The sequence below is a fragment of the Erwinia sp. MYb375 genome, assembly GCF_037479175.1.
Taxonomy (GTDB): domain Bacteria; phylum Pseudomonadota; class Gammaproteobacteria; order Enterobacterales; family Enterobacteriaceae; genus Erwinia; species Erwinia rhapontici.
In genome coordinates this window covers 520,471-635,813 of the sequence record NZ_JBBGZS010000023.1, presented here as the reverse complement: position 1 = coordinate 635,813, position 115,343 = coordinate 520,471, and the positions used below count along the sequence as shown (strand labels likewise).

The following is a 115,343-nucleotide window of genomic DNA, read 5'->3' as shown; positions in this document are numbered from 1 at the left end:
CTGATGCGCGATATAAACAACGCGGCGTTTGCACCGATGATTGATGCTGGTCTGCTGACCTCCCCGGAGGCGCGCACCATGCCCTATAACTGGTCACCGATGCCCGACGGAACAGCGCGCCTGATCCCACAGCAGTATGTGCCTGATGCCGATTATGAAGCCCAGGGGCGCAGGCTGATGCACGTCTATCCGGCAACGCACGGGCCGCATAACCCGAACCTGGGTCATTCGGTCGGCATGGCGGGCGGTCAGAACAGTTTCAACATCTCCTCTCATAACTACGATCGTCTGGAAGAAGGCATGATTTTTGTGATGCACACACAGTGGCTGGAGCCGCTGTCAGCGGGCTGCAACATCGGGGATTGTTACGTTGTCACGAAAGAGGGGTTTGAAAATCTCAGCCGCCATACCCCGCTGGACACTCACCGCATAACTGCCGGAGTCTGAAATGAAAAATATGCCGGGACATACCTGGTTTGACTTTGCCCAGTTGGGCGAACGCGATCGCTATAAGCTGCTCATCGGGACGGTCATCCCGCGCCCTATCGCGCTGGTCACCACCCTGAGCAAGGACGGTATGCCCAATGCCGGGCCGTTCAGCTTCTTTAACGTACTGACGCATGACCCGGCGATTGTCGCCATCGGCGTGGAAAACTATGCGGATATGCGTTTTAAAGATACGGCGCGTAATATCCGTGAAACCGGAGAGTTTACAGTGCATATCGTGGATGATGCACTGGTTGAACAGATGGAGATCTGCGCCATCAAGTTTGGCCCGGAGGTGGACGAACTTGAGTTAGCCGGGCTGGAAACCACACCCGGTGAAATGGTACGCAGTCCGCGGATTCTGGCCGCCCCGGCCGCGCTGGAGTGCCGCCGCCATACCACTTTACAAGTGGGCCCGGCACGCGAGATTATTCTCGGCGAAGTGCTGGGCGTTTATGTCCGCAGCGATGCGGTTAACCTGGAAAACCTGCATATCGATCAGCAGTTGATGGATGCCGTTGGCCGTATGGGCGGGCACACCTATACCCGCACGCGCGACCAGTTCGATATTAGAACCCTGAGCAGCGAGGAGTGGGAACAGCGGAATGTCGCGGCGAAACCTGCCGTGGAATAAGCTCAGGGATTCTGGCGGCCGGGCCACCGTCCGGTCAGCCTTATTGCCGTGATGGCATCATCCTGATCAGGGTGTTATCACGAAAAATATAGTGATGCACCAGCGCCGCCAGCGCGTGTAAACCAATCAGCCAGTAGCCGAGGGGCGCCAGTACGGTGTGCCAGTGGATCAGCGTTTCCGACAGTTCAGTATCGGGTACGGCGGCCACGGGCATCGGCAGTCCGTACAGGCTCCACTCCCCGCCCCAGAAGTAATGGGAGGTCAGTGCCAGCGCGGGCAGGGAAATGAACAGGGCGTAAATGCAGGTATGGGTTAAATGGCTCAGCGCGGTATGCCAGCGTTTCGGCGCGGGAATAATCGCGGGCGATCGTTTGCGCAGACGGATCATCAAGCGCATGATCATGGTAATCAGCACTGTTGCCCCGGCGGTCACGTGGGTCACTGCAATAGCATAACCGTGCCAGGTGCCCGGCTGTGCATAGTCGCTGATCAAAATGGAACCATAAGCCAGCAGCAGCAGAAACACCGTCAGCCAGTGCAGTGCAATCAAAGGGGATGAGTATTTTTTTTGCATTACCCGCAGAGTCATTGAATAAGTTTGCGCGCAGTATATCCGGCTAACACGTTTTAACCCCAGGCAAAATTTACCGATGTTAGCAGGATGGGGGTATCACCCCCCCTATTTCACCGCGCCCTCGGTCACGCCGCTGATAAACTTGCGCTGGAAGATTAAAAACACCGCCATTAACGGCAGGATAACGATCATCGCGCCGGCCATCAGCACCGGAATATCAATGGTGTTGCGGTTCTGGAAGAGCATCATGCCGATGGGTAGCGTGCGCAGCTCATCTTTGTTCACCAGAATCAGCGGCATCAAAAACTCATTCCACGTCCAGATAAACAGCAGCAGCGCCAGCGTTGATAGCGTCTGCCCGATGGCGGGCACCAGCAAGCCCCAGAGAATTTTTACCCGTGATGCGCCGTCCATCACCGCCGCTTCCACCAGCTCTTTCGGCACCTGCTGAAACGCACTGGCAATCATCAGCGTGGTAAACGGCAGCGACAGCGCGATCTGCGGAATGATCAGCGCCAGATAGGTATTGGTCAGCCCCATCCAGCGCAACTCATGGTAAAGCGGAATGATAAACGCCTCGCTCGGTAGCACCATACCGAGGGCAAACATCGCGGCAATCACTTTCTTACCGGGGATCTTCAACCAGGCGAACCCAAACCCCGCCAGAATGCCGAGAAAAATACTGCACACCACCACGGGGATGACCACCAGCACAGAATTCAGGAAATAGACATTAAAATGCCCCTGCTGCCAGGCCGTGATGTAATTTTTCACATTGAAAGAGCCGGGCAGCGTAAACACGCCCTGAAACAGCTCCATCTGTGTTTTAAATGAGGTCAGCAGCGCCAGCATAAACGGCAGCACGGTGAGCAACGCCACTACCCAGATCAGCGCACGGGAACTTACCGGCGTTTTGTGCATGATTAACGCTCCTTTAACGCCAGATGAATCAGCCAGTTAATCAGTAAGACGATCACCATACTGAAGACCGCCACCGAAGAGGCATAGCCGAAATAGTGCAGGTCAAAGCCCTGCTTATACATAAAGATATTGGTGACCATGGTCGAGGTGCCGGGGCCGCCCTGCGTCATCACATACACCAGGTCGAAGGTTTTCAGGCTGGCGATCACCGTCAGCAGCAGTGCGATACGCACCTCAGGTCTTAACCCCGGCAGCGTGATGCGCATAAACTTCTGTCGTCTTGACGAGCCATCAAGATCGGCCGCTTCCAACAGTGACGGATCCATACGTTGCAGGCCCGCCATAAACAGCACCAGACAAAAACCGAAGAAATACCAGGTCGCGACCATGCCAACGGCGGGCAGCGCCCAGGTAAAATCGCCCAGCCAGGAGAGCGCCAGGTGAGGCAGGCCGATAGCGCGCAACAGCTGATCGATGGGGCCAAAGGCCGGGTTATACAGCCAGCGCCATACAACGCCCAGCACCGCCATCGGCATGATGTACGGCAGGAAAAACAGGATGCGCAGCAGACTGCGTTCCGTATTGCTGCGCATATCATTCAGGAAACTGCATAGCAGCAGCCCGATGCCAATAGGTAGCAGAGTATAAAACAGCATCAGCAGGGCGTTGTTCCCCAGCGCAATCCAGAACACCGGATCGCTGAACATCCGCATATAGTTGCTGATACCGGCAAATACCGGGGACGAGGTACCGTCCCATTCGGTAAAGCTGATACCCAGCGAGGCCAGCAATGGCAGCAGTAAAAAGACGCCATACACCAGCACCGCAGGAAGAAGATAAAGAAAATTACGCCAGGGGCTTAGATTCAACATAAACGGACTCACAGGCCAGAACGTCTGACTGCCCGGCAGGATTGCCGGGCAATGCGGCTTAATGTTTCATGCTTTTGAGGTAGCGTTGATAGTTATTATCGAAATTGGTCACCATCTTATCGACCGTCTGACGCCCTCCCAGCAGCAGCTGAACATTCTGATTCAGCTCCGCGTTCATGGTCGGCGTCGCCCAGTCAACATAGTGGCCCAGTCCGTCATTCTCATTCAGGGTTAACCACACCTGCCAGGCTTCTTTCAGCAGCACGTTATCCGCAGGAACCTGGGCATTCTTACTGGAGCTGGCCGGCAGGAAACCGGCTTTTAACCAGCGGTCGGCCATGGCATCTGACACCATATAGTCGATAAACTTCGCCGAGGCATCCTGCTGCGCTTTATCCTTCGCCGTGCTGGTCACGGAGAACGCTAAATCGGTACCCCCGACCATAAGCGCATGCTGCACCCCCTCACCTGCAGGCATCGCAGCAAAGTGGAGATCTTTATTATCTTTAAACTGGCCGAGATACCAGGTCCCGCTGATCAGGAAGGCTGACTGCCCGTTCTGGAACAGTGTTGCTGCATCATCGTTACCAATGCCCTGGAAGCCCGGGAAGAAGTACCCTTTTTCATTCCAGTCCTTCATCATCGTTGCCGCACGGCTCAGCTTGTCATCTTTAAAGGTGCCACCAACATCATAGATAAGGTCATCCAGCTTTTTACGATCCTTACTGTCGATCTGTGCCTGCCAGAGTGTACTCAGCATCTGCTGGCCCATATTGCCATCGAGCAGACCCAGCATCATCGGGGCCACGCCCTGCTCTTTCAGTTTGGCCATTGCGCTTTCCAGTTCAGGAAGCGTTTTCGGCACGGCAATGCCGGCTTTATCCAGCAGCGCTTTGTTGTAATACAGCCCGACCATCTCCCCCAGGCTTGCCACGCCATACAGCTTACCGCTGCCGAAGTCCTGCGTGTTGGACCAGCGGTTACGTTTCAGGATGGAATCCGGGAAGCGTTTGGTCCAGCCATAGGTGCTGGCATAATCGTCCAGCGGCACCAGCAGCTTGTCTTTCACCAATGACCCCATATCGCCGCCGCCCTGATTCACCTGGGCAATCTGCGGGCCATCGCCAGCGGTAAGCGCCAGCTTGAGCGGGATGCGGGTATCTTCAAACGAGTGAACGGATCGGTTGATCACAATTGACGGGTTTTTCTGTGAGAACTCTTTTATCCCTTCATCAACTGCGGCGGTCTGCTGAGGATAGTTATAGATATCCCATTCATTAAGCGTGACGGCATGGGCGCTTTGCGCCATACACCCGACCAGCGCGCCGGCCGCGATCAAACGTGAGAGCAGGCGCACTGAAGTACGAAACTGGGACGAACGAACGGATGAACTAGACATAGTGCTCGGTTTCTCCATCACTGAATGGGCATCCTTTCATGTCGACATCTGCCAATCCCGCAGATTGAATCTACGATTATTAATGCACCCCTTCATACTTACTTTAATAGGAAAATAAAGTCAAACACCACCTGTAGCGATTTACAGCGCTGTGAGCGCGTGCATAAAAGCAACATATTGTGCACCTATTCAGCATGCCATCGCGCAGGCGCGGTCGATAGCCTGTGATTCACCCCGCTTATCTCCCTGTTGCCAGCATCTTAAGCTGATAAAAACTGGGGAAAACTAACCCCCTGTTTTACCATACGAAAATCATATATTTTCCGGTCGCGTTGCGGGTGCCACTACACCAGAAAAGACGCAGGCCGCAGTGCTAAAGGCGTATCAGCGGATGACGGTGGTTATCGGTGAGCAGAATGATGCACTATTACGTCCGCTTTGTGATGTCACGCAATTATTTCATCTTGAAAACTAAGTCGGCATTCATTAACGTTGAAATTGCTCATCTGCTGACCAACGAGAATTGATGATGAATAATGACCCTGTGATCCGTGCAGCCACCCCGGACGACTACCCGGCGCTCTACCAAATTTGCCTGCAAACGGCGAATGCGGGGGTTGATGCCAGTGCGCTCTATTCCGACCCGGAGTATCCCGGGCAACGTTTTGCTGTTCCCTATGCGCGCTTTGCGCCCGACTTCGCGTTCGTGCTGGATGTGGACGGTGAGGTGATGGGCTATGTGGTTGCCGCCCCTGATACGCGCGCCTTTGAAGCCACGCTGAACAACGTATGGTGGCCTGAATTACAGGAAAAATATCGCCAGCGTCAGCCTGAGGCTGCGCTGGATGCCAACGTGCTCAACAGTATTCGCCATCCTGATGCTGCCGCCGAGGCGCTGGTCACGCTCTATCCTGCCCATCTCCATATCAATCTGTTACCTGCACAACAAAAGGGGGGCTGGGGACGCAAACTGATTGAACATCAGCTGAATGCCCTGCGTGCAGCGGGTGTCGGTGGTGTGCATCTCGGCGTCAGCCTGCAAAATGAACAGGTGTGCGCGTTCTATCAGCGCCTGGGCTTCCAGCCTCTGCTGCGCAGCAATGCCATTTATATGGGCCAGTTACTTTGAGTGAGGCAGTTCATGACCAGTTTGCGATTGCAGAACGTTCAAAAGTCTTACGATCACATCAGTGTCATCAAAGGCATCGACCTGACGATTAACAGCGGTGAGTTTGTGGTGTTTGTCGGCCCCTCTGGCTGCGGTAAGTCCACGTTGCTGAGAATGATTGCCGGGCTGGAGGAGATCAGCGGTGGTCAGTTGCTGATTGATGAAGAGGATATGACCCAGCGTCACGCGACCGAACGTGGTGTGGCGATGGTCTTTCAGTCCTATGCGCTGTACCCGAATATGACAGTGCGCGGCAATCTGGCCTATCCGCTTGAGGTGGCCAAACGGCCTAAAGCCGAGATCGCCAGCGCCATTGCCGAAACCGCGGCAAAACTGCATCTGACCGAACTGCTGGATCGGCATCCACGTGCCCTTTCAGGCGGCCAGCGTCAGCGTGTGGCCATCGGGCGTGCCATTATTCGCCAACCGCGTATTTTCCTGTTCGATGAACCTCTGTCGAATCTGGATGCGGAACTGCGCCTTCAAATGCGTATTGAGATTGCCCGCCTGCATGCCTCCCTGGGGAATACGATGATTTACGTGACCCACGATCAGCTGGAAGCGATGACACTGGCAGATCGCATTGTGGTGCTGCGTCAGGGGCGCATTGAACAGGTGGGTACACCGTTGGATCTTTATCACAACCCGGACAATCTGTTCGTCGCCGGGTTTATTGGTTCGCCAAAGATGAACTTTATTGATGCCCAGGTGGTTGCGACCCGTGAAGGCCAGGTGCAACTGCGTCTGCCGTCGCTGGGCATTGATAATCTGACGCTGGCGCTGAATACCCCCTGCCACGAAGGGCAGAAAATGCGCCTGGGTATTCGCCCTGAGCACTTCCAGCCGGTGAAAGACAGCGCCAGCCCCTCGCAGTTCAGTGCGGAACTGACTTACTGTGAGCTGCTGGGGCACACTAACTATCTCTATCTGAATACCGGTGATGAGCAGATGCTGGTGGTGGAGGAACGCGAAGTGCATCAGCGGGAGATCGGTACACGGGTGGAATGGGTGATCCCGCCGACGCATTGTCTGGTGTTCGATGAGCAGGGACAGCGAGTGCGCTGACGGGGCCTGACGGCCGGGTCAACGTCTACGGCCAGGTCAAGTGCCAGGTCAAGGGCGTTTCGCTTTCCCGCTGCGCGGGCTGAGCGACCCAGGGTGACCAATCGCCACCACCCTGGGGACCCGGGCTTGCGGCAGGCGCATCGTCCACTTCGTGGATTCCCTCAGTCGACTGGCTTTCCGCACGGACTGGTTGTGACGGGACATCCCTGTCCCGACACGCCCTCTCGCCAACGTCCTGTTGGCTTGTCCTGGAAATCCACTCTCCTTCGGCGAGGCTTAATTGCCGCTCAAAGGTCAAAATCTACTTCAAAAGAACAATCAAAGACAGACTAAAAATAAACCAAACACAAAAGAACCATTTTGGGTTTTTGTTGGTGTTTTAATTTCTTAGATTTTGACCTGGGTTTTGATGTTGAGGCGGCAATTAAGCTGCGCTGAGGAAGCGATGTGAACCAGGATGAACCGCCAGGAGGGCGGTGAAAGGGCGTGTCGGCACAGGGATGTGACGTCACGAACGGTCCGTCGGTGAGCAACGCTTGCGAAGGCACCCGCTGCAAGCGGGCGCAGTGCCTGCCGCAAGCCCGGATTCCTAAGGGCGGGGCGACTGCCGCCCTTAGGTCGCTTCGCCCACGAAGTGGGAAAGCGAAACGCCCTTGACCTTAAGACCTTGACCTGGCCTTTCGGGTCGACCGAAATCAGACGCGGAGAGAAAAATCCCCCTGTCCTGACAACGTCAGCACTAACTAACGGGATTCTCTGCCTCGTCATTCGCCTGCGCCGCCAGCAAATCCAACAGCTTATTGATCGCAAAACCGGCCGCCCCCAGCGCCCACATACGGCTGGATTCAGTCAAAAATTGCAGGGGGGTGGTTTGCGGCGTCAGCTTCAGGCGGTAAGCCTGGAAGTTGAGGGTAATATGGTCGAGCAGGATGCGCGAGGCCATCTGCGGCTCCATCGCCAGATACACCACGTCAGGATCATAAGCAATCGACAGGTTGGCCAGCGAAATGCCTAAATGGCGCCCCGCTTCCTCCAGTGCCGCCAGCGCGTCCGGCGTGGGTGCCGCGTCCAGCGACTTCAGCGTCACTGATTTGCTTGCCTGACCTGAAGCCAGACGCTGAAGAATAGCGCGGGAAGAAGCGACATCCTCCAACAGACGCATCGAGCCATCACCCAGCAGTGCATGACCAATCTCCCCCGCTTTACCATGTCGGCCACGATAAAGCTGGCGATCCAGCAAAATGCCGGCACCAATCCCTTTCCCGTAGGTGGCAATCACTGCAGACTGCACATTGCCCAGTTGACCAAACACCATGGCAGCCATCGCCATCGCATTCGCATCATTCTCGATAAACACCGGCAACGAGAAACGCTCGGACAGCAGTTGCGCAATCGGCACGTTATCCCAGTCCAGCACGTTAGAGCGGATACAGATACCCTGCTCAGCGTCGACCAGCCCGGACAGCGCCAGCCCGATGGCACTGACGCGCTTTCCCTCCACGCCACGTAAAAATTTCGCCAGCGCATCACTGAGCTGGCGTGGCGTCATGGCGCCCGACGGGATCTGCTGTTCACCGAGTAAGTTCCCGTTGAGATCCGTCATCACGATCAGATTGCGTTCAGCATTGAGCTGAATACCGACCACGCTGGCGCGTTCAGGATTCAGTCCCAGCAGCGTTTTAGGCCGTCCCATCGACACCCGCCGCAGCCCCAACTCCTGAATAATTTCCTGAGCCAGTAGCCGGTTAGTGGCCTGTGAGACCGTCGACATGCTCAGCCCGGTGCGTACTTTCAGGTCGGACTGGCTGATCGGGGCGTTTTCAACAATCAGGCGCAGAATGCGCGCGGTTACATTTGGCGCTGTCATCGTTCCCTTATTCAGCAAATGAGGCGTGATAGTGGGCCAGCAGCAATGCGCCTGCCAGTGCATCCTGTTGCGGCGGCACCAGCAGCGCCCGGATATCATCATCCAGCCAGCGTTCGATCGGCGCAGCCAGCCCGCCCATCAGTGCAATATGACCGCTGCTCAGCAGGCGCAGGCGGCGGACTATCATCGCAATATCATCGGCAGTCTGCCGGATTAATTTTACCGCATGAGGATCTTGCGCGGCGGCAGCGCTAAACACCTCAGGCACCACACGTGCCCAGTCGCCCGGCGTTGCCGTACGCGTCCACAACAGCATGGTTTCCGCACTGTGCTGAAAACGCGCCATCACGGTCTGGGTAAAGTCGGTTTTGACAATGAGATCTTCATGCGCCAGCAGCGCCTGCCGCAACGCCCGACGGCCCAGTTCGGCCCCCGAACCCTGATCGGAAAGCGCAAATCCCCAGCCGCCCAGCAGCGTAAAGCGTTTACCATCCCAGGCGGCACCCTGACTGCCGGTGCCGACAATCAGCACCGCACCCGCGCTGCCTGCGTGAGCGCCTGCACAGGCGATCTCAACATCACTCAGCACCTGCAAAGAGGCACAGGCGGGCTGCCAGTCTGCCAGCTGCGCCGCAACGGAGGCGACATTAGCCCCTGCCAGACCCGCCACCAGCGCGGTTTTTTTCAGTGCATCAGGCGGAAGGCCCGCCGTGGCCATCACCCGGGCGATCAACTGTTCAACGCTGTCGATAGCCTGTGCGTAGTCTGACCAGACATTGGCCGCGCCCCCCGTCACTTCGGCCAGTAGAATGCCCTGTTTATCGGTCAGCCTTGCACGGCAATGTGTGCCACCGCCGTCAATACCAAGGAGATAGTCAGAATGCACGGGCTGCTCCCACGTTAATCGCTGTGAATCGTTGTTTCATTATTGACCGAACGATAGGTGAAAAAAACTTAAATCGCAATAACAAATAAATATGACGAAAATCACCTTGATTAAAAATGTTTTATAACAATGCATTAACTACTAACCTGGTGAAATGTCTCAGTGCGCGTGTTGACATTAGTTTTCTTGCCGTAATAAGTTGGTGGTCAGATAATCTCCAGCGAACCTGTCTGCATACGGTTAACTGGCCTTCACCTCACGCTCATGCATTTCCGTCAGGGGTTTTAACATGAAAGTAGGCATTATCGGTCTGGGTTTTCGCCTGTCCCATGTGGTTCACGAGTTCAGCAAAGCCGACCCATCGTTTGAAATCGCCGGCTATTTTGATCCCGCCCCGGCGGGTCTGCCTAATCTGGCCAGCTTCGGTATTGCACCCGGTACGGCCTTTGATTCCATCGAGGCATTATTGCAAGCGGGTGAACTCGATCTGATTCTGGTGGGTTCCCCTAACTTTATGCATCTGGAACATATTCGCCAGGCGCTGGCCGCGGGTTACCGCGTGTTCACTGAAAAGCCGGTGGTGATTAACGAAGAACAGACGATGGAGATGGCGAAGCTGGTGCGCCAGTACGGCAAGGACCGTATTCTGGTCGGTCTGGTACTGCGTTACTCCCCGCTCTACCACGATCTGCTGGCCGCCCGCGATCAAGGCCGTTTGGGCGAAATCACCTCGATGGAAGCCACCGAGCACATCAAGCCTTACCACGGTGCCTTCTTCCAGCGTGACTGGCGCCGTCTCGAGAAGTATGCCGGTCCCTACATTCTGGAAAAATGCTGCCATGATATCGACCTCTATCAGGGTTTGATGGCTGAACGCCCGGTGCGGGTGGCCAGCTTTGGCGGCCGTAAGTCGTTCACTCCCCAACATGCCCCGCAGGGTGCGATCACCGCAGCATCCGAGATTTATCACGAGAAACCGAGCGGCTGGTCCAGCACGGATGCCGTCTTTGACAGCGACGCTGATATTGTTGACTACCAGACAGCGATTATTGAATACGCCAACGGTGCCACCCTGTCCTTCCATGCCAATCTGAATGTGCCTGACGAGTTCCGCCGTTTTTGCGTGATGGGCACCGATGGAATGGCCGAAGGGGACTTTGTGCGTAACTACTTCCGCGTTCACAACGCGCGTACGGGCGAAAAAGAAGTGGATACCTCTTACGGTGGCAATGCGTACGACGGTCATTACGGTGCCGATGCACTGATGGCGGAAGAGATCGTCAAACACATCACTCAGGGAACGCCGCTGAAAGTCTCCGTGGTAGATGCACTGGAAGCCGGTTTGACCGCCATTAAGATTGATGAAGCAAGAAAAACACGTCAGGTCATTGATTTAACGGAAACCTGGAAAAAATTCGATGCCCACCAGGGGTAATCTGGAGGTGAGTTTGCACCTCTCCTGATCCGGTGTGTTTCCCCCCTTGCCGGACAGGCTGTTATCACTTGATAGACTGGCACGCTCCCTCAACCGGCTTTCGGGCCGGTTTTTTTACGTCCATCCGCATCAACGCTTGCTTGCGGCAAAGGAGGAGTCTGCGATAGATTCATTCTCTAAGACAAAATAGCTCACCTCTCTATCAGGTCCGGAACGTATGTTAACGACGCTTATTTATCGTAGTCGCGTGTGCAAAAGCGTCAGCCCGCAATTTCTGGAACGGCTTGCGGCGAAAGCGCAACGTTTTAATGAAAAGGTCAATATCACCGGGATTTTGCTTTTCGACGGGGACTATTTCTTTCAGATACTGGAAGGCCCTTCCGAGTCGATTGACCAGGTGTTCCACCGCGTCTGTGCTGACTCCCGGCACACCCAGATTGTGCAGCTGATGCGTGATTATGCGCCGGATCGTCGATTCGGCAAGCTGGGCATGGCGGTGATTGATATGCGCAATGCCAGCGCTGAGGCAATCATTGAGCAGGTCCTGAGCCAGGGCACCGCCAGATACCTGCTGACTTACGGTGATCGGGTGTTTAAATTCATCCAGACGTTTGTCAAAGGCCCGCGTAAAAATAATCTGGCCCTGCCTGATGACAGCGCCCAGTGGGATTTTCAGTGCCGGGCACCATCAGTCCAGGTCGCGCCGGTGGCATCTGAACGGGTGGCCTGCCAGTTTGCATTACAGCCGGTCGTGGAACCGGGGACAGGGAAAATAAGCTATCTGGAAGCCCTGATCCGCAGTGCTTCCGGCGGGTCCCCCGCGGATTATTTCGCCACCATTCCGGCCGATAAACTCTACGAAGCCGATCTCCATGCCAAAGATGTCGCTTTTGCGCTGGCCAGGCAGATGGATATTGGCAGCGCGCAAATCGCGGTGAATCTGCGGCCGATGTCGCTGGTGATGGTGCCTGGTGCGGTGGATATATTGCTGGAACAAATCGCCCGTAATGGCCTGGTACCGGAACAGGTGGTGGTTGAGGTGACAGAAGATGAGTTTATTTCCCGCTTTGATGAGTTTGAAAAAGCCATCCACCAGCTGCGTTATGCCGGGATCAGCCTGGCGATTGATGATTTTGGGGCGGGATTTGCCGGGTTATCACTGCTGGCCCGCCTACAGCCGGAAAAGCTGAAGATAGACCGCTGTCTGATAGAAGCCATTCATACCAATGGTCCCAAGCAGGCGATTGTTCAGGCTATCATAAACTGCTGCGCCTCGATGGAGATCACCGTGGTGGCCGAAGGCGTGGAAACCGCTGCCGAGTGGCGCTGGCTGGAAGCCGCAGGCATCCGCCATTTCCAGGGGTATCTGTTTGCCCGGCCGCTACTTAATGGGACCCCCGCCGGGGCCTGGCCGCACAAACCCTGATGCGGCCAGCCCCCCGGCAGCGCTCTCTGCCGGAGTTCGGTTCAGAGCATTACCGTCTTATGCTGTGGTGGTAAAGCGCGAAACGGAATGCAGCAGACCTTCCGCCTGATCGCGCAGGGAATTTGCCGCTGATGACGACTGCTCTACCAGCGCCGCATTCTGTTGCGTCACATTATCCATCTCGTTAATCGCTACGCCTACCTGCGAAATGCCCCGGTTCTGTTCATCTGATGCCTGAGCAATCTCCTGTAGAATGCCGGTCACGCTCTCCGCAGAGGTGACAATGTCACGCATGGTGCCCCCTGCCTGCTCCACCAGCCCGGCCCCCAGATCGATCTGCCTGACCGATGCCTCAATCAGCCCGCCAATTTCTTTCGCTGCCTCGGCGCTCCGCTGCGCCAGATTTCTGACTTCACTGGCCACCACAGCAAAACCGCGCCCCTGCTCCCCGGCACGCGCAGCTTCAACAGCGGCATTCAGCGCCAGAATGTTGGTCTGGAACGCAATACTGTTAATGACTGAGGTGATATCACTGATTTTTGTCGAACTGGCCGTAATTGCCCGCATGGTTTCGGTCACCTGGGTAACAATTTTCCCGCCTTTATTGGCCATTTCCGCCGTGGTCTGGGCAAGGCTGGTGGAGTGGTGGATATTATCAACGTTGTGCTTCACCGTAGCGGTTAACTGCTCCATGCTGGCAGCGGTCTGCTCCAGTGCGGCAGCCTGCTCTTCTGTCCTTGAAGACAAATCATTATTGCCGTCGGCAATCTCGGCAGAAGCCATGTTCACCTGTGAAACGCCGTTGCGAATATCACCAATGATGCGGCGCAGATCTTCATTCATACCGCCGATGGCATTAGTGAGTGTCCCCATCTCGTCACGGCGTGAGGTGGTCAGGCTGGTGCTGAGGTCCCCACCAGAAATACGCTGGGTAAAGGCCAGAATGGCGGATAACGGCGTGGTGATTTGACGCGTGATAACCAGTGTGGTGGCTACGCCCATGATCACCGCCGTCAGCAGAATGATCGTCATCCAGAAGATGGCGTCGTCGATATCGGTTTGTGTGGCACCGATCTCGTCTTCAAACAGTTGACCGCCGATGGTCGTGAGGGTTGATCCTGCCTTCGCCAGCGCGCTTGTCGCCTCCTGCTCTGTCAGGAACGAGCTGCGATAGCCCGCCACGCTCTCTTTTTTCTGATTCAGTAAACTGGCGATGTGCTGTAAACGTTCGCTGTTGTCTGGCGTCATTTGCGGCACCAGATTTTGTATTAACTGCACGGACTCTGCGAGGAAGCCGGTTAATGCATTCTGCGCGGCTTCCGTATTTTGTAATTCCAGCAGCGTTAAGCGGGTTGAGACACCATCAAGATGCTTGTTCACTTCAGACAGTGCCGCTTCCAGCGCTGCCGCATCAGCCCGGCCTGCAAAGCCTGAGGATATCTGTGAGATTGCATTTTTCTCGTCACTGATCGAAAGCTCTGTCGCTATCTGACGGCGTTTTTGGGTTTCAAGCACCGTTTGTGTTCGTTTATCACGATACTCCGCGATCAGTCCAGTCAGGCTGTTGAGCAACGTCAGTTGCTCAGGGTGCCAGGGCAGCTTTTTCAGCAGGCCAATCTGGGTTTCGATTTGCTGCAAGTGCTTATCGTTAGCGATGATAAACTGCTCATCATGGGTTTTAATAAACTGCATACGTGTATCCTTCGCCAGCGCAAACTGATCGGTGACGAGTTTCAGCATACGAACTTTCTCTGCCCGGCCAGCGATATCATTAAGATTCTTAATGCCGCAGAGAGCAACAGCGATGCTGAGGATCAACACAATGCCGAAACCGGACATCAATTTTTTCCCAACGCGCATATTTTCAAAGTAAACAAACAACTTTTTCATTGGATAACCTTCCGTTGTTGAACAACAATTGTTTAAGAAAATCGCTTAGTTATCGGCAGGGTTTGTTAAACAAAACAGTTTATTTAGTTACTTAATCATCACGTAATGGTCACAATATCAGAGGAAGTGATGTATGGAATTTACCCGGGTGGACGATATCCCTGAGGCAGACAGAGAAGCGCTGCTGGAGGGACTAAGAGGATATAACCGCCAGTTTATTGATAAAAGCGGCTGGGGACCCGTCGGCGTTTTTTGCCGCGACCAACAGGGCATTATTGTCGGGGGAGTGATGGCGTCTCTGGTGGGGATCTGGTTGTCGCTTGACTATTTATGGGTCAGCGAAAATATCAGAGGCGCGGGCGTTGGCGCTCAACTGATTCAGATAGCGGAAGAAGAAGCGAAATCAAAAGGTGCACAGCATGTTCTCGTTGATACCTTCAGCTTTCAGGCACTGCCCTTTTATGAAAAGCAGGGATTTGTACTACAACTGACATTGCCCGATTTTCCCGACCCAGGAAAGCAGCGTCATTATCTGACTAAACGCCTTACATAGCGGGAACGCGTCGAGGGTTGGTGCGCCCGGATGGCTATATCGGCGCGATTATCGCCACGGAGCAGATTTCCGCGCTGGAAGAATACCTCACCCGCGTAGGATTATCGGCTTCACTCGGGTTACAACGGAACACAGCGCGCTAGCCAAACGCCTGCTGATGTTTTTTCTTACGCGCCAGATAATCTTTATCGGCGCGGATCTTATCCCAGCAGGTTTTAAATACAGCGGCGGCAGCCGCTTTCTCCTCATTCACTTCATAAGGCAGCAGCTTGCCATCGGCATCGTATTTCTTCCCGCCTTTATGATTGGCATAACGCCGGGCACGCGTGTAGCCCATCTGTATAAACTTCCGGGCCATGTCCATACCGACAAAATCATCGTGAGTGCGGTAGTCTTCAAACAATGACAGGATCTTTTCGGACGATGTTTCAGCCAGAGCTACGGTTCTGAACCGCCAGTGCGGCAGAATCTCACTTTTGTAAGGTTCAACCATCAATACCCCTTGCTCACCGCGTCCGACCTGGTATTGCTCAGGATGCTGGCGAAAGTCGATCCGTTTAAAATCCTGCTGGTAGTCAAATGCCTTCATGCACGCACGTCCTTTCATTTCATGTTGATGCTATCTGGCCATCAGGCCACTCTTTAAGCCTGGCATACTGAACGGTGACGGGATCGTTGAATGGCAAAAAGGCCCCCGAAGGAGCCCGCGCGCTTTACTATCCTGCAGTCATCGTGTGTTGTCGTTCTGCCCCTGTCTGAACATAACTCACTCCGATTGCTGTTGTGCAATGGCTGTCAGCTTATCGTCCGTGTCTTTTTCTTCCTGCAAGGTTTCATTCAGCAGTTGAGCCGCCTCTTTATAGCCGAGTTTGGTGGCCAGCGCCGAGAGCGTGCCGTAAGTCGCTATCTCGTAATGCTCCACTTTCTGCGCGGCCCCGATTAAGCCCGCATCGCGTACCGGGCCTGCCTCAACGGAGTCGATAATCTCCTGCGCCTCTTCCACCAGACCTTCCAGAGCGTGGCACTTCATGCGCTTGATTTTTACGCCATCCGTTATCTCCACCAGCTGATCGATACGCTCAATTTGTCCGCGCGTTTCCTCCAGGTGCAGCTTAAAAGCAGCGACCAATTGCTCGTCTGTCGCTGCCCGTGCCATTTTTGGCAATGCACGGGATATCTGTTTTTCTGCACTATAAACATCAGATAATTCATGAATAAAAAGATCTTCAAGCGTTTTAATTGTCATAATATGTCTCTTCCAATAAATGACAGAAATAATGAGGTTGCTGACCTAACAAGCCTGGCGTACTTCACAATAAAAGAACGATAAAAAAGAGGGGCGGTAAATAAATGACGTTATTATTGCATTCAGGCGAAGCGCGGGGTTTTAGCAACTGGCTGTTTTTAAGAACATTGCGACAGATGCATTTAAATTAAAAATTGATAAAAAAGATTAAAAATACATTCATTCTGAGAAAATTCTTATGAGAATTGGGATAAAACTTCATTTCCCAGGGTTTTTTATGGTTTTTAGATTGTTAAAATTAATAAAAAACCAAAATGGCAGTGATATGTTCTGATTAGCTCAGCAGAAATACGCTCAACAGCCGCAATATGCCGTTAAAACAGAGATTGAGGTGTAATTCGATATTTTAAGGATTTAACACGACATTGTCAGGAGCTGGGTATAGAGTGATATAAGAAGGCTGATTTATAAATACCCTTCAAAGATTAAACTTAGCCCTTGAGCATCATCAAGCCGGGTAACGATATGGTTATTTATTTTTAGTGCCATTTTCTTTGTGATGGGTTTATTTCTCTTTTAATTCGGAGAGTTATGGATAAAAAACATCTCTTCTCTCGTCTGGAAAAATGGCCGTTGATCAAATTTGATCATGCCAGTATTGTCCAGGATGGAGATCATGGAACATTTAATGCAAAAATATCACTGTATGCCTTTGATGTTAATGAAAATAAAGCAAAATTATTTATCCGTGACGTTTCGCCGGGAACAGATCTTGTAGCAATGGTCGATCTGTACAATAACTGGATAAAAGAATTTACAAAAACAACCAAGCCGAAATAAAAAATTATTTTCTCATTCTGTGAGGCCTGTACCATGTCATTTCTTAGTGATGTTATGAAGCGTATTAACACGGCAACGACATCGACGGTAACGTGCCCGTTGTGTGGACACCGTTCATCTCATGCAGCCAGCAAAATTCGTCAAAACCAGACATTACTTTGCCCTGCCTGTAAATCACTGTTTATTGTTAATCATCAGTAAACGCGGCTTCACCTATTTCATCAACCACCCTTCTTGCAGCTGCTGAACGTTGATTGTTTACACCATTCAGAGAGATCGTTTCTGAAATGATTTCACAACTGCTCCTGTGCGTTTCCCCGCCTGACGAGCAACAATATGAAATTAAGCATTAAATCTCCATTTATGACGATGTTACGTGCAAAAATCGCCACAATAAAAACAGCCTGGACGGGGGCACCTGCCCGGGCGATGGATAGTGTGATTAAAGCAGAATTATTTTCAGCCGCTCAGATGGCGCATTTCGGTCAGAAACTGGCGCGTTCGCATCGATTATCACCTGATAAAATCCCCTGGTATCTGCTGAAACGCCTGGACGACAATGAATCAGTCATTGCCCAAAACTGCTACCTGCTCAATAAAGTCGATAAAATCAGTATTGCCCCAGCGGGCGAATGGTTGCTGGACAACTATTATCTGATTGAAGAACAGATCCGCATGGTGCGTCATCATTTGCCAAAAAACTTTGGTAAAGGTCTTCCGGTACTGGCTTCCCCTCATGCCTGCCCGCGTATTTATGATATTGCTTCCGAAGCTATTGCTCACGGTGACGGGCGCTGGGATGTCAGCAGTCTTTCGGGCTATATCAGCGCCTACCAACAGGAGACGCCACTGACGCTGGGCGAACTCTGGGCATTACCGGGCATGTTACGCCTTGCGCTTATCGAAAATCTGCGCCGCGTGAGCAGCGAAGTCGCTCAGGCGCAAAAGGAGCGTAACCTCGCCGATGAGTGGGTCAGCCAGATGATCACCTGTGCTGAAACGGCCCCGGCCGACCTGGTAATGGTGATTGCCGATATGGCGCGCTCCCGCCCGCCACTCAGCAGCGCGTTTGTCGCGGAACTGGTCCGCAGATTACAGGGGCGTGGCAACCTGCTGGCCCTGCCCCTGACCTGGATGGAACAGAGACTGGTGGAAACAGGCATCACCACCGACCTGTTGATCCACCGCTTTAATCAGCAACTCGCGGCCAGTCAGCTCTCTGTGAGTAACAGTATTGCCGGATTGCGGCTGTTAAGTGAAACCAACTGGGCCGATTTTTGTGAAGATCAAAGTCTGGTCGAGCAGATGCTGCGTCAGGATCCTGCCGGGATATACCCGCTAATGCATTTTGATACCCGCGACCATTACCGGCACGTGATTGAGAAACTGGCCCGCACCAGCCGCTTTAGTGAACTGGATGTGACCCGCCACGTGCTGGCATTGTCACAGGCGGCCAGTGCCATCCTGCCGCAGCATCATATCGGCCAGTATCTGATCGGCGAAGACCGCCATGTACTGGAAAAACGCCTGGCCGCCAACACCAACTGGCTAACGCATCTGCGTCATCGATTCAATCAGGAACCCCTGCTCGCCTGGCTCGGCAGCCTGAGTCTGTTGACCGTTGCCTGTACGGCAGAGGTGTTGCATGCAACTGCGGAACAGGGGCTGCGCTGGCCGCTGTTGCTGCTGGCGGTCCCACTGTCGATGGCGATCAGTCAGGTGGTTCTGCATCTGCTCAGTGAGGCGACAACACGGTTTCGCACACCGGAGCCATTGCCACGGATGGATTTTTCCAGCGGCGTACCGGCAGAATTCAGTACACTGATTGCCATTCCCTGCCTGCTGACCAGCCGTCAGGCAACCGATGCGTTGCTGAATAGCCTGGAGGTGTGTTATCTGGGGAATCACAGTGCCCATCTCTATTTTGCACTGCTGACCGATTTCAGTGACGCGGAGACAGAACAGTCTCCTGAAAATGATGCCCTGCTGGCATGGGCGCTTTCACAGGTCGAAGCGCTGAACCGTCGCTATGCGGCGGATCGCCCGCTGTTCCTTTTGCTGCACCGCTCACCTGAATGGAACCCGCAGCAAGGTGTGTGGATGGGCTATGAACGCAAACGGGGAAAACTGGCGGCGCTGAACAGCTGGTTGCGCCAGCCCGGCTCGCAATTTTCCCAGCGCGTCGGGGATGAGAAACCGTTCCCTGCCCCCGTCAGGTACGTGATCACGCTGGACAGCGACACGGTATTGCCCCGTGACACGGCGCACAAACTGGTGGCCACCATGGCGCACCCGCTGAATCATCCGGTTTATGATGCCGCGACAGGCAGAGTGATTAAAGGTTACGGGATTTTGCAGCCGGGTCTGGCCGAAGAAATCCCCCTGTCAGGACAGGGGTGCTATGCCGCTATCTGTAGCAGCGTACCGGGTAACAATCCTTACTCGATGATGTCGTCTGATATTTATCAGGATCTGTTTGGCGAAGGCGCCTTCGTTGGCAAAGGCATCTATGATGTCGATATCTTTACGCAGTCCATGCAGAACACCTGTCCCGACAATCTGGTACTGAGCCACGATCTGCTGGAAGGCTGTTATGCCCGCTCCGGGTTGCTGAGCGAAGTGCTGCTTTATGAAAAGTATCCGGCCAATTATCTCTCTGATGTTGCACGCCGCACTCGCTGGATTCGTGGCGACTGGCAGTTGCTCAACTGGCTGACGTTCCGCGTGAAAAAAGCGGATGGTTCACGTGAGAAAAACCCGTTAAGTACCTTATCACGCTGGAAATTATTCGATAATCTTCGCCGTAGCCTGGTTGCGCCATCGCTGCTGCTGCTGATATTTTCCGCCTTGCTGCTGGTCCCCAACCCACACTACTGGCTCGTCATGCTGGCCCTGGTCCTGCTGTTGCCTGTTGCTCTGGCCATCGTTCAGGATCTGTTGTTCAGCAACCGGCCTCTGTGGCAGCGCCTGACGGCGGTCGCGTCAGGCACGCTGCGCCGCCTGACACACCTTATTCTCAACTTTGCCACCCTGCCGCATGAGGCCGCCTTCTCATTGCTGGCGATAGTGAAAACGCTATGGCGTTTAGGTATTTCTCACCGTCACCTCAATCAGTGGGCCAGTGTGGACCCCTGTCACGAGGGAAATAAAACCTCCCCGCTGCGGTTTTACCGTGCCATGGCAATCAACGTGGTTTGCGGGGTGTTGCTGCCAGGCCTGACCGCCTGCTATGCGCCGCTTTTGCTTGTTTTTGCCCTCCCCATCGGCGTGCTGTGGTGCCTGACCCCCTTGATCCTGAGCTGGCTCAGTCGTTCCCCTGCGCCTGTCGCGGCGGCGCTGAATGCCGGACAGAAACGTTTTTTACGCCACAACAGTCGTGAAATCTGGGCATTCTTCGACCACTTCACCCAGGCCGAAGAAAACTGGCTACCACCGGATAATTATCAGGAGTTTCCGCAGCCCACCGTTGCCCATCGGACGTCACCCACGAATATTGGTTTATCGCTGATGGCAAACCTCACGGCCTGTGACTTCGGCTATATCCCCGCCGGTGAAGTGCTGAGGCGTGTATCGCTCACCCTGGACACGCTGGATAAAATGGAGCATTACCGTGGGCACCTCTACAACTGGTACGACACCCGTACGCTGCAGCCCCTCAACCCACGCTATGTCTCCAGCGTGGACAGTGGAAATATGGCCGGGCATCTGCTGACGCTGAGTGCCGGTTTATCGCAGTTACGTACCCAGCCCGTTATCGATATTGATCAGATGCTGGCAGGCCTGGATGACACCATCACGCTGCTGGAAAACCGCTGGGGACAACATGCGCCGACCACACTGCGCCAGCTGCATAAGCACTGTCGCAATGCGCATGAACTGCCTCCGGCACAGTTACTCGGCGAGCTCAGAAAAATGCAGGCACTGAGCCTGCGCCTGCATCCCACCCTCTCCGAAGACAACGGTCCCATCAGTCACTGGATTGGTCATCTTCAGCGCCAGCTGACATTATTCTGCCATGCCTGGTCCTCACTGCTGGGTTGGATCACTGCAGGCTGGCAGGAGGCCACGCTGCCTTCGCTGGCGTGGCTGTCTACCGCAACGCCAGCAGGAGCAGGTACACCCACAGTAGAAACGCTGGCAGCGGCACGCATGCAGATCGACATTATTGCCGAACTGGAACAGCGGCTGGCGGCACATGCCCGCATGGATTTCACCTTCCTCTACAATGAGGTGACCAGTCAGCTCAGCGTCGGCTATGACTGTGATAATAACAGGCTGGATACCAGTCATTACGATCTCTTCCCCTCCGAGATCCGTCTGACCACCTACCTGACTATTGCCACCAATCAGCTACCGCTCAAGAGCTGGTTTGCCCTGGGACGCCTGTTCACCCGCATCGATCGCGATACGGCGCTGATGTCCTGGAGTGGCTCGATGTTCGAGTACTTAATGCCCAATCTGGTGATGCCCACCTATCCGGGCAGCCTGCTGAAACAGATGAGCCTTTCAGCGGTGCATCGGCAGATTGAGTGGGGAAAACAGCGTGGCGTGCCCTGGGGCATTTCAGAGTCAGGGTATTACGCGTTTGACCCCTTACAAAATTATCAGTACCACGCCTTTGGTGTCCCCGGTCTTGGACTAAAACGCGGCCTGGCGGGCGATATGGTGGTGGCCCCTTATGCCACTTTCCTGGCACTGCTGGTTGCGCCACACAAAGCCTGTGACAATCTTGCCGTACTGGAAAAAAACGGTGCGCGTGGCGAATATGGCTTCTATGAAGCGCTGGATTACACCCCTTCCCGTCAGGCCAGCGGCCAGCGGTTTGCCGTTGTTCGCTCCTGGATGGCCCATCATCAGGGCATGTCGTTTCAGGCATTATCTCACCTGTTACACAATGCCCCAATGACAGACCGGTTTATGGCTGTCCCGGCATTTCAGTCAGCACGTCTGCTGTTGCAAGAGCGGGTGCCGAATAACATCGAACTCTATAGCCCGCGCAGGCACTTCGATGCGCCGGAAGGAACGCTGTTACCGGTTCACTATGATCCGCGGGAATTCACGGATGTGGACAGCGCCGCCCCTGAAGTCCAGCTGTTGTCCAACGCGCGTTATCATCTGATGGTGACACAGGCAGGTGGCGGCTACAGCCGCTGGAACGATCTGGCCCTCACCCGCTGGCGCAGCGATACCACCTGTGATAACTGGGGTGCCTGCTGCTACATCAGCGATGTGAAAAGCGGAGAAGTGTGGAGCAACACCTGGCAGCCTGCCGGCTCAACGCCCGATGATTACAAAGCCTCCTTCACCGATGCCGGCGCCGAGTTCACGCGCAGGCAGGGAACGCTGCATATTAAAACGCAGATTGTCGTTTCCCCCGAAGATGACATCGAGCTGCGTCGTATCACGCTGGTCAACAGGGGACGTCAGCCACGGACGGTGGAACTCACCAGCTACGCCGAAGTGGTGCTGGCTTCCGCCGACAGCGATCTGTCCCACCCCGCCTTCAGCAACCTGTTTGTTCAGACCGAGTGGGTCTCTGCCCAGGAAGCGATTCTCTGTCACCGCCGGGCACGCACGCCGGAGGAACAGAGCCCGTGGCTGTTCCATATGATGGTGGTGCATGGTCGAACGGAGAAAACGGCCTCATTTGAAACCGATCGTGCCGCTTTTCTTGGGCGCGGGAATGACACCGCTAACGCCCTGGCTCCCACCCGGAGCGGGCCACTGAGCAATAACGTCGGTGCGGTACTCGACCCGATAATCGCCCTGCGCCAGCCGCTGGTGTTACTCCCCGGCGTACCGGTCACCCTCGATATCGTTTACGGGGTGACGGGCAGCCGAGAGCAGAGCCAGGCATTGCTGTAAAAATACCGCGACTCCCCGATTGCCGATCGCGTCTTTGAACTGGCATGGTCACACAGCCAGATTGTGCTGCGACAGATTAATGCTAATGAAGACGATGCCTCATTGTTCAATCGCCTTGCCAGCGCCGTGCTGTTCCCTGGCCCTGAACTCCGTGCAGAGGCGCAGATTATTGCCCGTAATCGTCGCGGACAGAGCGGTCTGTGGGGCTGGACTATCTCCGGCGATCTGCCGATTGTGATCCTGAATATTACTCATTCGGACAGTATCCCGCTGATCAATACCCTGATGCAGGCCCATCATTACTGGCGTCTGAAAGGTCTGGCGGTCGATCTGGTGATCCTCAATGATGGGCCGGGTGGCTATCAGCAGACGCTGCACAACCAGATTATGGACCTGATCGCCGCCAAGTCTGAGCCAGGCATGACGGATAAGTCGGGGGGGATTTTCTTACGGAATGGCCAGCATCTTTCCGCAGAGGATCGTACGCTGCTGCTGAGTGTGGCACGGGTTGTGATTGACGATCGCGCGGGTGGGCTGGAAGAACAACTCAATTTGCGTGTTCAGGGGGCCGTCTCTTCGTCGCTTGCCCTCGTCACGCCCCCCGTGCTTCCGGTCAAACACCACCTCGACTGGCAGCCGGATACCGCTGCGCTGCTCTGTTTCAATGGCCGGGGGGGCTTTTCTCCCGACGGTCGCGAATATCAAATCCTGCTGGATGAACGTGGCACCACGCCTGCACCCTGGTCGAACGTGATGGCGAATGCCCAGTTCGGCACCGTGATTTCGGAAGCCGGACAAGCCTATACCTGGTATGAAAATGCGCACGAATACCGTCTCACCCCCTGGGAGAACGATCCTGTCAGCGACCGCTCAGGGGAAGCCTTCTATCTGCGTGATGAAGAAACTGGTGCCGTCTGGTCACCCACCACTCTGCCCGTACAGGGGCGTGGCCCCTATCTGAGTCGACACGGATTTGGCTACAGCGTCTTCAGCCACCGGGAAACCGGGCTGGATAGCGAACTGACCGTGCTGGTCGCCGAGCATGCGCCGGTGAAGCTGGCCATTTTAACCCTCACCAACAACTCAGGCCGCATTCGGAAAATCTCTGTTACAGGTTATGTTGAATGGACGCTGGGCGAATCGCGCAGCAAGTCAGCCATGCATATCATCACGCACCCTTCCACTGTTCGCACCGGCTGCGGTGTGCTGGCCAGTAACTACTACAACAGCAACGGTTCTGAAAGAACGGCATTCTTCGCGGTGACCGGGGCACACTGTTCACTGACAGGTGACAGGCGGGCCTTCCTCGGCCGCCACGGTTCACGCCGCTCCCCTGCGGCGATGCAACAGCAGCGGCTGCCGGATACCACGGGCGCAGGGCTTGATCCCTGTGCGGCGGTACAGTCAGCCACCACGCTTATTGATGGCGACCAGCGTACGTTTATTTTTGTGCTGGGGGTCGGACAAAATCAGGCGGAAGCGGAAGCGCTTATCGCCCAATATCTGGATGAGGATGCTGCCCGCCATGAGCTGGCGCAGGTTCATCAGTACTGGCACCGGATTCTGGATAAAGTGGTGATCACCACGCCCGATCCGTCGGTCAACCTGCTGGTGAACGGCTGGTTGCTGTACCAGACGCTGGCCTGTCGCATTATGGCGCGCAGCGGTTACTACCAGTCGGGCGGCGCATTCGGTTTCCGTGACCAGTTGCAGGATACTCTGGCCCTGAGTCACACCGCACCTGAACGCCTGCGTGAACAGATTGTTCTATGTGCCCCCCGGCAGTTTATTGAGGGCGATGTCCAGCACTGGTGGCATCCTCCTCTCGGGAATGGCGTGCGCACTCACTGTTCGGATGATTACCTCTGGTTGCCGCTGGCGATTTGTCATTACATCACTACCACCGGCGATATGACGCTGCTGGAGGAGTCAGTCCCCTGGCTGGAAGGCAAACATCCGCAGCCCGGTGAAGAGTCCGTTTACGAGCAGCCCACCATCAGTGCTCACGAAGATACCGTCTGGCTGCATGGTCTGAAAGCCCTGCTCCACGGCCTGCGTTTCGGGCAACACGGCCTGCCGCTGATGGGGACGGGTGACTGGAATGACGGGATGAATCGGGTGGGGAGTGAAGGGAAAGGGGAAAGCGTCTGGCTTGGCTTCTTCCTCTACGATATTTTACGGCGTTTTGGCGCGCTGGCAGAACAACGGCAGCATACGGATATTGCCCTGCGATGCCGCAAAGAGGCAGACCAGCTTCGCGATAACCTTAACAGCGCCGGCTGGGATGGTGAATGGTATCGACGTGGCTATTTTGATAACGGCGAACCGCTGGGATCCCATCTGTCGCAGGCCTGCCAGATTGATGCTATCGCGCAGAGCTGGGCTGTCCTCTCCGGTGCCGGAACGCCCGAACAGTGCGCAAAAGCCATGCAGTCACTGGGTGCACGGTTGGTTGATGACAACGCAGGGATGATCAAACTGTTAACGCCGCCGTTTAATGGCGATGGACCGAATCCCGGCTATATTCAGGGCTACGTCCCGGGCGTACGTGAAAACGGCGGGCAGTATACGCATGGTGCTATCTGGGCGGTGATGGCCTTTGCCCAAATGGGTAACAGTGAAAGAGCCTGGCAATTGTGGTCGTTAATCAATCCGGTCAATCACAGCCTGGATGCCGATGCGGTGGCACGCTATAAAGTTGAACCCTACGTGATGACGGCGGATGTCTACAGTGTGGCTCCGCACACCGGACGCGGGGGATGGAGCTGGTACACCGGATCGGCGGGCTGGGCTTACCGCCTGCTGGTGGAATCTTTGCTGGGGATTACCCGCCATGCGGATGCGCTGGCCGTCAGGCCATTACTGCCTGCACACTGGCCTTCCGTCAGCCTGACGTATCAGCATGGCAGCAGCGAATATCATATTCAGGTGGTGCGCAGTGAGGGGGATTATCACATCACGCTGGATGGCGTTGACCTGACGGAGGATCGCATTCCGTTGCAGGATGAGGGTCAGCATCATCATGTGACGATCCACCTGGGAGGAGAAGATCAGTCCGGCACCCGCTGACGGCATACTGTCAGCAGGAGTTGCCGCAGCCAGCGTTGCGCCGGGTCCACTTCCGAGCGCGGGTGCCACATCTGTGACACGGTGATGGCAGCGGTTTTGACCGGCAGTTCAAAACGGTGCAACAGCCCGGCTGGCTGATTAAGCAGGAAGGATGCCGGCACCAGCGCCACCAGATCGGAGGCGCGCGCCACGGCCAGCGCCGCCGGAAAAGCAGGCACCACGGCGCTGACCCGGCGTTGCACGCCCTGCTCTGCCAGCGCCTGGTCAACCGGGCCTTCCGCCCGTCCGCTGCGTGAGGCCACCACATGTCCCCAGGCAACATAGTCGCTGATGCTGACATCAGGTAACTGCGACAGCGGATGCCCCTGACGCACCACACCGACGAAACGATCGCGGAACAGCGCCTGCACACGAATTTCCGGGCCCATCTCGCCCAGCACACCAATCTCCAGATCCACGCGTCCTTCGCGCAGCGGCTTGACGCTTTTCTCCGGTTTGGGGGCAAAAACCAGACGGACCAACGGCGCGGATAGCGCTGCTGTCGCAATCAATGCCGGGCCAAAGGCTTCAACAAATCCGTCATTGGCGCGTAGCGTAAACGTACAGTCCAGACTGGCGGGATGCTGTTCGGCCACCGCAGGACGCAGCACCGCACGGGCTTCTAAGACCACGTTCTGACTGCGTTCGCGGATCGCTTCGGCCCAGGGCGTCAGCACCATGTTGCGCCCGGCACGCACCAGCAACGGATCGCCCGTAACGCTGCGCAGGCGGCTGAGCGTGCGGCTCATGGCCGAGGCGCTTAAGCCCAGACGGCGTGCCGCTGCCGCCACGCTGGCCTCATTCAGAAGCACATCCAGAGCAATCAGTAAGTTGAGATCGGGTTCCGTCGTCATTTCAGCGCACCAGCGCCGCCAGTTCAGGTTCGGCCATCAGCCGCTGCCAGGCATGTTCCACTGCGTGAGGCACATCCACATGGCCGATAAACCCGAGGCCCAGGGGACCATAGCCCTCTTTGTCATCACGCAGCCGCCGCACTTCTCCCAGCACCATCGAAACATAGCGGTCCAGTGCCCACAATCCCTGTGGCGATGCCGCCCCGGTGATCACCGGCTGGCCGTCCTGTAACACCAGCTGCGGCACGAACACCGGCCAGCTGATGAAATCGACCTGTTGCCCCTGGCGCTGCCACTCATGATGGAAGGTTTCGGTGGTTCTGCGCTGCATCAGCGGGTCCTGAATCAGAATGATACGCTGTGCCGGCATATCCCGCGCCAGCAGATTTCGACGGCTGAAGGCAGCATTCTCACCGCAGTGACGCGATTGATCTTCAATAATCAGCCGATCTGCCTTAATGCCGGAGAGTTGCACGGCTGCGTCGGCCAGCAACTGTGCTTCGCTCGATGCATCGCTGTTGACCTGAACTGTGTTCAATGCGGCTTTCAGCAGCTCGGTGGAGTGACCTGTGCCGCCGCTCAGCAACAGAGGAATTGAGGTGTCAGCCAGCCGGGTAAAGGCCCCGATCAGCCCCGGCAGCACGGCATGGCCCGCCAGAATAGCCACATCGGCGTGCAGCTCCTGTTCGCCGTTGACATCATTAACGGCAAGCCAGTGTGAAATGGTATTAAGAGAGTCAATGTTCTGCGGGGTCAGGATCATATGCGGGCTTTTAATAAGTGAACACCTGGCAGATGATATCACTGATACTTTACATTTTGCGAACAGGCATAGCGCTGAAGCTATGCCTGCTGTGAAACCCGGATTAATCCGGTGTTGCCGTCGTCAGACAGACATTACAGGGCCAGATCGACCACGATGCGGCCTTCAATTTTCCCGGCATGCATACGGGCAAAGATATCATTGATATTGGCCAGCGGCTCAACCGAAATATTTGCCGCTACTTTGTGGCGACCCGCAAAGTCGAGCGCTTCCTGCAGGTCTTTACGCGTCCCCACGATCGAACCGCGTACGGTAATGCCGTCCAGCACCATATCGAAGATCGACAGGTCAAATTTACCCGGTGGCAGACCGTTCAGCACCATGGTGCCGCCGCGACGCATCGTACCAATCGCCTGTTCAAAGGCTTTGGGCGACACCGCCGTCACCAGCACCGCATGTGCGCCGCCGAACGCGTCTTTAAACACTTTTGCCGGGTCAACGTTACGGGCGTTTGCCGTGACAGTGGCGCCAAGACGTTTGGCAAAGGCCAGTTTTTCGTCGTCGATATCGACGGCGGCCACATTAAAGCCCATGGCTACGGCGTACTGAACGGCCATATGACCCAACCCGCCAATACCGGAAATGACCACCCAATCCCCCGCTTTGGCTTCGGTCATTTTCAGGCCTTTGTACACGGTAACCCCGGCACAGAGGATCGGGGCGATTTCATTGTAATCGATGTTATCCGGCAGAATGCCAACGTAGTTAGCATCGGCCAGACAGTATTCGGCAAAGCTACCGTTAACCGAGTAACCGGCGTTTTGCTGCGAATGGCACAGGGTTTCCCAACTGTCCAGACAGTGTTCGCAGTGGCCACAGGCAGAGTACAGCCAGGGGACGCCCACGCGATCCCCTTCCTTTATATGCTTTACGCCATCACCTACCGCGACCACATACCCCACGCCTTCATGGCCAGGAATAAACGGCGGCTGAGGTTTCACCGGCCAGTCACCTTCGGCAGCGTGCAGGTCAGTATGACAGACACCCGTGGCCACCACTTTCACCAGCAGCTGGCCCGGCCCGACCTCAGGGATCGGCACCTGCTCAATCACCAGCGGTTCGCCAAAGGCTTTCACTACTGCGGCTTTCATCGTTTTCATTATTCAATCCTCGAAAGAAAACAGGCTTAAAACAGCCCTAACGGTGCTGTGTCATAACTGACCAGCAGATTTTTGGTTTGCTGATAGGCATTCAACGCCATCTTGTGCGTTTCACGGCCCACACCGGACTGTTTATACCCCCCAAAGGCCGCGTGTGCCGGGTAGATGTGATAGCAGTTAGTCCATACGCGCCCGGCCTTGATGCTGCGGCCCATGCGATATGCCAGATTGGTGTCACGCGTCCAGATGCCTGCGCCCAGGCCGAACTGGGTTTCATTGGCGATGGACAGCGCTTCGGCTTCATCTTTAAAGGTGGTGACCCCGATCACCGGGCCAAAGATCTCTTCCTGGAAGCAGCGCATCTGGTTGTCGCCCTGGATAAGCGTTGGCTGAATGTAGTAGCCGTTATCCAGCTCTTTGCTGATGCTGGCACGTTCACCCCCGGTCAGGATTTTTCCGCCTTCCAGTCGCGCGATATCAATATACGAGAGGATTTTGTCGAACTGCTGACGTGATGCCTGTGCACCAATCATGGTGTCGGTGTCCAGCGGATCGCCACGACGGATGGTCGCCACTTTCGCCATCACTTTTTCCATAAACGGCGCATAGATTGATTCGTGGATCAGGGCGCGTGACGGACAGGTGCAGACTTCGCCCTGGTTGAAGAAGCCCAGAACCAGCCCTTCTACCGCCTTGTCGATAAACTCCGGTTCGCCGTTCATCACATCGGCAAAGTAGATATTCGGTGACTTGCCGCCCAGCTCGACGGTGCAGGGAATAATGTTTTCTGCCGCGCAGGCCATGATATGGCGGCCAACAGGGGTGGAGCCGGTAAAGGCGATTTTGGCAATGCGTTTGCTGGTTGCCAGCGCTTCGCCCGCTTCACGGCCAAAGCCCTGCACCACGTTGAGCACCCCCGCCGGGAAGAGATCGCCTGCCAGTTCCAGCAACAGCGTGATACCCAGCGGGGTTTGCTCTGCGGGTTTCAGCACCACACAGTTTCCGGCTGCCAGCGCCGGGGCCAGTTTCCAGGCGGCCATCAGCAGCGGGAAGTTCCACGGGATAATCTGCCCGACCACGCCCAGTGGTTCATGGAAATGATAGGCCACGGTTTTTTCATCGATTTCGTTGGCGCTCCCTTCCTGGGCACGCAGGCACCCGGCAAAGTAACGAAAATGGTCAACCGCCAGCGGCAGGTCGGCATTCAGCGTTTCGCGGATTGGCTTACCGTTATCCCAGCTTTCTGCCACGGCAAGGTATTCCAGATTGGCTTCAATACGGTCGGCCAGCTGTAACAGCAGATTAGAACGATACTGCACGCTGGTTTTTCCCCAGGCGTCGGCCGCACGGTGTGCGGCATCGAGCGCCGCCTCGATATCACGGGCATCAGAACGCGGGAACTGGGCAATGTCGCTGCCGTTCACCGGAGAGGTGTTCATAAAATACTGACCGCTTTGCGGTTCGACGAATTTGCCATCAATAAAGTTGCCATAGGCCGCTTTGAAAGAAACTAAAGCACCGGGTGTACCAGGATGGGAATAACGCATCGCAAAATCCTCTTGTAGGGTAGGTCTTTGAGAGATAAACAACCGCAGCGCGATCCTGTCCCGGACGTTGTTACGATTGCCTCTTTCCCATTGCACACCCCGTGCCAATTTTTTACCTGACTGGAATTGTAAAAATAATGATGATGATCAGAGTAATACGAAGAGAGTGACCGCTGCTATCGCAAGCCATAATGGAAACTTTTCGCATCTGTGTTGCAAATCGCAACACCGAAAAAACCAGATGGCTACAATATTGCAACACTTTCACCAGGGCATGAGGTTATCAATGCAGGGAAATTCGTCAGCCGTCAGTACGCCACCGTTTGCGCCAAATCCACTGCTGAGTGATTCCTGGTTTCGCAGCCAGCTTTACGGTCTGGATCGCCTGTCCGACGACTTTCCCCGCATTCGCCAGGCAGAACTGGCCGATGCCCTCGCCCACCACGCCACGCTGCAACAATTTGCCCAGCCTGCCATCAGGGCATTAGCCGAGAAAATTGCCGATAAACAGGCCGTGGTGATCCTGTCGGATGCCAGCGGGCTGGTGCTGAACACCTTTGGTGATATGCAGGCGCTGCAAAAAGCGGAACGCTTTGCACTGGCACCGGGGAATCTCTGGAGTGAGTGCGGGCGCGGTACGAATGCCATCGGCACCGCACTGGCGATTGATGACTGTTGTGAAATCGACGGCCAGCAGCATTTTCTGACCAGCAACCAGGGGCTGTATTGCGCGGCGATCCCGCTGCAAAGCCCTGGCGGACAGATTGCCGGGGTACTGGATATCTCCGGCCCGGCGCACTTTGCGCATCCGCACACCCTGGCGTGGATCAAAGACGCCGCGAAGCAAATCGAGTATCTGTGGGTCAAGCAGAGCCTGCACCCCGATCAGTGGCTGATGAGTCTGCACCGCCAGGTTCAGGGCATTGACCGCGTGGAAGAGCTGCTGCTGGTGTTCTCTGACAATATTCTGATGGCCGCCAACCGCGTGGCGATGCGTGAACTGGAACTGGGCGCGGAACAGTTGGGTTGCCTGACCTTCCAGCAGTTGTTCCCACAGCTGGCACAACAGGCCAATCAGGTGCCACAGCCGCTCACCACCCGCAGCCAGCAGCACTATTTTTTCCGACTGCGTGCCCCGGCCCGCACACATTTTGCCTCGGTCGCGCTGACGCCATCCACGCTGCCCTTTTCGCTGCGTGATGGCGGCGAGAAGATGGTGCGGCTGATCAATGCGGGGGTGTCGCTATGTCTGCAGGGTGAAACCGGTAGCGGTAAGGAGTATGTCAGCCGGGCGCTGCATCAGCAGAGCCGCTGGCATCAGGGGAAGTTTGTCGCCATCAACTGTGCCGCCATCCCGGAATCGCTGATCGAATCAGAGCTGTTTGGCTATCAGTCCGGTGCCTTTACCGGGGCCAGTAAGAGTGGCTATATCGGGAAAATTCGTGAAGCTGACGGCGGCGTGCTGTTCCTGGATGAAATTGGCGATATGCCGCTGGCGCTGCAAACCCGTCTGCTGCGCGTGTTGCAGGAAAAAGAAGTGGCCCCGCTCGGCTCCAGCCGCAGCTGGCCGGTGAGTTTTGCAGTGATCTGCGCGACCCACCGTAATCTGCCGCAGTTAGTGGCTGAGGGCGCGTTCCGTGAGGATCTGCTTTACCGCCTGCAGGAGTTCTCTCTGACGCTGCCACCGTTGCGCGACTGGGCAGAACTGCCTGCCTTTATTCGCCAGCTCTGGCAGGAACTGGGGGGTGAGCAGCGTGGTATTGAGATGACGCCACTGCTGCTGGGTACCCTGGCGCAACAGCCGTGGCCGGGTAACGTGCGCCAGTTACGCAGCGTACTGAAAGTGCTGCTGGCGCTGGCCGATGATAACGACGTGCTGGATTGCGACAGCCTGCCTGCGGAGTATCAGCTGGCGGTGAGTGAACCGCTGCCTGCACTGCAACAGCATGATGAACAACTGATCGCCGCCACTCTGCAACGCTTCAACGGCAATGTGAGCAAAACGGCAGAAGCGCTGGGCGTGGCACGCAGCACGCTGTATCGCCGTGCTGCGCGCAAATAATGGGCCGATATCAGGCATCCAGCAGGTCGGTGCCGTAGGAGTTATCAACGGTGCAGAGCCAGCGGCCATCAGGCTCCTGCCTGAATACATAGGTGGCGCGCCGGGTGACGGTTAGGGTCTCGCCCGCGCCATCCGGGTAATGCAGCACCGTCTCCATCAGCACCAGCGCATCGCCCGCCCCTTCAATCACCTGCATCGTTCCCTGCTCAACCCGCAGCAGCCCCTGAAAATGGTCAGAGATGGCGATAAACGCCCGGCGGATCTCATCGTGGCCGCGGGCAATCATACCCGGCTTAATCACCAGTGCGGCATCGGGCGCATACCACGTCATCAACTGGTCAAAATCACGGGCGGTGATCGCGCGGTCGCAGGCTTCGATGATCTGGCGAAGAGGATGTGAACTCATGCGGTGGCTCCTGAAAGGGTGAAATGTCCGGTGTTCACCCTGTCATAAACATCAGAGTGAAAACAAGGATATTTTCGCCCTGTCGGCAAAGCCTGTGGTCATCACGTCGGCATCAGTCCCTGACGCAGTAACCCGGCGCTCTGCTGTAGCCACGGTGCCGGGCTTCGCCCAATCAACACGTACTGGTAACCTCCCGCGTGCCACCAGGCCAGATTCATGCCGTGGCGCTGTTCGCCCAGCACCGGGGTGGCACTGCTATGATCTTCGCGGGAAACACACAGCGCCATCGGGCCATACGCACTGTGCTCCCAGGCAATCTGCACAATGCGGGTATCGTCATAGCGCAGCAGGCGCACGCTTTTTAACTCAGCGTCCTGCAGCATGAGCTGTTGCGCGTTGAGATGCAGGCCCATCGTCTGTGCCGTTCTGGCCAGTGAGCGGTCGATCACCGCTGCGGTGCTGTCCACATCCACCAGTGTTTCCGGACTGTAGAGCGACATATACTGCGATTCAAGATCGCGGATTTTCTCGCTTTCACGGCGTGAGCGGTTATCCGGGCGCACGAAGTAGCCGAAACCGGAACCGATCACCAGGAAACTCAGTGACGCAGCAATCAGCGCACGGCGGCTGACCTGAGTGCTTACCACGGGCGGCGTTGCCGGGGTTTGCGCCAGCAGACGCTCCAGGTTTGCGTGCAGGCGTGCGCTGGGGGCGGCCTCCAGCAGGGGGTCGAAAGCCTCGGCAAACGGCTGGTTGCTTTTCATCAGTTCGGCGGTGCGGGCCGCCAGCGGTTGATCGCGCTTTAACTGTTGCTCAAAGGCCTGAGCCTCTTCCGCATCCATTTCTGCGTCCAGCCACGCGACTATCGCCTCATCGCTGTAAGGGGGACAAAAACGTTCTCTGTTCACCGGCGTTTCTCCTGTGCAGGCGCTGAGGTTGTCGCACGGGACAACGTGGCTCTTGCCGCTGCCAGACGGCTCATGATGGTGCCAATCGGTACGGACAGCGTGTCAGCAGCTTCCTGATAGGTAAACCCTTCTACATACACCAGAAACACCGCATTACGCTGAGCCTCCGGCAGCCTTTCCACGCGCTGCATCACTTGCTGATACTGCATACGGTCCTCTTCGTGTGACCAGGTATCCGCTGCGTGCAGATCCTCACTGTCGACAAATCCCTGCCCGAGCCGCACGCGCCTGGCACGCAGATCGTTGATCCACACCGAGTGCAACAAGGTGAACAGCCAGCGGTCGATGCGTGTTCCCGGCGTAAACTGGGCGCTGCGTTCCAGCGCCCGTACACAGGTGGTTTGTACCAGCTCTTCGGCCACATCACGATTACGTGACAGCACCATCCCGTAACGCCATAAGCGTTCAAGATGGGCAGCCAGATGGTTTCGGACTTCACTACGGGTGATTTTTCTACCCTCCACACGGATTCATCATCAGGATTCAGGGTGACCGTTAATCGCGGCCTGCAAATCCCGATACTCTTCACAGTTCACACCGCACAAGGTCTTGATGGTAGCAAGCTGCTCACGGGCCAGATCGGGACGTCCTTTGATCATCCAGGCTTCACCCAGGTATTCACGCACTTTGGCATAGCGCGGATCCAGCGCCACCGAGCGTTGATAATAGCCGATCCCTTCATCGGTGCGCCCTAATTTCCGTGTGGCGTAGCCGCGATAGTTCCAGGCTTCGCGGGTATCCGGATTTTTCAGGGTATCCAGCAGGTTAAGTGCTGACTGATATTCCCCTTTTTTCGCCAGATGATAAGCATAACGCGTTTTATCATCATCGCTGAGACGACTGGTTTTCTCGGGTACACACTGCTTGCTGCCGCTGTCATACACCTGGCCTTTTGGGCAATCCGGGGTTTTGCTTTCACTGCTGCTGTCGCCCATGGACAGAGCAAGGGGCGCATACAACGTCAGTAACAGTGCAGGCAATATTATCGTTAATTTTTTCATGATGTTAGCCTTGTTGGGATGATGAAGAACGACGCGCGGGCAGCATACGGCGCAGCACGTTATCGCGCAGAACATAGTGGTGGAACAGAGCAGCCAGCGCGTGAGCGCAGGCAAGAATAATCAGCGCCCAGGCCACGTTATCGTGCCAGCCGCCGATCTGATGACGCAGCGACGGATCGACCGCGATCCAGGCCGGAATATCAAACAGGCCAAAAAAGCTGAACGGCTCCTGCTGTGCCCAACGGAACAGAAATCCCAGAGAGATTTGTGCAAACAGCAGCAGATACAGCGCCCCGTGCATGGCGTGCGCCAGGATGCGCGTCGGTCGCGATCCGGCCACGGGCGGCATGGCAAAACGCGCCTGGCGCTGGCTGTAAATGCGCCATAACGGCCGCACAATCATCACCAGTGCCAACAAAATGCCGCAGGAGATATGCACGGACTGCAACCCTTTACGCAGCGGCGTGCCACGCGCCAGCAGTTCCCAGATATGGGCAGAAGCAAAAAGGAAAATGACGCTGGCGGCAGTGATCCAGTGCAGCGTCAGGGCAAACGCGTCATAGCGCTGACGCTGCGGGAGAGAGGTGTGAGACATGGCGATCGGTTTCCTGTCACAGTGGAAGATGATCGGTTAACGTCTCAGGGCGGGTTTCTATTCGAAAAAAAACAGATTTTTATTTCAGTGCGGTTTCTGGGGCCAGTAATGCAGAAAATTGCGGGGCGATCCGGGCGGACAGGTATGGGGATGAACTATCTGAAGACGTACAATGAAACAATAAGGGAAAATAATATCACTGAGGTAGCCTTCCACTTTTTACTCTTTTCAAAAATAAAATAGAAAAGTTGCATCATGATGATAAAGGCAACCAGTACAGAAGAAACGAGATGCTGATTACTTGAATCATTAACAATAGAGTGAGGGGGCACCGAAGGGTCCATTTCACTCATCCATGAGTACTTATCAACACCGAGTACATACAATAAAATCATAGCAAAAAGATAAATAAGTAAAATGGAAATTCTCAATAAAATAATCACGCTAACCCCACAATAAAATCCTTTCCTGTACTGCACAACGCAGCATCTTAATTGACTGGCAATGTTTAACTATCGTAATTTTCTGAGACTAATGAAGTTAAACCCGTTATCTACCGCGACTCCTGAAGCAGACTGCTCTTAATGACGTCAGCCCAGAGTTGAGCCACGCTCAGCGCGGCACCGCAACGTGCTCCAGGTAGCTCAGGCACAGCAGTTCTAGCTGGCCTGCAAGACGCTCCATATCCTGCTGCTCAGGGTCGCCTTCCAGCAGCAGCCGTATCGGCCCGATCAGTGCGCCCATAAACACAAACGTCACCCCCGGCGTATCGGCAAACCGCCTGTCGCTGGCACTGTCGAGCATCGTTTCCAGCGCCAGGCGATTGCGCGCTTCCACGCTACGCACATAGCTACGCGTATCCAGTTCGCTGGCGACAGCATACAGTGCCGCCGACTCGTGCAGGTTCTCGGTTTTCACCTGCATAAACACGCTGACAATATGTTTAACCATCACTGCCAGAGGCTGGCCCTGCACGGATAACGCGGCACCTTCCATTATGCTTACCAGCCTCTCCAGATGGCGCTGTAACAGCGCAAACAGCAGCGCCTGCTTTTGCGGGAAATACTGATACAGCGTTCCCACCGACACGCCAGCCCGCTCTGCCACGCGGATTGTGGTCAGCCGGGGCAGCCCTTCTGCCAGCAAAACCTGAATAGTCGCCTCGAGGATCACCTCAACGGTGGCCTGCGATCGCGCCTGCCGCGGCTGTTTGCGCGCTTCAAGTCCCTTAGCGTTGTCGTTCATCATATGCGAATTCACAACTTGAATAATTATTCGTATTTTATTGGAACACCTTACGCTTTTTTCTACAACCTCGATCAGGAGCCTGACAATGACGATAAAAAATGCCGGAACCTACGTATTGGGCGACCGGGTAGTCACCCGCATGGGTTATGGTGCGATGCAGTTGGCCGGCCCTCATGTCTTCGGGCCGCCGCGGGATCGCCAGGCCGCGATCGCCGTGCTGCGTGCGGTAGTGGAAAGCGGGATTACGCATATTGATACCAGTGACTTTTACGGGCCGCATATCACCAATCAGCTGATCGCTGAAGCACTGTTTCCCTATGCGGATGACCTGACGATTGTCACCAAAGTGGGTGCAGTGCGCGGCAGCGACGGCTCATGGAACCCGGCGATGTCTGCTGCGGAACTGAAAAGTGCAGTGCATGATAATTTGCGTCATCTGAAGCGGGATGTGCTGGATGTGGTTAACCTGCGGCTGATGTTTGATATGTTCCAACCTGCCGAAGGGGATTTTGAAGCTTCACTGGCGGCGCTGGTCGAACTGAAAGAACAAGGACTGATTCGTCATATCGGGCTGAGTAACGTTACGGCGGCCCAGATCGCCCAGGGGCGCAGTATGACGCCGATTGTCTGCGTGCAGAATAGCTATAACCTCGCCCATCGTCAGGATGACGCACTGATTGACCAGCTGGCGCAAGACGGTATCGCCTGGGTGCCTTTCTTCCCACTCGGCGGGTTCTCTCCCTTACAGAGCGCCGCACTGAGCGAGGCGGCCGTTGCCTGTGAGGCCACCCCGCTTCAGGTGGCGCTGGCTTGGCTGCTGCAACGCTCACCCAATATCCTGCTGATCCCCGGCACCTCATCACTCGCTCATCTGGAACAGAATCTGGCCAGCGCACAGCTCGAATTGCCGCCCGATGTGCTGGATGCATTAAATCGCATCGCTTAACATTTCATGCTGTACCGCCCGGAATAACACCTCATGGGGACAATGAGGGGAAAAAACGGCAAATTAACCTTCGCTGCCGTCGACTTTCCCCTCATTTTTTGCTCTTATTGTACTGGCGGCAATCACCCACTTTATTATTCTTTTTCCCATGTTATTTCAGCTAATTAATAACCCTGTATTTTGTGTTTTAAAACTAAATAAACCTGACAAGTAATTAAAATAATCGTTAAGTAATTAAATTAATTTAGAGATTTGATTTAAATATAATAAATAGTTATTAACTTTTCGTTAAATTGCGCTAAAATATCACCTCAATTTGTTAACCTATATTGATGCGTTATTTAAAATGTCTAACTCCAAAAAAACGATTCCCCTGCTTTCTCTGTCAGCTTTACTGGTTTGCACCAGTACCTGGGCTGAAACCCCTGCCACGCAGAAAACCGACGTCCTGCTGATCGGTGGCGGTATCATGAGCGCCTCCTTAGGCACCTGGTTACAGGAACTTCAGCCGGGCTGGAAACAGCTGATGGTCGAGAAGCTGGACGGCGTGGCCCTTGAATCCTCTAACGGCTGGAACAATGCCGGTACGGGTCACTCGGCAAATATGGAGCTGAACTATACGCCAGAGCGTCCAGACGGTTCCATTGATGTGTCCAAGGCGCTGGAAATTAACGAACAGTTTATGATTTCCCGCCAGTTCTGGACCGCACAGGTGAAACGCGGCATTTTAAATAACCCGCACTCCTTTATTAACTCCACGCCGCATATGAGTTTTGTCTGGGGTGACACCAACGTCAATTACCTGACCAAGCGTTATGAAGCGTTACAGCAGACCACGCTGTTCCAGGGAATGAAATTCTCTACCGACCAGAATCAAATTAAACAGTGGGCACCCCTGACTATTGAAGGCCGCGATCCTAATCAGAAAGTCGCTGCCACCTGGACCCCGGTCGGGACTGACGTCAACTACGGTGAAATCACCCGTCAGTTGATCGGCAGCCTGAAGAAAGATAAAAACTTCACGCTGGAAACCTCAGCGGAAGCCACCGATTTCAAACGTAATGCCGATAACTCCTGGCACGTGACCATCACCGATGTGAAAAGTGGTGAAGAGCACAGCGTGGATGCGAAATACGTCTTTATCGGTGCAGGCGGCGGTGCGTTGAAACTGCTGCAGAAAACCGGCATTCCTGAAGCCGATAACTATGCAGGCTTCCCGGTAGGCGGTTCGTTCCTCGTGAGCGAAAACCCTGAAATCACCAAACAGCATACTGAAAAAGTCTACGGCCAGGCGTCAGTAGGTGCACCACCAATGTCTGTACCGCATCTGGATGCCCGCTACCTTGACGGTAAGCGCGTGGTACTGTTTGGGCCGTTCGCGACCTTCTCTACCAAGTTCCTGAAAAATGGCTCGCTGTTTGATCTGTTAAGCACCACCACCACCAGCAACTTTATGCCAATGACGCACGTGGGTATGGACAACTTCGACCTGGTGAAATACCTGATTGGTCAGGTGATGCTGGATGACAACGACCGTTTTGAAGCGCTGAAAGAGTACTACCCGAATGCGCGTAAAGAAGACTGGAAACTGATTCAGGCCGGTCAGCGTGTGCAGATCATCAAGAAAGATGAAGATAAAGGCGGCGTGCTGAAACTCGGTACTGAAATTGTGACCGACCAGCAGAAAACCCTGGCGGCCCTGTTGGGTGCTTCTCCGGGTGCTTCCACCGCCGCGCCTATCACTCTGAACGTGATGAAAAAGCTGTTCCCTGAGCAGTTCAACTCACCCGAGTGGCAGAGTAAGATCCGCACTATCGTTCCAAGCTATGGCCAGCAGTTGAATGGCAACACCGCGCTGACTCAGCAGGTGTGGGATGATACCGCAGCGACCCTGCAGCTGGTGAAACCACCGGTGATTGATATGAACAATACTCAGCCGTCTGACGCTCCTTCTCAGCCTGAGAAGCGTGCCGAAAGCCCGCAACACGATATGGCACTGTAATCGCCCTGCCCCTGGCCTGTTCCAGGGGCAATCTTCTTTCCTGCCCTGCTCTCCCTGCTTTATTCCTATCCCGGCCTTTTTATTATCCAGGCTTTTTATCCTGGCTTTTTATCCTGGCTTTTTATCCAGGTAAGCGGGTGACTTCACTAAACGCCGCTTTATCCCGTGCGACCGAATAGGCCACCGTCGTCACTTCATTGTGTGATGTGGTGACATCCACCGAAGGGATCGTCACGCGGCCCAGCAACGTCGGCACGTAGCCACCCACTTTATGTTTGCCTTCCGGCACATGCAGCAGCGTCCCTTCGCCATTGTCCAGAACCCCCGCATCACGTCCATCCACGGTGACGACGACCGCAGAACCATCATCAGTCTGAGTCACAATATGCGACACGTTAATCTGCGTGGGGCCTCGGGCATACTGATCGTCAGGACCTCTACGGACTGGCGCGCGCAACCCGTCAATAGCAGTGCGGCAGTGAGGGTGGTAAGGGTAAGGCGATATAACATGGAAGACTCTCCATCGGCAAATGAACTGACCATTATAGCGGTTCAGTGCGGAGAGATCGGCAGTACAGGGTTAGGGATCGTCTGAGAATGGGGGGCGATTACCCTGTTCCTTGCATGGAACAGGGTAAGAACAGCATCAGCCTGCGGCTTTTTCTGTCAGGGTAAACGCGGGTTTGTTTTTGGTGACGGAATAGGACACATGCGTTGCCTGATCCGTTTTGGTGGTGACATCCACAGAGGGGATGGTCACACGGCCCAGGCCAAACAGTGTCTGAACATAGCCACCAACCTTATGCTTCCCTTCGGGAACATACAGTTCTTTGTTTTCTCCGCGTGTCAGCGTACCGGCTTCAACGCCGTCGATGGTCAGGATGACGGAGGAGCCATCGTCAGCACGGGAGATAACGTGGGTCACGTTAAGCTGTGTCGGGCCGGCAGCAAACGCGGAAACCGCAGGTGTCGCTTCGGCGGCAGACACATCTACCGTTGCCGGGGCCTGCGTGGTTTTGTGGCTGCAACCTGCCAGCAGTAAGGTGGCCGTGAGCGCGGCGAGCGTGGAACGAGAAAACATTAAGCGATCTATCCTCAGCGTAATTTCAGACGGCTATAATACTCCCGTGCCAGGCTAAAAACACCCGTAACTGATTAGGGTTGTTCTTAATTTACGAGAAGTTTACATCTGCTGCGCCAGCCATATCGTTCTGCCACCACAGCTTGCATCTTCTGTGACCTGCTCCACCACGCGAAAACCATTTTCAGTCAGTAACTGGCGAAACTCATCGTGGGCCAGGCTGGCGTGATACAGCGGCTGGTCGAGAAAAGTCCCTATTGCTTCACCATCATCGGGGCCACTGGTGAACATCAGTGGAGCCCCGGGCCGGGCATGCCGGGCAAAGCGTTTGAACATCTGGCGCTGATGATCGCGCGTGAGATGAAAGAAGCTGTCCCAGGCCAGTAAGCCGTCAAAGGTCGCATCCAGTTGTAGCGTGCGCATATCGGCCACCTGCCAGCGGCTGGCAGGAAAGCGTTCACGGCAGCGTGCAATCATCGGCGCTGAGGCATCAATACCGGTGACGGCAAATTGCTGTTGCAGAAAGTATTCAGCAATCGGTTTTCCTGCCCCGCAGCCGATATCCAGAATGTGCCCGGCGGGCCGGACCAGACGGAGGAATTTATCCAGCCAGGGTTGTTCAAAAAAATGACCACTGCTGCTTCGGTGCTGGTCCCAGACTTCTGCTCCATCAACGTACAGAGTGATAATGTTGTCTGCTGCATCAGCGTGATCCATATGTTCCTCTTGCCATAGTCGCTGCGGAAAAGCCTCGGTGACGGTATCACAAAATATCCGTCGGCGGTCTATACTGCCCCTCAGGATTTCATTTCAGGAGCATCTATGCACGGACCCGATCCCGCCACTCTTCACCCCTTGCCTGGCTTTCCGCAGGTCTGCTTTATCAAAAATAGCGTGAGCAACCCCAATATCCTGATTGGTGATTACACCTATTACGACGACCCGGAAGGTGCAGAGAACTTTGAGCGTAACGTGCTTTATCACTACCCGTTCATCGGCGATAAGCTGATTATTGGTAAATTTTGCGCCCTGGCGCGCGGGGTGAAATTTATCATGAATGGCGCCAATCATAAGACCTCCGGCCTCTCTACCTTCCCTTTCTTTATCTTCGGCAACGGCTGGGAAAATGCTGCGCCCGAGCCTGGTGACCTGCCCTATAAAGGCGACACCCGCGTGGGTAATGACGTGTGGATGGGTTATGACTGCCTGATTATGCCCGGCGTCACCATCGGTAACGGCGCGATTATCTCATCACGTTCAGTGGTGGTGTCTGATGTTCCTGCTTACAGCATTGTAGGAGGAAACCCGGCGAAGGTGATCCGTCAGCGTTTCAGCGATGAAGTGATTGCCGAGCTGGAGAAAATCGCCTGGTGGGACTGGTCACCAGAGAAGATCACGCAGAATCTGGCGGCGATCAGTGGCGGTGATGTTGCGCGTTTACGGCAATAACGGATGGACCGGGTTCAACCGGTTTCATTATTTTGAAGTAAGAAACAGTCCTCAGGGAGGATGCTGTGGAATTCATAACATTCTCCCACTCAAAAAGTATAAATAACGGAAACTAATAACGCTTCAGGGTTTTCCAGCTTACTCACAGTGATAACCTCTTGAGGATCATTACTGCGCCAGCACACGGCTTCGATGTGGCAGGTCTCTTGTTTCTTGTATCCCATCCTATTCAGATAGGCATCAATCTTACTGACGTTATCGGTATCATAGAATCTGATGGCATAAACGTGCGATGCAGGCCCCGTGATATTGGCAAAGTCAAAATCATACTGGGGTGAGATGCGGGGGATGTTTTTCAGAATATCCGGCGTGTAAAATCGATATTCGCGTTTATCCTGTTCGGTATAGTGAGCGCTCCCGGAAAATTCCATTTTTATATAAGGCCAGGCACAGGCAAGCGCAGCAGAGACCACGATTATAATACCACTGAACACTTTAACTGATTTATGCATAAGGTAATTATTGTTTCGTTTTCTCATGCCTGGCCTCCTTGCCTGTTTGAAAAATGATCACCCATCAGGTTAAAATTTTTTACCCGATTTTAACCTGACCACCAGCCTTTTATTATAAATCCACAGCTAATGCTTTAACCATAAAGTCAATTAAACCACTGCCTGCCCCATTATCACCACGCTGATCTGTAGAGTTTTTTTCAGCGCTACTGTGGGGTTTATACAATGATTCTTTAACACAATACTTGATTCCATCATCGATGAGCGGATCATATTTTTGTTTGACACCTTCCCTGGATACTCCCCCATAACCAATAGAATAACGTGTGATGGTAGGGTATTGTGACACGTCAGGGAAATAGTAGTTCACCACTGAATAATCATTTTCCTTAAAAATATCCACTGCTTTACTGCCAGCCTTTGTTTTACGAACAGAATACCCCCATTTTTCTTTCTCTATCTTAAAGCCTCTTTTTTCCATGAAGGCATAGTCTTCACGGTGTGTTTTCCAGTCTTCTTCTGCGGCTTTAGTGGCAACTTCATCGACTATTTCGCGGGTAAATTTGTGCGTCACGCCATTTTCATCTTTCAACTCGATACGTTCCGTCTCCATTATCAATCCTGAGGGTGATTTGGGTGGAGACCAGTAGTCGATAAAACAACTTGCTATCGAATAAGGTGAGCGTGTTGATTTGAAAACCGCGTTCGGCCCGGACTTACGAATCGGTGCTTTTAACTGGGGGGTGGCAGGCGTTGTTGATTGTGGCGTGACCTGCGATTTTAATGGCGGTAGCGGTTTTTCAGCTGAAACCGAACAACCCGCCAGCACCAGCACGCTGCTAATCACTATTTTATTTAACACGTTTACGACTCCATCGCGGGCGAGATCCCAAAAATGCGATATTATGCGATTCAATATTAGAAGTCATTAATGAAACTAATATAACCTGTATATCAGAACTGAACATGCAGTCAGCAGTCGACAGATGACGATTGTCACCAGCACTGGCGAAATCTTCACCAGATCACCGGGTTATGCCCTAAGTACTCACCTGTTTTATTGCTTATTTGCGCATTTGATTTAAGTCACGTACAACTAAAATAGTCTGATTACACACGCTTTTTACTTCCGAACTCTGACTATAAGGTCTCTTTGCGTGGCAAAAATCTTCTTACGCAGCGGTAATCTCGACGCCATCCTCGCCCTCGGTGAGAACGGGCAGCCCGTTTATCTGTCGGCTTTGCAACTGCGCGAAACCCTGCGCCTGAGAAAACAATCGCAGGTTGCCGACTGCCTGGCTATCCCGCAGCCGAACGATGCCGGAGACCGCCTTGACTGGTACTCCCCGGTGGAGGGAAAAGTCACCTCCTGGGCCGCTGCCAGCAACAGCGCGCGTACCGCAGCACTGAATCAACTGCTGGCCTGCCAGACCACCATCGCCGACATTGGCGAACGTGCACAACAGTCCGATAAACCCAGCCAGAAACTGTTTGGCGCCCTGCTCAACAAAGCCCTGCAATTCCCCGATCAAAACTACGTTTACCTTGTCGGTGGCAAACCGGTGATTACCTTCTGGGGCTTTGTCAGCCTGGATAAAAAATCACGTCAGGATGTCTTCGACTGTCTGCGCATTGAAGAAGACGATGTGCCGTCGCTCGGTCTGTCGCGCCTGGCCCCTGCTGCTGCACCGCTGGTCACGCCGACCTCGATTGCCGCGACCGTGTCCCCGGTGATTGCCCCACTGATCGCGCCCGAGCCTGCTGTGGCCGCGCCCGTTCCGGTGCCGCCTCCGGTGGTGGTTCCGCCGATGCCACCACTGGAAATTATCGACGAGCCAGAAGCGGTTGCAGAAGCCGAACCCGAATCACCCACACCTGCTGCGGTGGTCACCAAACCGAAAGCCAAAATCTGGCTGCGTTACAGCTGGGTATTGCCCGCCGTTGCTCTGCTGATCACCTTTGGCGTGCAGCTGAAAAACCGCAGCGACAAACCGGCAGAAGAACCGCATGATGCGCCCGTAGCCAAACAAACGGCCGCTGAACCCGCACCGCAGCCTGAACCTCAGCCTGTCGCGACCGCCGCGGCGGTGGTGCCGGTGAAAACCACCACTCTGCCGCTGGCGGCGGCAGTGATTGCTCCGGTTCCTGCGGCGACGGTTGCTGCGCCAGCAGATCCCGCGCCTTCCCCTGACGTGGTTGCAGATGCGCGCCCGGCAGGCAAAGATGACCTGGTGATGCCGCAGGATGCCGTTAAGATTGGTTCAACGAAATTCCTCAACGGCAACTGGCGCGTGCTGGTGCAGAAAAACCTGCCAACCGGCACCCCGCCAATGCTGAAATATCAGCTGAAAAACGGCAAAGGCACTGCCCGCATTACCCAGGGAAGCGGCGTCACCTGTAAGGTGGATGTGTTTGCCGGGTTGATGTCTTCCGGTAACCTGGTGATTAACAGCCGCACCAAAGCACGCTGCACCGACGGTTCCCGCTACCAGATGCCGGAGCTGGTGTGTAAACAGGGTCTGACTGGCGCTGCCGAATGCAGTGGCCGCTATAACGACGACACCGTGCTGCCAATGACCATGAAGCGTGAGAGTAAATCATAATGCTGGCGACAATTGCTGACTTCAAACCGAATATGACGCTGGTTCAGAACAGCGGCATTCAGTTCCTCGACTTTGCGTTAAACCCGGATCTGAACGCCGACTGGCCGGGTAAATTTGTCCGTCAGACCGCGAATGGCCCGCTGCTGCGCCTGAATTATCACGCGCAGGCCGGGAAATATCTGCTGCCACAGGCAGCGGGCACGCCACCGGAAGTGGTGAAACCCGAATTCAGTTTCCCGCTGGCACAGTCGCTGACGCTGCTTAACGGCCAGTGGTTGCCGCTGCCGTTCTTCCGTTTCAATCCTCCGCGCACCTTCATTGGTGGGCCGGATAACTGGGCGCGTGTGCGCATCGTGGCACTGGATACGCCGGATGCCAATGGCAACAGTCACCGCGTAGTGCTGGCGTTTGATACCAAAGTCTGGGGCGATGGCGACGATGAGTCGCTGGCGCTGAATGTTAACGACGTGAAAAACGGCGTCAGCTTTGCGCTGGCCCACCGCAGTGATGAGTTGGGCGAGTTTCTCGATCATACCTGGATCGACGGCTGGCTGCGTGAGGCCTTTACCCAGGCTGCGTCAACGCTGGAGCTGCGCCCGCAGGTCAATATCAAAGCTGCTCTGCGCGAGTTCGAGTACCAGGCACACTATCTGAATATTCTGCATCTGCTGGGGCAGCAATTGTCCGTGCCGGAGCTGAAAATCAGCGCGGCCACGCTGCAGGAACCTGCCATTGCCGTTGATTTGATCCTCGACGTGGGTAATTCGCACACCTGCGGCATCATGGTGGAAGATCATGTTGACGATCATCAGGGGCTGAAGCACACCTACGAATTGCAGATGCGCAACCTCAGCGAACCGCATCAGCTGTATAACGAGCTGTTTGAAAGCCGTGTGGAGTTCGCGCAGGCCAGCTTTGGTAAGCAGAATTTCTCGCTGGAAAGCGGCCGCGATGATGCCTTTATCTGGCCATCCATCACCCGCGTCGGCCGTGAAGCCGGGCAGCTGGCGTTACAGCGCCTTGGCACTGAAGGCGCCACCGGCCTCTCCAGCCCGCGTCGTTATCTGTGGGATGAAGAGAGCTATACGCCGGGCTGGCGCTTCAGCCGCACGCCCGGCAATGTGTTGCAGGAACCGCTGGCGACAGCACTGCCGCTGACCTATCTGATCAATGACGAGGGCCAGCCGCTGTACAGCATTCCGCTGGAGGAACGCCTGCCGGTGTTCGCGCCGCACTACAGCCGCAGTTCGGTGATGAGCCTGATGCTTTCTGAACTGCTGGCGCAGGCGCTGTTGCAGATGAACAGCCCGCTGCAACGCCAGAAGATGCTGCACAGCAGCGCCCCGCGCCAGCTGCGCAATATTATCCTCACCCTGCCGTCGGCCATGCCGAAGCCGGAACGTGAGATCTTCCGCCGCCGGATGCTGGAAGCCATCGCGCTGGTGTGGAAAGCGATGGGCTGGCACCCGATGGATGATGACTTCACTAGCGCCGCCGATAAAGCCAAAAGCAGCGTTCCGGTGCCGGATGTGCAGATGGAGTGGGATGAAGCCACCTGTGGGCAGATGGTGTACCTGTATAACGAAACCCAGGTGAACTTTGGCGGCCGTGCCGAAGCCTTCTTCGCCAGCATGGCGCGCCCGGATCGCGCCCGCGCCGCCGATGAACCGGCAGGCAAAACGCTGCGCATTGCCTCCATTGATATCGGCGGCGGCACCACCGACCTCGCGATCACTCAGTACCGCCTGGACGACGGCGTGGGCAACAACGTCAAAATCATGCCGCGCCTGCTGTTCCGTGAAGGCTTCAAGCTGGCGGGTGACGATATTCTGCTGGATGTGATCCAACTGTACGTGCTGCCTGCCTTGCAGGGGGCATTTAAGCAGGCAGGCATGGTCAATCCGGAAGCGGTGATGACGCGTCTGTTTGGCCATGAAGGCCGTCTTGACGGGCACTCCACGCTGCGTCAGCAGGTGACATTACAACTGTTTATTCCGCTGGGCCAGGCGATCCTCGAAGCCTATGAGACTTTCGACCCGCTCGATCTGACGGCTGAAATTGATGCCCGCTTTGGTGAACTGCTGGCACAGGCACCGACGGAAAAATTACTCGACTATATTAACCGCGAGATCCAGCGCGAGCTGCCGGGCGAAGCCAAAGGCTTTGATATTCTCTCGGTGCCGCTGATTGTGCGCCTCAGCAAACTGCACGCGGAGTTCCTCTCCCCGCGTATGAATATCACGCACAGCCTGCGTTCCATGTCCGAAGTGGTGGCGGTTTATGATTGTGACGTGCTGTTGCTGACCGGGCGCCCTTCGCGCTTCCCCGGTGTGCAGGCGCTGTTCCGCCATCTGCAACCGCTGCCGGTCAGCCGTATTCTGTCGCTGGATGGTTACCACACCAATGACTGGTATCCGTTCAACAAACAGGGAAAGATCGAGAACCCGAAATCAACGGCGGCGGTGGGGGCGATGCTGTGTCTGCTGTCGCTCGATCTGCGACTGGCTAACTTCTGGTTTAAAGCCGGTGATTTCCAGCCGTACTCAACAATCCGCTATCTGGGCATGCTCGACGGCACCGGCGCACTGACGGCCGATAATGTCTGGTACAGCGATATCGATCTGGATCAGCACAACTTCACGCTGGATGTCCGCAGCCGCTTCCAGGTGCGCGGGGCCATCACGCTCGGCTTCCGTCAGCTGGATAACGACCGCTGGCCTGCTTCGCCGCTCTATACATTGACCATTGTGGATTCTCAGCTGGCGCGCAGCGTTGCGGGCGATAAAGTGTTACGTATTAAGCTGGCGGTCAGCCGTCCGTTTGGTGAATTTGGCCCGGAACGGTTTGATATTGCCGATGCCACTCTGGATGATGGCAGCCAGGTGCCGCTGGAGCATCTGCGCCTGCGTCTGAATACGCTGGCCAGCAGCGCTTCAGGTATGGCGCATTACTGGATTGACAGCGGGAGCGTCTACAAGAAATGAAATCTCTGAATAAAATCCTGACCGCCCAGGCAAATAAAAAACGCGATGCCCTGACCCAGGGCATTGAGCAGGCGCTGGCCTGGCTGGATGTGAACCGTTCGCAGGCGCCGCGCCTGAATATGGAAGCAGATCGTCTGGCGATCAAACTGCTGCGTCAGCATAACCATGCCAGCGTACTGGCGCGGAATACCCCGTTGAACTGTGCCATCGGGCTGTTTGGCCTGGCCCAGGCGGGCAAGTCCTATTTGATTGGTGCTCTGGCATCCAGTGAGAAAGGCCGCCTGGAATGTGCACTGGGTAACAGCGTGGTGGATTACGCCAGCCAGCTCAATCCACAGCAACATACCGCAAATCTGGTGCAACGCTTCAGCGGCCAGCAGCAGAGCAGCGACAGCAACTGGCCGGTACAGCTCTCCCTGTTGACCGAATGTGATTTGGTGGCGGTGCTGGCACTGCAATACGCTCACCGCGGAAGTGACACCGTCACGCCCCTGGATGAGTCCCAGCTGGGCGAACGCGTGCAGAACGTGGCGATGTACCGTCAGCCAGAGCCGATTGAAGGCATTAACCGCCATCAGATGGTGGCGTTGTGGGATGCACTGACCATCAGCCTGGCGCGCAACAGCGCACTGGACAGCCATTTCTGGCCGCAGGCCGTTTAACTCGCACCGCAGCTGGGCGTTGACGACCGCGCCAGACTGTTCTCCCTGTTGTGGGGCGAAGATCGTCAGCTGACGGCTCTGTATCGCCAGCTGGCCCACGTGCTGCATCACCTCTCCTGCGTGCCGCAGGTGCTGGCACCGTTAAGCGTGCTGGATGAACCCTCTTACAGTCTGTTAAACAGCTCCGGGGTCAGCCAGTTTAACGCCACTGCCGACCTGACGTTGCAGGTGGTGCCGCGCCATAACGGTCGCGCACTCGCCCCGGTCAGCGTGGCGCTGGCCGAACTGACGCTGCTCAGCCGTGAAGTGCTGCTGCCGCTCTACAGCGCGCCGCGTGAAGAGCTGTTTACCGAAGTCGACCTGCTCGATTTCCCGGGCTTTATCGAATTAACCGTGTTGCCTGACGACGAGCATCACGAACTGGCGCTGGAGTTTTTACAGGCTCGTCGCCCGTTCCTGTTACAGCGTGCAGCCATTGAGCAGGATGTGACCCATCTGCTGGTGTGCAGCGCCTCAGCTCACCGTAATGAAACCCGCCATATCGGCCGCCTGCTCGACTTCTGGGTAAAACAGACCCAGGGCGAGACCACCGCGCAGCGTAGCGGTCGCAAGCCGGGGTTGATCTGGGCGATGACCCCGTTCGATCAGCGCATTACTCACGGCCACAATCATGATGCCGCCGTGCAGCGCTTTGTTGGCAACCCCGGTGATGCCTGGGGCGCCATGCTGGCGATGGATGAGAAAGGCGTGCAGCGCATGGCGGGCTATCTGGTTAATGAAGTGCGCACCGACAGCAAACTGGCGCGGATTGCCACACAGCGTGCTGAAATCCAGCGCGAGCTGAGTGAAAATCTGCTCGGCCGCTGGTATCAAGGGGCCGAAGGGGAAGATCCGGCGGAGCGACTGCGCATTGCGGAATCCCTGTTAAAAGCCCTGCAAACCCGTACCGGGGTGCACGGTGAACTGCTGGAGCGTCTGGTGCCGGTACGCGATACCCTGCGCCATCTGTTCCTACAACGCCAGATGCGTACCGAACGCACCGCCGCCGATGAGTACAGCATCAACGAAGACGATCCTTTTGGCATCGGGATGACCATCGACCTGCTCAGCGACGAACCGCTCACTGCGGTACAGACCAGCTATCACAGCGTGCCCGCCGTCGATCAGGAAGCGGAGTTTGCTCAGAGCGTGTATCGCCACTGGGTGAATCAGCTGCGCCTGCTGCCGGACAACGGTCCACTGCTCGAGTTGTTAGGCGTCAGTAAGCCCACGCTGGAGATGCTGACCGAAGAGCTGATCACCGCCAGCGTGCGCCAGGAATTAGAAGGATCACTGATGCGCGTGCTGGCTGACAGCGATGCCCAAGGGCTGCCTGCCGAGCAGGTTGCCGACCGCCAGGTCTCCAGGGCGCTCAGCGTGCTGGGGGATTTTGTCGCCTGGCTCGGATTCCAGCAGTTGCCTGAAGCGCAGCGCCCGGAAAGCCGCATCAACCGGGGGCAGAAGATTTTTGCCAAACCGGAAGCGCAGACTGTCAATCTTGGACCAGGCCAGCGCCTGACGCGCCTGGCACTGAAGCCCAACAACCATGCTGCGTTTTATATTTACGACTGGCTGGTGGGGTTAAATGAGATGATTGTGCAGAATGCCGGTTATGCTGCTTCGCGCGAAATCAGTCTGGAACAGCGGGAGAAGCTGGCGCAAATTTTGAAGGTTATCCGCCGCTAGTTCCCGGCGGGCATTCGGCTGACACGCACGCTGAATGCCCCGCCGGTTTCCTGCTCTGCCTCCTGCATCACCGCCACAATGCGCTCCAGCGCCGCCCGCTGCGGATGCCGGTCCAGATGGCGCAGGGTGATACGCACGGGCAGTTCAATACCCGCCGTTAACATATCCCACAGCGCATCGAGATTGTTCCCGAAATAGCTCAGGTCAAATTTCAGCGCAAACTGACGGTAGAAGTCTTCGCTGTCGCACACCTGCTGTAAATCGAACGTCGCCATCTGCATCTCAGTTCACCTGCTCAAAGTGACGGTAGTGGTCGCGGGTCACATAGATCAGGCCATCGCTGGAATAAAGCATGCGATCCGTTCCGCGCCGCCCGCACTGATAGTTAACGTCAGCCTCAAACCAGCGCCGCCCGTTTTTCTCCGGCAAGCCCCCTTCACGATTACTGAAACGATCGCCCCCGATGGCCCGGCCTGGCAGCACGTCACACAGATTGCCTTTGGACGGATCCCAGCCCTGACGCCGCGCATCCCCTTTGCGGATGTAATAGTCCGGGAGTCGCTGGTGCTGATGCAGATAGTCCGCCACGTGCTGTTGCTGCGTCAGCGCGCTGATGTCGTTGCTGCTGTTCTGCTGGCGGGATACGGGTTGCTCATGGCGGGTGGCAGGCGCACGCGACTCGCCCTGCTGACGCAGAACGGCGTAGCTGGCGACGATCGCCAAGATAGCGGAAATAATGAGTTTTTTATTCATTTGAGCATTTTAGCAAAACGAGGATGCGGGGCGAGGGGAAAAATGCACAGCGGCCTTGTTCTCAGGGCCGCTGGCAGAAAAGATTACTTCTCTTCGTACTTTTTCATATTGTCCGGGGTGACCAGCTCAAACGGGATCCAGTGATAAGAATCGAGTTTTTCGCCTTTGATCATGCGCTGGGCTACGTCCACTGAGGCTTTGCCCTGGCCTACTGCGTCCTGGAATACGGTGACCTGCATTTTACCGGAAGACATCGCTTTCAGGCCGTCCGGCGTGGCATCGATACCGCCCACCAGTACTTTGCTGTCTTTTTTACCGGACTGTTGCAGCGCCATAATGGCACCAATCGCCATTTCATCATTGTTGGCGGCCACGATATCGATCTCTTCACCGTTGGTGATCCAGCTCAGCATCAGGTCCATCCCTTCGCTACGCGAGTAGTTGGCGCTCTGCTTCTGCACTACTTTCATTTTCGGGTACTTTGCCACCACCTGTTCAACGTCTTTGGTACGTTGCAGCGCACCTGCATCGCTGAGGTTACCGATCATCACGCCCACTTTGCCCTGATAGTTAGCCAGACGCGCCAGCTCTTCCATCTGCAAGGTGCCTGACTGTTTCTCATCAGAACCAACAAACACCACACCCGGCGGCAGCGTTTTATCACCTGGTGTGCGGTTAACATACACCAGCGGCACTTTGGCCTGGCTGACCAGTTTGGTCATCGCCGGGGTGCCCGCCGAGTTAACCGGGTCAACGATAATCGCATCCACACCGGCACTGATAAAACTCTGAACCTGATCGGTCTGACGCCCTACGTCGCCGCGCGCATCTTCAAACTGTACGGTGATCCCACGTGCCTTCGCTTCTTTGTCGATGGCCTGGCGAATAATGGTCAGGAAGTTCTGGTCGAAGTAGGCCATTGAGACACCAATGGTTTCAGCCAGTGCAGAAGTGGAGCAGCTCAACGCCGCAACCAGCAGCAGTTTTTTCATATGTTTCATTATTATTCTCCAGAGGCAGCAAGATATTCGCGCGGGTTAATGAAATGCAATAACCACCTTTAGAGGATAATGAAATAAATGATTTATCAGCAATCAAAATTTAACGAAACCATAACATCCGTCACGCTTTAGCGTTTAGTGGCAGGTCTCGTAGTTGGCATAGTGGTGGGTTAAGAAAAAATTATATTTTTCATTCTTACTGGCGCTTTTTTGACCTAAGGCTATTCTTAGCCCGGGATCATTGCTGGTTCCGTTAATGGTGCAGATTATACCGCCCGGCGAAAGCCGGGTTTTTTATGGCTGACGATCGTGGAGGGTTCCTCTGCATGACCGATTCACACCAGGCCGAACAGCATATTATGCCAGATCCGAAATTACTCCCCTCGGAGAACGCGAGACATGGCATGGCAGTTACAGTATGTTTATGCTATTGATTGTCGGATGTTTGTACGAACAGCAGCATAAAATAAAATTACAGCATGAAAGCCTGTTTAACACTTCAGCATCTGCACCACACATGGCAGGATAACGCGTTAAGGATCCCCGGTCATTTGTGGCTGACAGTCTGGTTTCAGGTCTGAGGCCAGTTTGAGCACGCCGGAACGGCAACTGCCGCATCCATGCGGGCCTCGGCACGCGACGTCCTGTCGCGTGACGTCCGGCTTACCTCAAACTGGCCCCATCCCCGCAGAGCAGTTGCTCGCTGTGGATTTTAAAACCGCCACGACAATGCGATTTATCATAGAGGTCGATCTTTTTTTCCGATCGCTCCGTGTTGATGGTATATGCCACTGGCAAACCGAAAGAACTTAGCCTGTACAGGTTTATGCCTGTCATATTTTATGGGATACCTCAGGTAGGCCCCTCTCAACACAGGATGTCGTCGCCATGAACAAGAAAATTATCACGATCGTCGTGATTGGAATGGGTTTGGTTGCCTGGTACTTCGGGGCCGAACTGCAGGAATACATCAGAGAAGGGTTTGCGCCTCCACAGTAACAACTCAGCCCCGGACGATGCCGGGGCTGACCTTTAGCTCACTTACTATCAGATGTACGCCAGGGTGAAGACGGCATTGGCGGCAAGAGGTCCTGCCATCACAGGAACGTGTGTGGCAATCAGGCTGGATGTGAACCTGATCACGTTCGGGCCTGGGTAGACTGGATAGTCGCGTGCTTCGTTTATTGGCACAATATTGCCGTCATCGTCTTGCAACTGAACCCCCACCGTGGGATTGGTTGTACCGATAACCCCATCGATGACGTCGGAGGCAACGCCGTTGAAAGTAATACTCACTTTTTGCGCATCCGGGTTATTAAACCGTATTTCAAATATCACGCCTGAGGCCGTTTCATCCACCATAGAGAAAAGGCTTTCACTCACCTGCCCCATATCCACATTAATATCTGATCGCCCCGGCTCGGCCGACTCAATAGCACGACGCACGAGTGGCAGGGTCATTGACTCACTGATAACTTTTGCTTTGAAATTAACAATTCCGTTAGACATAAGAACTCCTTTAATACACTGTTAATAAAATTAATTGTATTTACCTGGTTATCACTCAGCGCTGATGACGCCTTGCCACTATATCACCACGTGGTGAGTAATTGTGCGATGACGGGTTGTTGTGTAGGGGATGGCAGTTTCTTGATGAAGGTAGAGATCCTCCGATATACTGCCTGGCAGAGCTGGGGATATGTTGAACCATAGGAACTATTTAAGCGACTCGCTGCAAGAAGATGTGCATTACCTGTAAAAGGAAAGGCCAGAGTCATGACATCATCACCAGATAGAGCAGCCGGTTAAAAACTTCCCTGGTGCTACAGAAAATATGCGCATGGGCAGTGTGATTATCGATGGTATAAAGAACACGATACTTGTAACTGTTCAGAATGCGGTTACTATATCACCAGCGTCAGTGCCGTCAATAATTTACGACAAATTCTTCCCCACCTTCCACTTAGGTGTCCGTCATTTGTCTTCTTTATCTCCGCAGGTCTATCAAGTAGAATTTAATGCTTAATATCCTTTCTATTTGATGAATCACTTAAAGGAACATATGAATATTTTTATATTTCAGAAGCTTTTTGATAACAAGTCAGTACATAAAGCGCTGATCGCCTCAACTGAATGTAAAGATGATATTGGTGTCGCATTAAGACTTCATTTGATCACAGAAAATTTCCTTGAAGCCTTCATTTGTGCATCTATTGGAAAAGAAAATCTATTTGATCCCAAACCAGATACAGGCAGGCCATTTAAACTAAATTACTTTAAAAAACTTGAATTAGCTGAGAGGCTTGGGTTACCCATGCAATCGTTTAGAGTGCTCGATAAATTTAACGGCCTGAGAAATAATCTTGCTCACAAAATAACAATTGAAGCCATCAATAAAAATTTAATAGCATCTCTTGCAGACTTGGTACGTAATATGGATAATGACTCTGACTTACATCTCGATGATGAGTGTGCAGAGTTTTTTAATGCAAATGGTACTAGCAAAGGTTTTTTCTCCTTTAAGTCAAAAGAGACTCCTAATAGAATTAAGCTTATAATTATTATTAGCTCATTCATTCGACGTACGATCTCTAAATGCATCGGTTTTTATCAGCTTCATACGCACATGGAATTTTGTCATACAAAGACTAGTTCAAGCACTGCTCTTTGATGTACTGCTGCAATCCGACGATCATCTTTGTGCTGGTTTCGATTCGCTGTCTGAAGGTAAAATAATCCCGTTTAGTGTATCAGTAAGTCGTGGGCTGGTAGCACCATCCACGCAGACGGTGCCGATGGTACATTACTTCGAGCTTACGTTGCCCTCCTTTCGGCCAGCAATAAATCTGACTGTAGCCGTCAGAGGTTATCTGAGTTACGTATGGTATTATTAAAGTCAGAGAACTTAGATATTTACTTTTGTAGAGATGAACATAAATGTTTGGCTGGCGTAAAAAAAAGCATGAAAATAACTATATTAAGTCATTGCTTAATATTCCTGATCATCCTCCTGAATGGCATCCCTGTGTAGAGATTGCCGTCGGGGGATTAACAGAGATCGGTTTTTCTCAGCGATATAATCACCTGTTGTTGGTCATATCTTCCTCAGGACGAGGAGTATTCAACTGCATTACTGGCGAAAAGGTTGCCAGAGATTTTGAAGAATATGGGGACTGGTACGATCCCATCAATCTCACATGCAATGGCATAGGGCCATTAGCTGGTGAAAAGATCTCCATTGCTGGCCAATGTGGTGGCGGATTACCAATGTATAATCATTACGGTGAAACATTGGAACGAGTATCACCAGAATGGCCTCTTGAAGTCTTAATCTGGTGCCCACCAAATAAAGATGCATTGTGCCAAGGTCATCAGGAAGGATGTTTCAAACTCATTTCCGACTATTTCCGTTGCACAGGATTTTCCTGGGATGGTGATTTCATCATTTCTGCGACCAGTAGTGATATTACGCTCTGTTACAGAAAAGCATAGGGGTGGTGGCCTTGTTGTCACTCCCCTTAGCGTTATCCTCAGCGTGGAGGACAGTGACTGTCATGCCCTCGAAAGAGGCCAGCGTTTCCGGGCTGAATACTTCGTCAGCTTTACGCTCACCGACGATTTCACAATATGCATCTTGGCAGGTCGCGTGCGCTTACAGCTGCGAGCCGATACGGGCAATAGGCACGTCTTTGCTGGGCAATGAGCCGTCACCGACGTCGGTACCGCGTTTCGCCCAGGCGGCGACTAAAAAGATATTTCATAGCTTTATTAAATCTAAAATAAAGGTTATAAATGTTTTTTTCAAAAAAGATAACGGATGATTACATGTTTATTAAAAAATATATAAATTCGATTATTAGCGATAAGGTTTCGTTAACCTCAGCCTTTATAAGCGTTTTGTTTTTGTGGGCATTTTTTTATCTTAGACTCAATGAGTTATCTGAAAAAATAACTTACCTAAATGCAATTTATTGCGCCCTTGCAGTCATAGGATTAATGGTAGATAGATTTATAAAAGGATACCTTAATGAAGTGCAATCAAAGACAGTAGCATTTGCATTCACAGTCACTCCGTTGGCTGCTGCCTTGATTGACATCCTGCTTTACACACCAACCTGGAAAAATTCCTATTCCGCAACGCTATTAATAATTGTAGTGTCATGGTTATGCGTATGGTTAGCTATGTATCTAATAATCTACAGCTGGCCAAGTAAAAAGAAGAGTTCTCATGAAATTAAATAACTACTTCAGCATAACAGCGAGAATTTTCCAGAGTAATTGACCTGCCCGACAGGTGTGTTCTGCACAATATGGCGGAGTTCAGCGCTGATGCACTGGCTCTGCTACCACAACTGTTTGCCGTTTTTGCCGTCCCATCTTCACTTTAAAGTCACTCTCCACCCGGTGCGCCTCTGCCACTGTATTTTTCAGCGCATCTATGCGCTCCAGGACACTATCGTTTGAGCCATCGTAGCGACCATCGACGATGTCCCCATAGCTCGCACTATCCTTCGTAGGCTACCGACTTTCCGTTTGCGGTTTAGTGAATCCAAGGTATCGGTACCCAGACCTGTTTGGGCCCTAAAAACAAATCAATGACCGATAAACGGGGTTAAGAATAGAAACTCACCCATAGACCACACCCATCACCAACATAAACAGCGGTGTGGTTAGCGCAGAGAACAGCGTGGTCAACAGCATGCTCGTCGCCGCAGGCCCCGTCAGCGCGTTAAACTGCTGCGACATTAAATACACGTTCACGCCCACGGCCATGGAGGCCAGCAGTACCACCACTTTACTTTCCATCGGCGGCAGCCCAATCATCCAGGCCAGGCCCCACACGACCAGGGGTTGCACGATCAGCTTAATGGCGCTCAGCGCATAGCTGATGGCCAGCCCCTCTTTAATCCGGTAACCCGCCAGGCTCATGCCCAGTGCCACCAGCGCCAGCGGCACAGCGATCTGGCCCAGCATGGTCACGGGCTGATCAACGAAGACAGGCAGCGGCAGCCCGGTCAGGCTGAATAAGGTGCCGGAAAGGATGCCGATAATCAGGGGATTTTTCAGTACGCTGAGCGCGGTATTGCCGAAGCCCTTCAGGTTGAGCGCCCCGTGCCTGAACCACTCCACCGAAACGGTGGCCAGCGTCCAGAGAATTAAGCCGTTAAACACCAGCACCAGCGCAACGGAGGGGATCGCCTCGTCACCCAGCATCACGCGGGCGATGGGCAGGCCCAGCAGCACGTTATTGGAGAAAATCCCGCCGAGGGCAAACACCGATCCGGCTACGCCATCCAGCTTAAACACCTTAGATGCCACCACCCGGCCAATGATAAACACCAGCAGGCAGCCGCCGAAAAAGGCAATCAGCAGGCGGGCATCCACCGGCGGCCCATCACTGAAGTCGCACATCAGGCGAAACAGCATGGCAGGCAGCGCCACGCGGAACACCAGCCGGTTAATGGCGGTGGTGATACTCTCCGGCCACTGACGCCAGCGCACCAGCAGCCATCCCAGAGCGATCAGCACAAACAGCGGCATGGAAATAAAGATCTGATGAAGCAGCGTGGTCAATAACGACATGGATTATCCGTCAGGGCCGGGAAGTTTCCCGGCCAGCATAGCGCAAGTAAAATAGCCCTAAATCAGTCTGCTGGCACGCAGCTCCGCTTTCAGGTAGGCGTAATAGACCGGGGCGGCCACCACGCCAGCCAGGCCAAAGGCCGATTCAAACACCAGCATCGCTAACAGGATCTCCCAGGTTTTGGCGCTGATGCGGCTGCCAAAAATCCGCGCGTTGATAAAGTATTCCAGCTTGTGGATCAGCACGAGGTAAATCAGGGCAATCAGCGCGGCTTCCAGCGAGATAGAAAGACCGATCAGCACAATCACCGTATTGGAAATCAGATTACCGATAATCGGCAGCAGCCCGGCGATAAAGGTCAGCACCACGACGGTTTTAGCAAATGGGAAATGCAGGCCAAACATCGGCAACACGCCGAACAGGAAACCGCAGGTCAGGATGGTATTGACCAGCGACACTTTAATCTGTGCAAACACCACATTGTGAAACGCCGCCGCCAGGGTGGTTAAGCGGTCCAGCATTGCCTGCTTCAGCGGCGCCTCAGGGCGGATGCCGCTGCTGGTGCGCAGCGAGATGATCGCGCCCAGCAGCATGCCAATCAGCATGGTGGCAAAGGTATGTGCCGCACTGCGGCCAAAGGTCTGCACCACCACCAGATGTTCACGCAGCCATGTCACTACCTGGTTCTGCAGTTCATCGATGTCCGAAGGCAGATAGCGCGTAATCACGGGCGACAGCGTGTGCTGGGCATCCTCCAGCAGCTTAGTGGCTGTGGCGTGGAAAGCGGCAGGGTTCTGGAAGTCATGCAAGAGGAAGCCGATCAGCTTGGTAATGCCGGTGACCAGCGAAAGAATAATCACCACGCTAAGAAACATAATGCTGATCCAGCGGGCAATCGGCCCTTTCACCAGACGTTCCACTAAGGGCGTCAGGGCCAGAATGGTTTCATAAACGATAAAGCCGGCAAGAAAACAGGGCAACAAACGCAGCGGGAAGATGGCGAACAGCGCAATAAAAATCAGGCCGTAGCTGGTGACCTGGCATAATTGCGCCCGATTAACGTTCCGTATTTCCATGACCAATCCTGTCTGAAGGAAAAAAATGAAGCGAATTCAGACAGTATACTATGCGGCCGTTAGATTTTGCTGAATTAACGGCGATAAGCCAGCCGTCGCACCAGGCGATCGCCCACCATCTGTACGGCCTGCACCAGCAGGATCAAAACGACCACGGTGCCAATCATCACTGGCTGATTAAAACGCTGGTAACCGTAGCGGATAGCCAGATCCCCTAACCCGCCGCCGCCAATCACGCCTGCCATCGAAGAGAAACCAATCAGCATCACCAGCGTCAGCGTCATGCCTGCCAGCAGCGCGGGTAACGCTTCCGGCAACAGAACTTTGCTGACCACATGCCAGCCGCTACCGCCCATTGACACGATGGCTTCAATCCGTCCTTTATTCACCTCATCCAGCGCATTTTCGACGATGCGGGCAAAAAACGGGATGGCACCAATGGTGATAGGTACGACAGCCGCACTGCTGCCCAGCGTGGTCCCGACAATGATGCGCGTCAGCGGGATCAGCGCAATCAGCAGCACCACAAACGGCAGTGAACGACCGACGTTAACCACCGCACCCAGCAGCGTATTCAGGCGCGGCAGCGGCAGAATACCGTCGTGACGGCCGATCTTCAGCAGCACGCCAAGCGGCAGGCCGATCAGGAATGTAAACAGCCCGGCCAGCGCCACCATATACAGGGTTTCCAGCGTGGCTGCCGACATCAGTTCCCACAGCTCATTCAGGTCTAGGCTACCGCGCACAGATCACCTCCGTGGATGCCATGACGTTGCAGGAAACGGTGTTCTGCCTGCGGATCGTGCAGCAATGCTTTACGCAGTACCGAGTCCGGCTGACGCAGGAGCGTGCTCAGCGCCCCGCTCTCAACGATCTTACCGCCCTCCAGCAGCGCAGCACGATCGCAAATCGCTTTCACCACCTCCAGCTGATGGGTGATCATTACAATAGTCAGGCCAAACTGCTGATTAATCTGTTGTAACAGCGCCAGCACAGATGCCGTGGTCTCCACGTCCAGGGCGCTTGTCGCTTCATCGCAGAGCAGATATCCCGGCTGTGCTGCCAGCGCCCGCGCAATACCGACCCGCTGCTGCTGACCACCGGAAAGCTGAGTAGGAAACGCATTCGCTTTATCACTCAACCCGACTAAATCCAGCAGCTCTGCCACGCGTGCCCGCCGCTGTGAGGCTTTCACCCCGGCAATTTCCAGCGGTACGGCCACATTACCCGCCACGCTGCGCGAGTGCAGCAGATTGAAATGCTGAAAAATCATGCCACTGCGCTGCCGCTGCTGGCGCAAGGCGGCCTGACTCAGGCGGGTAATGTCCTGTCCATCGACCAGTACCCGACCGGCGTCGGGGCGTTCAAGCAGATTAAGACAGCGGATCAGGGTACTTTTCCCCGCCCCGCTGCGGCCGAGAATGCCGAATATCGAACCATCGGGGATGGTCAGCGAGACATTATCCAGCGCCGGGCGCTGGTCTGGGCTGTAGCGCCGGGTGACATTCTCGATATCAATCATATTATTTCCCTGCGACCGGGATCACCGAGCCTTTATAAGTCTGCTGAATAAACTCAGCGACCTGCTTCGACTCCAGATCTTTCGCCAGCTGTTTGATGCGCGGATCGTTCGCCAGTTTGGGTGTGGTAACCAGGATATTCGCATATGGGTTATTTTTAGCGCTTTCCAGGCCCAGAGCGTCTTTTGCCGGGTTCAGCCCTGCTTCCAGCGCATAGTTACCATTGATGATCGCCAGGTCGACATCATCCAGTGAACGTGGGATCTGTGGCGATTCCACTTCAAGAATTTTCAGGTTTTTCGGGTTAGTCGCGATATCTTTCGGCGTTGCCTGGTTTTTTGCCGGATCGTTGAAGCCTGGTTTCAGGGTGATCAGCCCCTCGCTTTGCAGCAGGTAAAGTGCACGGCTCAGGTTGGTGACGTTGTTCGGAACCGCCACCGTCCCTTTGTTCGGCACGTCTTTCAGGTTTTTCACTTTATGTGAATAGATGCCGAGCGGCTCAATGTGCACCGTGGCGGCCACGGTAAAGGTCTGCCCCAGCGCTTTTTCCTGATCGCGCAGATACGGCACGTGCTGGAAATAGTTGGCATCGACATCGCCATGCGCCAGCAGTTCGTTGGCGTTGACGCCGCTGGTCAGTTCAATAATGTTGAGATCGAGTGACGGGTCAATTTTCTTCACATAGTTAAGAATTTCAGCGTGCGGCACGGCATCAGCCGCGATGCGTAGCGCCTCCGCCGCCTGAGCGGAAAAAGCCAGTGTCATGGATAACGCGATCCCTGCCAGAGAAAATGGAGCATGTTTGATCATTGCAGTTCCTTTGATTAAGCGGTGTGTTGAGGTTGTTGTTGTTGTAATTCCTGATACCAGCGGGCTGCGACATCCGGATGGGAGCGCAACCGGCCTTTCAGATAGTTCCAGCCGACGTCACGCAGCAGCGGGTTGAGCGGATCGCTCGCCGGGCCTTGTGCGAGGCGGGCAATCTCTTCCGGCAGCGTGAAAACAGGCACTACGGCATCCAACTGTGCACCAAGGAAAAAGGCAATCGACAGACGGTCCTGCCCGTTGGGCGGGGATTCCACGCGGTGGACGGTAGCGCGCAGATAGCCGTTGCTGGCCAGCTCAAGCAGTTCGCCGATATTGACCACAAAAGCCCCCTGCAAAGGCAGAGCATCCACCCAGCGATCCGGCTCCACTTCCACCTGTAAACCGCGCTGCTGGTCCTGCAACAGGAAGCTGAGGAAGCCAGAATCTTTGTGTGCGCCCACGCCCTGACTGGTGGTTTCTGGCGTCTGTCCGGGGTAACGGATCAGCTTGATATGTTCGTTAGGTTTTTCGCCGTACAGCGGGTCGAAGGCATCCGGGGCCAGCTCAAGTGCCTGAGCGAAAGCGCGCAGCAGTCGCTGAGACATGGCGGTCATCTCCTGCTGCCAGTGCAGTAGCGTGGGCTTCAGTTCCGGCAGGGCTTCCGGCCACAGGTTCGGTCCCTGCAGGCGCTTCCAGCCTGCTTCACCCGATTGCAGCGCCAGCGCCGGACGTTCGGCACCGATATCAAACTGCTCACGCCAGTCAGGCTGGCTGCGCGTCAGTTCCGATCCCGCGCGGTTATAGCCGCGAAAATGCGGGGAATGGATCATCGATACCTGCTGCTTGTCGTCGTCCGACAGGGCGAAAAACTGACGTGACAACTGCTGTACCTTCGCCGACAGTGCTGCATCAACGCCGTGGTTGATCAGGTAGAAAAAACCGACATCGCGCGCGGAGCGGCTGAGTTTTTGTAAAAACGCCTGCTGCTGTTCGGCATCGCCATCAAGCTGTGAGAAGTCGAGGATCGGTAGTGAGGTGATCTGGGTCATGGTTGCTCCGTAACGGGTTCAGGACGCGCGGCGAAGGGCGCTGCCCTTCTCCTTATTGCTGTCTTATAAGAACAATATTCCGTGTTTTGAGCTGGCGGTAAAATATCAATATTGGCAATGGTTTATACATAGATGGATAACATCAATCTGCAATGCTGAATGCGTGATTGTTATTTTCGTCAGCGACGATCATCTGAAGGTGGCGGCAGAAATGAGGGGGGGGAAATCGGGACTGGGCGGTATTTGCAGTGGGCACAAAGCTGGGCAACCTGGGGAAAGTGAGTCATGTGAGCGGACAAACTGTTGTCCGCTCACCTGTCAGGGGGATGCTGCTATCAGGCTGCGTGGGCCGCAATCTGAACCTGACGACGCCATGCGCCCGGCGATTGACCGAACTGACGTTTGAAGCTGCGGTTAAACGACTGCTGAGAATCAAACCCAAAACTGATAGCCACATCCAGAATCGGCTCACCGCCCCTTGCGAGACGTTCAGCGGATTTTTTCAGGCGGCGTTCACGAATATATTCACCCAGCGCGTGGCCGGTATGCTGTTTAAACATACGTTGCAGGTGCCATTTTGAATAACCGGCACGGGCAGAAACGGTGTCTAAATCCATTTTCCCTTCAATGTGTGTGTCGATCCACTTTACGAGATCGTTAATAAAATCATCATGGCTCATCGGAAATCCCCTGATTTGTTGGTCACTATTTATAGATGAATGTTGATGGTGAATGCTAAAGAGCAACTATCACGAATGCATTTAATTACGGTAAGGCAGCCATCCCTTTAATGCAAGTTTTATTGTTGCATTAAGTGCGATCGTAAGTGCCACTGAGGATCGTTAATCACGGTTTTTAGGAAATGAGAAAGAGAGAAATGTCCCCCGCACGCGGTGAGTACAGGGGCTTGAGAGGATGCTCAGGAGGCGCAGCGCTGATCCGGATTGATGCAGTCGCGCTGCAGGATGTCACGCAGCGCATCAGCGACCGTGCGTTTGGCCAAAACATTGAGGGACGCCTGCTCCGCTTCTCTTGCCAGTTCTTTGAAATACCAGCAGGCATTTGCGCTAACCACGCACAGCGCCGGAACGTCCGGGCGCCCTGCCATCAACGGTTTATCTTCAATCACTGACGTATAAATTTCGCACAGCGTGATGCGATCGGCCGGGCGACCAAGACGGATCGTCCCGCAACGGCCAAGCGTCGAGATAATAATGCCGTCACGCGTCAGCGGCACCATCATTTTGCGCACAAAACTCGGGTTGGCATCTAAACCATCGGCGAGAATTTTACTGGTGCAACGTTGCCCCTCGCCATCCGCTTTGGCGATACACAACACCATTTGTAATGCGGTGGGAAAGCGAATATCAAGCATGATGTGATCCTTGCTTTTTTCTGTTCATCTGGAAACGAATCACTGCAATAAAAGCATTAAAAATCAGTCAACTATAAAACATATCAGTTTATTAATATAACAAACTTTGACACATTTATGAAGCACCCGGCTAAGCACTATGGGCTATTGACCATATCATGATGATTTGCAGGGATTTATACACGGCGTCCTGCCCGCCTGTCAGATTACTTTTTATGCTGCTCATGCAGGTAACGATAGACCACAGACAGATCTTTATCGCCATAGCCGGCATCGACGGCACCCTGCCACTGGGTGGCAATGGTTTGCAGCCCAGGCATCGGTCGGTCGCCCGCCGCCTCCAGCGCCAGCCTTGCGTCCTTCAGCGCCCAGGTGAGCTGCATCTGTGCCGGGTATTCCCCTGCGGCGATCATCGCCAGCTTGCCTTTCACATAGGGTGCCGCCAGCGGGCCGCCCTCCAGTACCTGCCAGAAATCATCCGGGGTGAAGCCAAACTGTTGCGCCAGCTGAGTACTCTCCGCCACGCCCTGCATCACGGAAACCAGCCAGGCGTTCGCCACCAGTTTCATTTTTGATCCCGCACCCGCTTCACCCAGCCATTTTGCGCCTTTGGAAATCGCTGCAAACACCGGTTCAATGGCGGCAGCACGCTGACGATCGCCGCTGACCAGCACCAGTATCTGTGCCTGCTCTGCGGGGGCTTTGGTCCCGGATACCGGGGCATCCAGCAGCACCACATCCGGGCGCTGTTGGTGAATGCTGTCAATCAACTGCTGTGTGGCGTCAACGCCGATGGTGCCCATCTGGCACAGTACCGCACCCGGTTTCAGCACCGGCAGGATCTGCGCACAGGTCTTCAGTGTGGTGGCACCATCCGAAAGCATCACGATGATCACCTGCGCATCCGCCACCGCCTGTTCCGGGGTATCACACAGCACCAGCCCGTCTGCCGTCAGATCCTCACCACGTGCGCGCGTGCGGTTCCAGCCGGAAACGTGAAATGATTTTTTCAGCAGATTAGCCGCAAAAGCGTGGCCCATGGCGCCCAGTCCGAGCACCGCGACCGAAGGGTGTTGATTCATAGTCACTTCCTGTCCTTGTCCTGTTTCAGGATTGACTCAGGAATACCTGAGCCTTGAGAGAGTCAATCGGTGATTTTCTTGAGTGCCGCCGCGCTCTGTTCATCATTGGGAATGTACACCAACAGACGGTCGCCGTTGCGCGGTGCAGACCACCAGTTATTCTGCCGCAGCGTGATAATGCCCACATCCGGATGGTAAAAGCGCTTTACATGATTGTCGATGGCGCGGATCTCGTAGCGCTGCCACATGGCGCGAAATTCCTCGGATTCGGACAACAGGCGTTCCAGTAATTCCTGCCAACGCGGGTCGTCGAGGTGTTCTCCCATTTGAGTACGAAACAGCGCCACCATATGCGGCATCAGCTGTTCCTGATCGGCAACCGCCTGCCGCCATTGCGGATGGGTGAATGCCAGCAGAATACAGTTACGGTCTTCTGGCGCGATGCTCTCCAGGTCGACATTCATCAGGCGGCACCATGCCGGGTTGTAACCGAGAATATCGAAGCGCGGCGTCTGGATAATGGCCGGTAGTGGGTTGAGGTGGTCGAGGAGGATCTGCCCATGCGCCGAGACCTTGGCACAGGTTTTCGCTGCGGCAGTGGCCGGCATGGGATGCCCGGCCAGCCGGTATAGGTGCTGCGTCTCGGCTTCGTTACACTGTAACGCAGTGGCAATTGCGGCCAGGGTTTTCGGCGAGGGTTTTATCTCACGCCCCTGCTCAAGCCAGGTGTACCAGGTCACGCCCACGTCCGCCAGCTGAGCCACCTCTTCACGGCGTAAGCCCGGGGTGCGACGTGAGCGATGGTGCGGCATTCCCAGCCGCGCCGGATCAATGCTTTCACGACGACTGCGTAAAAATGTGGCCAGCAGCTGACGGTTTTTTTCACTGCTGCTCAGCGACAGCGGGATCTCACTCATAGGGGGCACTCCACTCAGACAGGTAGTGCGGGTACTATGATAATCAAGCACTGGTACCCGTTTAATATTTCACTGATGCTATGCCCGGATACTGATTAACACAAGGGTTACGCATCATGAAAAGCGGTTTTGATTCCACCACTCTCGGCCACAGCGGTTTGATAGTGCTGTTAGCGGGTCAGTTGTTACCGATGATTGATTTTTCTATTGTCAATGTGGCGCTCGACGCCATGTCCACCACGCTGCACGCCAGCCCTATCCAACTGGAGCTGATCGTCGCGATCTACGGCATCGCCTTTGCCGTCAGTCTGGCGATGGGAAGCCGGCTCGGCGATAACTTTGGCCGCCGCCGCATCTTCTGCATCGGCGTCGTGGTGTTTGCCATCGCTTCCCTGCTGTGCGGCATCACTCCGGATGTGTGGACATTATTACTGGCACGCGCTCTACAGGGGATTGGTGCAGCGCTGATCGTGCCGCAGATCTTAGCGACCCTGCATGTCACGTTGCACGGACGCGAACATTCACGGGCGCTCGGTTTATACGGCGGCATTGGCGGCATGGCCTTTATCATTGGTCAGGTTTTGGGTGGTTTTCTGATTAACGCCAATCTCGGCGGTTACGGCTGGCGCAGTGTGTTTCTGATTAATATTCCCATCTGCCTGCTGGTTTTACTGATGGCACCCCGCACCATTCCTGAAACGAAAAAGCCGCAGCGCGTAGCCATCGACTGGGCTGGAACGCTGTATCTGGCCGGAAGTATTGGCTGCCTGCTGGTCGCCCTGGCGTTAGGCCCGCTGCTGCACTGGTCATGGCCCTGTATTGCCCTGCTCGCTGCTTTCCCCCTGCTCCTGAAACGCCTGTGGCAGGTAGAAGAGCGCATTGAGCAACAGGGCGGCGCCCCACTGCTGCCGCCAGCGCTGATGCGGTTGTACAGCGTGCGTTTCGGCTTATCGATTGCCGTGCTGTTTTTCTCCTGCTGGAGCGGCTTCATGTTTGTGGTGGCACTGACGCTGCAATCGGGACTGGGTCTGAACGCCTTCCAGTCAGGTAATGCCTTTATTGCTCTCGGTGTGGCCTACTTTATCGGTTCATTACTGTCGACGCGGATTGTCGAGCGGCTGGGCAAAGTCAACACGCTGCTGATCGGCTGCCTGGTGCAGATGACAGGACTGCTTGCGCTGATGCTGACGTTCAACATGGACTGGCCGCAGATTGGGGTGAGAAGCCTGATCCCGGCGACGATACTGGTTGGCTTTGGGCAATCGTTTATCGTCAGCTGTTTCTTCCGCATTGGTCTGGCTGAGGTATCGAAAGATCATGCTGGTGCAGGCAGTGCAATGCTGTCGACAGTGCAGCAGGCTGCGTTCGGTCTGGGCCCGATGCTACTGGGCACCGTGTTCAGTCAGGCGCTGCACATTAAGGGTAATTACCAGCATGCGGTGCTGACTGCGCTGGCAGCAGAATGGCTGATTATGCTGTTACTGGTGGTGCGGACGTTGATGTCACGGCGCAGAATGGCAACACAGCCAGGCTGACGCAGCAGCGCTATTAACACGGACAAATCGAATGAGGGTCAGGAGCCCGACCCCACCGTTACAGCGGTGTCGGGCGATCTTCACAAAAGGGGGTTAACATGCGACGAACTGGGCCTCAACCTGTTGAGTCGGTCTAAAACGCAGACGATTGCCGCTCATGGTCCAGACTTCCACACTCTGTGGCGTGGAACGGATCATAGCCAGTTTGACCAGCGCGCCAAACTGGCGCAATTGATGATTAAGCGTTAACTGCCGTGCCTGAATAGTCATACCTATCCTCTCAGGTTCATGGATTGCTGTGTGGAGCGTTGTGTTATTTCGCTGCGAAAAATATTAGCAATTCATGCTAAACCGGTCGTTGACCACGATCAATCATTGATTACGCCATGTGATTAATCGCTGTTGAAGTGTACCTGCTCCGGCATCAAAATATCGACCGGCCAATACGCTCCGCCAGCAGCTCCAGCGCGGCTGTTCCGGCCAGCGAGTTGCCTGAACCATCCAGCTCCGGCGACCATACGGCGATGCTCATTTCCCCCGGCACCACCGCAACAATACCTCCACCGACGCCCGATTTACCCGGCATGCCAACGCGCCAGGCAAATTCGCCCGCGCCATCGTACATACCACTGGTGACCATTAACGCATTGATCTGTCGCGTCTGTTTCGGCGTCAGCAGCGGTTCCTCCTGCCCCAGACCTTTGCCATGGTTAGCAAGATAAAGGAAGCAGCGCGCCAGTTCGACGCAGCTCAGTGTCATTGAGCAGTAATGAAAATAGGTTTGCAGTACCTTCGGTACATCATTGTCGAAATTACCGAAAGACTTCATCAGCCAGGCAATAGCGGCATTGCGCGCGGAATGGTCATATTCCGAACGCGCCACATGGCGATCATAGGCAATGTCCGGCTCCTGGGTCAGGCTTCTGACCACCTCCAGCATACGCTGACGCGGCGCGGTAAGGCGGGTTTCCAGCATGTCACACACGACCAGCGCGCCGGCATTGATAAACGGATTTCGCGGTTTGCCCTGCTCCAACTCCAGCTGCAGCAGCGAGTTGAACGGCTGACCGGAGGGTTCTTTGCCGACCCGCTGCCAGATTTCACTGTCCTGATAACGCGTCAGCGCCAGCGTCAGTGACAGCACTTTGGAGATCGACTGGATGGAGAAACGCTCCTGCGCATCGCCCGCCTGATAGACGGTGCCGTCAAGCATACAGACCGCAATACCCAGACGGTCAGCAGGCACCTCGGCCAGAGCCGGAATGTAGTCAGCCACCTTTCCCTGACCAATCAATGGCCGGACCTGCTGCAGGATGTCCGTCAACAATGCATTATCCAGAACGCTCACGTATACCTTTCCTCTGCTACTGCCTGATGGGTTGAATTACTGCGCGATTCTGCGGCCTGGCCGCATTGGCGTCAAACATTGATGCAGATAAACGTTCAGACACTTTTACACAGGGAAATAAGACCTCGTCATAACCCCGGCTTATATAAAAATTCTGATTTACAATTTTATTGATTTTTTTATTTCATCTGGCGAATAAATAAAAGACAATATCCCCACGTTATTCTTTGACCTGTTCTTTTCGGGTTAACATTCCTTCAACACATCGCTAACTTCAATGCAATCAACTACTGTTTCCCGTAAGACCGCATGGCTACGCGTGGTCATGCTCGCTATTGCTGCGTTTATTTTCAATACCACGGAGTTTGTTCCTGTGGGCCTGCTGTCAGATATCGGTAGCAGTTTTTCCATGCAGACGGCGCAGGTCGGCCTGATGCTCACGATTTATGCGTGGGTGGTGGCGCTGATGTCACTGCCAATGATGTTGCTGACGCGTAATGTCGAGCGTCGCCTGTTGTTGATTGTGATTTTTGTACTGTTTATTGCCAGCCATGCTCTCTCTTCGGTGGCGTGGGACTTCACGACGCTGGTGGCCTCACGCATTGGTATTGCCTTTTCACATGCGATTTTCTGGTCAATTACCGCCTCACTGGCGATCCGCGTAGCCCCTCCGGGGAAAAAGACCCAGGCACTGAGTATGCTGGCCACGGGCACCGCGCTGGCAATGGTTTTAGGCTTGCCGATTGGCCGCATGATTGGCCAGTTGCTGGGCTGGCGCATCACGTTTGCGGTGATTGGTGTAGTGGCGCTGGTGACTATGCTGTTGCTGGTCAAACTGTTACCGAAGCTGCCAAGTGAACATACCGGTTCGTTGAAAAGCGTTCCTATGCTGTTTCGTCGCCCGGCGCTGGTCGCGCTGTATCTTCTGATTGCAGTCACGGTAACGGCGCACTACACCGCGTACAGTTATATTGAGCCGTTTATTCAGAGTGTGGCGTCACTGAGTGGCGGTTTCACCACGTTCCTGCTGTTAATTTTCGGCGCAGCGGGCATTGTGGGAAGTATTCTGTTCAGCATTTACGGCAATAAATATCCGGCAACCTTTTTGCTCGGCGCGATTGCATTAATTACCCTGTCGATGCTGTCACTGTATGTGGCTGCCACCCACACGCTGGCGATTTCCACGCTGTGTATTATCTGGGGCATGGCGATGATGGTGATTGGTCTGGCCGTGCAGGTGCGCGTGCTGGCTCTGGCACCGGATGCGACCGATGTGGCGATGTCGCTGCTGTCCGGGATCTACAATATTGGTATCGGCGCGGGTGCGCTACTGGGCAATCAGGTGAGTCTCCACCTGAATATGGCGAACGTCGGCTACGTCGGCGGTGCCATCGGGCTGCTTTCGCTGTTGTGGTGTGCCATCAGCATGAAGCGTTATCCGCAGTTGCGCCTCAACGGTTGACCGGTGGCGGTCAGGATCGGGTGTTATGCCCGCTCCTGACCGCGTCACGCTCAAACGAAAAACATCATGCCTCGTCCTGGCTCTCCCCCAACGCCAGCGTCTCTTTTCTGACCCGCTCAATGTGAATCGTTAAAAACATCCGCTCCTCACTGCCCAGCGTATATTCGTAATTTTTCATCACATGACGGTCAATTTTCTCAACGCACTTATACGCATCAGGATAACGGTCGCGGACCACGTCATGCAGCGATTCATCGTCGCTATAGACACCGCGTTTCCCCAGCATACGCTGAGAGAAGAATTTCAGGTGGGTCACAAAACGGTTGTAACTCAGCGAATCGGTCTGGTAATCCAGCTGCAGCTGATACTTAACAATATGCAGGATTTCCTGCATAAATTTGGTGATATGCATCACCGCAGGCATCTCGCTACCCAGTTGGGCATTGACCAGATGCAGAGCAATAAACCCCGCCTCATCCTCAGGTAAGCGCGCCTTTAAGCGCTTTTCAATGATATCCAGTGCCGCCAGCCCGACCGCATACTCTTTCGGATAAAGGCTGCGAATTTCCCACTGCAACACATTGCGGATCGGCAGATTTTGCTGATGACGGGTCAGCGCAAAATTGACGTGATCGGTCAGCGCAATCGCCAGGCTTTCGTGCAACGCGCAGGACAACTGCTCGCGTGCCAGCGCGATAATGCACTCGCTGGCAATCACCACTTCCAGCGGAATTTCGGACAAGAGTTCGCTCAGGCGCCCGGTCAGCTCCCGACTTTTGAGGGCAAAGGTTTTTTCAACCAGCGTTGGGTCCAGATCGTCGCCACTGCGTTTTTTAAACGCCAGCCCGCGCCCCATTACCACCTGTTCATGACCCTGTTCGTCATGAACGATGACCACATTATTATTCAGAACTTTTGCTATTTTCATTTCCCTGCCTGAAACAAAAAAACCTGACCGCCGGATAGACTCCAGCGGCCAGGTTTTGCCTGCATAAATGCAGTAACAATCCAGTGATGAATACGATAAGGGATTATACGCGCGTCTCAAGCACCAGGCTGCCAATCTGTGACAGATCTCCCGGTTTGTTACCATTTGTATCTTAACTGGCGCGCGAACACTTCGCTGCGGCCAGCTGTTGTAACTGTTGTTCGCGCTCTGTCGCCTGCTTCTGCGCCTGATGTTTCGCAATACCGTTGCCAATACCGAAGTCCATGGCGGCACCGACCACCGTCAACGCGTCAAACTCCCCTGTTTTATCGATATCCTGCTGGACCTTTTGTTGTTCAGCAAGTTGCTGCTGTACGCCCTGGCAATCCAGCTGATCGGCCTGCACGGCGCTGACCGGGGGAGAATCAGGATATTGCTTCAAAGCGCAGCCACTGAGCAACAGCGAGAGTACCAGCAGAGGGGTCAGTTTCATCATCATTACCGTTTCAGACAGAATGGTAACATTGTGCACGTAACGTGCGCGATTCAATAGCGGAAGCAGCAGCGTTAACTGCTGCTTTTCGTGGGTATTGGTTATGTTAGGGGGCGTGGCCAGGGTTAGGTCCAGGTCAACGTCCTTGACCTGGACCTTAAGCCGTTGACCTTAAGACGTGGCGCTCGCTATCTATCAGTGCTTCAAAATATACAGCGTACGACTGTAAGCAACATCTTCCGGATTGGTGATGGGATACCCCTTCACATAAGGCTTAATCAACCGACCATTGGTGTACTGATAGATCGGCGCAATCGGAGCCTGCCCGGCGATCATCTGTTCAGCACGGTTGTAGTCGTCGTTACGCGCTTTGTCATTGGTCTGACGGCTGGCCTGCGCCAGCACCGCATCATATTCGCTGCTTTTAAAGCGGGCGATATTACCGCTATGCGTTGAGGTCAGCAGGCTGAGGAACGTCGAAGGCTCGTTGTAATCCCCCACCCAGGAAGCGCGGATAACATCGAAATTCCCGCTGTTACGGTTATCAATGTAAGTCTTCCACTCCTGGTTTTGCAGTTTCACATTCACCCCAAGGTTTTTCTTCCACATGGAGGCCACGGCAATGGCGATCTTCTTGTGTGTTTCCGAGGTGTTATACAACAGCGTCAGATTGAGCGGATGCGTGGGACCATAACCCGCCGCCGCCAGTAGTGCTTTGGCCTGCGCGTTAAGTTCTGCCTGACTGTGCTGCTGCATAAAGCTGGCTTTCGGGGTAAAACCTGCCGTGACATCCGGCGTAAAATGCCAGGCAGGTTTTTCACCCGTACCCAGCACTTTCTCCGCAATGACTTTACGGTCAATGGACCAGGAGAGCGCCTGACGCACGCGCACATCGGCGGTCGGGCCCTTCTGGGTGTTGAATGCATAATAATAGGTGCCGAGCTGGTCAGGTGTGTAGACCTCTGCAGGGATCTCTTTCTTCAGCAGCCCGTAAAGCTCTTTCGGGAAGGACTCGGTAATATCGATATCCCCGGCGCGGTAACGTTTGGTCGCGCTGGACTCTTCACTGATCGGCACAAAGGTCACTTTGGTCAGTACCGAATGTGCATCATCCCAGTAGTGCGGATTACGCACCAGTTCGACCTTCTCATTCACCACCCGGCTGTTCAGCTGATACGCCCCGTTACCGACCAGATTGCCCGCACGCGTCCACTGATCGCCATATTGCGCAATGACCTTTTGCGGCACCGGGAACAGGCTGAAGTTGGCCGTCAGGCTGACAAAATAAGGCACCGGTTTATCGAGTGTGACTTTCAGATGGGTGGCATCAATGGCGCTGACGCCCAGTTTATCCGGGCTCATCTCGCCCTTCACAATGGCACCCGCATTTTCAATTCCGGCCAGCTCAGCAAACCAGGCGAAGGTTGAGGTGTTTTTCGGATCAACCAGGCGCTGCCAGCTGTATACAAAGTCCGCCGCCGTGACAGTGTCACCATTTGACCAGCGGGCATCTTTTCTCAGCGTGAAAATCCAGGTTTTATTATCGTTGGTCTGCCAGGCCGTCGCCACGCCGGGAATGATTTTCCCGCTGGCATCCTGGTTGGTCAGCCCCTCAAACAGATCGCGGATCACCGGAATTTCAGGTAAACCGACCGCTTTCACCGGGTCCAGCGAGGCCGGTTCATCTTTAATATGACGAACAATTTCCTGTCGTGCGGCCAGTTGAGTCCCTGCCGGAACGTCGGCAGCGTGCGAAGTTGAGCTGATACATAGCGCTAAAGCAGCCAGCGCAAAAGATGATGATGTCCTCATGGAGATATCCTTACCTGTCAGCGAAACGGCGGTTTTTTTTGTACTGCTGGCACTCTAACGCAAATTGCACACTACGAAACAGTGTTTTTATGATGAACCGCAGCGGGTGATGTGCCAGGCTTAGCGCAGAACTTTCTCTCAGGAGCAGGACCATGTCATTACTTCACCCCCGGCCTCTGCGTGGTCGTCTGGATGCCCCCACGCAACAGTATGGACAGTCCGTGCTGGGCGCACCGCTGCTCTGGTTCCCGGCCCCGCTGGCGGACGATGACAGCGGGCTGATCCTTGCCGGTACGCATGGCGATGAAACCGCTGCGGTGGTCACTCTCTCCTGCGCCATGCGCACGTTGCAGGATAGCCATCGTCGGCATCATGTGGTGCTCGCGGTAAACCCGGACGGTTGCCAGCTCGGGCTGCGCGCCAACGCCAATGGCGTGGATCTTAACCGAAACTTTCCTGCTGCCAACTGGCAGCATGGCGACACGGTTTACCGCTGGAACAGCGTGGCCGAGGAACGCGATGTGCTGTTGTCCACCGGTGAGCATGCTGCTTCCGAACCGGAAACAAAGTCACTTTGCCAGCTGATTCACCAGCTCTCCCCGGCCTGGATTGTCACCTTCCATGAACCGCTGGCCTGTATTGAAGATCCGCACAGCAGCCCACTGGGGCACTGGCTGGCGGCCAAAACGGGCCTGCCGCTGGTCACCAGCGTCGGTTATGCCACGCCAGGCTCGTTTGGCAGCTGGTGTGCTGATATCAACCTGCCCTGCATCACCGCCGAATTCCCACCGATTGCCGCCGATGAAGCGACCGAACGCTATCTGGGGGCGCTGGTCGATTTACTCTACTGGCAACCGTGACAGCTCAATGCGTCCGCAGCTAAACGGCAAAGCAGGCTCGGCGTCCACCGCCAGCCAGGTGGGGCCATCAAGGTCAACAAAACGCGCCTGCGGCACCAGCGGCAGCGCGGCGCGAATGGCGCGTGAGGTGCACAGCATGCAGCCAAGCATAATGGCAAACCCCTGTGCCTGCGCGGCCTGTGCCAGTTCCAGCGCGGCCGTCAGGCCCCCGGTTTTGTCCAGTTTGATGTTCACCATCTCATAGCGTCCGTGCAGCGCAGGCAGGCTGTCTGCGGTGTGACAGCTCTCGTCCGCGCAGATCGGCAAGGGGTGAATAAAGTTCTCCAGCGCGGCATCGTCAGCCGCAGGCAGTGGCTGTTCCAGCATGGCGATGCCGAGATCAGCCAGCAACTGGCAGCGGGCCGCCAGCCCCTCGCTGTGCCAGGATTCGTTAGCATCGACAATCAGCGTGGCCTGTGGCACGGCACTGCGGATCGCCACCAGACGTTCGGTAATCAGATGATCGTCGAGTTTAATTTTCAGTAATCGGGCCCCGTTCTCCCATAGCGCCAGAGCACTGCTGGCCATCATTTCGGGTACATCGATGCTCACGGTTTGCGCCATCGTGATTTGCGCAGGTGCATGGCTTCCTGTTAACTGCCACAGGCTTTGCCCACCACGCGCCACCTCCAGATCCCACAGGGCACTGTCGATCGCATTGCGCGCGGCCCCCGCAGGCAGCTGCTGCTGAAGCTCTGCCCGGGTCAGCCCCTGCTGCAACGCAGGCAACAACGCGGTAATCTGCGCCAGCACCGAGGCTTCACTCTCGCCGTATCGTGCATAAGGCGTGCATTCACCGATGGATTTAATGCCATTTTCTTCCAGTTCAACCACCACCACACCCGCTTCATTGCGGGCACCGCGTGCGATCACAAACGGCGAATGTAACGGCCAGCTTTCCGGGTAAGTCTTCACTGATCTCATGCTTCAATCCTTAATCTGAGTTGATGCCAGCACATTGTGTCGCATTTATACTGTCTCACTGCTTCAGCATGGCATACACTGAAGCAGGTTAAACACCATTAACATTAAAAGGATAGATTATGTCTCAGACCGTACATTTCCAGGGCAATCCGGTTTCCGTTGACGGGCAACTGCCAGCGCCGGGCCAGCCAGCAAAGTCGTTCACCCTGGTGGCCAAAGATCTCTCCGATGTCTCCCTGTCCCAGTATGCGGGCAAACGCAAAGTGCTTAACATCTTCCCAAGCATTGATACCGGCGTGTGTGCCACGTCCGTGCGTAAATTTAATCAGCTGGCGGGTGATGTTGATAACACCGTTGTGTTGTGTATTTCAGCAGACCTGCCGTTTGCCCAGTCACGTTTCTGCGGCTCCGATGGCCTGAGCAATGTGGTCACCCTCTCCACCCTGCGTGGCGGCGACTTCAAAAAGGACTACGGCGTGGCAATCGTTGACGGCCCACTGGCCGGACTGACTGCGCGCGCGGTTGTGGTTCTGGATGAAAAAGATAACGTCATCTACAGCCAACTGGTGAATGAGATCACCACTGAGCCAGACTACGATGCCGCACTGGCAGCGTTGAAATAATACGTTTCAGGGCAGGCCCTTGTGGCCTGCTCTAACGCATCAGCAATCCCCCGTCCACGCAGTACTGACTCCCGGTTACATAACTCGCCGCGTTTGACAGTAAGAATAGCGCGACCGCCGCTGCTTCTTCCGCACGCCCAATCCTCGCTAACGGCACCTGTGCCAGCACGCCCTGTTCAAATGCGTCACGCTGATCCGCGGGCAGGAAGCTACGCAACTCGCTGCTTATGGGGCCAGGCACCAGACAATTAACCCGAATCTGACGTGCCGCCAGTTCCGTTGCCCAGCAGCGCGTTAAGGCTATCAGCGCGGCTTTAGTCGCCGCATAGATGCTGGTTGCCGCCGCACCTTCATAGGCCGAAGACGAGGCGGTTACCACCACGGCGGCCCCCGGTTTCAGGTAAGTGGATAGCGCAGCGAGTTGTAATACCGGGCCACGCACGTTCGCCGCCATCATCGCGTCAAAAAACGTCTGGTCTTGCCGATGGCAGGATGCCACAGCGGCATAACCCGCGTTCAACCACAGTCCATCCAGCGGCCCCGTCTGTTTCACGCACTCAACTAATGCCGTCAGATCGTCAGGTTTACTATTGTCCGAACGCAGTACCCGGGTTTCCGCCGGTAATAACCGGGCTGCCTCTGCCAGGTGTTGTGGGTTACGGCCGGTAACGATCAGCTCAGCCCCTTCACGGGCTAATTGCTGTGCGCCCGCCAGACCAATACCACTGCTGCCGCCGGTAATCAGGATGCGTTGCTGCTTAAAACTCATGGTTCACTCCTCGTTTTTAGAGAGGAGAGTCTGGCACTGAGCGGGTTATTAAATAATACTGTTTAATCTTTATGGAGTATTAAGCAGGAAAGACAGAATGCGTGGCAGTGAATTTATGGAGTTGCGCGCGCTGATGGCTATTGCGGAATGCGGCAATTTTGCCCGTGCTGCCGCTCGCCTGGCGCTGACACCCTCGGCACTCAGCCAGACCATCAAATCTCTGGAACAGCGCCACGGCGTTCGCCTGTTAAACAGGACCACGCGCAGTGTTGCTGCGACGGAAGCCGGTGCAGCGCTGATTGCCCGGTTGCATCCGCTGCTGGCCGAACTGGATGCGGCGGTAGCCGACCTTGCCAGCCACCGTCACGTCCCAAGAGGCACGTTGCGTATCAATGCTCCCCGGCTGGCAGCGCTGCATCTGCTGGCCCCTAAACTGGCCGGGTTTATGGCACGTTGCCCTGAGGTTGAGGTGGAAATTGTGTCAGAAGAGGGATTGATCGATATTGTCAGCGCAGGGTATGACGCGGGGATACGGCTGGGGGAAAAACTGCACCAGAATATGATTGCCGTACCACTGGGAGGCGATGTGCAGATGCACGTGGTGGCATCCCCTGCGTATCTGGCGCAAAACGGATGCCCACAGCATCCTGCGGAACTGCACCAGCACCGCTGTCTCTCTTACTTTCGCCCGTCCGATCGTACACCGTGGCGATGGGAGTTTGAGAAGAACGGAAAAAGGCTGGAGGTGGATATCGCAGCCCCCTTGAGAGTCAATGAGCCGGAATTACTGGTTGCCGCCGTGAAACAAGGGGCGGGCATCAGCTATCTGTTCGGCGCCCTGGTGGACGTGGCGATAGCAGACGGTGAGCTGGTGCCGCTCCTCAGTGACTGGACACCCCCGTTTGCCGGCTATTCACTCTATTATCCCGGCAATACGGTGGTGCCCACGCCGCTCAGGGCATTGATTGATTACCTGCGCGAAACGCGCTAACCCTTATTCAGGATCGCTCTTTTTCTGACTCAAGCCATATTCACGCAACTTATTGGCAATCGCGGTGTGCGAGACACCCAGGCGTTTTGCCAGTTTGCGCGTGCTGGGATAAGAGAGATAAAGCCGGGTCAATACTGAGCGCTCAAAGCGGCTGGTGATATCGTCCAGCGACCCTTCAATCGCATCATCCCCCAGCGGCATCTCCATCGCATATTCAGGCAACACAATATCCTGTGGACGCAGCTCATAGCCGTCCAGCTGCGTCAGTGCGCGATACAGCGCATTTTTTAACTGGCGCACGTTGCCCGGCCAGGTGTAACGGGTCAGGAAGGCATTCAGCTGTGCGGAGAGTTTTGGCCGCGGTACGCCCTGCTCATCTGCAAAGCGTGCGACAAACATTTCGGTCAGCGGCAGGATGTCCTGTGGACGATCACGCAACGGCGGCAGGTTAAGCGTCAGCACATTCAGACGGTAGAACAGATCCTCGCGGAACTCACCGCGCTGCACCAGCTCCATCAGGTTTTTCTGCGTGGCGCAGATCACCCGCACATTCACATGAACTTCGTGCTCTTCGCCGACGCGGCGGAAAGTGCCATCGTTGAGGAAACGCAGCAGTTTGGTCTGCATGCGGGGTGACATTTCCCCGATCTCATCCAGTAGCACGGAGCCACCGCTGGCCTGTTCAAAGAACCCTTTTTTCCCTTCCAGCGCATTGGGGTACGCACCCGCCGCATGTCCGAACAGCTCACTTTCGGCCACATCATCCGGCAGCGAGGCACAGTTCAACGCCAGGAACGGTTTTTTGCCGCGCGCACTGCGCAGATGGCAGGCGCGGGCCAGCATATCTTTTCCGGTGCCGGTATCGCCGACAATTAGCAGGGGTGCATCCAGCATCGCCAGTTTTCGTGCCTGATCCACCACCTGGCGCATTTTGCTGCTGACGGCAACAATGTGCTGGAATTCACTGTCATCGTTCACGATAAGATTCTGTAGCTGCTGGCCCATGCGCGCCGTGGATTTCAGCAGTACCACGCCGCCGACCGGGTTCGGGGCCGCCGTATCTTCGTCCTGCGCATAGATCGGCGTGATCTCCATCAGGAAGTCACGCCCCTGCAACACAACGTGATGCGCTTCAGCCTCAATGCGTTCGCTTTCCAGCCAGTGCTGGAAATTGAAACCGGCGATCAACGATCCGGCACTGTAATTGCGCATCTTCTCTTCATTAAGGGAAAACAGGGCCTGGGCCGCCGGGTTCGCCAGTTCCACTTTGCTTTTCAGGTCAATGGAGAACACCGGATCAGGCAGGGCGACCAGCAGCGCGCTCAGTGCGCGATGTTCACGCTCTGAGGGCAAATAGGAGACGGTACGCACGTCAGTGACGCCGGGAATGCGGCGGATTTCCGCCATCAGCTGGCTGAACTGCTCAAAGCTGACGGTGGAAAAGTTAAGATAGATGCGGCCAATGGCGGCAATTTCGATACCGCGTAGATCGATGCTGCGTTCAACCAGCAGATCCAGCAGTTCACGGGTCAGACCGATTCGATCCTGGCAAAAAACTTCAAGACGCATGCGTTTTAACCTTTATTATCACAGTGCGGAGCGTATTGATGGATAATACGCTATCCCTCGTCAGGCCAGAAGTGTTCTGTCATGAAAAGTTGACAGTCTGTTTATGGATTGTCCTTCCCGCTGCGCTGCACGCTCTCTTTTAACTGCCCTATCAGCTCACGGCGGAAATCACCAAGGCGGGGTTTATCTCCTTCCAGCCACGGCAGCGGGCGGCACAGCTCCATCGCTTTAATCCCGAGCCGGGCGGTCAGCAGCCCGGCTCCAATCCCCTGTGCGGCGCGGGTGGAAAGTCGGGCGGCAAGATCTTGTGACATCCAGTCCATGCCCACTTCGCGGATCAGCTCCGACGCACCGGCAAAAGCGATGTTCAACAGCACCAGGCGGAACAGCCGCAGCCGACTGAAATAACCCAGCTCAATGCCATACAGCGCAGCAATGCGGTTGACCAGACGCAGATTGCGCCAGGCGATAAATGCCATATCCACCAGCGCCAGCGGGCTGACGGCAATCATCAACGTCGATTCAGCGGCATAACGGCTGATTTCACGCCGTGCCTGCCGATCCAGCACCGGTTGCACCAGTTGGGCATACAGTGCGACCACTTCACGATCGTTTTGCGTTTCATGCAGCGAGGCCTGCCAGCGTTGCAGGGCCGGGTGACCGGACTCCAGCCCCGCCTGCTGCGCCAGCTTTTCGCAGAAAGCGCGGCCCTGACCGCTGCCGTGGCTGGCCAGCAGTTCACGCGCCACGTCACGTTCTTCCGCCCTTTCACGCAGGCGATACAGGCGGCGCCATTCGCCGATCAGCGATCCGGCCCCTGCCGCAACAATCAACCCGCCCGCCACGCTGCCGCCGAGGCCGATCCAGTCCTGGGTGATCCATGCCTGGTGTGCCCACTGTACGCCCTGAGCAACTACGCTGACACCAAACAGACCCAGACCCGCCATCACCATCTTGCGCCACAGGCTGCGTTTCGGCCGCAGTGCGGCTTCCACCGCCAGCTCACCGGCACCTTCCGGTTCAACATCCAGCTCTGGCTCTGTAGCCACAAAAGTAGTCTGCTGCTCAGCAAACGCCTGCTGCTGGCGTAAAACAGGCGCCGGTTCGTCACTGAGCGGCTGGGCAAAATCAATTCTTGGTTTAATGGGTGCGTTCATCGCAGTTTATCTCCCAGTAAAAACTCCAGCGCGGCATCCATCCGGATATGCGGCAAAGGCCGGTCAACATCCAGATCCTGCGGGCGGAACTGTTCAAAATGGAATCCCTGATCCTGCCAGAATGCCTGGCCCGGCAGGCGCGGAGGCACTTCACCGGGGTAAACCGTCAGCGGGGTGTTATCGGACAGACGGTGCCCGCGCAGTGCCGGAATGCTTTCGCCCTGGTGATCAACACGGCCACTTTGGGTGGCCTGCACGGAGGCCAGGCCGATGCAGTCCATCTTGATGCCTTCAAACGCCGCATTCTGCCAGGCATCCTGCACCAGTTGCTGGAGCAGCGACACCAGATTGGCGTGCTGATCGGCGGTGACATGGTCGGATTTGGTGGCAGCAAACTGCAGTTTGTCGATAACCGGGGAAAACAGACGGCGAAACAGCGTGCGCTGGCCGTAGGAGAAGCTTTGCATCAGTTGGGTCAACGCCAGGCGCATATCGTTAAACGCCTGCGGCCCGCTGTTCAACGGTTGCAGACAGTCCACCAGCACGATCTGGCGATCGAAACGCAGAAAGTGATTTTTATAAAACCCCTTCACCACGTGCTGGCAATAATACTGATAGCGGGCGCGCAACGTGCCGATATTACTGCCCGCATCGGCCTGCGCCAGGCGCGTCTCTCCCCCTTCTGCCACCTCGGGCCAGGGGAAAAATTGCAGGGCGGGTGCGCCGGCCATGTCACCGGGCAGCACAAAGCGGCCTGGCTGGATAAAGTGCAGGCCTTCCTGTTTACAGCGCTGCAGGTATTCGGTCCAGGCGGCGGCGATATCGGCCAGGCGGTTTTCATCCGCCGGGGCCAGCGGGTCCAGCCCTTCACACAGCTGGCGCCACTGCTGCGCCCATTCGGCCCGGTCACCCTGTAACAGGCCCGTCATCTGACGCGACCAGCTCAGGTAATCCTGTTCCAGCATCGGCAGATCTAACAGCCATTCACCAGGATAGTCGACGATCTCCAGATAGAGCGTGGAGGTCTCTTTAAAGTGGCGCAGCAGTGATGCCTGCGAACGGTAGCGTAGCGCCAGGCGAATTTCACTCACGCCACGGGTGGGCGTTGGCCAGGCCGCCGGTGTGCCATAGAGTTGAGCCACGCCTTCATCGTAAGTAAAACGGGGGATACCGAGGTCGCGCTGTGGTACGCGTTTCACGCCCAGCAGCCGCTGTTCACGCACGGCCGAAAACATCGGCAGGCGAGCACCGGAATTGACGTTAAGAAGTTGATTCACCAGCGAGGTAATAAAAGCGGTTTTTCCGCTGCGGCTTAATCCGGTGACCGCCAGGCGCAGATGGCGATCCGCGCCGCGATTCACCAGCGACAGCAATTCATGTTGTAGTCGTTTCATCTGTGGCGTTGGCACCTTATTGTTGTGTGTTCCTTATCGTAACATCCTCATGCCATTGCTGCTTTATACCCAAAATAATTCGAGCTGCATGAAGGCGGCCCGATGAGCTTACTCGAGTATGTGATTCGGGTGACTGAGTGAAGCCAACGCACATGCAACTTGAAGTATGACGGGTATGTTGACTCAGGGTAAGGGCTTCACCCAGCGCGCGGTGGCCCGGCGCATCACGCGTTTTAGTAACGGTTCCAGTGCCCAGGCCAGCAGGATCTTCAGCGGCCTGCGAGCCACCGATTTCACCGCCCAGCCGCTTAATCCGGCCGGACCGTAAGTGATGGCGCTGATGAGAATAAATTTCCCGGCCTTTTTCAGGCGCGGATGGGGCTGCCAGTGACGCATAATATGACTCCTGAAAAAGGACCGGAAGATTACAGCTGACTGAAACGGCTGCGCACGCTAAAGGTTTCCGAGGTGACATAACGCTCCACCTCGCGCAGCTCACGCTCGCCACCGTTCAGCTCGGTGCTCAGCTCATCCAGCAGCTGATGTGCGCTGAGTGGTTTGTCGCGGCCCTGCTCACTCGGCGGCATATCCGGCAGTATCGCGGCCAGCAGCAGATAGCCCACGATGGTGAGTAAAAACAAACCGAAAAACAGCGACATGATAACAATCACACGCACCAGTAAGACCGGAACACCCAAATAGTCGGCAATCCCTGCGCAGACACCTTTGAGCTTCCCCTGCTCAGGGATGCAGTACAGTTTCTTCTGACTCATGGCTGCCTCCACTGAGGATGCTCGGCATCGAGGATGGCTTCCAGCGCCTGAATACGCTCACGCATTTTGCGTGCGTCCTGGGTCAGCTGCTGAAGCCGTTGCAGTTCGTTCTGCGACAGTTCCGCCCCACCGTTCTGGCGTTTTGTGTAATGCAGCCAGAGCCAGATCGGCGCGACGAACAGCAGAAACAACGTCAGGGGTAAGGCAATAATGAAGACACTCATTCACGTTCCTTGAAGGTTAAGCTTAACTGTTCTGGCCACTGCCGTGGCCAGTTCCGTTACTCACTGCGATTCATTTTAGCTTTCAACGCGGCCAGCTGCTGGCTGATTTCATCGTCAGCCTGTAACTCAGCAAACTCCTGGTTCAGCGTTTTCTTTTTACCGAAACTGTGGCTTTCGGCTTCAGCTTCCATATGGTCGATGCGGCGTTCGAACGATTCAAAACGCGCCATCGCTTCATCAATTTTACCACTGTCGAGCTGACGGCGAACATCACGCGAAGAAGAGGCCGCCTGATGGCGTAACGTCAGCGCCTGCTGACGGGCACGGGTTTCGCTCAGTTTGCTTTCCAGTTCACCAATTTCCCCTTTCATGCGGGTCAGGCTCTCTTCAACCTGGCTGGCCTCTTGCTGCAATGAGGCGGTCAGATCGGTGAGTTTCTGTTTTTCCATCAGCGCAGCGCGGGCGAGATCGTCTTTGTCTTTACGCAGGGCCAGTTCGGCTTTCTCCTGCCATTCTGCCTGCTGGCTTTCAGCCTGATCAATACGGCGCAGCAGTTGTTTCTTCTCTGCCAGCGCGCGGGCTGAGGTCGAACGAACTTCAACCAGCGTATCTTCCATCTCCTGAATCATCAGGCGCACCAGCTTCTGCGGATCTTCCGCTTTCTCCAGCAGCGAGTTGATATTGGCATTCACGATGTCGGCAAAGCGGGAAAAAATACCCATAATCAAAATCCTCTTGAGTTAGTGTCTGTTGTTCTTACTGCATAACACTATTCAAAAGGCGTGCCAGTTTTTATCTTATTGATTTTCAATGAGTGCGTGGCTTTACAGGATGGCATGCAGCGACTAGAGTGGTTTTTATCACTAACACTTGGTGAAATTAATGATGAGTGAAAACCCTGATACCCTGCTTGGCGAGTCGAATAACTTTATTGATGTGCTGGAGCAGGTTTCCCGTCTGGCACCGCTAAATAAGCCCGTGCTGGTCATCGGCGAACGCGGCACAGGTAAAGAGTTGATTGCCAGCCGCCTGCACTACCTGTCTGACCGCTGGCAGGGGCCGTTTATTTCGCTGAACTGCGCCGCACTGAATGAAAACCTGCTGGATTCAGAACTGTTCGGCCATGAAGCCGGCGCCTTTACCGGCGCGCAAAAGCGCCATCTGGGGCGCTTTGAACGTGCCGATGGCGGCACGCTGTTTCTTGATGAACTGGCAACGGCGCCGATGCTGGTGCAGGAGAAATTACTGCGCGTGATTGAATACGGGCAACTGGAGCGCGTTGGCGGCAGTCAGCCGTTGCAGGTCAGCGTACGGCTGGTGTGCGCCACCAATGACGATCTGCCGCTGCTGGCCCGCGAGGGAAAATTCCGCGCCGATCTTCTCGACAGGCTGGCGTTTGATGTGGTGCAACTGCCGCCGCTACGCGAACGCCGTAGCGATATCCTGGTGATGGCACAGCATTTTGCCATTCAGATGTGCCGTGAACTGGGCCTGGCGCTGTTTCCGGGTTTTACCCCTGCAGCGGAGCAACGCCTGCTGGGCTATGGCTGGCCGGGTAACGTACGTGAGCTGAAAAACGTGGTGGAGCGATCGGTCTATCGCCATGCCAGCATCGAGGAGCCGCTCGACAACATCATTCTTAACCCCTTCCAGCGCGTGGAACCTGCCGTCACGACAGAACCACAGGGTGATGATGCGCTGCCCGCCCTGCCGCTTGATTTACGTCACTGGCAGTATCAACAGGAAAAAATGCTGGTAGAGAAAGCGCTGACTCAGGCTCGCTTTAATCAACGCCGGGCTGCCGAGCTGCTGGGCGTGACCTATCATCAGCTGCGCGCCATGCTAAAGAAACACGATATCAATGTCAGTGAGGATTGAGGCCCGGGAAATCAGGCAAAAAAAAGCCCGCTCAAGGCGGGCTAAAAATACTGGAAGCAATGTGAGCAATGTCGTGCTCTTCCACGGTAGAGCCACCGTTGAAGCGCAGGGGAATAATAATCATTCTCAAGCCGGTCTGTAAAGCATTTTGTTGAGAATCTTTCTCATTTCCATAACAAGTTCAGGCTTATTATTAACACCCCTTAACGGCTTGTGGGCATTTTTCTTCTACTCGCCCTCGCAAACTTTGGGTGCAGCCTCCGAGTGCGGTACACTCTGTTTATTGCCTGAATTTTCAGAAGAGTTATGCGCAAATTATTCTCGACTTTGCTTCTCAGCCTTAGCGCGCTGAGTACCCCTGTATGGTCATCCACGCCTGGTGATATTCGCCAGAGTGGCTTCGTGTATTGCGTCAATGGCGTCATGAATACGTTTAATCCGCAGATGGCCAGTAGTGGGCTGGTGGTGGATACCCTCGCCGCCCAGCTTTACGATCGCCTGCTCGATGTTGATCCTTACACCTATCGGCTGATGCCGGAGCTGGCTGAAAGCTGGGAAGTGCTGGACGACGGCGCGACCTACCGTTTCCATCTGCGCCAAAAAGTGCCCTTCCAGCATACTGCGTGGTTCACGCCAACCCGTACCATGAACGCTGATGATGTGGTGTTCAGCTTTGAACGGGTGTTTAATCGCCAGCATCCGTGGCATAACGTGAACGGCGGCAGCTATCCCTATTTTGACAGCCTTCAGTTCTCTGACGCCGTGCAGAGCGTGAAAAAGATCGATAAAAACACCGTCGAAATCCGTCTTAACAGCCCGGACGCCTCGTTCCTCTGGCATCTCGCAACACACTACGCGCCAGTTCTGTCGGCCGAGTACGCAGACCAACTTACTAAAGTGGACCGTCAGGAGCAGCTGGATCGTGAACCGGTCGGCACCGGGCCCTTTATGTTGAACGATTATCACGCCGGGCAGTATGTGCGCCTGCAGCGTAACGACGCCTACTGGAAGGGCCAGCCGCGCATGTCACAGGTGGTGATTGATATGAGCGCGGGCGGTACCGGGCGGTTGTCCAAACTGCTGACCGGCGAATGCGATGTGCTGGCCTACCCTGCCGCCAGCCAGCTTTCTATCCTGCGCGATGACCCACGCCTACGCCTGACGCTACGTCCGGGGATGAATATTGCCTATCTGGCATTCAACACGCGTAAAGCCCCGCTTGATCGCCCTGAGGTCCGCCAGGCACTGGCGCTGGCGATCAATAACGAACGTCTGATGGAGTCGATTTATTACGGTACCGCGGAAACTGCGGCATCCATTCTGCCACGTGCTTCCTGGGCTTATGATACCGATGCGCGCGTGACCCCCTACGATCCCCAAAAATCCCGCGATCAGCTGAAAGCACTGGGCATTGAAGATTTGCACCTCAATCTGTGGGTACCCTCGGCATCCCAGTCATGGAATCCCAGTCCGCTGAAAACCGCCGAGTTGATTCAGGCGGATCTGGCGCAGGTTGGCGTACGGGTGACAATTGTGCAGGTAGAAGGCCGTTTCCAGGAGGCCAGACTCATGGAGATGAATCATGACCTGACGCTGACCGGCTGGGCAACGGACAGTAATGATCCGGACAGTTTCTTCCGTCCGCTGCTAAGCTGCGCGGCGATTGCCTCGCAGACTAACTATGCGCACTGGTGCCACTCTGGCTTTGATGAGCTGTTGCACAAGGCGCTGCTGTCGCAACAGCTGGCAAACCGCATTGATTATTACGATCGCGCCCAGGCGATGCTGTCTCAGGAGTTACCGGTTCTGCCGCTGGCTTACTCTCTCCGATTGCAGGCCTATCGCCACGATATTAAAGGGCTGGTACTCAGCCCGTTTGGCAATGCCTCATTTGCCGGTGTTTACCGCGATGGCGGCGAGGAGAAATCACCGTGATTATCTATACGCTACGCCGTCTGGTTTTGTTTACCGTTACGCTGTTTATGTTGACGCTGCTCGGCTTCAGCCTGAGCTACTTTACGCCACATGCACCGCTGCAGGGCGCGTCTTTAATGGATGCCTGGCTGTTCTGGTTCAAAGGGATTTTACAGCTCGATTTTGGCGTTTCCAGCATTAACGGCCAGTCGATCAATCTGCAGCTGAGTGAGGTGTTTCCGGCCACGCTCGAACTCTGCTTTATGGCATTCAGTGTGGCACTGCTGGTGGGAATACCACTGGGTATTGCCGCAGGCGTGATGCGAAATAAGTGGCAGGATAAAGCGATTAGCGCCGTGGCGTTGCTTGGATTTTCATTACCCGTATTCTGGCTGGCATTGCTGTTAACGCTGTTCTTCTCACTGAATCTCGGTTGGCTTCCGGTATCCGGTCGTTTTGATCTGCTGTATCCGGTCAAGCATGTTACCGGGTTCGCCCTGATTGATGCCTGGATCACCGATTCGCCATGGCGTCATGAAATGATTATTAGCGCCCTGAAACATATGGTGTTGCCAGTAACGGCGCTGGCCGTTGCCCCCACCACAGAAGTGATTCGTCTGCTGCGTATCAGCACCCGTGAAGTCATGGAGCAGAACTATGTGAAAGCGGCGGCCACACGCGGATTGTCACTGTTTACCATTATTCGCCGTCACGTCCTGCACAACGCCCTGCCACCCGTGATCCCGCGCCTGGGTCTGCAATTTTCGACCATGCTGACGCTGGCGATGATCACTGAAGTGGTATTCAGCTGGCCAGGACTGGGGCGCTGGCTGATTAATGCCATTCGCCAACAGGACTATGCCGCTATTTCCGCAGGCGTGATGGTAGTGGGCAGCCTGGTGATTGCCGTTAACGTGCTTTCCGATATTTTAGGCGCCATGACCAATCCGCTGAAGCATAAAGAGTGGTATGCGCTGCGTTAATAACAATAGTGCTTATGCGTTGTTCAACTCATTAATCTGAGCACCGCAATATTAAATTCGTTTGACTGCCGCTATGTAAATATCCCGCTACGTCTTAAAGCTGGCGGGGTATACCCCTTTCGAGTTACCCCTTCTTTTTTCCGGTCATTGAAGGCCAACGTGACACACCAGGCAAATTACACCTCACAACCTGTTTAGTACAAAGTGTATTTGCTATGCTTGCCAGGAATGAATCACGGATGAACCAAGGATTAACGATGTTTGATAAGGATACTAAGGATGGCAGTCTGCGCCTGATGACGCCAGGCGAGATTAAAATGGCGCGAGAGATTTTTCGTGACACGATTAATTACCCTAAGGTATGGATCCATAAAGGAAGTTATCTGCCTTTTGGTTTGCAACTTAAAAGAGCATCAATGTCACCCAATGGAGAGATGTACCTTCGAGAGTATTACAGTTCTGATTATTCAAAGACTCACTTTTTGTATCAGCACACCTTCATTCATGAACTGTCTCACGTATGGCAGTTTCAGCACGGTATGAATGTTAAATTAAGGGGGCTGATAAGCTGGGCTGCGCCCTATAAATATGCTCTAGACAGCTGGCCACTGAGTACCTATCGTATGGAACAGCAGGCATCAATCATTGCAGATTACTATCTCCTTACACAATTCAACGGGCATACTAACTGGAGAATGAATAGATTATGTACTAACTGTGATGACTTATCTTTTGAGGAGTTAATGCAGCAGTATAAATATACGTTAAGGGCATTCCCATGAATCCGTTAATGACAATAAAAAAATCACTATTTACCACCCTGTTTTTCCCTTTGCTTACTGGGTGTGGGTTATTAGGGGAACAGCTACCTCAATATGAGGTCGGCGAGGCATTCAGAGTGAATAATGGGTTATGCTTCCAGATTAAAAATGCTGATAATTATTATGTCGACTACCTCGCAATCAGAGATAGAGATGCACCCGAGATGTCTGGTTTCAGCAGGCAGCTACCCGCCTTAACCATTTCTAAAAATAATTTTTGCATCCCAAGGGATTACTATCAATTCCCAGTATACGGTGAGATAAACGTTGTCATTGCTCTAATGTCACCCACGAAAACAATGATGATACGTCGCTATGTTGTGTCTGAATTCAGAATGGTAGATGGTGAACCGCAGCCTTTCACTCCCCGTGAATACTCAGTACCTACTGCTGACTATATGCGCGAAAAAGAGTAAAAAACCGGGCCCTGTTTCGGGGCCTATTTCATCTTAGCGATCACAATCGATCTGTTGTGAAAATGAAAGAAGTTAATTTCCCATATTGACAAGATAATTACCATGGATGAAACAATGAACGATTATTTTTGATGACTGCTCGATTGTGCAAACTATCGGCACGCGGCGACTAAAACGGCTACCGTTCGACCGAAACAGATACCGATAAGACCCGAGAAGCATTCGTGCCGTGAGGAGGATAATTTGCTGCCGGAGTTCCCTTGCTTGCGACAGTGATATCGAAGGATAATCGCCTATGCTGATCGTGACAGGCTGTGCTTTTCAGCCTGCAGCGTAAAAATTGTCGGTCACCTGAGATAAAAAAACTGACATGACGAGACGATCAAGGGATGATGCAGACTAAGGTTATGATATGAATCAAAAAACCATAGCAGACGACAACACACCCAGAAGAATTGAAGTGAAAACTCATGCCCACCGATAATATTTACGCTGAGAAGCGACCGCCCAGCCCCCTGCGTCATACCTGGGGGCTGTTCTACCGTGACACCACGGCGATGATCGGCTTCTATGCGTTTATCGCCGTGCTGCTGCTGTGCATTTTTGGCGGCCTGATCGCCCCCTACGGGCTTGATCAGCAATTTCTCGGCTATCAGTTGCTGCCACCGTCCTGGTCACATTACGGTGATGTCTCGTTCTTTCTCGGCACCGACGACCTCGGCCGCGACCTGTTAAGCCGCCTGCTGAGCGGTGCTGCCCCCACCGTTGGCTCGGCGATTGTCGTCACCCTGGTGGCTTCCGTCTGCGCCATGGTGCTCGGTGTGCTGGCCGGCCTGACCCACGGGTTGCGCTCTGCGGCGCTTAACCACGTGCTCGATACACTCCTGTCGATCCCCTCTCTGCTGCTGGCGATCATCGTCGTCGCGTTTCTCGGGCCGCGGCTGGAACATGCCATGCTGGCGGTGTACCTCGCCATCCTGCCGCGTCTGGTGCGCGCTATTTACAGTGCGGTGCATGACGAACTGGAAAAAGAGTATGTGGTAGCATCGCGCCTTGATGGGGCCAGCAGTCTGGATATCCTGTGGTACGCCATTCTGCCCAATATTCTGGCGTTGCTGGTGACGGAGTTTACCCGCGCCCTATCGATGGCCATTCTCGATATTGCCGCTCTCGGCTTCCTCGATCTTGGCGCACAGTTGCCGTCGCCAGAATGGGGCGCCATGCTGGGCGATTCGCTGGAACTGATTTATGTTGCGCCCTGGACCGTGATGTTACCCGGTGCAGCCATTATGTTGAGCGTATTGATCGTTAACCTGTTGGGTGACGGTGTACGCCGTGCCATCGATGCGGGAGTTGAATAATGCCGCTACTCGATATTCGTAACCTGACCATTGAATTTATGACGGCCGATGGGCCTGTGAAAGCCGTGGATCGGGTGAGTATGACGCTGATGGAAGGCGAGGTTCGCGGCCTTGTGGGGGAGTCCGGCTCAGGAAAAAGTCTGATTGCCAAAGCGATTTGTGGCGTCACGAATGATAACTGGCGCGTCACCGCTGACCGTATGCGCTTTAATGATATCGACCTGCTGCACCTCTCGCCGCGTGAACGTCGTAAGATCGTCGGCCATAACGTGTCGATGATTTTTCAGGAGCCGCAGTCGTGCCTTGATCCATCGGAAAGTATCGGCACCCAGTTAAAACAGGCGATCCCCGGCTGGACATGGAAAGGCCGCTGGTATCAGCGCTTTGGCTGGCGTCACCGCCGCGCCATTGAGCTGCTGCACCGCGTGGGCATTAAAGATCATAAAGACATCATGAGCAGTTTCCCTTACGAGCTGACGGATGGTGAATGCCAGAAAGTGATGATTGCGATTGCGCTGGCCAATCAGCCGCGCCTGCTGATTGCCGATGAACCAACCAACGCCATGGAACCGACCACGCAGGCGCAGATTTTCCGCCTGCTGTCACGTCTGAACCAGAATAACAACACCACTATTCTGCTGATCAGTCATGACCTGCAAATGCTCAGCCACTGGGCGGATCGGATTAACGTCATGTACTGCGGACAGACGGTGGAAACCGCCGTCAGCGAAGAGTTGATTACGGCGCCGCACCATCCCTACACCCAGGCCCTGATCCGCGCCATGCCGGATTTTGGTCGTTCGCTGCCGCATAAGAGCCGTTTGAATACGCTGCCGGGTGCCATTCCTTCACTGGAACACCTGCCGATTGGTTGCCGTCTTGGCCCACGCTGCCCTTACGCGCAAAAAACCTGTATTGAAACACCGCGCCTGACGGGCAGCAAAAGCCATCTTTTTGCCTGCCACTTCCCACTGAATATGGAGAGTCAGTAATGGTTGATACACTGCTGGAAGTGCGCAATCTGAGCAAAACCTATCGCTACCGCACCGGGCTGTTCAGGCGGCAGCACGTTGAGGCGGTCAAGGCGATCAGCTTCACGTTGCAGGAGCGTCAGACGCTGGCGATAATTGGCGAGAACGGTTCAGGAAAGTCGACACTGGCAAAAATGCTCAGTGGCATGGTCGCGCCGACGGCCGGAGAGATCGTGATTGACGACCATGCGCTGGAGTACGGTGATTACGGTTACCGCAGCCAGCGCATTCGAATGATTTTCCAGGACCCGTCAACCTCGCTGAACCCGCGTCAGCGCATCAGCCAAATCCTCGATTTTCCACTGCGTTTGAACACAGATCTGAATTCCGCCGAGCGGGAGAAGCGCATTATCGCCACACTGCGCCAGGTCGGACTGCTGCGCGATCACGCCTCCTACTACCCCCATATGCTGGCCCCCGGTCAGAAGCAACGTATCGGTCTGGCACGCGCCCTGATCTTACAGCCAAAAGTGATTGTTGCCGATGAGGCGCTGGCGGCACTGGATATGTCGATGCGCTCTCAGTTGATCAACCTGATGCTGGAACTGCAGGATAAACACGGCATCGCCTATATTTACGTCACCCAGCACCTGGGGATGATGAAACATATTAGCGACCAGGTGCTGGTGATGCACCAGGGCGAAGTGGTCGAACGCGGCAGTACCGCCGATGTGCTGGCCTGCCCGCTGCATGATCTGACGAAACGTCTTATCTCCAGCCATTTTGGTGAAGCCCTGACGGCTGATGCCTGGCGCAGAGACCGCTGAGTATTATCACGAAATATTGCCCCCTCACGTGTAGTGGCTGACCTTCTGTTCCGGTCAGCCAGAACAGTGCACATCATCAACACGGGCCGATCGGAAAAATGATCGGCCCCTACAGTTCCGGTCACCCAGATAGGTATATGCCATTCAGCTATTTGATAGTACAGATCATTATTTCTAACGTGTTGCGGCTTACGCCAGGATACCCATGACATTCAGGCCCGCTGGTCATGGTGCCTTTTCCTGGCGCCCTCCCGGCGAGCCTTTGAACCCGAAAAGGAATGATCATGGAACAGCGCCGCTTTACCGGCAACAACCACTGGTATCATGAAACCCAGACCAGCCTGCCCGCCCAGCGTGCACCGCTGATGCCTGAAGCTGCCACTATTGAAGACCGGTTTTTGCTGGGTCTGGCGCAGCAGGCAGAAGGAGAACTGAACACCTTATTACAGCAGGTGCAACCCGCACTGCTGGCTTCGCGCGATCTCTATCAACTGTTGTTCCCATCGGAACTCAGCACCACCCTGAGCCATACGCTGACACTGTACGATCGGCTCAGCAGTGCGCTGACGGTGGCGCAGGTGACCGGGGTGCAACGTCTGTGCAATCACTATGCTGCACGCCTTAATCCGCTTCCGGGGCCAGACTCATCACGTGAGAGCAATCATCGCCTGACACAAATCACCGAATATGCCCGCCAGCTTGCCAGCCAGCCAACGCTGATTGATGCCCTCTCCGTACAGCGGCTTGACGATGTCGGCCTGAGCGCGCCGGATATTATCACGCTCGGTCAGATTGTCGGTTTTGTGAGTTATCAGGCTCGGGTTGTCGCCGGGGTCCATGCCCTGATGGCGTTGCCCGTACGCTGGATGCCCGGCGTGACCATTCCGCCGGATGCCACCCGCGAGCACTTCCTGCAACCGCTAGCCTGGCGCCCTGCGTTACCGCCGCTGGAGTTACGCTACGCAGCGCCGGAACAACTGGAAGCACTCACCTTCTGCCAGCCACTGGCCGAACTTGAAACAGGCGCGTGGCTGTTTGCCCATGATGGCAAAGCGCTTTATGGTTGGGGCCGTCTGATCAACCAGCTGGAGAAGGCGCGCAGCAGCGTCGATTCCACGCTGGCTGCGGCCGTTACTTCACGTATCAATGGCAGCGTGAGCTGTTTTGAACGTTATGCCGCAGGCAGTGAATGGCGAACGGCATTAGAGGAGAGTGTGGAGCAGGCACTGAGTGAAGCGAATGCCTCGCAACAGGCGGTGATGTCACTGGCGGCGCAGCTGACACGTTCGCCAGAAAGAGTGAATGCCGCCCATATTCAGCCGCTGAAAGACGCGGGTCTGACCAGTGCGCAGATATTCGATATCATTCTGAGTGTGGCGGCAGCCAGCTGGGGTAACCGGCTGATGCAAGGATTAGGTATTCGCGGCGAATAGCGCTAGTGCTTTAACCAGCGCCGGACTTCATCAAAGAAATGCTGGGCCAGCGGCGTCGCGCGCCCCGGTTCAGCAATCACCACAGCCCCCTGTCGGGACATAGGCGGCATCGCCACCCGTCGGCGTTGCAACCCGCTGGTCATGCCGTCAATCAGATGCCCGACCGGCGAGACCAGACATCCCAATCCGACCTGAACACCCTGTAGCAGTTGAAAGACGGATGTGGTTTCCAGTACCACGCGCAGGGTCAGCTGCGCATCACGAAAATGCCCGTCAATATAGCGGCGGAAATAGCGCGTCTGTTCAGCCAGGCAGAGCGGTAGCGCGGCCACTTCTTTCAGTGTCAGCGGCTCATCGCCCTGTAACTGGGGAAAATGCTGCGGATGATAGAGCAGCTCAATACCGTTATCGTCAAGGGTTTCCGCCTGGAAATGCAGCTCACGCAGCGTAGCCAGCTCAAAGAAGCCAATTCCCACATCCACCGTATGACTGTTCAGCGCATCCAGCAGCTGATCGGCGCTCAGTACCGCCACACGATAGTCGAGCTGCGGGTAACGATCGCTGATCGCTTTCAGCATCACAGGCAGCGAAATACTGCACTGCGGCACCACGCCTATACGCAGCGTACCGTTCACGCCGTGTTTGAGTGACTCCACTTCCAGCTTGAGCCCCTGATACACCGAAACGATTTCCCGCGCCCAGGACAGCACGCGGTCCCCTTCCGGCGTAAAACCATCAAAGTTATTGCTGCGGTTAATCAGCGACAGCCCCAGCTCACGCTCCAGATTTTTCAGACGCATGGAAAGCGTGGGCTGACTGACAAAGCTGGCCTCAGCAGCGCGGCCAAAGTGGCGCTCTCGCTCCAGGTTACATAAATAGATGAGCTGTTTAATGTCCATTATGATGATGTCTTCGTTAGTGTGCGAACGCGGGTGCCGACGGCCGGGCTGCTGCTAATAAAATTCACTGACCAGCGTCGACTGGCGTTCAATGACGTTATCACCGGGCGAGGTTTTAATTTTATAGCGGCAGGAAGTGGGAACGCCCTGCTGATACTCACAGCGCGTCGTGATTTCTCTGGTCGAGGCCGGGTAGGTGGTGAGCATCACCCCATCCAGCCGTTTATCCGCCTCTGTCGTAGCAAATGTCTGCTTGTCATCGCTGATCAGACGAGCCCCTTCCCTTATGTTCTGCCTGACCATTCGCCCTTGCTCGTCATACGTTATGTCAATGCGCAGAGGATCCTGGATGGAAGAGTAAGCTGAAATCAGCCCACGGTCGTTGTAACTGATATTCAGCGTAGAATTGCCGCGGGTTTTTGATACGACGTTGCACTTGCCGTCCAGTTTCATCAATACCGGTTTACCGTTCTCCTCACCGACCAGCGTGTCTTTGTCCCGCCGCAGGCTGGTATTCGAGTGGATTTTGCGGTCGTTAATTACGTAGAGGCTGGTCACGATAACATCGGTGAGACAGCCCTGCTGATCGAAGCGGGCCGTGGCTTCGTGCTGTTTCTCACCGCTGGCATCGAACAACGTCTGATGGGTGCTTTTGAGCTTTCCGGGGATGGGTTCGAAGCGAAAAAGCGTCGACATATTTTTGACCGTTGTCGATACCCCTTGTGGTTCTTCATTCTTACAGCCTGTAAGCAGCAGCGCGGGCAACAGCAGCGCCAGCGTTGTCTTCATCATATCCATGCAGTGTGAGTCCTGTCAGTTTAGTAAGATTTGTTCATAATGAGGCGTGATGCTGTCTTCGTTAGTGTGTGAACGCGTATCCCGATGGGCGGGCTGCTGCTAATAAAACTCACTGGTGAGCTTTGCATGGCGTTCAGTCACTGTGTCGCTTGTGGAGGTTTTCACCGTGAACACGCAGCTGACAGGCACAGCCTGCTGATATTCACAGCGGGTGGTGGTCTCCCGGGTGCCGTCTGGCGTTGTGCTTTTCGTGACGGAATCAGAGGGTTTATCGCCGGCGTCTGACGCGTAGTTTTGTACGCCTTCTGAAATCTGACGATCGCCACTGAACGCTTTCTGTCCAATCGGGCGGCCCTGTGCATCATAGGTCAGCGCGACGCGAAAATCGGACTGGCGGGAGGAAAGTCCGGAAATCAGTCCCTGCTTGTTGTAGGCGATATCAATGGTAAAATTACCGCTGGTTTTGGACAGCACGTTACACTCGCTGTCCAGTTTAAGGACCAGGGGTTTACCATTTTCCTCTCCGATGAGCTGGTCTTTCTCCCGCCGCGCGCTGATGCTGCCGATATCAAGATTAGTAACTTCAAAATCCGTCACGCAGCCGTTTTTATCGAAATTAAACACCCCATCATAACGCTTTTCACCGTTATCCTCGAAAATCGTCTGATGGGTGCTCTTCAGTTTTCCAGGGATAGCTTCAAACTGATATAGATAAGACAGGTTTCTGATTTTCTTGGTAATACCTTCATCTTCCTGTTGCTTGCAACCTACAAGCAACAGCAGCGGCAAGAGCAGTACCACCGTCGTTTTAATCTTGTCCATGCACGTGAATCCTGTCAGCGTATTAAGATTTACGCAGTGTTATCGGCAGCTTAGCGCCATTTCTCAGGCGCTATCATACCGGGCCATTCAGGCCAGACCCAACGCACTTTTCACTTCATTGGCAATTTTTTCCACCTGCGGCCCATAAATCACCTGAACATCGTGGTCGCTGACGCGGTTGATGCCATTGGCACCGGTGCTCATCAGGGTATGATCGACCACCTCATTCATCTGTTTAACCCTCACCCGCAGGCGGGTAAAGCAGCAATCGACATCCTCTATATTGGCCTCACCGCCCAGCCCGCTGATAATGATGCGGGTGCGTTCATCCCCCGTCACCTTAACGGCCTGAGGTGCCTCTTCTGACTCTCGCCCGGGCGTTTCGACACGCATCCGTAGAATGACGAAGCGAAAACCGTAATAGTAGATGGGGATATAGATCAGCCCCAGCGCCACGCTCCACCACCAGGCGGTTTTACTGCCCCCCAGAATGCCGAAGACCACCAGATCGATAGCGCCGCCCTGCACATTGCCAATCATCAGATGCAGGACTGACATCAGCATAAAGGAGAGGCCGCTCAGCAACGCATTAAATAGGTAAAGCACCGGGGAAACAAAGATGAAGCAAAACTCCAGCGGCTCCGTAATTCCGGTGGTAAAGGAGGTCAGCGCCCCGGCCAGCACCAGCGCTTTCACCCTCTGCTTATGCTCGGGACGCGCACAGTGATACATCGCCAGCGCGGCAGCGGGCAGGCCGAACATCATCACCGGAATTTTTCCCTGCGCCAGAAAACGCGTCGCGTCCTGCACCGTGGCATCCGGTACGGAACCCGGGTGCGTCAGCGAGGTATTAAAGATATTCAGCGCACCGACAATGGTCTGCCCGTCGACCGTGGCAATACCGCCAATCGGCGTAAATCGCACCGTCTCATTGAGGATATGGTGCAACCCGGTGGGGATCAGCAACCGTTCGCTGGTGCCGTAGAGAAACGCACCGTACTGTCCGCTCTCACCTATCAGTTCTCCGACCCAGGCAATCCCGGCACCGATCGTCGGCCAGATGAGCGCCAGCAAGACGCCGACCAGCGGCAGCACCAGCACGGTGACAATCGGGACAAAGCGTCGCCCGCCAAAAAAGCTGATCGCCGTCGGTAGCTCGGTGGTGTAAAAGCGGTTATGAATCATTACCGTCACCAGCCCGGCAATCACCCCACCCAGCACGCTCATGTTGTAAGTGAAGATGCCCAGCATCGGGATAAATTCCGCGGAGGTCATCATTGCCGTGGTTTGATCCATCCCCTGCTGCTGCAAGGCGGCGGCGGTTGTCGTGGCCGCCGTCAGACCCCGCGCTGCCAGCGTGGCGCTGATGCCTACGTGCATAGCGATAAAACCAATCACCGAGGCAAAGGCCGCCGTGGGTTTCTCCGCTTTCGCCAGACCAATGGCGCTGGCCACAGCAAAGAACAGCGGCAGGTTAGCAAACAACGCCCCGGCCACTTTGCGGATAAACCCAATGATCAGCTGCGGTATTTGCAAGCTGGCAAAGGCATCCCCGGTGATCACCGGGTTCTGCAACGCGGCCGCAACCCCTAAGAAAATCCCGGCGGCGGCAATCACCGAAATCGGCATCATCAGGGCTTTACCGAAGGCATGGACTTTACTGGCAAACGCTTTCATCCGTCTCTCCCGCTGTCATTATCACGGGCTAAGTATGCGTTGCATGTCCGGGGATGCTGCCTTAATGGGGATATTCAGCGAACAATTTTTGACCAACGTCACATTTTTATACTTATCGTGATAAATACGACCTATCGCACCATCTCTGCAATCAATTAGACAATTCTCCACGCGGATCGCAAAATCGCCAAAAAGAAGCAATAATTTTTTAACAACTATTCAACATAAGCCTGCGACATTATGAAATTTAAAGAAGCGATTAAGCCATACCAGGCCGCGGCGGGCGGCTGGGGTTCACTGGAAGCCACCACCCGTTTCGTCTTCGACAGCAAACAAGTGTTAAAAAACATGCGCAATTTGATGCGTATGAATAAGGCAAAGGGCTTCGACTGCCCGGGTTGTGCCTGGGGTGATGACAATAAAAGTACCTTCAGCTTCTGCGAGAACGGTGCCAAAGCCGTAACCTGGGAAGCCACCCGACGCCATATCGGCGCTGACTTCTTTGCCCAGTACAGTGTTGCCGCCCTGTATCAACAGAGCGATTACTTCCTCGAATACCAGGGACGTCTGACCGAGCCGCTGCGCTATAACCGCGCCACTGACCACTATGAACCGATTAGCTGGGACGCGGCATTTGCCCTGATCGCCCGCCATATTAAGGCGATGGATCATCCCGACCGTATGGAGCTTTACACCTCAGGACGCGCCAGTAATGAAGCCTCCTGGTTGTATCAGCTGTTCGGCCGCATGAACGGCAGTAACAACTTTCCTGACTGCTCGAATATGTGCCATGAAGCCAGTGGTGTCGGGCTGAAGCGCAGCATTGGCGTAGGGAAAGGCACCATCCGTCTGGACGATTTTGACCATGCGGACGCCATCTTTGTCTTCGGGCAGAACCCGGGTACCAACCATCCACGCATGCTGCACAGCCTGCGTCACGCGGCCGACCACGGTGCTAAAATCGTCACGTTCAACACGCTGCGCGAACGCGGGCTGGAACGTTTTGCCGATCCGCAAAAACCGCTGGAAGTGGTCACCAGCATGGCAGGTAAAATCAGCTCAACCTATTACCAGCCGAACCTCGGCGGGGACATGGCCGCCGTGCGCGGCATGGTCAAAGTGCTGGCTGAGAATCATCATGCGCTGATCGCGGCGGGTGAGAAAGGCCTGTTCGATGAGATGTTTATCAATGCCAAAACGGAAGGTCTGGAGGCCTATCTTGCCGCCGTGGATGCCACGGAGTGGTCACAGATTGTCAGCCAGTCCGGCCTCAGTGAACAGCAGATCCGTGAAGCCGCAGCGATTTACCAAAGCGCCGAACGCGTGATTTGTACGTGGGCGATGGGTATCACCCAGCACAAACATTCTGTCGATACCGTGCGCGAGATCGTCAACCTGCAACTGTTGTTCGGGCAGTTAGGTAAAAAAGGCGCAGGCCTTTGCCCGGTACGTGGCCACAGTAATGTGCAGGGTAACCGCACGATGGGCATTGATGAAAAGCCATCTCAGGCGTTTCTCGATAGTCTGGGTCAGCATTTTAACTTCGAACCACCGCGCAACATCGGGCACAACACGGTACAGGCGCTGGAAGCGATGCTGCGTGATGAAATCAAGGTGTTGATTGCCCTCGGAGGCAACCTGGCGGCTGCCGCTCCGGACAGCCCGCGTACCGAAGAAGCCCTGAAACGCTGCGGCCTGACGGTGCAGATCAGCACCAAACTCAACCGCAGCCATCTGTGTCCTGGCGCGATTGATGCCCTGATCCTGCCAACGATTGGCCGTACCGAGCAGGATATTCAGGCCAGTGGTCCGCAGTTTATCACCGTTGAAGACTCCTTCAGCATGGTGCATGCGTCAGAAGGTGTGGGTAAACCGATTGCGGATACACAGCGTTCTGAAACCTGGATCGTGGCCAACATTGCTCATGCAGTACTGGGCAGCGACAAAGTGGACTGGCTCGGAATGGCGGACGATTACAATATCATCCGTGATCATATTGCAGCCACCCTGCCCGGTTTCAGTGATTTCAACGCCAAATGCGATTTGAAAGGTGGTTTTTATTTAGGCAATGCGGCGGCAGAACTGCGTTTCAATACGCTGCATGACAAAGCCCAGTTCAGCGCGGCCGCCCTGCCGACCTCGCTGTTCCCGGCGCTCGATGTTGAGGTGCCTTTCACGTTGCAAACACTGCGTTCTCATGACCAGTACAACACCACTATTTACGGGCTGGATGACCGTTATCGTGGTGTTTACGGCCAGCGTGAAGTCCTGTTTATCAACCCGGAAGATATGGACAACATGGGTTACGCCGCCGGAGATAACGTCGATATCGAAACGCTGTGGAATGATGGCATCACCCGTAAAGTCAGCGGATTTAAGCTGGTGCCCTATGCCATTCCGCGTGGCAATCTGGCCGCCTACTACCCCGAAACCAATCCGCTGGTGCCACTTTCGAGTTTTGGTGACGGCAGCGGAACGCCCACCTCTAAATCGGTACCGGTGAAGATCAGTCTGTCACCTGTTGTGGCCGGAAGACGTATCGCCTGACACACCAGGGCGGCCGCATCAATGGCCGCCCACCACCACGTCAGAGAAGGCTTTTTACTTGCCGTGGAGCGGTTAATCGCGTAAAACTGTCTGCCGCTCTTAGGCCACGAAAACGTTGAAATTATGTTCCAGGATAACCCGCTGCTCGCGCAGCTAAAAGAGAAACTCCACTCCCAAACGCCGCGTGTTGAGGGTGTGGTAAAAGGCACGGAAAAAGGTTTCGGCTTCCTGGAAGTCGATGCACAGAAAAGCTACTTTATTCCGCCACCGTTTATGAAAAAAGTCATGCACGGTGACCGCGTTAGCGCCGTGATTCAGACCGACAAGGATCGTGAAGTTGCCGACCCTGAAACGCTGATTGAACCTTTCCTGACCCGTTTTGTTGGCCGTGTTCAGAAGAAAGACGATCGCCTGTCGATTGTGCCTGATCATCCGCTGCTGAGAGACGCCATTCAGTGCCGCCCTGACCGTAATGTGAAGCATGACTTCCAGGCCGGTGACTGGGCAGTGGCTGAGATGCGCCGTCATCCGCTCAAAGGCGATCGCAGTTTCTACGCCGAACTGACCGAATTTATTACCACTGCGGATGACCATCTGGCGCCGTGGTGGGTGACGCTGTCTCGCCATAATCTGGAGCGTGAAGCACCCGATGTGGCAACGCCGGAAGAGATGCTGGACGAGCAACTGGAGCGTGAAGACCTCACTGCCCTGACCTTCGTGACCATCGACAGCGCCAGCACCGAAGATATGGACGATGCGCTGTATGTGGAAGAGGCCGCCGATGGCGCGCTGAAACTGACCATCGCGATTGCCGATCCCACGGCCTATGTGCCCGCGGGTAGCAAACTCGATGCGGTTGCCGCTGAGCGCTCGTTCACTAACTACCTGCCTGGTTTTAACATTCCGATGCTGCCGCGCGAGCTGTCTGATGACATCTGTTCGCTGCGTCCGAATGAGCGCCGCCCTGTGCTGGCCTGCCGCGTGACCCTTGCCGCTGACGGCACACCGGGAGATGACATTCAGTTCTTCGCGGCCTGGATTGAATCTAAATCCAAGCTGGCTTACGACAATGTCTCTGACTGGCTGGAAACTAACGGTACCAGTGAATGGCAGCCGGAAAGCGACGCCATTGCACAACAGATTCGTCTGCTGCACCGTCTGTGCCTGGCACGCAGCGAATGGCGTCAGACCCATGCGCTGGTCTTCAAAGACCGCCCTGACTTCCGCTTCCTGTTAGGCGAGAAAGGCGAAGTGCTGGATATCATTGCCGAGCATCGCCGCATTGCTAACCGCATCGTTGAAGAATCGATGATTCTGGCCAACATCTGCGCGGCTGCCGTGCTGCGCGATAAGCTGGGCTTCGGTATCTACAACGTGCACCTTGGTTTCGACGACGTGAATGCCGAGCAGGCTGCCGCCGTTCTGGCGAACCACGGTGTGACGGCGGACCCCGCAGCCATTGCCACGCTGGAAGGCTTCCGCATGCTGCGCCGCGAGCTGGATACACTGCCGACTCAGTTCCTCGACAGCCGTATTCGTCGCTTCCAGTCATTTGCTGAAGTCAGCACCACGCCAGGCCCACACTTCGGCCTTGGTCTGGATGCCTACGCAACCTGGACCTCTCCGATCCGTAAGTATGGCGATATGGTTAACCACCGTCTGCTGAAAGCGATCATCAAAGGGGAAGCGGCCAGCCGCCCTGCTGATGACGTCACCGTGAAGATGGGCGAACGCCGCCGTCAGAACCGTATGGCAGAGCGCGATGTCGGAGACTGGCTCTACTCGCGTTTCCTGCAGAAATCGGTCGGTACTGACCAGCGTTTCAGCGCGGAAGTGATCGATGTTTCTCGTGGTGGTATGCGTGTTCGCCTGCAGGAAAACGGCGCGGTTGCCTTTATCCCTGCCCCGTTCATCCACGCGGTGCGTGATGAGCTGGTGTGCAGCAACGAGAATGGCACTGTGCAGATCAAAGGCGATGTGGCTTACCGCGTCACCGATCTGATTGAAGTGACCATCGCCGAAGTGCGTATGGAAACCCGCAGCGTCGTGGCCCGTCCGGTGGTCTGATTGTCTTTAACGGGATAGCCTTTTGGCTATCCCGTATTTTCCTCTGTTATTGCCCTTCCCCTGCTAAAACGAAAAAATCGCCTGCGCCTCACACTTCTTTACTTACCGCCTGTCATTAACACTTTTTTACATTACGGTTAACTTGTCCCTCTTTTAAATGGATCTGACAAGGAGTTATGTGATGAAGAACGTCAAAGCCGGATTGATCTGGTTACTGGTGGCGTTAGCAGGTGCGACGGCTTTCGCCATGCTGGCGCTTAACCGGGGCGAACCCGTTAACGCACTGTGGCTGGTGGTGGCCGCCGTCGCCTGTTACAGCATTGCTTATCGCTTTTACAGCCTGTTTATTGCCCGTCGTATTTTCGAACTGGATGATCGTCGCCTGACACCCGCTGAGCGTCACAATGACGGTCTGGATTATGTTCCCACCAACAAATGGGTGCTGTTCGGCCACCACTTCGCGGCCATTGCCGGGGCTGGCCCACTCGTCGGCCCGGTGCTGGCGGCACAAATGGGCTTTCTGCCCGGCACGCTGTGGATCCTGATTGGGGTGATGCTGGCGGGTGCCGTGCAGGACTTCCTGATTCTGTTTATTTCTACCCGCCGTGATGGCCGTTCACTGGGTGAAATGGCGAAACAGGAACTGGGCGCCTTCGCCGGGGTGATCACCATGCTGGGCGCACTGGGGGTGATGATTATTATTCTCTCGGCGCTGGCGCTGGTGGTGGTCAAAGCGCTGACCAACAGCCCCTGGGGTCTGTTTACGCTGGCGGCCACCTTGCCTATCGCGCTGTTTATGGGCGTGTATATGCGCTTCCTGCGGCCGGGGAAAATTGCGGAAGTGTCGCTGATTGGCTTTGTGCTGATGATGGCCGCGATTATCTACGGCGGTGATATTGCCCTGCATCCTTACTGGGGCCCGTTCTTTACCCTGAAAGGCACCACGCTGACCCTGGTACTGGTGATTTACGGGTTTGTTGCCTCTGTGCTGCCCGTCTGGCTGCTGCTGGCACCGCGTGACTATCTGTCCACCTTCCTGAAAATCGGCGTGATTGTCGGTCTGGCCGTTGGCATTGTCTTTGCCATGCCGGAGATGAAAATGCCGGCGGTGACCAAATTCATCGACGGAAGCGGCCCGGTGTTCTCGGGGGGATTGTTCCCGTTCCTGTTTATCACCATTGCCTGCGGGGCAATTTCTGGTTTCCATGCGCTGGTCTCCAGCGGCACCACGCCGAAGCTGGTGGAGCGTGAAAGTCATATCCGCATGATCGGCTACGGCGCCATGCTGATGGAATCTTTCGTTGCCATCATGGCGTTGATCTGTGCCTCGGTGATAGACCCCGGCGTCTACTTTGCGATGAATGCCCCGGCGGCGCTGATTGGCACCACCGTGGAAAGTGCCAGTCAGGCAATCAACAGCTGGGGCTTTGTTGTCACACCGGAGGTGTTAACCGCCATCGCCCGCGACGTTGGAGAGACGTCAGTACTGTCGCGCGCAGGTGGCGCACCGACCTTTGCGGTGGGCATGGCGCACATCATTACCGAGGTATTTAACAGCCGGGCGATGATGGCCTTCTGGTATCACTTTGCCATTCTGTTTGAAGCGCTGTTTATCCTCACTGCCGTCGATGCCGGTACCCGTGCCTGCCGTTTTATGGTGCAGGATCTGGCGGGTACGGTGGTACCTTCGCTGGCGAATAATCGTTCCTGGATGGGCAATATTATCGGCACCGCCGTAGCCGTTGCGGGCTGGGGTTTCTTCGTCTATCAGGGCGTTATCGATCCGCTTGGCGGCATTAATACGCTCTGGCCGCTGTTTGGCATTGGTAACCAGATGCTGGCGTCCATGGCGCTGATCCTTGGTACCGTGGTGCTGTTTAAAATGAAGAAACAACGTTACGCCTGGGTCACGATTGTGCCCACCGTCTGGTTATTTATTACCTCAATGACGGCAGGATGGCAGAAGATTTTCCATGAGAAACCCGCCATTGGGTTCCTTGCCCAGGCGAAAAAGTTCAGCAAGGGTATCGACCAGGGGATCGTTATCGCCCCGGCGAAAACCGTGGCGGATATGCAGACCATCGTGATCAGTAATCAGATCAATGCCGGACTGTGTGCCTTCTTTATGCTGGTGGCCATTACTATGCTGGTAGCGGCATGCTTTGCCATCCGACGCGCATTGCACAGCGATCTGCCTACCGTTCGTGAAAGCCCGGTGGTTCTGCGCGACGAAAAAGTCAATATCTGATGAATAAGCGGCTGTCAGTATAAGGGTTTTAAATGCAACTATCTTGAAGGATATTTTCCCGACAAAGGAATCACCTTAGTCAAATTATCCTGTTAATATGCTACCCCGGTCGCCATGCCGGGGTATTTTATGCTGCATATCAATTCTCAGCAAAAAAATATATTGTCTTCGTAGCTTGTGATTCTGCTGCTTGCCGAATACTGTTGCTAAAATAAGAAGATATCCCCTGCAAAGTCGCACCAACGGAGATAAAAATGACCGATGAACAAGGGCAGACGCTACTGTATGCCTATTTTGGCACCAGCAGCCCTCATTGGCGTTTATCCTCCGACAGCGATGCACTGCATTTTGCCGAAGCTGAAGGGGGCGAAACCAACATCGCCGTCCCGCTTACGCCTCCACAAGCCAGCCTGCTGCGCAGCATGACCGTGATTACCACCAGCGTGAATCTCACCATCACGCTGTACGGTAATCCACTGTCCATGCATCTGGTCGGCAGGAAAGTCTCCCAGATTGCCTGGGCGGGAACTGCGTCAGCATGGGGAGACACCTCCTCGGTAGCCCGCGATCTGGTGCTCGGCCTGTCATTTGCAGAACAGGTGGTTTCTGAAGCCAATTCCGTCATTGTCATCGTCGATCAGCATGGTCATATCCAGCGCTTTAACCGCCTGAGTGAAGAGTACACCGGCCTTAAAGAGCAGGATGTGATCGGTCGTAATGTGTTTCAGCTGTTTATGTCGCGCCAGGAAGCGGCGGCCTCACGGCGTAATATCAGCAGGTTTTTTCGTGAAGGCAGCTCTTATGAAGTCGAGCGCTGGATCAAGACAAAGAAAGGCCAGCGTCTGTTTCTGTTCCGCAATAAATTCGTCCATAGCGGCAGCGGAAAAAATGAGATCTACCTGATTTGCTCCGGTACGGATATTACCGAAGAGCGCCGCGCTCAGGAGCGTCTGCGCGTGCTGGCCAATACCGATACCATCACCGGCCTGCCGAATCGCAATGCCATTAATCATGAAATCACTCAAGCACTGGAAAAACGCACACATCAGCAGATTGGCGTGGTTTACCTTGACCTCGACAACTTCAAAAAAGTGAATGATGCCTACGGACACATGTTTGGCGACCAGCTGTTACAGGCGGTCTCTCTCGCAATTTTGAGCTGCCTTGATAAAAATCAGACGCTGGCGCGCCTGGGTGGCGATGAGTTTATTGTCCTGGCCGAAGACACCAGCCAGGCCGCATTAGAAGCGATGTCGTCGCGTATTATTGAGCGCCTGAAGCAACCGTTACGTATTGGGCTGATTGAGGTCTACTCCGGATGCTCAGTGGGCATTGCCCTTGCCCCGCAGCATGGCGAAGATCGTGAAAGCCTGATCCAAAATGCAGATACGGCGATGTACACGGCGAAAGAGAATGGGCGCGGTAAATTCTGCATTTTCTCAGCCGAAATGAATCAACGGGTGTTTGAATATCTCTGGCTCGACACCAACCTGCGCAAGGCGCTGGAACATCATCAGTTGGTGCTCCACTATCAGCCGAAAGTGAATGCCGATGGCACGGTCACCAGTGTGGAAGCCCTGGTGCGGTGGATGTCCCCAGAGCGTGGGCTGGTGCCGCCGGACAGTTTTATTGCCTATGCCGAAGAGTCAGGATTGATCATCCCGCTAGGACGCTGGGTGATATTGAGCGCGCTGGAGCAAATTCTACGCTGGCGCAAACAGGGCATTGACCTGCGGGTGGCGGTGAATGTGTCGCCGCGTCAGCTGATTGACCAAAGCATCTATACCGACCTGAAACTCGCTCTGGATCACGCCGGACTTAAGGTCTGCCCGATTGATATTGAGCTGACTGAAAGCTGTCTGATTGAGAATGAGGAGCAGGCGCTGGCATTAATGAAACAGTTTCAGAAACTGGGCGCAGCCGTGCATCTGGATGATTTCGGTACGGGTTATTCATCGTTGTCACAGCTGGCACGCGTGCCGATTGATGCGATCAAGCTCGACCAGAGCTTTATCCGTGGCGTGAACCAGCAGGTGGTGTCTCAGTCACTGGTCAGGGCGATCGTTGCCGTGGCTAAGGCACTGAACTTGCAGGTGATCGCGGAAGGGATTGAGACGGAAGAGGAAGCGGAGTTTGTGATGGCGAACGGCGTGGATATTCGTCAGGGCTTCCTGTATGCGAAGCCAATGCCCGCTGAAGAACTCGAGCACTGGCTTACGCGGCATCATGCCGTTATGGCTTCCTGACAACGATAGCTCAGCCCGCTTTCAGCAATGACTGCGCGCTGTGGCGGTTTTGCAGCTGGACTAAACGCTCCATATAGGCGATATCTTTCGGCTCCATCGTAAAGGCGAAATCAACCCAGTCCTCCGTGATATCCATCAGTTCTGCACGCGTCAGCTGAAGCACCCGCTGACGGGCTTTCAGCATCGCTCTGACACCGTTCAGCTTCGGTTGCAGCGTATCAATAAACGTACGCGTGCAGCGATAGCCCTCTCCCGGCTGGAACAGACGATCCACCAGACCGCGCGTTTCAAACCATTCTGCAGTATGCGACTCCCCTTCACAGATCAGCTCTTCGGCCAGTTTCATGCCGGAACGGCGTGCCACCAGGGAGTAACCGCCCATGCCGGGGAACAGGTTAAAGGCAATTTCCGGGAACCCCATGCGGGCGGTATTTTGTGCCAGGATGAAGTGATGCGCCAGCGCGGCTTCAAATCCGCCGCCCAGCGCGCTCCCTTCCACCATCGCGATGGTAACAGCACCCGTGTCGAAGCCACGCGCAGCCGCATGAATGCAGTCCACGCAGGCACGGGCATAGGCACGCAGGGCTTCGCGGCGGCCATTTTTAATCGTTTCGACAAAGAAACGCAGATCGCCACCGGCATTAAACATGGTCGGTACCAGCGAACCCGTGACCCAAAAATCAATCTTCAAACCGGAACGCTGGGCAGCGTAACTGAGGTTCATGATCTCCTCGATCAGCTGATGATTAAAACTCGGGCGAGGTTGGGCGCGCAGCATCATCCACATGGTGCGACGTTCTTCTTCATAATAGGCGGAGAGCTGCGTCATTTGTCCAGCTTCGTTGAACAAGCGGCACGTCGTCTGATTTATAACGGTCATAGCATTATCCTCTGTTTCATTATGCGTTCTTCGCAGCTCCAGCCTAATCCAGAGTGTCATCATGCTAAATGGGTGTTTGATTTTTAAGATAAAATAAAGAAATTCCTCACGCCATATGTGCGCGATGAAGTGTAATCAGAACCGCTGGATTGACGGGATAACAGGAGAGACTTGCGGCAGGATAATGATGAAATACTCAAGCATGGCCGAACAATAGGTAAGGATAATCTTAATTTGGCGTCGTGATAACCCGACGCCAGCTGATGACGTTAGCGGCTATTTCTGGCCGTAATAGGCATTTTTGCCATGTTTTCGCAGATAATGTTTATCCAGTAATACCTGCTGCACTGCGGGCAGCTGCGGTGTCAATTGTTGACTGAAGATGCCCATGTAAGCCACCTCTTCCAGTACAACGGCGCTGTGGACCGCATCCTCCGCACTGCGGCCCCAGGCAAACGGCCCGTGCGAGTTCACCAGCACGGCGGGGATCGCCAATGGGTCAATATTGCGCTGTTGCAGCGTTTCAATAATCACCTGCCCGGTTTGCCACTCGTAGCGTTCCAGGATCTCCTCATCGCGCATCTGGCGCGTGCAGGGGATGGCACCATAGAAGTCATCCGCGTGCGTCGTGCCCCAGGCGGGGAGATCTTTTCCTGCCTGTGCCCAGATTGTCGCGTGGCGCGAGTGAGTATGGACGATGCCGCCAATCTCAGGCCAGGCAAGATAGAGTGCACGGTGCGTGTCCGTATCCGATGAAGGACGTTTGTCCCCTTCTATCACTTCCCCGGATGCCAGCGCCACGACGACCATGTCGTCCCGCTTCATGTCGTCATAGCTCACGCCTGAAGGCTTTATCACCATCAGCCCTTGCTGGCGATCGATAGCACTGACGTTTCCCCAGGTGAAGGTGACCAGTCCGTAGCGCGGTAACGCCAGATTTGCTTCCAGTACCTGCTGCTTCAGTTGTTCCAGCATGTTGTTGTCCCCGTTGTGGCTGCTGATTTATTGTCAGCGCCACTTGATGATCGGGGTATGGAGGCATCTGCTGTATCAACGGCAGAATCCGGCTGTTCCCCCGGTTTTGTGAGAGCAGCTCGCTTAAGACACACGGAAAATTAAGAGTTTTTACCTGTTAAGATATCCGGCAATAACTGAAAATAGTTAACAGAAATTAACCTGGGTGATAGTGAGCTATCTAATCATCCAACTATGCCGTTGCCGACCCCGGATTTAACCCAGGCCCTGCAGGCGATTTTTTAAACTGCTTTTTGCCTGTTCAGTGACAGAAGTCACCTGAAAAAGCGATGGATTCGGGTCGGGATTACAGAGCGTCTTCTATAATGTAGAGGTATCTCGTCGCTGTTCTTTAAGGAGAGTCATTATGTCTATCACTGCAAAACGCATCACCGCCGCCGTGCTGGCCGCAACCTTAGTTCTTTCTCTGAGCGCTTGCTCAAACTGGTCTAAACGCGATCGAAACACGGCAATCGGTGCAGGTGCCGGCGCAATTGGCGGTTCTATTCTGACAAATGGAAGTGGATTAGGCACCGTGGGTGGCGCCGCTGTGGGCGGGATCATCGGACATCAGATCGACAAATAAAAAGCAGTTTATTGGGGGCCTGACGCTGTTCAGGCCCCTGTTATTGGTCAGCCTCCGGCCAGTTTGACCTTAAAACCTTTCGCTTCGAGCAGAGTTTTTAACAGGTCGCGTTTATCGCCCTGAATCTCAATCACTCCGTCTTTTAACGCCCCGCCGCAGCCACATTTTTTCTTCAGTTCGGCCGTCAGCTTGTTCAGTTCGGCATCATCCAGATCGATACCGCTAATCAGACAAACCCCTTTGCCTTTTCGGCCACTGGTCTGCCGCTGGATGCGCACAATGCCGTCACCTTTCGGGCGCTGCACAAGCGTTTTTGGCTCATCAATGCGCCCGGTTTCCGTGGAATACACCAGGCGGCTGTTGTCATCGGCCATGATTATGCCTCTTGCAGGGAACGAAGGATGTCACGCAGCGTTGCCGCCGGATCGGCTGATTGGGTAATCGGACGCCCGATCACCATATAATCCACCCCGGCTTGCTTCGCTTCCTGTGGCGTCATGATGCGGCGCTGATCGCCAACATCGCTGCCGGCCGGGCGGATCCCCGGTGTCACCAGACGGAAGTCCTGCCCTATTGCCTGTTTGAAATGACGGGCTTCCTGCGCGGAACAGACCACACCATCCAGACCACATTGATGTGTCAGACGCGCCAGACGCTCGGCCTGCTCTGCCGGGGAGAGTTCAATCCCCAGACCGCGTAAATCATCGGCATCCATGCTGGTCAGCACCGTGACCGCAATCAGCAGAGGTGCATCATTACCAAATGGCAGCAGCGCTTCACGCGCTGCGCTCATCATCCGCGCACCGCCACTGGCATGGACGTTTACCATCCATACACCGAGGTCAGCCGCTGCCGCCACCGCATGGGCGGTCGTATTGGGGATATCATGGAATTTGAGGTCGAGGAAAACGTCAAAACCGCGCTGTTGCAGATCGCGCACCCATTGTGGGCCAAACAGGGTAAACATCTCTTTGCCGACTTTAAGACGGCAACTGCCCGGTTCAATCTGATCGACAAATGCCAGAGCGCGATTCCGGTCCGCATAATCTAACGCCACCACAATCGGTGAGCCGGTAACCTGAGGTGAAAGCATGGATTTACCCTCTTTGAGTGGAGCACCGCATGGCGCAAACGATAAACGGCATGCATTCTACCTGCGACGCGGGCAAATGCACAGTTAAGCTATTGGGAATTATTGTGATAGGCAGAGGAAGCGTGCGGCAAGACGGGGGCTGGGTAACGCCAGAAGAGCGTTATATTAACAGGGATAAAAAACAACATCGTCAGTTTCAGCTCGGTAAACCCTGACTTTCGGGTTCATCAACTGCGTGAAAACTGACGACGGCAACGCAAGCACAGGACTCACTCAGCGTGCACAGCTTCCATTCATCAGCGCACTTTCACCGCAACGACGGCCATTGGCCATCTGGCACATTCCTACCGAGCTTCCGTCCAGTTGGCGCGACAACGCCAGCGTACCGCCCGCATTGGCACAGGCACTTTCAGCCATATCGGCCATCACCACTCGCGCCGGGACATGGGCTGCCGTGGCCTGTTGCGGTGGCTCATTATCACTGTCGCTACTACAGGCTGACAGGAATAACGTGGCTGCCGCCAGCAAAAATGTCGCTGCTTTCATGAGGTCAGGCTCCGGGATGTAGGCTGGAATGCGTTTGCCAGCATAAGCTACGTTGCGCATCAGGTCGATAGCTGTCACGGAATTTTACAAAATCATTCTTATGGAAATATCAATAGCACGACGTCTTAATTTATTGCAGACCCAGGTGAAATGCCGTGAAGCCTGAAAAGATCATGTCAAACGCGTGTAATCATGCCAGGCTTACAGGCTGTTAAATTCTGGCGGCGGGATGGCATTCCGTTATCAACGCCGTCGTTTGACGTTTCTAAAGGAGAGACAGATGTCTGATACACCGATTTTGATCGTTGCTACTTTTGCTGCTGCGACAGGGAAAGGCAATGCGCTGTATGAAGTGCTGAACCGCTGTGTGGCACCAAGCCGCCTTGAGGAAGGAAACGTACATTACGATCTGTATCGCAGCGTCGAGAACAGCGATCTGTTCCTGTTCCACGAAACCTGGAAAAGCGCGGCGGCTATCGAACAGCATGAAACACAGCCCCACTTTAAAGCACTGCTGGCGGGCGTTGAAGGTCTGCTGGCAGAACCGCCAGTGATTACGAAGATCTAAAGGGTATTTTAGCGGGCTGACCGACATAAAGGTCAGCCCCTACTCCAGAGATAAACGCGTTATTTCACTAAACGCGCCCGGCACGACTTCCCTTTGATCTTCACGTCTTTCAGTTGCCCCATCACCTGACGCGCCTGCGTCTGGCGGATAGCAACGTACGCCAGCGTTGGACCAATATCAATTTTCCCGACCTGATCGCCGGTCAGTCCACCGTCACCCGTCAATGCCCCGAGAATGTCACCCGGGCGAATTTTTGCTTTACGCCCGCCGTCCAGGCTCACGGTCACCATCTCTGCCGGTAACGGTTTCGCCGCAACCGATTTCAGCTCTGACACATTGCGCCAGGCCAGTTTCTGTTGCAGATAATCTTCCAGCGCATGGGCACGAATCATCTCATCCTGCGCCACGAAGCTGACAGCACAGCCTTCCTCTCCGGCACGGGCCGTACGGCCGATGCGGTGAACATGGACTTCAGGGTCAAACGACAGCTGATAGTTAACCACCATCGCCAGCGACTTGATATCCAGACCACGTGCGGCGACATCGGTAGCCACCAGTACGCGGCAGCTGCCGTTCGCGAAACGAATCAGCACCTGGTCGCGGTCACGCTGCTCAAGATCGCCATGCAAGGCGAGCGCACTGATGTTACCGGCTGTCAGCGCATAGGCAATGTCATCGCATTCACGTTTCGTGTTGCAGAACACCACGCAGGATGAAGGCTGGCGCTCGCTAAGCAGGCCAATCAGCGCCGTCAGTTTCTCACGTGGGCCGGCTTCATAGAAAGTCTGTTCAATCTTTGGCAGATCGGAGACATCACCCGTTTCCACCGTCAACGGGTCACGCTGAATACTCTGGCTGATCTGAGCGATGCCTTGTGGCCAGGTGGCAGAGAACAGCAGGGTCTGACGCGTCGATGGACAGTGGCGAATAATACTGTCGATGTCTTCACGGAAACCCATCTCCAGCATGCGGTCGGCTTCATCCAGCACCAGCGTGTTGATCCCGTCCAGCTTCAGGGTTTCGCGTTTCAGATGGTCAAGAATACGCCCAGGTGTGCCCACCACGATTTGCGGCGCATGCACCAGTGAATCACGCTGTGCGCTCAGCGGTTGCCCTCCGCACAGAGTGAGAATTTTAATGTTGGCGGTGAAACGCGCCAGACGGCGCAGCTCTTTGGCAACCTGGTCTGCCAGCTCGCGCGTTGGGCACAGCACCAGCGCCTGGGTAACGTACTGGCTGGCATCCACGCGGTGCATCACACCCAGCCCAAAGGCAGCCGTTTTGCCACTGCCCGTTTTCGCCTGAGCGCGGACATCCCGCCCTTCGAGAATAGCGGGCAGCGATTCCGCCTGAACTGGCGTCATGTCAAGGTAGCCGAGTTCATTCAGGTTTTCGATCTGGCTGGCAGGGAGTTGTGTCAGGGTAGAAAAAGCAGTCACGGAAGAGTTCTCTGGTAAAACGGACAGGATTATTGGCGAAGAGTGTAGCAGAAAACCACCGGGGGCGGGGAGAAAAGCGCTGGCGATCAAGCCACGCAGCGCTGTGTGTTGTGTCGTCTGACTAAGATAAAACCAACGCGATTAACAGCCAGAAAATCAGGCAGGCCGCCACCATCGCAATCCAGGTATTTCTCCGGGTCCATTTCATAGATATTCCTTCTCCTTACTTTCGATCTTAACGCCACCACACGGGTAAAAGGTGGGATTAATCCGAAATTCTCGGTGGTCATTATAGTCAAGCCAGGCCCCGGGTGTCGCCTGTTTATTATGAGGATACCCGCGCCAGGAACCGGCCCTGAGCAAAACAGGGGGGAAATGAGCGATAAAAATTTGATGTAAGTACTGAAGGAATTAACGGCGGGAAAAGCGAAAACTTAAGGGGTTTTGGGAAATCCAGAATATTCTTAGGGCAATGAAGCTATCTGCTGCCCCTGACAACGGGGCAACAGTCGTACAAGGCTATTGATCTTGATAAGGATCTTTTTTGTCATCATCACTGTCGTCGCGTGTACGCGGGATCTCACCATGCTCATTAGGATTATCTTTGGCCGGATGTTGATCGGGTTTTGGTTTTTCTTTCGACATTACGCCCTCCTCTCGCTTGTTTACACTAAGCGTAGTTGATGACGCCCCATCTTTCACCATTCCAGGCTCATGTCAGGGGCATCAGCGCAGGCAGGTGTTGCCTGTGTCAGAATCAGAGATTGGCCACGTCAATATAGAGCGATTTATCAATGTTGGTTGACGAAACGGTGGCCTCGGTAAAGGCATATTCCGCCCTGTCACCGCTACGATCCAAAGGTAACGCCTCAAAATCGAACAGGTCCCTGTCCGCTAACTGACTTGGACTGATATTCTGGATGGACTTGAATACGCTGTCGACTCGGCCCGGCGTCGTTTTGTCCCACTCCATCAGCATCGCCTTGATGGCCTGACGCTGGAGATTTTCCTGCGAACCGCACAGATTACACGGGATGATCGGGAATGCTTTGTATTCCGCCCAGGCAATCAAATCTTTTTCCCGGCAGTAGGTCAGCGGGCGGATCACCACGTTACGCCCGTCATCTGAACGCAGCTTAGGCGGCATCGCCTTCATTTTTGCGCCATGGAACATGTTAAGGAACAACGTCTCAACGATGTCATCCATGTGGTGGCCCAGCGCAATTTTCGTTGCGCCAATCTTCTCGGCAAAGGAATAAAGCGTGCCGCGACGCAGGCGCGAACATAAGCCACAGGTGGTTTTCCCTTCCTGGATTTTCTCTTTAACGACAGAATAGGTATCTTTATCAACAATGTAATAAGGGATATTTAAACTGTCGAGATAAGCGGGCAGAATGTGTTCAGGAAACCCTGGCTGCTTCTGGTCCAGATTGACGGCAATTATCTCAAATTTGATCGGTGCCACCTTTTGCAGGCCGAGAAGAATATCCAGCATGGCGAATGAATCTTTGCCCCCGCTCATGCAAACCATTACCACATCGTTGTCTTCGATCATGTTGTAATCGGTAATGGCAGTGCCAACATTTCTTCTGAGACGTTTCTGGAGTTTATTAATCTCCAGGGTTTCTTTTCTTACATCCACTTGATTCATAAATACTTCTCTGGGCCCTGGGAGCTTTATAGCGATGTGTATCAGCTGACTCTTTAAAGGGATATTATACGGAAGTTTCCCAGGGCCCTGCCATCAATTTTTCCTGACCAGAGATTTTATTGAAGATGCACATGCGGTGGCGGATCAATAATCGGGTCGGGATCAATCGGCGGTGGATCAGGTAACGGCTGTGGTGTGGGAATGGGACCAGGAACGGGCGCCGGGTCGCTGAGTGGTTCAGATGAGCGAATCGCCATAATACGGTCAACAGGCATACCTTCCTCCTCAAACATTGCATGAACCTTAAGCGTAGGACATCTGACCGCGCTGGCAAACGCGCAAAAAAAAAGCCGGCGGATAGCCGGCGTCGTACGAATCAAATGTGCTATGCATTAATTCAAAAAAGGAAGTAAGACAATATGGAGCGCAACGCCCATCGCTTGACGTTGCATTCACCTGCGGGAAAGAGTTTGCCCTGAACCACGGGGGCATTTATTGACGTCGATCAGCTTTCGGGCCGTTTGTTGTGTCTCTTACGCAATAATTATCATTTATCACAACCATTTACGTTTTCGTAACCACCAGGCAACCCCGATAACCAGTAGCGTCAACAGCAGGCAGAAGGTCGAAAAACCATAATGCCATTCACCGCCGGGTATTCCCCCCAGATTGACGCCAAACAACCCCGTCAGGAAGGTCGTCGGCAGGAAAACCATCGCCAGCAGCGACATGGTATACGTGCGGCGGTTCATCGCTTCTGCCATCACCGTGCTGATCTCATCCGCCAGCA

At 54.8% G+C, this 115,343-nt stretch carries 104 protein-coding genes and 5 pseudogenes (2 of these 109 only partly in view); 40 read left to right on the top strand and 69 right to left on the bottom strand.

Annotated features, from left to right (window positions below; genetic code table 11):
- Both WH279_RS15940 and WH279_RS15935 read left to right on the top strand, forming a co-directional pair.
- Positions 1–447 carry the end of a M24 family metallopeptidase gene (locus WH279_RS15940; RefSeq protein WP_339457677.1) on the top strand. 978 nt of this gene lie to the left of the window's left edge, so only the last 447 of its 1,425 coding nucleotides appear in the window; its start codon lies beyond the left edge, outside the window; its stop codon occupies positions 445–447.
- 1 nt (position 448) lies between these two features.
- Positions 449–1,120, top strand: a complete 672-nt coding sequence (locus WH279_RS15935) for a flavin reductase family protein (RefSeq protein ID WP_339457676.1) — start codon at positions 449–451, stop codon at positions 1,118–1,120.
- A 40-nt stretch (positions 1,121–1,160) separates the two neighbouring features.
- Here WH279_RS15935 and WH279_RS15930 read toward each other — a convergent pair whose 3' ends face one another.
- The 4 genes from WH279_RS15930 to WH279_RS15915 form a co-directional block, all read right to left on the bottom strand.
- On the bottom strand, positions 1,161–1,694 hold the full coding sequence (locus WH279_RS15930) for a cytochrome b/b6 domain-containing protein (protein ID WP_339457675.1): 534 nt from the start codon (positions 1,692–1,694) through the stop codon (positions 1,161–1,163).
- Between the two features lie 105 nt (positions 1,695–1,799).
- On the bottom strand, positions 1,800–2,615 hold the full coding sequence (locus WH279_RS15925; protein ID WP_133846546.1) for a carbohydrate ABC transporter permease: 816 nt from the start codon (positions 2,613–2,615) through the stop codon (positions 1,800–1,802).
- Positions 2,616–2,617: 2 nt separating this feature from the next.
- The gene (locus WH279_RS15920) at positions 2,618–3,487 is read right to left on the bottom strand and encodes a carbohydrate ABC transporter permease (protein ID WP_133846545.1); all 870 of its coding nucleotides are present in this window, start codon (positions 3,485–3,487) and stop codon (positions 2,618–2,620) included.
- 58 nt (positions 3,488–3,545) lie between these two features.
- Positions 3,546–4,886: an ABC transporter substrate-binding protein gene (locus WH279_RS15915; protein ID WP_339457674.1), complete on the bottom strand. Its 1,341-nt coding sequence runs from the start codon at positions 4,884–4,886 to the stop codon at positions 3,546–3,548.
- A gap of 529 nt (positions 4,887–5,415) precedes the next feature.
- On the opposite strand from WH279_RS15915, the gene WH279_RS15910 reads away from it, so the two are divergent.
- Together WH279_RS15910 and WH279_RS15905 are read left to right on the top strand one after the other, a co-directional pair.
- Positions 5,416–6,015, top strand: a complete 600-nt coding sequence (locus WH279_RS15910; protein ID WP_339458738.1) for a GNAT family N-acetyltransferase — start codon at positions 5,416–5,418, stop codon at positions 6,013–6,015.
- 12 nt (positions 6,016–6,027) lie between these two features.
- Positions 6,028–7,119 (top strand): ABC transporter ATP-binding protein, encoded by a 1,092-nt coding sequence (locus WH279_RS15905; RefSeq protein ID WP_167863949.1) that lies wholly within the window; start codon positions 6,028–6,030, stop codon positions 7,117–7,119.
- A gap of 739 nt (positions 7,120–7,858) precedes the next feature.
- On the opposite strand, the gene WH279_RS15900 is transcribed toward WH279_RS15905, so the two are convergent.
- Complete coding sequence (locus WH279_RS15900; protein WP_339457673.1) at positions 7,859–8,986, bottom strand: ROK family transcriptional regulator; 1,128 nt, start codon at positions 8,984–8,986, stop codon at positions 7,859–7,861.
- Positions 8,987–8,993: 7 nt separating this feature from the next.
- Positions 8,994–9,872, bottom strand: a complete 879-nt coding sequence (locus WH279_RS15895; protein WP_339457672.1) for a BadF/BadG/BcrA/BcrD ATPase family protein — start codon at positions 9,870–9,872, stop codon at positions 8,994–8,996.
- Positions 9,873–10,161: 289 nt separating this feature from the next.
- Between WH279_RS15895 and WH279_RS15890 the strand changes: the two genes are divergently transcribed.
- Together WH279_RS15890 and WH279_RS15885 are read left to right on the top strand one after the other, a co-directional pair.
- Complete coding sequence (locus tag WH279_RS15890; RefSeq protein ID WP_171148527.1) at positions 10,162–11,307, top strand: Gfo/Idh/MocA family protein; 1,146 nt, start codon at positions 10,162–10,164, stop codon at positions 11,305–11,307.
- Positions 11,308–11,524: 217 nt separating this feature from the next.
- Positions 11,525–12,733 (top strand): diguanylate phosphodiesterase, encoded by a 1,209-nt coding sequence (locus WH279_RS15885; RefSeq protein WP_339457671.1) that lies wholly within the window; start codon positions 11,525–11,527, stop codon positions 12,731–12,733.
- 57 nt (positions 12,734–12,790) lie between these two features.
- On the opposite strand, the gene WH279_RS15880 is transcribed toward WH279_RS15885, so the two are convergent.
- A complete protein-coding gene (locus WH279_RS15880) occupies positions 12,791–14,623 on the bottom strand; it encodes a methyl-accepting chemotaxis protein (protein ID WP_339457670.1) in 1,833 nt (610 codons plus the stop codon).
- 133 nt (positions 14,624–14,756) lie between these two features.
- Here WH279_RS15880 and WH279_RS15875 point away from each other — a divergent pair, with 133 nt between their 5' ends.
- Positions 14,757–15,176, top strand: coding sequence for a GNAT family N-acetyltransferase (locus WH279_RS15875; protein ID WP_200642045.1), 420 nt, complete (start codon positions 14,757–14,759; stop codon positions 15,174–15,176).
- Positions 15,177–15,315: 139 nt separating this feature from the next.
- On the opposite strand, the gene WH279_RS15870 is transcribed toward WH279_RS15875, so the two are convergent.
- Together WH279_RS15870 and WH279_RS15865 are read right to left on the bottom strand one after the other, a co-directional pair.
- Positions 15,316–15,765, bottom strand: coding sequence for a DUF4385 domain-containing protein (locus WH279_RS15870; RefSeq protein ID WP_339457669.1), 450 nt, complete (start codon positions 15,763–15,765; stop codon positions 15,316–15,318).
- A 177-nt stretch (positions 15,766–15,942) separates the two neighbouring features.
- The gene (locus WH279_RS15865; RefSeq protein ID WP_159338158.1) at positions 15,943–16,422 is read right to left on the bottom strand and encodes a YciE/YciF ferroxidase family protein; all 480 of its coding nucleotides are present in this window, start codon (positions 16,420–16,422) and stop codon (positions 15,943–15,945) included.
- A gap of 591 nt (positions 16,423–17,013) precedes the next feature.
- Between WH279_RS15865 and WH279_RS15860 the strand changes: the two genes are divergently transcribed.
- The 3 genes and pseudogenes from WH279_RS15860 to WH279_RS15855 all read left to right on the top strand — a co-directional run bounded on the left by WH279_RS15860 (position 17,014) and on the right by WH279_RS15855 (position 26,196).
- A complete protein-coding gene (locus WH279_RS15860; protein WP_339457668.1) occupies positions 17,014–17,262 on the top strand; it encodes a hypothetical protein in 249 nt (82 codons plus the stop codon).
- Between the two features lie 33 nt (positions 17,263–17,295).
- Positions 17,296–17,463: a YnfU family zinc-binding protein gene (locus WH279_RS22770; protein WP_213202360.1), complete on the top strand. Its 168-nt coding sequence runs from the start codon at positions 17,296–17,298 to the stop codon at positions 17,461–17,463.
- A 168-nt stretch (positions 17,464–17,631) separates the two neighbouring features.
- Positions 17,632–26,196, top strand: a pseudogene (locus WH279_RS15855) (GH36-type glycosyl hydrolase domain-containing protein).
- On the opposite strand, the gene WH279_RS15850 reads toward WH279_RS15855, so the two are convergent.
- The 4 genes from WH279_RS15850 to exaC form a co-directional block, all read right to left on the bottom strand.
- Positions 26,178–27,089 carry a LysR family transcriptional regulator gene (locus tag WH279_RS15850; protein WP_339457667.1) on the bottom strand — a complete coding sequence of 304 codons (912 nt, stop codon included), beginning with the start codon at positions 27,087–27,089 and terminating at the stop codon, positions 26,178–26,180. The pseudogene WH279_RS15855 and the gene WH279_RS15850 overlap by 19 nt on opposite strands.
- Position 27,090: 1 nt before the next feature.
- Positions 27,091–27,852: a YdcF family protein gene (locus WH279_RS15845; protein ID WP_200642049.1), complete on the bottom strand. Its 762-nt coding sequence runs from the start codon at positions 27,850–27,852 to the stop codon at positions 27,091–27,093.
- Between the two features lie 134 nt (positions 27,853–27,986).
- A complete protein-coding gene (gene adhP / locus WH279_RS15840) occupies positions 27,987–29,012 on the bottom strand; it encodes an alcohol dehydrogenase AdhP (RefSeq protein WP_200642050.1) in 1,026 nt (341 codons plus the stop codon).
- Positions 29,013–29,038: 26 nt separating this feature from the next.
- Positions 29,039–30,559 (bottom strand): acetaldehyde dehydrogenase ExaC, encoded by a 1,521-nt coding sequence (exaC, locus tag WH279_RS15835; RefSeq protein ID WP_133846526.1) that lies wholly within the window; start codon positions 30,557–30,559, stop codon positions 29,039–29,041.
- Positions 30,560–30,845: 286 nt separating this feature from the next.
- Here exaC and WH279_RS15830 point away from each other — a divergent pair, with 286 nt between their 5' ends.
- Entirely contained in the window at positions 30,846–32,621 is a 1,776-nt protein-coding gene (locus tag WH279_RS15830; protein WP_339457666.1) for a sigma-54-dependent Fis family transcriptional regulator, read from the top strand.
- Positions 32,622–32,631: 10 nt separating this feature from the next.
- Here WH279_RS15830 and WH279_RS15825 read toward each other — a convergent pair whose 3' ends face one another.
- The 6 genes from WH279_RS15825 to WH279_RS15800 all read right to left on the bottom strand — a co-directional run bounded on the left by WH279_RS15825 (position 32,632) and on the right by WH279_RS15800 (position 36,839).
- Positions 32,632–33,027 (bottom strand): YybH family protein, encoded by a 396-nt coding sequence (locus WH279_RS15825; protein ID WP_339457665.1) that lies wholly within the window; start codon positions 33,025–33,027, stop codon positions 32,632–32,634.
- Between the two features lie 101 nt (positions 33,028–33,128).
- Positions 33,129–33,935, bottom strand: coding sequence for an anti-sigma factor family protein (locus WH279_RS15820; RefSeq protein WP_200642053.1), 807 nt, complete (start codon positions 33,933–33,935; stop codon positions 33,129–33,131).
- The gene (locus WH279_RS15815; protein ID WP_227536283.1) at positions 33,932–34,459 is read right to left on the bottom strand and encodes a sigma-70 family RNA polymerase sigma factor; all 528 of its coding nucleotides are present in this window, start codon (positions 34,457–34,459) and stop codon (positions 33,932–33,934) included. The genes WH279_RS15820 and WH279_RS15815 overlap by 4 nt, the downstream gene beginning before the upstream one ends.
- Before the next feature lie 12 nt (positions 34,460–34,471).
- Positions 34,472–34,996, bottom strand: coding sequence for a tetratricopeptide repeat protein (locus tag WH279_RS15810; protein ID WP_133846521.1), 525 nt, complete (start codon positions 34,994–34,996; stop codon positions 34,472–34,474).
- Positions 34,997–35,000: 4 nt separating this feature from the next.
- Positions 35,001–35,591: a cytochrome b gene (locus WH279_RS15805; protein ID WP_339457664.1), complete on the bottom strand. Its 591-nt coding sequence runs from the start codon at positions 35,589–35,591 to the stop codon at positions 35,001–35,003.
- A gap of 612 nt (positions 35,592–36,203) precedes the next feature.
- Positions 36,204–36,839: a TetR/AcrR family transcriptional regulator gene (locus WH279_RS15800; protein WP_339457663.1), complete on the bottom strand. Its 636-nt coding sequence runs from the start codon at positions 36,837–36,839 to the stop codon at positions 36,204–36,206.
- Between the two features lie 85 nt (positions 36,840–36,924).
- Between WH279_RS15800 and WH279_RS15795 the strand changes: the two genes are divergently transcribed.
- A complete protein-coding gene (locus WH279_RS15795; protein WP_339457662.1) occupies positions 36,925–37,785 on the top strand; it encodes an aldo/keto reductase family oxidoreductase in 861 nt (286 codons plus the stop codon).
- Positions 37,786–38,131: 346 nt separating this feature from the next.
- Complete coding sequence (gene mqo, locus WH279_RS15790; protein ID WP_339457661.1) at positions 38,132–39,787, top strand: malate dehydrogenase (quinone); 1,656 nt, start codon at positions 38,132–38,134, stop codon at positions 39,785–39,787.
- A gap of 121 nt (positions 39,788–39,908) precedes the next feature.
- On the opposite strand, the gene WH279_RS15785 is transcribed toward mqo, so the two are convergent.
- The 3 genes from WH279_RS15785 to WH279_RS15775 all read right to left on the bottom strand — a co-directional run bounded on the left by WH279_RS15785 (position 39,909) and on the right by WH279_RS15775 (position 41,585).
- Positions 39,909–40,169, bottom strand: a complete 261-nt coding sequence (locus tag WH279_RS15785; RefSeq protein ID WP_445235232.1) for a hypothetical protein — start codon at positions 40,167–40,169, stop codon at positions 39,909–39,911.
- A 264-nt stretch (positions 40,170–40,433) separates the two neighbouring features.
- Positions 40,434–40,868, bottom strand: a complete 435-nt coding sequence (locus WH279_RS15780; RefSeq protein ID WP_200642061.1) for a hypothetical protein — start codon at positions 40,866–40,868, stop codon at positions 40,434–40,436.
- A gap of 102 nt (positions 40,869–40,970) precedes the next feature.
- The gene (locus WH279_RS15775) at positions 40,971–41,585 is read right to left on the bottom strand and encodes a class I SAM-dependent methyltransferase (protein WP_339457660.1); all 615 of its coding nucleotides are present in this window, start codon (positions 41,583–41,585) and stop codon (positions 40,971–40,973) included.
- Between the two features lie 105 nt (positions 41,586–41,690).
- Here WH279_RS15775 and WH279_RS15770 point away from each other — a divergent pair, with 105 nt between their 5' ends.
- The gene (locus tag WH279_RS15770) at positions 41,691–42,317 is read left to right on the top strand and encodes a Vat family streptogramin A O-acetyltransferase (protein WP_339457659.1); all 627 of its coding nucleotides are present in this window, start codon (positions 41,691–41,693) and stop codon (positions 42,315–42,317) included.
- Between the two features lie 89 nt (positions 42,318–42,406).
- Here the strand turns inward: WH279_RS15770 and WH279_RS15765 are convergent, their stop codons facing one another.
- Together WH279_RS15765 and WH279_RS15760 are read right to left on the bottom strand one after the other, a co-directional pair.
- A complete protein-coding gene (locus WH279_RS15765) occupies positions 42,407–42,856 on the bottom strand; it encodes a hypothetical protein (RefSeq protein ID WP_339457658.1) in 450 nt (149 codons plus the stop codon).
- 85 nt (positions 42,857–42,941) lie between these two features.
- A complete protein-coding gene (locus tag WH279_RS15760) occupies positions 42,942–43,691 on the bottom strand; it encodes a hypothetical protein (RefSeq protein WP_339457657.1) in 750 nt (249 codons plus the stop codon).
- A gap of 295 nt (positions 43,692–43,986) precedes the next feature.
- Here WH279_RS15760 and WH279_RS15755 point away from each other — a divergent pair, with 295 nt between their 5' ends.
- The 3 genes and pseudogenes from WH279_RS15755 (at position 43,987) to WH279_RS15745 (ending at position 50,803) form a co-directional block, all read left to right on the top strand.
- On the top strand, positions 43,987–45,432 hold the full coding sequence (locus WH279_RS15755) for an SrfA family protein (protein WP_339457656.1): 1,446 nt from the start codon (positions 43,987–43,989) through the stop codon (positions 45,430–45,432).
- Positions 45,432–48,416 (top strand): virulence factor SrfB, encoded by a 2,985-nt coding sequence (locus WH279_RS15750; protein ID WP_339457655.1) that lies wholly within the window; start codon positions 45,432–45,434, stop codon positions 48,414–48,416. The genes WH279_RS15755 and WH279_RS15750 overlap by 1 nt, the downstream gene beginning before the upstream one ends.
- A pseudogene (locus WH279_RS15745) lies at positions 48,413–50,803 on the top strand (virulence factor SrfC family protein). The gene WH279_RS15750 and the pseudogene WH279_RS15745 overlap by 4 nt, the downstream one beginning before the upstream one ends.
- Here WH279_RS15745 and WH279_RS15740 read toward each other — a convergent pair.
- From WH279_RS15740 to WH279_RS15725, 4 genes are all read right to left on the bottom strand, one after another.
- Positions 50,800–51,084, bottom strand: a complete 285-nt coding sequence (locus WH279_RS15740) for a barstar family protein (RefSeq protein ID WP_339457654.1) — start codon at positions 51,082–51,084, stop codon at positions 50,800–50,802. The pseudogene WH279_RS15745 and the gene WH279_RS15740 sit on opposite strands and share 4 nt — an antisense overlap.
- Position 51,085: 1 nt before the next feature.
- Positions 51,086–51,556 carry a ribonuclease domain-containing protein gene (locus WH279_RS15735; protein WP_339457653.1) on the bottom strand — a complete coding sequence of 157 codons (471 nt, stop codon included), beginning with the start codon at positions 51,554–51,556 and terminating at the stop codon, positions 51,086–51,088.
- Between the two features lie 83 nt (positions 51,557–51,639).
- Positions 51,640–52,557 (bottom strand): sugar ABC transporter substrate-binding protein, encoded by a 918-nt coding sequence (locus WH279_RS15730; protein WP_200642070.1) that lies wholly within the window; start codon positions 52,555–52,557, stop codon positions 51,640–51,642.
- 1,047 nt (positions 52,558–53,604) lie between these two features.
- Positions 53,605–54,066, bottom strand: a complete 462-nt coding sequence (locus WH279_RS15725) for a fimbrial protein (RefSeq protein ID WP_339457652.1) — start codon at positions 54,064–54,066, stop codon at positions 53,605–53,607.
- Between the two features lie 553 nt (positions 54,067–54,619).
- Between WH279_RS15725 and WH279_RS15720 the strand changes: the two genes are divergently transcribed.
- Positions 54,620–55,228 (top strand): hypothetical protein, encoded by a 609-nt coding sequence (locus tag WH279_RS15720; RefSeq protein ID WP_339457651.1) that lies wholly within the window; start codon positions 54,620–54,622, stop codon positions 55,226–55,228.
- On the opposite strand, the gene WH279_RS22765 is transcribed toward WH279_RS15720, so the two are convergent.
- Positions 55,206–55,271, bottom strand: coding sequence for a hypothetical protein (locus tag WH279_RS22765; RefSeq protein WP_422718021.1), 66 nt, complete (start codon positions 55,269–55,271; stop codon positions 55,206–55,208). The two genes, WH279_RS15720 and WH279_RS22765, sit on opposite strands and share 23 nt — an antisense overlap.
- Positions 55,272–55,494: 223 nt before the next feature.
- On the opposite strand from WH279_RS22765, the gene WH279_RS15715 reads away from it, so the two are divergent.
- On the top strand, positions 55,495–56,049 hold the full coding sequence (locus WH279_RS15715) for a hypothetical protein (protein WP_339457650.1): 555 nt from the start codon (positions 55,495–55,497) through the stop codon (positions 56,047–56,049).
- A 34-nt stretch (positions 56,050–56,083) separates the two neighbouring features.
- Here WH279_RS15715 and WH279_RS22760 read toward each other — a convergent pair.
- A pseudogene (locus tag WH279_RS22760) lies at positions 56,084–56,318 on the bottom strand (DUF2213 domain-containing protein); the annotation flags it as partial.
- A 64-nt stretch (positions 56,319–56,382) separates the two neighbouring features.
- Between WH279_RS22760 and WH279_RS15705 the strand changes: the two are divergent.
- Positions 56,383–56,799 (top strand): hypothetical protein, encoded by a 417-nt coding sequence (locus tag WH279_RS15705; RefSeq protein WP_339457649.1) that lies wholly within the window; start codon positions 56,383–56,385, stop codon positions 56,797–56,799.
- 185 nt (positions 56,800–56,984) lie between these two features.
- Here WH279_RS15705 and WH279_RS22755 read toward each other — a convergent pair.
- The 11 genes and pseudogenes from WH279_RS22755 to WH279_RS15655 form a co-directional block, all read right to left on the bottom strand.
- Positions 56,985–57,110 (bottom strand): annotated as a pseudogene (locus WH279_RS22755) (hypothetical protein); the annotation flags it as partial.
- A 73-nt stretch (positions 57,111–57,183) separates the two neighbouring features.
- Positions 57,184–58,140 carry an AEC family transporter gene (locus tag WH279_RS15700; protein ID WP_339457648.1) on the bottom strand — a complete coding sequence of 319 codons (957 nt, stop codon included), beginning with the start codon at positions 58,138–58,140 and terminating at the stop codon, positions 57,184–57,186.
- 57 nt (positions 58,141–58,197) lie between these two features.
- Positions 58,198–59,217 carry an AI-2E family transporter gene (locus tag WH279_RS15695; protein ID WP_200642078.1) on the bottom strand — a complete coding sequence of 340 codons (1,020 nt, stop codon included), beginning with the start codon at positions 59,215–59,217 and terminating at the stop codon, positions 58,198–58,200.
- A 74-nt stretch (positions 59,218–59,291) separates the two neighbouring features.
- The gene (locus tag WH279_RS15690) at positions 59,292–59,924 is read right to left on the bottom strand and encodes a methionine ABC transporter permease (RefSeq protein WP_339458733.1); all 633 of its coding nucleotides are present in this window, start codon (positions 59,922–59,924) and stop codon (positions 59,292–59,294) included.
- A 23-nt stretch (positions 59,925–59,947) separates the two neighbouring features.
- Entirely contained in the window at positions 59,948–60,739 is a 792-nt protein-coding gene (locus WH279_RS15685) for a methionine ABC transporter ATP-binding protein (protein ID WP_339457647.1), read from the bottom strand.
- Position 60,740: 1 nt separating this feature from the next.
- Positions 60,741–61,490: pseudogene (locus tag WH279_RS15680) on the bottom strand (MetQ/NlpA family ABC transporter substrate-binding protein); the annotation flags it as partial.
- Positions 61,491–61,561: 71 nt separating this feature from the next.
- On the bottom strand, positions 61,562–62,593 hold the full coding sequence (locus tag WH279_RS15675; protein ID WP_339457645.1) for an isopenicillin N synthase family dioxygenase: 1,032 nt from the start codon (positions 62,591–62,593) through the stop codon (positions 61,562–61,564).
- 335 nt (positions 62,594–62,928) lie between these two features.
- Positions 62,929–63,273: a helix-turn-helix domain-containing protein gene (locus WH279_RS15670; RefSeq protein ID WP_133844997.1), complete on the bottom strand. Its 345-nt coding sequence runs from the start codon at positions 63,271–63,273 to the stop codon at positions 62,929–62,931.
- 239 nt (positions 63,274–63,512) lie between these two features.
- Positions 63,513–63,968, bottom strand: a complete 456-nt coding sequence (locus WH279_RS15665; RefSeq protein ID WP_200642081.1) for an RrF2 family transcriptional regulator — start codon at positions 63,966–63,968, stop codon at positions 63,513–63,515.
- 206 nt (positions 63,969–64,174) lie between these two features.
- Positions 64,175–65,050, bottom strand: coding sequence for an NAD(P)-dependent oxidoreductase (locus WH279_RS15660; protein ID WP_339457644.1), 876 nt, complete (start codon positions 65,048–65,050; stop codon positions 64,175–64,177).
- A 62-nt stretch (positions 65,051–65,112) separates the two neighbouring features.
- Positions 65,113–65,967, bottom strand: coding sequence for a helix-turn-helix transcriptional regulator (locus WH279_RS15655; RefSeq protein ID WP_212814304.1), 855 nt, complete (start codon positions 65,965–65,967; stop codon positions 65,113–65,115).
- Between the two features lie 116 nt (positions 65,968–66,083).
- On the opposite strand from WH279_RS15655, the gene WH279_RS15650 reads away from it, so the two are divergent.
- Positions 66,084–67,502 carry an MFS transporter gene (locus WH279_RS15650; protein ID WP_339457643.1) on the top strand — a complete coding sequence of 473 codons (1,419 nt, stop codon included), beginning with the start codon at positions 66,084–66,086 and terminating at the stop codon, positions 67,500–67,502.
- 93 nt (positions 67,503–67,595) lie between these two features.
- Here the strand turns inward: WH279_RS15650 and WH279_RS15645 are convergent, their stop codons facing one another.
- Both WH279_RS15645 and glsB read right to left on the bottom strand, forming a co-directional pair.
- Positions 67,596–67,772 carry a hypothetical protein gene (locus WH279_RS15645; protein ID WP_159337159.1) on the bottom strand — a complete coding sequence of 59 codons (177 nt, stop codon included), beginning with the start codon at positions 67,770–67,772 and terminating at the stop codon, positions 67,596–67,598.
- Between the two features lie 154 nt (positions 67,773–67,926).
- Positions 67,927–68,850 (bottom strand): glutaminase B, encoded by a 924-nt coding sequence (gene glsB / locus WH279_RS15640; protein WP_339457642.1) that lies wholly within the window; start codon positions 68,848–68,850, stop codon positions 67,927–67,929.
- A gap of 277 nt (positions 68,851–69,127) precedes the next feature.
- On the opposite strand from glsB, the gene WH279_RS15635 reads away from it, so the two are divergent.
- Complete coding sequence (locus WH279_RS15635; RefSeq protein WP_339457641.1) at positions 69,128–70,312, top strand: sugar transporter; 1,185 nt, start codon at positions 69,128–69,130, stop codon at positions 70,310–70,312.
- A 64-nt stretch (positions 70,313–70,376) separates the two neighbouring features.
- On the opposite strand, the gene licT is transcribed toward WH279_RS15635, so the two are convergent.
- The 3 genes from licT to WH279_RS15620 all read right to left on the bottom strand — a co-directional run bounded on the left by licT (position 70,377) and on the right by WH279_RS15620 (position 73,545).
- Positions 70,377–71,240, bottom strand: a complete 864-nt coding sequence (gene licT / locus WH279_RS15630) for a BglG family transcription antiterminator LicT (protein ID WP_200642087.1) — start codon at positions 71,238–71,240, stop codon at positions 70,377–70,379.
- A 172-nt stretch (positions 71,241–71,412) separates the two neighbouring features.
- Positions 71,413–71,736 carry a hypothetical protein gene (locus WH279_RS15625; RefSeq protein ID WP_200642161.1) on the bottom strand — a complete coding sequence of 108 codons (324 nt, stop codon included), beginning with the start codon at positions 71,734–71,736 and terminating at the stop codon, positions 71,413–71,415.
- Positions 71,737–71,928: 192 nt separating this feature from the next.
- On the bottom strand, positions 71,929–73,545 hold the full coding sequence (locus tag WH279_RS15620; protein ID WP_339457640.1) for a peptide ABC transporter substrate-binding protein: 1,617 nt from the start codon (positions 73,543–73,545) through the stop codon (positions 71,929–71,931).
- Positions 73,546–73,697: 152 nt separating this feature from the next.
- Here WH279_RS15620 and mpaA point away from each other — a divergent pair, with 152 nt between their 5' ends.
- On the top strand, positions 73,698–74,405 hold the full coding sequence (gene mpaA / locus WH279_RS15615; RefSeq protein ID WP_339457639.1) for a murein tripeptide amidase MpaA: 708 nt from the start codon (positions 73,698–73,700) through the stop codon (positions 74,403–74,405).
- Here mpaA and ycjG read toward each other — a convergent pair.
- On the bottom strand, positions 74,385–75,368 hold the full coding sequence (gene ycjG / locus WH279_RS15610) for an L-Ala-D/L-Glu epimerase (RefSeq protein WP_339457638.1): 984 nt from the start codon (positions 75,366–75,368) through the stop codon (positions 74,385–74,387). The two genes, mpaA and ycjG, sit on opposite strands and share 21 nt — an antisense overlap.
- Positions 75,369–75,487: 119 nt before the next feature.
- On the opposite strand from ycjG, the gene tpx reads away from it, so the two are divergent.
- Positions 75,488–75,991, top strand: coding sequence for a thiol peroxidase (gene tpx, locus WH279_RS15605; RefSeq protein WP_339457637.1), 504 nt, complete (start codon positions 75,488–75,490; stop codon positions 75,989–75,991).
- Positions 75,992–76,022: 31 nt separating this feature from the next.
- Here the strand turns inward: tpx and WH279_RS15600 are convergent, their stop codons facing one another.
- A complete protein-coding gene (locus tag WH279_RS15600; protein ID WP_339457636.1) occupies positions 76,023–76,760 on the bottom strand; it encodes an SDR family NAD(P)-dependent oxidoreductase in 738 nt (245 codons plus the stop codon).
- Positions 76,761–76,857: 97 nt separating this feature from the next.
- Between WH279_RS15600 and WH279_RS15595 the strand changes: the two genes are divergently transcribed.
- The gene (locus WH279_RS15595; protein WP_339457635.1) at positions 76,858–77,751 is read left to right on the top strand and encodes a LysR family transcriptional regulator; all 894 of its coding nucleotides are present in this window, start codon (positions 76,858–76,860) and stop codon (positions 77,749–77,751) included.
- A gap of 3 nt (positions 77,752–77,754) precedes the next feature.
- Here WH279_RS15595 and tyrR read toward each other — a convergent pair whose 3' ends face one another.
- From tyrR to pspA, 7 genes are all read right to left on the bottom strand, one after another.
- Positions 77,755–79,320, bottom strand: coding sequence for a transcriptional regulator TyrR (tyrR, locus tag WH279_RS15590; protein WP_133845024.1), 1,566 nt, complete (start codon positions 79,318–79,320; stop codon positions 77,755–77,757).
- 101 nt (positions 79,321–79,421) lie between these two features.
- Complete coding sequence (locus WH279_RS15585) at positions 79,422–80,477, bottom strand: YcjF family protein (RefSeq protein WP_339457634.1); 1,056 nt, start codon at positions 80,475–80,477, stop codon at positions 79,422–79,424.
- On the bottom strand, positions 80,474–81,871 hold the full coding sequence (locus WH279_RS15580; protein ID WP_200642093.1) for a YcjX family protein: 1,398 nt from the start codon (positions 81,869–81,871) through the stop codon (positions 80,474–80,476). Before WH279_RS15580 ends, WH279_RS15585 begins: the two co-directional genes overlap by 4 nt.
- A gap of 183 nt (positions 81,872–82,054) precedes the next feature.
- Entirely contained in the window at positions 82,055–82,267 is a 213-nt protein-coding gene (pspD, locus tag WH279_RS15575; protein ID WP_339457633.1) for a phage shock protein PspD, read from the bottom strand.
- A gap of 29 nt (positions 82,268–82,296) precedes the next feature.
- Complete coding sequence (gene pspC / locus WH279_RS15570) at positions 82,297–82,644, bottom strand: envelope stress response membrane protein PspC (RefSeq protein WP_200642094.1); 348 nt, start codon at positions 82,642–82,644, stop codon at positions 82,297–82,299.
- Positions 82,641–82,868 (bottom strand): envelope stress response membrane protein PspB, encoded by a 228-nt coding sequence (gene pspB, locus WH279_RS15565; RefSeq protein ID WP_133845034.1) that lies wholly within the window; start codon positions 82,866–82,868, stop codon positions 82,641–82,643. Before pspB ends, pspC begins: the two co-directional genes overlap by 4 nt.
- Before the next feature lie 56 nt (positions 82,869–82,924).
- Positions 82,925–83,590, bottom strand: coding sequence for a phage shock protein PspA (gene pspA / locus WH279_RS15560; RefSeq protein ID WP_227536254.1), 666 nt, complete (start codon positions 83,588–83,590; stop codon positions 82,925–82,927).
- Between the two features lie 160 nt (positions 83,591–83,750).
- Here pspA and pspF point away from each other — a divergent pair, with 160 nt between their 5' ends.
- From pspF to WH279_RS15515, 9 genes are all read left to right on the top strand, one after another.
- Positions 83,751–84,746 (top strand): phage shock protein operon transcriptional activator, encoded by a 996-nt coding sequence (pspF, locus tag WH279_RS15555; RefSeq protein WP_339457632.1) that lies wholly within the window; start codon positions 83,751–83,753, stop codon positions 84,744–84,746.
- 306 nt (positions 84,747–85,052) lie between these two features.
- Entirely contained in the window at positions 85,053–86,681 is a 1,629-nt protein-coding gene (gene sapA / locus WH279_RS15550; protein WP_339457631.1) for an ABC transporter substrate-binding protein SapA, read from the top strand.
- Complete coding sequence (gene sapB, locus WH279_RS15545) at positions 86,678–87,643, top strand: putrescine export ABC transporter permease SapB (protein WP_339457630.1); 966 nt, start codon at positions 86,678–86,680, stop codon at positions 87,641–87,643. The genes sapA and sapB overlap by 4 nt, the downstream gene beginning before the upstream one ends.
- Before the next feature lie 239 nt (positions 87,644–87,882).
- On the top strand, positions 87,883–88,425 hold the full coding sequence (locus WH279_RS15540) for a type IV secretion protein Rhs (protein WP_339457629.1): 543 nt from the start codon (positions 87,883–87,885) through the stop codon (positions 88,423–88,425).
- Entirely contained in the window at positions 88,422–88,880 is a 459-nt protein-coding gene (locus WH279_RS15535; protein ID WP_339457628.1) for a putative T6SS immunity periplasmic lipoprotein, read from the top strand. The genes WH279_RS15540 and WH279_RS15535 overlap by 4 nt, the downstream gene beginning before the upstream one ends.
- Positions 88,881–89,350: 470 nt before the next feature.
- The gene (gene sapC, locus WH279_RS15530) at positions 89,351–90,241 is read left to right on the top strand and encodes a putrescine export ABC transporter permease SapC (RefSeq protein WP_133845060.1); all 891 of its coding nucleotides are present in this window, start codon (positions 89,351–89,353) and stop codon (positions 90,239–90,241) included.
- A complete protein-coding gene (gene sapD / locus WH279_RS15525) occupies positions 90,241–91,233 on the top strand; it encodes a putrescine export ABC transporter ATP-binding protein SapD (protein WP_200642101.1) in 993 nt (330 codons plus the stop codon). The genes sapC and sapD overlap by 1 nt, the downstream gene beginning before the upstream one ends.
- Positions 91,233–92,039 carry a putrescine export ABC transporter ATP-binding protein SapF gene (gene sapF, locus WH279_RS15520; RefSeq protein WP_339457627.1) on the top strand — a complete coding sequence of 269 codons (807 nt, stop codon included), beginning with the start codon at positions 91,233–91,235 and terminating at the stop codon, positions 92,037–92,039. Before sapD ends, sapF begins: the two co-directional genes overlap by 1 nt.
- Positions 92,040–92,323: 284 nt before the next feature.
- The gene (locus tag WH279_RS15515) at positions 92,324–93,472 is read left to right on the top strand and encodes a CMD domain-containing protein (protein ID WP_339457626.1); all 1,149 of its coding nucleotides are present in this window, start codon (positions 92,324–92,326) and stop codon (positions 93,470–93,472) included.
- 2 nt (positions 93,473–93,474) lie between these two features.
- Here the strand turns inward: WH279_RS15515 and WH279_RS15510 are convergent, their stop codons facing one another.
- The 4 genes from WH279_RS15510 to WH279_RS15495 form a co-directional block, all read right to left on the bottom strand.
- Positions 93,475–94,371 carry a LysR family transcriptional regulator gene (locus tag WH279_RS15510; protein ID WP_339457625.1) on the bottom strand — a complete coding sequence of 299 codons (897 nt, stop codon included), beginning with the start codon at positions 94,369–94,371 and terminating at the stop codon, positions 93,475–93,477.
- Between the two features lie 54 nt (positions 94,372–94,425).
- Complete coding sequence (locus tag WH279_RS15505) at positions 94,426–95,169, bottom strand: YnfC family lipoprotein (RefSeq protein WP_200642105.1); 744 nt, start codon at positions 95,167–95,169, stop codon at positions 94,426–94,428.
- A gap of 99 nt (positions 95,170–95,268) precedes the next feature.
- Complete coding sequence (locus tag WH279_RS15500) at positions 95,269–95,991, bottom strand: YnfC family lipoprotein (protein ID WP_167864633.1); 723 nt, start codon at positions 95,989–95,991, stop codon at positions 95,269–95,271.
- A gap of 87 nt (positions 95,992–96,078) precedes the next feature.
- On the bottom strand, positions 96,079–97,668 hold the full coding sequence (locus tag WH279_RS15495) for a PTS transporter subunit EIIC (RefSeq protein WP_339457624.1): 1,590 nt from the start codon (positions 97,666–97,668) through the stop codon (positions 96,079–96,081).
- A gap of 240 nt (positions 97,669–97,908) precedes the next feature.
- Between WH279_RS15495 and WH279_RS15490 the strand changes: the two genes are divergently transcribed.
- From WH279_RS15490 to pdeR, 4 genes are all read left to right on the top strand, one after another.
- Positions 97,909–100,215, top strand: coding sequence for an FdhF/YdeP family oxidoreductase (locus WH279_RS15490; RefSeq protein ID WP_339457623.1), 2,307 nt, complete (start codon positions 97,909–97,911; stop codon positions 100,213–100,215).
- A 123-nt stretch (positions 100,216–100,338) separates the two neighbouring features.
- Positions 100,339–102,282 carry an exoribonuclease II gene (locus WH279_RS15485; RefSeq protein WP_339457622.1) on the top strand — a complete coding sequence of 648 codons (1,944 nt, stop codon included), beginning with the start codon at positions 100,339–100,341 and terminating at the stop codon, positions 102,280–102,282.
- Between the two features lie 181 nt (positions 102,283–102,463).
- Positions 102,464–104,530: a carbon starvation CstA family protein gene (locus WH279_RS15480; protein ID WP_339457621.1), complete on the top strand. Its 2,067-nt coding sequence runs from the start codon at positions 102,464–102,466 to the stop codon at positions 104,528–104,530.
- A 254-nt stretch (positions 104,531–104,784) separates the two neighbouring features.
- Positions 104,785–106,776, top strand: a complete 1,992-nt coding sequence (pdeR, locus tag WH279_RS15475; RefSeq protein WP_339457620.1) for a cyclic di-GMP phosphodiesterase — start codon at positions 104,785–104,787, stop codon at positions 106,774–106,776.
- Positions 106,777–106,786: 10 nt separating this feature from the next.
- On the opposite strand, the gene WH279_RS15470 is transcribed toward pdeR, so the two are convergent.
- Both WH279_RS15470 and araD read right to left on the bottom strand, forming a co-directional pair.
- On the bottom strand, positions 106,787–107,656 hold the full coding sequence (locus WH279_RS15470; RefSeq protein WP_133845083.1) for a crotonase/enoyl-CoA hydratase family protein: 870 nt from the start codon (positions 107,654–107,656) through the stop codon (positions 106,787–106,789).
- Positions 107,657–107,932: 276 nt separating this feature from the next.
- Positions 107,933–108,631 (bottom strand): L-ribulose-5-phosphate 4-epimerase, encoded by a 699-nt coding sequence (gene araD / locus WH279_RS15465; RefSeq protein WP_200642111.1) that lies wholly within the window; start codon positions 108,629–108,631, stop codon positions 107,933–107,935.
- Positions 108,632–109,037: 406 nt separating this feature from the next.
- Here araD and osmB point away from each other — a divergent pair, with 406 nt between their 5' ends.
- A complete protein-coding gene (osmB, locus tag WH279_RS15460) occupies positions 109,038–109,256 on the top strand; it encodes an osmotically-inducible lipoprotein OsmB (protein ID WP_133845087.1) in 219 nt (72 codons plus the stop codon).
- A gap of 47 nt (positions 109,257–109,303) precedes the next feature.
- On the opposite strand, the gene yciH is transcribed toward osmB, so the two are convergent.
- The 3 genes from yciH to WH279_RS15445 all read right to left on the bottom strand — a co-directional run bounded on the left by yciH (position 109,304) and on the right by WH279_RS15445 (position 110,895).
- Positions 109,304–109,630, bottom strand: a complete 327-nt coding sequence (yciH, locus tag WH279_RS15455; protein WP_200642112.1) for a stress response translation initiation inhibitor YciH — start codon at positions 109,628–109,630, stop codon at positions 109,304–109,306.
- A 2-nt stretch (positions 109,631–109,632) separates the two neighbouring features.
- On the bottom strand, positions 109,633–110,349 hold the full coding sequence (gene pyrF / locus WH279_RS15450) for an orotidine-5'-phosphate decarboxylase (RefSeq protein ID WP_339457619.1): 717 nt from the start codon (positions 110,347–110,349) through the stop codon (positions 109,633–109,635).
- 273 nt (positions 110,350–110,622) lie between these two features.
- Positions 110,623–110,895 carry a putative hemolysin gene (locus WH279_RS15445; protein WP_200642114.1) on the bottom strand — a complete coding sequence of 91 codons (273 nt, stop codon included), beginning with the start codon at positions 110,893–110,895 and terminating at the stop codon, positions 110,623–110,625.
- A 280-nt stretch (positions 110,896–111,175) separates the two neighbouring features.
- Here WH279_RS15445 and WH279_RS15440 point away from each other — a divergent pair, with 280 nt between their 5' ends.
- Complete coding sequence (locus WH279_RS15440) at positions 111,176–111,463, top strand: putative quinol monooxygenase (protein ID WP_200642115.1); 288 nt, start codon at positions 111,176–111,178, stop codon at positions 111,461–111,463.
- A 59-nt stretch (positions 111,464–111,522) separates the two neighbouring features.
- Here the strand turns inward: WH279_RS15440 and dbpA are convergent, their stop codons facing one another.
- From dbpA to zntB, 5 genes are all read right to left on the bottom strand, one after another.
- Positions 111,523–112,902: an ATP-dependent RNA helicase DbpA gene (gene dbpA, locus WH279_RS15435; RefSeq protein ID WP_339457618.1), complete on the bottom strand. Its 1,380-nt coding sequence runs from the start codon at positions 112,900–112,902 to the stop codon at positions 111,523–111,525.
- A gap of 519 nt (positions 112,903–113,421) precedes the next feature.
- On the bottom strand, positions 113,422–113,547 hold the full coding sequence (locus WH279_RS15430; protein ID WP_259149943.1) for a hypothetical protein: 126 nt from the start codon (positions 113,545–113,547) through the stop codon (positions 113,422–113,424).
- 112 nt (positions 113,548–113,659) lie between these two features.
- Positions 113,660–114,553 (bottom strand): tRNA 2-thiocytidine(32) synthetase TtcA, encoded by an 894-nt coding sequence (gene ttcA, locus WH279_RS15425; protein WP_339457617.1) that lies wholly within the window; start codon positions 114,551–114,553, stop codon positions 113,660–113,662.
- 116 nt (positions 114,554–114,669) lie between these two features.
- Positions 114,670–114,846, bottom strand: coding sequence for a hypothetical protein (locus tag WH279_RS15420; RefSeq protein ID WP_159337177.1), 177 nt, complete (start codon positions 114,844–114,846; stop codon positions 114,670–114,672).
- 261 nt (positions 114,847–115,107) lie between these two features.
- Positions 115,108–115,343: the final stretch of a zinc transporter ZntB gene (gene zntB / locus WH279_RS15415; protein ID WP_339457616.1), read on the bottom strand. Its footprint extends 748 nt past the window's final position; only the last 236 of its 984 coding nucleotides appear in the window; its start codon lies beyond the right edge, outside the window; it ends in the stop codon at positions 115,108–115,110.

Bases quoted from the DNA above. Each gene is read 5' to 3' on its own strand.
- WH279_RS15935 (WP_339457676.1), top strand. From the start codon at position 449: ATGAAAAATATGCCGGGACATACCTGGTTTGACTTTGCCCAGTTGGGC.
- WH279_RS15930 (WP_339457675.1), bottom strand. From the start codon at position 1,694: ATGCAAAAAAAATACTCATCCCCTTTGATTGCACTGCACTGGCTGACG.
- WH279_RS15925 (WP_133846546.1), bottom strand. From the start codon at position 2,615: ATGCACAAAACGCCGGTAAGTTCCCGTGCGCTGATCTGGGTAGTGGCG.
- WH279_RS15920 (WP_133846545.1), bottom strand. From the start codon at position 3,487: ATGTTGAATCTAAGCCCCTGGCGTAATTTTCTTTATCTTCTTCCTGCG.
- WH279_RS15915 (WP_339457674.1), bottom strand. From the start codon at position 4,886: ATGTCTAGTTCATCCGTTCGTTCGTCCCAGTTTCGTACTTCAGTGCGC.
- WH279_RS15910 (WP_339458738.1), top strand. From the start codon at position 5,416: ATGAATAATGACCCTGTGATCCGTGCAGCCACCCCGGACGACTACCCG.
- WH279_RS15905 (WP_167863949.1), top strand. From the start codon at position 6,028: ATGACCAGTTTGCGATTGCAGAACGTTCAAAAGTCTTACGATCACATC.
- WH279_RS15900 (WP_339457673.1), bottom strand. From the start codon at position 8,986: ATGACAGCGCCAAATGTAACCGCGCGCATTCTGCGCCTGATTGTTGAA.
- WH279_RS15890 (WP_171148527.1), top strand. From the start codon at position 10,162: ATGAAAGTAGGCATTATCGGTCTGGGTTTTCGCCTGTCCCATGTGGTT.
- WH279_RS15885 (WP_339457671.1), top strand. From the start codon at position 11,525: ATGTTAACGACGCTTATTTATCGTAGTCGCGTGTGCAAAAGCGTCAGC.
- WH279_RS15880 (WP_339457670.1), bottom strand. From the start codon at position 14,623: ATGAAAAAGTTGTTTGTTTACTTTGAAAATATGCGCGTTGGGAAAAAA.
- WH279_RS15875 (WP_200642045.1), top strand. From the start codon at position 14,757: ATGGAATTTACCCGGGTGGACGATATCCCTGAGGCAGACAGAGAAGCG.
- WH279_RS15870 (WP_339457669.1), bottom strand. From the start codon at position 15,765: ATGAAGGCATTTGACTACCAGCAGGATTTTAAACGGATCGACTTTCGC.
- WH279_RS15865 (WP_159338158.1), bottom strand. From the start codon at position 16,422: ATGACAATTAAAACGCTTGAAGATCTTTTTATTCATGAATTATCTGAT.
- WH279_RS15860 (WP_339457668.1), top strand. From the start codon at position 17,014: ATGGATAAAAAACATCTCTTCTCTCGTCTGGAAAAATGGCCGTTGATC.
- WH279_RS22770 (WP_213202360.1), top strand. From the start codon at position 17,296: ATGTCATTTCTTAGTGATGTTATGAAGCGTATTAACACGGCAACGACA.
- WH279_RS15850 (WP_339457667.1), bottom strand. From the start codon at position 27,089: ATGACGACGGAACCCGATCTCAACTTACTGATTGCTCTGGATGTGCTT.
- WH279_RS15845 (WP_200642049.1), bottom strand. From the start codon at position 27,852: ATGATCCTGACCCCGCAGAACATTGACTCTCTTAATACCATTTCACAC.
- adhP (WP_200642050.1), bottom strand. From the start codon at position 29,012: ATGAAAACGATGAAAGCCGCAGTAGTGAAAGCCTTTGGCGAACCGCTG.
- exaC (WP_133846526.1), bottom strand. From the start codon at position 30,559: ATGCGTTATTCCCATCCTGGTACACCCGGTGCTTTAGTTTCTTTCAAA.
- WH279_RS15830 (WP_339457666.1), top strand. From the start codon at position 30,846: ATGCAGGGAAATTCGTCAGCCGTCAGTACGCCACCGTTTGCGCCAAAT.
- WH279_RS15825 (WP_339457665.1), bottom strand. From the start codon at position 33,027: ATGAGTTCACATCCTCTTCGCCAGATCATCGAAGCCTGCGACCGCGCG.
- WH279_RS15810 (WP_133846521.1), bottom strand. From the start codon at position 34,996: ATGAAAAAATTAACGATAATATTGCCTGCACTGTTACTGACGTTGTAT.
- WH279_RS15805 (WP_339457664.1), bottom strand. From the start codon at position 35,591: ATGTCTCACACCTCTCTCCCGCAGCGTCAGCGCTATGACGCGTTTGCC.
- WH279_RS15800 (WP_339457663.1), bottom strand. From the start codon at position 36,839: ATGATGAACGACAACGCTAAGGGACTTGAAGCGCGCAAACAGCCGCGG.
- WH279_RS15795 (WP_339457662.1), top strand. From the start codon at position 36,925: ATGACGATAAAAAATGCCGGAACCTACGTATTGGGCGACCGGGTAGTC.
- mqo (WP_339457661.1), top strand. From the start codon at position 38,132: ATGTCTAACTCCAAAAAAACGATTCCCCTGCTTTCTCTGTCAGCTTTA.
- WH279_RS15780 (WP_200642061.1), bottom strand. From the start codon at position 40,868: ATGTTTTCTCGTTCCACGCTCGCCGCGCTCACGGCCACCTTACTGCTG.
- WH279_RS15775 (WP_339457660.1), bottom strand. From the start codon at position 41,585: ATGGATCACGCTGATGCAGCAGACAACATTATCACTCTGTACGTTGAT.
- WH279_RS15770 (WP_339457659.1), top strand. From the start codon at position 41,691: ATGCACGGACCCGATCCCGCCACTCTTCACCCCTTGCCTGGCTTTCCG.
- WH279_RS15765 (WP_339457658.1), bottom strand. From the start codon at position 42,856: ATGAGAAAACGAAACAATAATTACCTTATGCATAAATCAGTTAAAGTG.
- WH279_RS15750 (WP_339457655.1), top strand. From the start codon at position 45,432: ATGCTGGCGACAATTGCTGACTTCAAACCGAATATGACGCTGGTTCAG.
- WH279_RS15740 (WP_339457654.1), bottom strand. From the start codon at position 51,084: ATGCAGATGGCGACGTTCGATTTACAGCAGGTGTGCGACAGCGAAGAC.
- WH279_RS15735 (WP_339457653.1), bottom strand. From the start codon at position 51,556: ATGAATAAAAAACTCATTATTTCCGCTATCTTGGCGATCGTCGCCAGC.
- WH279_RS15730 (WP_200642070.1), bottom strand. From the start codon at position 52,557: ATGAAACATATGAAAAAACTGCTGCTGGTTGCGGCGTTGAGCTGCTCC.
- WH279_RS15725 (WP_339457652.1), bottom strand. From the start codon at position 54,066: ATGTCTAACGGAATTGTTAATTTCAAAGCAAAAGTTATCAGTGAGTCA.
- WH279_RS15720 (WP_339457651.1), top strand. From the start codon at position 54,620: ATGAATATTTTTATATTTCAGAAGCTTTTTGATAACAAGTCAGTACAT.
- WH279_RS15715 (WP_339457650.1), top strand. From the start codon at position 55,495: ATGTTTGGCTGGCGTAAAAAAAAGCATGAAAATAACTATATTAAGTCA.
- WH279_RS15705 (WP_339457649.1), top strand. From the start codon at position 56,383: ATGTTTATTAAAAAATATATAAATTCGATTATTAGCGATAAGGTTTCG.
- WH279_RS15700 (WP_339457648.1), bottom strand. From the start codon at position 58,140: ATGTCGTTATTGACCACGCTGCTTCATCAGATCTTTATTTCCATGCCG.
- WH279_RS15695 (WP_200642078.1), bottom strand. From the start codon at position 59,217: ATGGAAATACGGAACGTTAATCGGGCGCAATTATGCCAGGTCACCAGC.
- WH279_RS15690 (WP_339458733.1), bottom strand. From the start codon at position 59,924: ATGTCGGCAGCCACGCTGGAAACCCTGTATATGGTGGCGCTGGCCGGG.
- WH279_RS15685 (WP_339457647.1), bottom strand. From the start codon at position 60,739: ATGATTGATATCGAGAATGTCACCCGGCGCTACAGCCCAGACCAGCGC.
- WH279_RS15675 (WP_339457645.1), bottom strand. From the start codon at position 62,593: ATGACCCAGATCACCTCACTACCGATCCTCGACTTCTCACAGCTTGAT.
- WH279_RS15670 (WP_133844997.1), bottom strand. From the start codon at position 63,273: ATGAGCCATGATGATTTTATTAACGATCTCGTAAAGTGGATCGACACA.
- WH279_RS15665 (WP_200642081.1), bottom strand. From the start codon at position 63,968: ATGCTTGATATTCGCTTTCCCACCGCATTACAAATGGTGTTGTGTATC.
- WH279_RS15660 (WP_339457644.1), bottom strand. From the start codon at position 65,050: ATGAATCAACACCCTTCGGTCGCGGTGCTCGGACTGGGCGCCATGGGC.
- WH279_RS15655 (WP_212814304.1), bottom strand. From the start codon at position 65,967: ATGAGTGAGATCCCGCTGTCGCTGAGCAGCAGTGAAAAAAACCGTCAG.
- WH279_RS15650 (WP_339457643.1), top strand. From the start codon at position 66,084: ATGAAAAGCGGTTTTGATTCCACCACTCTCGGCCACAGCGGTTTGATA.
- WH279_RS15645 (WP_159337159.1), bottom strand. From the start codon at position 67,772: ATGACTATTCAGGCACGGCAGTTAACGCTTAATCATCAATTGCGCCAG.
- WH279_RS15635 (WP_339457641.1), top strand. From the start codon at position 69,128: ATGCAATCAACTACTGTTTCCCGTAAGACCGCATGGCTACGCGTGGTC.
- licT (WP_200642087.1), bottom strand. From the start codon at position 71,240: ATGAAAATAGCAAAAGTTCTGAATAATAATGTGGTCATCGTTCATGAC.
- WH279_RS15625 (WP_200642161.1), bottom strand. From the start codon at position 71,736: ATGATGAAACTGACCCCTCTGCTGGTACTCTCGCTGTTGCTCAGTGGC.
- WH279_RS15620 (WP_339457640.1), bottom strand. From the start codon at position 73,545: ATGAGGACATCATCATCTTTTGCGCTGGCTGCTTTAGCGCTATGTATC.
- mpaA (WP_339457639.1), top strand. From the start codon at position 73,698: ATGTCATTACTTCACCCCCGGCCTCTGCGTGGTCGTCTGGATGCCCCC.
- ycjG (WP_339457638.1), bottom strand. From the start codon at position 75,368: ATGAGATCAGTGAAGACTTACCCGGAAAGCTGGCCGTTACATTCGCCG.
- tpx (WP_339457637.1), top strand. From the start codon at position 75,488: ATGTCTCAGACCGTACATTTCCAGGGCAATCCGGTTTCCGTTGACGGG.
- WH279_RS15600 (WP_339457636.1), bottom strand. From the start codon at position 76,760: ATGAGTTTTAAGCAGCAACGCATCCTGATTACCGGCGGCAGCAGTGGT.
- WH279_RS15595 (WP_339457635.1), top strand. From the start codon at position 76,858: ATGCGTGGCAGTGAATTTATGGAGTTGCGCGCGCTGATGGCTATTGCG.
- tyrR (WP_133845024.1), bottom strand. From the start codon at position 79,320: ATGCGTCTTGAAGTTTTTTGCCAGGATCGAATCGGTCTGACCCGTGAA.
- WH279_RS15585 (WP_339457634.1), bottom strand. From the start codon at position 80,477: ATGAACGCACCCATTAAACCAAGAATTGATTTTGCCCAGCCGCTCAGT.
- WH279_RS15580 (WP_200642093.1), bottom strand. From the start codon at position 81,871: ATGAAACGACTACAACATGAATTGCTGTCGCTGGTGAATCGCGGCGCG.
- pspD (WP_339457633.1), bottom strand. From the start codon at position 82,267: ATGCGTCACTGGCAGCCCCATCCGCGCCTGAAAAAGGCCGGGAAATTT.
- pspC (WP_200642094.1), bottom strand. From the start codon at position 82,644: ATGAGTCAGAAGAAACTGTACTGCATCCCTGAGCAGGGGAAGCTCAAA.
- pspB (WP_133845034.1), bottom strand. From the start codon at position 82,868: ATGAGTGTCTTCATTATTGCCTTACCCCTGACGTTGTTTCTGCTGTTC.
- pspA (WP_227536254.1), bottom strand. From the start codon at position 83,590: ATGGGTATTTTTTCCCGCTTTGCCGACATCGTGAATGCCAATATCAAC.
- pspF (WP_339457632.1), top strand. From the start codon at position 83,751: ATGATGAGTGAAAACCCTGATACCCTGCTTGGCGAGTCGAATAACTTT.
- sapA (WP_339457631.1), top strand. From the start codon at position 85,053: ATGCGCAAATTATTCTCGACTTTGCTTCTCAGCCTTAGCGCGCTGAGT.
- WH279_RS15540 (WP_339457629.1), top strand. From the start codon at position 87,883: ATGAACCAAGGATTAACGATGTTTGATAAGGATACTAAGGATGGCAGT.
- WH279_RS15535 (WP_339457628.1), top strand. From the start codon at position 88,422: ATGAATCCGTTAATGACAATAAAAAAATCACTATTTACCACCCTGTTT.
- sapC (WP_133845060.1), top strand. From the start codon at position 89,351: ATGCCCACCGATAATATTTACGCTGAGAAGCGACCGCCCAGCCCCCTG.
- sapD (WP_200642101.1), top strand. From the start codon at position 90,241: ATGCCGCTACTCGATATTCGTAACCTGACCATTGAATTTATGACGGCC.
- sapF (WP_339457627.1), top strand. From the start codon at position 91,233: ATGGTTGATACACTGCTGGAAGTGCGCAATCTGAGCAAAACCTATCGC.
- WH279_RS15515 (WP_339457626.1), top strand. From the start codon at position 92,324: ATGGAACAGCGCCGCTTTACCGGCAACAACCACTGGTATCATGAAACC.
- WH279_RS15510 (WP_339457625.1), bottom strand. From the start codon at position 94,371: ATGGACATTAAACAGCTCATCTATTTATGTAACCTGGAGCGAGAGCGC.
- WH279_RS15505 (WP_200642105.1), bottom strand. From the start codon at position 95,169: ATGGATATGATGAAGACAACGCTGGCGCTGCTGTTGCCCGCGCTGCTG.
- WH279_RS15500 (WP_167864633.1), bottom strand. From the start codon at position 95,991: ATGGACAAGATTAAAACGACGGTGGTACTGCTCTTGCCGCTGCTGTTG.
- WH279_RS15495 (WP_339457624.1), bottom strand. From the start codon at position 97,668: ATGAAAGCGTTTGCCAGTAAAGTCCATGCCTTCGGTAAAGCCCTGATG.
- WH279_RS15490 (WP_339457623.1), top strand. From the start codon at position 97,909: ATGAAATTTAAAGAAGCGATTAAGCCATACCAGGCCGCGGCGGGCGGC.
- WH279_RS15485 (WP_339457622.1), top strand. From the start codon at position 100,339: ATGTTCCAGGATAACCCGCTGCTCGCGCAGCTAAAAGAGAAACTCCAC.
- WH279_RS15480 (WP_339457621.1), top strand. From the start codon at position 102,464: ATGAAGAACGTCAAAGCCGGATTGATCTGGTTACTGGTGGCGTTAGCA.
- pdeR (WP_339457620.1), top strand. From the start codon at position 104,785: ATGACCGATGAACAAGGGCAGACGCTACTGTATGCCTATTTTGGCACC.
- WH279_RS15470 (WP_133845083.1), bottom strand. From the start codon at position 107,656: ATGACCGTTATAAATCAGACGACGTGCCGCTTGTTCAACGAAGCTGGA.
- araD (WP_200642111.1), bottom strand. From the start codon at position 108,631: ATGCTGGAACAACTGAAGCAGCAGGTACTGGAAGCAAATCTGGCGTTA.
- osmB (WP_133845087.1), top strand. From the start codon at position 109,038: ATGTCTATCACTGCAAAACGCATCACCGCCGCCGTGCTGGCCGCAACC.
- yciH (WP_200642112.1), bottom strand. From the start codon at position 109,630: ATGGCCGATGACAACAGCCGCCTGGTGTATTCCACGGAAACCGGGCGC.
- pyrF (WP_339457619.1), bottom strand. From the start codon at position 110,349: ATGCTTTCACCTCAGGTTACCGGCTCACCGATTGTGGTGGCGTTAGAT.
- WH279_RS15445 (WP_200642114.1), bottom strand. From the start codon at position 110,895: ATGAAAGCAGCGACATTTTTGCTGGCGGCAGCCACGTTATTCCTGTCA.
- WH279_RS15440 (WP_200642115.1), top strand. From the start codon at position 111,176: ATGTCTGATACACCGATTTTGATCGTTGCTACTTTTGCTGCTGCGACA.
- WH279_RS15430 (WP_259149943.1), bottom strand. From the start codon at position 113,547: ATGTCGAAAGAAAAACCAAAACCCGATCAACATCCGGCCAAAGATAAT.
- ttcA (WP_339457617.1), bottom strand. From the start codon at position 114,553: ATGAATCAAGTGGATGTAAGAAAAGAAACCCTGGAGATTAATAAACTC.
- WH279_RS15420 (WP_159337177.1), bottom strand. From the start codon at position 114,846: ATGTTTGAGGAGGAAGGTATGCCTGTTGACCGTATTATGGCGATTCGC.